The 82,715-nt window shown below is 53.0% G+C and carries 89 protein-coding genes and 1 pseudogene; 59 read left to right on the top strand and 31 right to left on the bottom strand.

The window, feature by feature from the left end; translation table 11 throughout:
• Window positions 1–574 precede the first annotated feature (574 nt).
• From GEAM_RS07030 to GEAM_RS07140, 23 genes are all read left to right on the top strand, one after another.
• The gene (locus tag GEAM_RS07030; protein WP_034789948.1) at window positions 575–2,263 is read left to right on the top strand and encodes a methyl-accepting chemotaxis protein; all 1,689 of its coding nucleotides are present in this window, start codon (window positions 575–577) and stop codon (window positions 2,261–2,263) included.
• 130 nt (window positions 2,264–2,393) lie between these two features.
• Window positions 2,394–3,266, top strand: coding sequence for a protein-glutamate O-methyltransferase CheR (gene cheR, locus GEAM_RS07035; protein ID WP_034789949.1), 873 nt, complete (start codon window positions 2,394–2,396; stop codon window positions 3,264–3,266).
• Window positions 3,266–4,315, top strand: coding sequence for a protein-glutamate methylesterase/protein-glutamine glutaminase (locus GEAM_RS07040; protein ID WP_034789950.1), 1,050 nt, complete (start codon window positions 3,266–3,268; stop codon window positions 4,313–4,315). Before cheR ends, GEAM_RS07040 begins: the two co-directional genes overlap by 1 nt.
• 50 nt (window positions 4,316–4,365) lie before the next feature.
• On the top strand, window positions 4,366–4,755 hold the full coding sequence (gene cheY, locus GEAM_RS07045) for a chemotaxis response regulator CheY (protein ID WP_034789951.1): 390 nt from the start codon (window positions 4,366–4,368) through the stop codon (window positions 4,753–4,755).
• A 38-nt stretch (window positions 4,756–4,793) separates the two neighbouring features.
• The gene (gene cheZ, locus GEAM_RS07050; RefSeq protein ID WP_172468464.1) at window positions 4,794–5,423 is read left to right on the top strand and encodes a protein phosphatase CheZ; all 630 of its coding nucleotides are present in this window, start codon (window positions 4,794–4,796) and stop codon (window positions 5,421–5,423) included.
• A gap of 502 nt (window positions 5,424–5,925) precedes the next feature.
• On the top strand, window positions 5,926–6,126 hold the full coding sequence (locus GEAM_RS07055) for a DUF4762 family protein (protein ID WP_034789957.1): 201 nt from the start codon (window positions 5,926–5,928) through the stop codon (window positions 6,124–6,126).
• 100 nt (window positions 6,127–6,226) lie between these two features.
• Window positions 6,227–6,901 (top strand): DsbA family protein, encoded by a 675-nt coding sequence (locus GEAM_RS07060; RefSeq protein WP_034789960.1) that lies wholly within the window; start codon window positions 6,227–6,229, stop codon window positions 6,899–6,901.
• The gene (locus GEAM_RS07065; RefSeq protein WP_034789961.1) at window positions 6,901–7,848 is read left to right on the top strand and encodes a lysophospholipid acyltransferase family protein; all 948 of its coding nucleotides are present in this window, start codon (window positions 6,901–6,903) and stop codon (window positions 7,846–7,848) included. The genes GEAM_RS07060 and GEAM_RS07065 overlap by 1 nt, the downstream gene beginning before the upstream one ends.
• Before the next feature lie 55 nt (window positions 7,849–7,903).
• Entirely contained in the window at window positions 7,904–10,033 is a 2,130-nt protein-coding gene (locus GEAM_RS07070) for a peptidase domain-containing ABC transporter (RefSeq protein WP_034789962.1), read from the top strand.
• Between the two features lie 8 nt (window positions 10,034–10,041).
• Window positions 10,042–11,208, top strand: a complete 1,167-nt coding sequence (locus tag GEAM_RS07075; RefSeq protein WP_034790100.1) for an efflux RND transporter periplasmic adaptor subunit — start codon at window positions 10,042–10,044, stop codon at window positions 11,206–11,208.
• The gene (locus GEAM_RS07080; RefSeq protein ID WP_034789963.1) at window positions 11,201–13,153 is read left to right on the top strand and encodes a MacB family efflux pump subunit; all 1,953 of its coding nucleotides are present in this window, start codon (window positions 11,201–11,203) and stop codon (window positions 13,151–13,153) included. Before GEAM_RS07075 ends, GEAM_RS07080 begins: the two co-directional genes overlap by 8 nt.
• The gene (locus GEAM_RS07085; RefSeq protein ID WP_034789965.1) at window positions 13,150–14,520 is read left to right on the top strand and encodes an efflux transporter outer membrane subunit; all 1,371 of its coding nucleotides are present in this window, start codon (window positions 13,150–13,152) and stop codon (window positions 14,518–14,520) included. The genes GEAM_RS07080 and GEAM_RS07085 overlap by 4 nt, the downstream gene beginning before the upstream one ends.
• A gap of 37 nt (window positions 14,521–14,557) precedes the next feature.
• A complete protein-coding gene (locus GEAM_RS07090) occupies window positions 14,558–15,823 on the top strand; it encodes a beta-ketoacyl-[acyl-carrier-protein] synthase family protein (RefSeq protein WP_034790102.1) in 1,266 nt (421 codons plus the stop codon).
• A complete protein-coding gene (locus GEAM_RS07095; RefSeq protein ID WP_084674065.1) occupies window positions 15,820–16,635 on the top strand; it encodes a MaoC/PaaZ C-terminal domain-containing protein in 816 nt (271 codons plus the stop codon). The genes GEAM_RS07090 and GEAM_RS07095 overlap by 4 nt, the downstream gene beginning before the upstream one ends.
• A gap of 36 nt (window positions 16,636–16,671) precedes the next feature.
• Window positions 16,672–16,920: an acyl carrier protein gene (locus GEAM_RS07100; protein ID WP_034789969.1), complete on the top strand. Its 249-nt coding sequence runs from the start codon at window positions 16,672–16,674 to the stop codon at window positions 16,918–16,920.
• Between the two features lie 3 nt (window positions 16,921–16,923).
• Window positions 16,924–17,658: an SDR family NAD(P)-dependent oxidoreductase gene (locus GEAM_RS07105; RefSeq protein WP_034789971.1), complete on the top strand. Its 735-nt coding sequence runs from the start codon at window positions 16,924–16,926 to the stop codon at window positions 17,656–17,658.
• Between the two features lie 715 nt (window positions 17,659–18,373).
• Window positions 18,374–19,027 (top strand): fimbrial protein, encoded by a 654-nt coding sequence (locus GEAM_RS07110; RefSeq protein WP_244956603.1) that lies wholly within the window; start codon window positions 18,374–18,376, stop codon window positions 19,025–19,027.
• A gap of 102 nt (window positions 19,028–19,129) precedes the next feature.
• On the top strand, window positions 19,130–19,816 hold the full coding sequence (locus GEAM_RS07115; RefSeq protein WP_034789973.1) for a fimbrial biogenesis chaperone: 687 nt from the start codon (window positions 19,130–19,132) through the stop codon (window positions 19,814–19,816).
• A 103-nt stretch (window positions 19,817–19,919) separates the two neighbouring features.
• Window positions 19,920–22,481 carry a fimbria/pilus outer membrane usher protein gene (locus GEAM_RS07120; protein ID WP_034789975.1) on the top strand — a complete coding sequence of 854 codons (2,562 nt, stop codon included), beginning with the start codon at window positions 19,920–19,922 and terminating at the stop codon, window positions 22,479–22,481.
• Window positions 22,478–23,581 carry a fimbrial protein gene (locus GEAM_RS07125; RefSeq protein ID WP_051899436.1) on the top strand — a complete coding sequence of 368 codons (1,104 nt, stop codon included), beginning with the start codon at window positions 22,478–22,480 and terminating at the stop codon, window positions 23,579–23,581. Before GEAM_RS07120 ends, GEAM_RS07125 begins: the two co-directional genes overlap by 4 nt.
• Before the next feature lie 70 nt (window positions 23,582–23,651).
• Window positions 23,652–24,185, top strand: a complete 534-nt coding sequence (locus GEAM_RS07130; protein ID WP_051899437.1) for a fimbrial protein — start codon at window positions 23,652–23,654, stop codon at window positions 24,183–24,185.
• Between the two features lie 161 nt (window positions 24,186–24,346).
• Window positions 24,347–25,051 carry a LuxR C-terminal-related transcriptional regulator gene (locus GEAM_RS07135; protein ID WP_051899438.1) on the top strand — a complete coding sequence of 235 codons (705 nt, stop codon included), beginning with the start codon at window positions 24,347–24,349 and terminating at the stop codon, window positions 25,049–25,051.
• 97 nt (window positions 25,052–25,148) lie between these two features.
• Window positions 25,149–25,763, top strand: coding sequence for a response regulator transcription factor (locus GEAM_RS07140; protein WP_167333524.1), 615 nt, complete (start codon window positions 25,149–25,151; stop codon window positions 25,761–25,763).
• Window positions 25,764–25,863: 100 nt separating this feature from the next.
• Here GEAM_RS07140 and GEAM_RS07145 read toward each other — a convergent pair whose 3' ends face one another.
• Window positions 25,864–26,415 (bottom strand): tyrosine-type recombinase/integrase, encoded by a 552-nt coding sequence (locus tag GEAM_RS07145; protein ID WP_034790109.1) that lies wholly within the window; start codon window positions 26,413–26,415, stop codon window positions 25,864–25,866.
• 344 nt (window positions 26,416–26,759) lie between these two features.
• Here GEAM_RS07145 and flhB point away from each other — a divergent pair.
• The 3 genes and pseudogenes from flhB to GEAM_RS07160 all read left to right on the top strand — a co-directional run bounded on the left by flhB (window position 26,760) and on the right by GEAM_RS07160 (window position 30,404).
• Window positions 26,760–27,910: pseudogene (gene flhB / locus GEAM_RS07150) on the top strand (flagellar biosynthesis protein FlhB).
• The gene (flhA, locus tag GEAM_RS07155) at window positions 27,903–29,981 is read left to right on the top strand and encodes a flagellar biosynthesis protein FlhA (protein ID WP_034789982.1); all 2,079 of its coding nucleotides are present in this window, start codon (window positions 27,903–27,905) and stop codon (window positions 29,979–29,981) included. Before flhB ends, flhA begins: the two are co-directional and overlap by 8 nt.
• Before the next feature lie 3 nt (window positions 29,982–29,984).
• Window positions 29,985–30,404, top strand: coding sequence for a flagellar protein FlhE (locus tag GEAM_RS07160; RefSeq protein ID WP_034789984.1), 420 nt, complete (start codon window positions 29,985–29,987; stop codon window positions 30,402–30,404).
• A gap of 144 nt (window positions 30,405–30,548) precedes the next feature.
• On the opposite strand, the gene GEAM_RS07165 is transcribed toward GEAM_RS07160, so the two are convergent.
• The 3 genes from GEAM_RS07165 to flgA all read right to left on the bottom strand — a co-directional run bounded on the left by GEAM_RS07165 (window position 30,549) and on the right by flgA (window position 32,127).
• Window positions 30,549–30,986 carry a flagella synthesis protein FlgN gene (locus GEAM_RS07165; RefSeq protein WP_034789986.1) on the bottom strand — a complete coding sequence of 146 codons (438 nt, stop codon included), beginning with the start codon at window positions 30,984–30,986 and terminating at the stop codon, window positions 30,549–30,551.
• 35 nt (window positions 30,987–31,021) lie between these two features.
• Window positions 31,022–31,321 (bottom strand): flagellar biosynthesis anti-sigma factor FlgM, encoded by a 300-nt coding sequence (gene flgM, locus GEAM_RS07170; RefSeq protein WP_034789988.1) that lies wholly within the window; start codon window positions 31,319–31,321, stop codon window positions 31,022–31,024.
• A gap of 107 nt (window positions 31,322–31,428) precedes the next feature.
• On the bottom strand, window positions 31,429–32,127 hold the full coding sequence (flgA, locus tag GEAM_RS07175) for a flagellar basal body P-ring formation chaperone FlgA (RefSeq protein ID WP_034789991.1): 699 nt from the start codon (window positions 32,125–32,127) through the stop codon (window positions 31,429–31,431).
• A 181-nt stretch (window positions 32,128–32,308) separates the two neighbouring features.
• Between flgA and flgB the strand changes: the two genes are divergently transcribed.
• The 11 genes from flgB (at window position 32,309) to flgL (ending at window position 42,520) form a co-directional block, all read left to right on the top strand.
• On the top strand, window positions 32,309–32,719 hold the full coding sequence (flgB, locus tag GEAM_RS07180; RefSeq protein ID WP_034789994.1) for a flagellar basal body rod protein FlgB: 411 nt from the start codon (window positions 32,309–32,311) through the stop codon (window positions 32,717–32,719).
• 5 nt (window positions 32,720–32,724) lie between these two features.
• On the top strand, window positions 32,725–33,129 hold the full coding sequence (flgC, locus tag GEAM_RS07185) for a flagellar basal body rod protein FlgC (protein WP_034789996.1): 405 nt from the start codon (window positions 32,725–32,727) through the stop codon (window positions 33,127–33,129).
• A gap of 11 nt (window positions 33,130–33,140) precedes the next feature.
• Window positions 33,141–33,821, top strand: coding sequence for a flagellar hook assembly protein FlgD (flgD, locus tag GEAM_RS07190; protein WP_034789998.1), 681 nt, complete (start codon window positions 33,141–33,143; stop codon window positions 33,819–33,821).
• Between the two features lie 136 nt (window positions 33,822–33,957).
• Window positions 33,958–35,229: a flagellar hook protein FlgE gene (gene flgE / locus GEAM_RS07195; RefSeq protein WP_034790000.1), complete on the top strand. Its 1,272-nt coding sequence runs from the start codon at window positions 33,958–33,960 to the stop codon at window positions 35,227–35,229.
• Window positions 35,230–35,263: 34 nt separating this feature from the next.
• A complete protein-coding gene (locus GEAM_RS07200) occupies window positions 35,264–36,019 on the top strand; it encodes a flagellar basal body rod protein FlgF (RefSeq protein WP_034790002.1) in 756 nt (251 codons plus the stop codon).
• Between the two features lie 21 nt (window positions 36,020–36,040).
• Complete coding sequence (flgG, locus tag GEAM_RS07205) at window positions 36,041–36,823, top strand: flagellar basal-body rod protein FlgG (protein WP_034790004.1); 783 nt, start codon at window positions 36,041–36,043, stop codon at window positions 36,821–36,823.
• A gap of 111 nt (window positions 36,824–36,934) precedes the next feature.
• Window positions 36,935–37,657 carry a flagellar basal body L-ring protein FlgH gene (locus tag GEAM_RS07210; RefSeq protein ID WP_084674068.1) on the top strand — a complete coding sequence of 241 codons (723 nt, stop codon included), beginning with the start codon at window positions 36,935–36,937 and terminating at the stop codon, window positions 37,655–37,657.
• A gap of 10 nt (window positions 37,658–37,667) precedes the next feature.
• Window positions 37,668–38,777, top strand: a complete 1,110-nt coding sequence (locus GEAM_RS07215) for a flagellar basal body P-ring protein FlgI (RefSeq protein ID WP_034790009.1) — start codon at window positions 37,668–37,670, stop codon at window positions 38,775–38,777.
• Entirely contained in the window at window positions 38,777–39,727 is a 951-nt protein-coding gene (flgJ, locus tag GEAM_RS07220; protein ID WP_034790011.1) for a flagellar assembly peptidoglycan hydrolase FlgJ, read from the top strand. Before GEAM_RS07215 ends, flgJ begins: the two co-directional genes overlap by 1 nt.
• 143 nt (window positions 39,728–39,870) lie before the next feature.
• On the top strand, window positions 39,871–41,523 hold the full coding sequence (gene flgK / locus GEAM_RS07225) for a flagellar hook-associated protein FlgK (protein ID WP_034790013.1): 1,653 nt from the start codon (window positions 39,871–39,873) through the stop codon (window positions 41,521–41,523).
• Between the two features lie 34 nt (window positions 41,524–41,557).
• Entirely contained in the window at window positions 41,558–42,520 is a 963-nt protein-coding gene (gene flgL, locus GEAM_RS07230; protein WP_034790015.1) for a flagellar hook-associated protein FlgL, read from the top strand.
• Between the two features lie 661 nt (window positions 42,521–43,181).
• Here flgL and GEAM_RS07235 read toward each other — a convergent pair.
• The gene (locus GEAM_RS07235) at window positions 43,182–43,874 is read right to left on the bottom strand and encodes a CidB/LrgB family autolysis modulator (protein ID WP_034790017.1); all 693 of its coding nucleotides are present in this window, start codon (window positions 43,872–43,874) and stop codon (window positions 43,182–43,184) included.
• Window positions 43,871–44,269: a CidA/LrgA family protein gene (locus GEAM_RS07240; RefSeq protein ID WP_034790019.1), complete on the bottom strand. Its 399-nt coding sequence runs from the start codon at window positions 44,267–44,269 to the stop codon at window positions 43,871–43,873. The genes GEAM_RS07235 and GEAM_RS07240 overlap by 4 nt, the downstream gene beginning before the upstream one ends.
• 195 nt (window positions 44,270–44,464) lie before the next feature.
• Between GEAM_RS07240 and GEAM_RS07245 the strand changes: the two genes are divergently transcribed.
• On the top strand, window positions 44,465–45,613 hold the full coding sequence (locus tag GEAM_RS07245; RefSeq protein ID WP_034790021.1) for a PQQ-dependent sugar dehydrogenase: 1,149 nt from the start codon (window positions 44,465–44,467) through the stop codon (window positions 45,611–45,613).
• A 43-nt stretch (window positions 45,614–45,656) separates the two neighbouring features.
• On the opposite strand, the gene GEAM_RS07250 is transcribed toward GEAM_RS07245, so the two are convergent.
• Together GEAM_RS07250 and GEAM_RS07255 are read right to left on the bottom strand one after the other, a co-directional pair.
• On the bottom strand, window positions 45,657–46,277 hold the full coding sequence (locus tag GEAM_RS07250; RefSeq protein ID WP_034790025.1) for a glutathione S-transferase family protein: 621 nt from the start codon (window positions 46,275–46,277) through the stop codon (window positions 45,657–45,659).
• 35 nt (window positions 46,278–46,312) lie between these two features.
• Window positions 46,313–46,651 (bottom strand): GlpM family protein, encoded by a 339-nt coding sequence (locus GEAM_RS07255; RefSeq protein ID WP_034790029.1) that lies wholly within the window; start codon window positions 46,649–46,651, stop codon window positions 46,313–46,315.
• Between the two features lie 328 nt (window positions 46,652–46,979).
• On the opposite strand from GEAM_RS07255, the gene GEAM_RS07260 reads away from it, so the two are divergent.
• Window positions 46,980–48,191, top strand: a complete 1,212-nt coding sequence (locus GEAM_RS07260; protein ID WP_034790031.1) for a serine hydrolase — start codon at window positions 46,980–46,982, stop codon at window positions 48,189–48,191.
• A gap of 75 nt (window positions 48,192–48,266) precedes the next feature.
• Here the strand turns inward: GEAM_RS07260 and ybjG are convergent, their stop codons facing one another.
• Together ybjG and GEAM_RS07270 are read right to left on the bottom strand one after the other, a co-directional pair.
• On the bottom strand, window positions 48,267–48,872 hold the full coding sequence (gene ybjG / locus GEAM_RS07265) for an undecaprenyl-diphosphate phosphatase (protein WP_034790033.1): 606 nt from the start codon (window positions 48,870–48,872) through the stop codon (window positions 48,267–48,269).
• A 340-nt stretch (window positions 48,873–49,212) separates the two neighbouring features.
• Complete coding sequence (locus tag GEAM_RS07270) at window positions 49,213–49,947, bottom strand: class I SAM-dependent methyltransferase (protein ID WP_034790036.1); 735 nt, start codon at window positions 49,945–49,947, stop codon at window positions 49,213–49,215.
• Window positions 49,948–50,026: 79 nt separating this feature from the next.
• Here GEAM_RS07270 and GEAM_RS07275 point away from each other — a divergent pair, with 79 nt between their 5' ends.
• The 5 genes from GEAM_RS07275 (at window position 50,027) to GEAM_RS07290 (ending at window position 52,222) form a co-directional block, all read left to right on the top strand.
• Window positions 50,027–50,539 carry a GNAT family N-acetyltransferase gene (locus GEAM_RS07275; protein ID WP_034790038.1) on the top strand — a complete coding sequence of 171 codons (513 nt, stop codon included), beginning with the start codon at window positions 50,027–50,029 and terminating at the stop codon, window positions 50,537–50,539.
• 13 nt (window positions 50,540–50,552) lie between these two features.
• Window positions 50,553–50,840, top strand: coding sequence for a hypothetical protein (locus GEAM_RS07280; RefSeq protein WP_034790040.1), 288 nt, complete (start codon window positions 50,553–50,555; stop codon window positions 50,838–50,840).
• 19 nt (window positions 50,841–50,859) lie between these two features.
• Window positions 50,860–51,471, top strand: coding sequence for a class I SAM-dependent DNA methyltransferase (locus GEAM_RS07285; RefSeq protein WP_034790041.1), 612 nt, complete (start codon window positions 50,860–50,862; stop codon window positions 51,469–51,471).
• 259 nt (window positions 51,472–51,730) lie between these two features.
• On the top strand, window positions 51,731–51,907 hold the full coding sequence (locus tag GEAM_RS23265) for a hypothetical protein (RefSeq protein WP_167333525.1): 177 nt from the start codon (window positions 51,731–51,733) through the stop codon (window positions 51,905–51,907).
• Between the two features lie 108 nt (window positions 51,908–52,015).
• Window positions 52,016–52,222, top strand: coding sequence for a DUF6434 domain-containing protein (locus GEAM_RS07290; RefSeq protein ID WP_034790043.1), 207 nt, complete (start codon window positions 52,016–52,018; stop codon window positions 52,220–52,222).
• Between the two features lie 39 nt (window positions 52,223–52,261).
• Here the strand turns inward: GEAM_RS07290 and GEAM_RS07295 are convergent, their stop codons facing one another.
• Together GEAM_RS07295 and GEAM_RS07300 are read right to left on the bottom strand one after the other, a co-directional pair.
• Window positions 52,262–52,798 (bottom strand): hypothetical protein, encoded by a 537-nt coding sequence (locus tag GEAM_RS07295; RefSeq protein WP_034790045.1) that lies wholly within the window; start codon window positions 52,796–52,798, stop codon window positions 52,262–52,264.
• Window positions 52,799–53,203: 405 nt separating this feature from the next.
• A complete protein-coding gene (locus GEAM_RS07300; RefSeq protein ID WP_034790047.1) occupies window positions 53,204–54,886 on the bottom strand; it encodes an aspartate:alanine antiporter in 1,683 nt (560 codons plus the stop codon).
• Window positions 54,887–55,192: 306 nt separating this feature from the next.
• Between GEAM_RS07300 and ybjM the strand changes: the two genes are divergently transcribed.
• Window positions 55,193–55,561, top strand: a complete 369-nt coding sequence (gene ybjM / locus GEAM_RS07305; protein ID WP_034790050.1) for an inner membrane protein YbjM — start codon at window positions 55,193–55,195, stop codon at window positions 55,559–55,561.
• A gap of 76 nt (window positions 55,562–55,637) precedes the next feature.
• Here the strand turns inward: ybjM and GEAM_RS07310 are convergent, their stop codons facing one another.
• Entirely contained in the window at window positions 55,638–55,904 is a 267-nt protein-coding gene (locus tag GEAM_RS07310; protein WP_034790052.1) for a GrxA family glutaredoxin, read from the bottom strand.
• A 317-nt stretch (window positions 55,905–56,221) separates the two neighbouring features.
• Between GEAM_RS07310 and nfsA the strand changes: the two genes are divergently transcribed.
• The 9 genes from nfsA to rlmC all read left to right on the top strand — a co-directional run bounded on the left by nfsA (window position 56,222) and on the right by rlmC (window position 64,886).
• Entirely contained in the window at window positions 56,222–56,944 is a 723-nt protein-coding gene (gene nfsA / locus GEAM_RS07315) for an oxygen-insensitive NADPH nitroreductase (RefSeq protein WP_034790054.1), read from the top strand.
• 27 nt (window positions 56,945–56,971) lie between these two features.
• The gene (rimK, locus tag GEAM_RS07320) at window positions 56,972–57,874 is read left to right on the top strand and encodes a 30S ribosomal protein S6--L-glutamate ligase (protein ID WP_034790056.1); all 903 of its coding nucleotides are present in this window, start codon (window positions 56,972–56,974) and stop codon (window positions 57,872–57,874) included.
• A gap of 146 nt (window positions 57,875–58,020) precedes the next feature.
• Entirely contained in the window at window positions 58,021–58,503 is a 483-nt protein-coding gene (locus tag GEAM_RS07325; protein ID WP_034790058.1) for a YbjN domain-containing protein, read from the top strand.
• Between the two features lie 441 nt (window positions 58,504–58,944).
• Window positions 58,945–60,054 (top strand): spermidine/putrescine ABC transporter substrate-binding protein PotF, encoded by a 1,110-nt coding sequence (gene potF, locus GEAM_RS07330; RefSeq protein WP_034790060.1) that lies wholly within the window; start codon window positions 58,945–58,947, stop codon window positions 60,052–60,054.
• A gap of 156 nt (window positions 60,055–60,210) precedes the next feature.
• Window positions 60,211–61,344, top strand: coding sequence for a putrescine ABC transporter ATP-binding subunit PotG (gene potG / locus GEAM_RS07335; RefSeq protein ID WP_034790062.1), 1,134 nt, complete (start codon window positions 60,211–60,213; stop codon window positions 61,342–61,344).
• Between the two features lie 14 nt (window positions 61,345–61,358).
• On the top strand, window positions 61,359–62,315 hold the full coding sequence (gene potH / locus GEAM_RS07340) for a putrescine ABC transporter permease PotH (RefSeq protein WP_034790064.1): 957 nt from the start codon (window positions 61,359–61,361) through the stop codon (window positions 62,313–62,315).
• Window positions 62,312–63,157, top strand: coding sequence for a putrescine ABC transporter permease PotI (potI, locus tag GEAM_RS07345; RefSeq protein WP_034790066.1), 846 nt, complete (start codon window positions 62,312–62,314; stop codon window positions 63,155–63,157). The genes potH and potI overlap by 4 nt, the downstream gene beginning before the upstream one ends.
• 89 nt (window positions 63,158–63,246) lie before the next feature.
• Window positions 63,247–63,708 (top strand): YbjO family protein, encoded by a 462-nt coding sequence (locus GEAM_RS07350; protein WP_034790068.1) that lies wholly within the window; start codon window positions 63,247–63,249, stop codon window positions 63,706–63,708.
• A gap of 50 nt (window positions 63,709–63,758) precedes the next feature.
• Window positions 63,759–64,886 carry a 23S rRNA (uracil(747)-C(5))-methyltransferase RlmC gene (gene rlmC, locus GEAM_RS07355; protein WP_034790069.1) on the top strand — a complete coding sequence of 376 codons (1,128 nt, stop codon included), beginning with the start codon at window positions 63,759–63,761 and terminating at the stop codon, window positions 64,884–64,886.
• Here rlmC and fliR read toward each other — a convergent pair.
• The 13 genes from fliR to fliF form a co-directional block, all read right to left on the bottom strand.
• Entirely contained in the window at window positions 64,883–65,668 is a 786-nt protein-coding gene (gene fliR, locus GEAM_RS07360; RefSeq protein ID WP_034790070.1) for a flagellar biosynthetic protein FliR, read from the bottom strand. The two genes, rlmC and fliR, sit on opposite strands and share 4 nt — an antisense overlap.
• Window positions 65,669–65,670: 2 nt before the next feature.
• The gene (fliQ, locus tag GEAM_RS07365) at window positions 65,671–65,940 is read right to left on the bottom strand and encodes a flagellar biosynthesis protein FliQ (RefSeq protein WP_034790071.1); all 270 of its coding nucleotides are present in this window, start codon (window positions 65,938–65,940) and stop codon (window positions 65,671–65,673) included.
• Window positions 65,941–65,972: 32 nt separating this feature from the next.
• Entirely contained in the window at window positions 65,973–66,719 is a 747-nt protein-coding gene (gene fliP / locus GEAM_RS07370; RefSeq protein ID WP_034790072.1) for a flagellar type III secretion system pore protein FliP, read from the bottom strand.
• A complete protein-coding gene (gene fliO, locus GEAM_RS07375) occupies window positions 66,716–67,165 on the bottom strand; it encodes a flagellar biosynthetic protein FliO (protein ID WP_419471220.1) in 450 nt (149 codons plus the stop codon). Before fliO ends, fliP begins: the two co-directional genes overlap by 4 nt.
• Window positions 67,166–67,177: 12 nt before the next feature.
• Window positions 67,178–67,597, bottom strand: a complete 420-nt coding sequence (fliN, locus tag GEAM_RS07380) for a flagellar motor switch protein FliN (protein WP_034790073.1) — start codon at window positions 67,595–67,597, stop codon at window positions 67,178–67,180.
• Window positions 67,590–68,606 carry a flagellar motor switch protein FliM gene (fliM, locus tag GEAM_RS07385; protein ID WP_034790074.1) on the bottom strand — a complete coding sequence of 339 codons (1,017 nt, stop codon included), beginning with the start codon at window positions 68,604–68,606 and terminating at the stop codon, window positions 67,590–67,592. The genes fliN and fliM overlap by 8 nt, the downstream gene beginning before the upstream one ends.
• A 7-nt stretch (window positions 68,607–68,613) precedes the next feature.
• Window positions 68,614–69,108, bottom strand: coding sequence for a flagellar basal body-associated protein FliL (gene fliL, locus GEAM_RS07390; protein WP_034790075.1), 495 nt, complete (start codon window positions 69,106–69,108; stop codon window positions 68,614–68,616).
• Window positions 69,109–69,257: 149 nt separating this feature from the next.
• Window positions 69,258–70,628: a flagellar hook-length control protein FliK gene (locus GEAM_RS07395; RefSeq protein WP_034790076.1), complete on the bottom strand. Its 1,371-nt coding sequence runs from the start codon at window positions 70,626–70,628 to the stop codon at window positions 69,258–69,260.
• Entirely contained in the window at window positions 70,625–71,071 is a 447-nt protein-coding gene (fliJ, locus tag GEAM_RS07400) for a flagellar export protein FliJ (protein ID WP_034790078.1), read from the bottom strand. Before fliJ ends, GEAM_RS07395 begins: the two co-directional genes overlap by 4 nt.
• Before the next feature lie 18 nt (window positions 71,072–71,089).
• Window positions 71,090–72,454 (bottom strand): flagellar protein export ATPase FliI, encoded by a 1,365-nt coding sequence (fliI, locus tag GEAM_RS07405; RefSeq protein WP_034790079.1) that lies wholly within the window; start codon window positions 72,452–72,454, stop codon window positions 71,090–71,092.
• Window positions 72,454–73,137, bottom strand: a complete 684-nt coding sequence (gene fliH, locus GEAM_RS07410; RefSeq protein WP_051899441.1) for a flagellar assembly protein FliH — start codon at window positions 73,135–73,137, stop codon at window positions 72,454–72,456. The genes fliI and fliH overlap by 1 nt, the downstream gene beginning before the upstream one ends.
• Window positions 73,138–73,246: 109 nt before the next feature.
• The gene (fliG, locus tag GEAM_RS07415; protein WP_034790081.1) at window positions 73,247–74,239 is read right to left on the bottom strand and encodes a flagellar motor switch protein FliG; all 993 of its coding nucleotides are present in this window, start codon (window positions 74,237–74,239) and stop codon (window positions 73,247–73,249) included.
• Window positions 74,236–75,960, bottom strand: a complete 1,725-nt coding sequence (gene fliF / locus GEAM_RS07420; protein ID WP_034790083.1) for a flagellar basal-body MS-ring/collar protein FliF — start codon at window positions 75,958–75,960, stop codon at window positions 74,236–74,238. The genes fliG and fliF overlap by 4 nt, the downstream gene beginning before the upstream one ends.
• A gap of 316 nt (window positions 75,961–76,276) precedes the next feature.
• Here fliF and fliE point away from each other — a divergent pair, with 316 nt between their 5' ends.
• On the top strand, window positions 76,277–76,591 hold the full coding sequence (gene fliE, locus GEAM_RS07425) for a flagellar hook-basal body complex protein FliE (protein ID WP_034790085.1): 315 nt from the start codon (window positions 76,277–76,279) through the stop codon (window positions 76,589–76,591).
• A gap of 69 nt (window positions 76,592–76,660) precedes the next feature.
• Here fliE and GEAM_RS07430 read toward each other — a convergent pair whose 3' ends face one another.
• From GEAM_RS07430 to GEAM_RS07440, 3 genes are all read right to left on the bottom strand, one after another.
• Window positions 76,661–76,861, bottom strand: a complete 201-nt coding sequence (locus GEAM_RS07430) for a DUF7736 domain-containing protein (RefSeq protein ID WP_034790115.1) — start codon at window positions 76,859–76,861, stop codon at window positions 76,661–76,663.
• 58 nt (window positions 76,862–76,919) lie between these two features.
• Window positions 76,920–77,813: a LysR family transcriptional regulator gene (locus tag GEAM_RS07435; RefSeq protein ID WP_034790088.1), complete on the bottom strand. Its 894-nt coding sequence runs from the start codon at window positions 77,811–77,813 to the stop codon at window positions 76,920–76,922.
• 93 nt (window positions 77,814–77,906) lie between these two features.
• Window positions 77,907–78,410: a DUF1543 domain-containing protein gene (locus GEAM_RS07440; protein WP_034790089.1), complete on the bottom strand. Its 504-nt coding sequence runs from the start codon at window positions 78,408–78,410 to the stop codon at window positions 77,907–77,909.
• Between the two features lie 194 nt (window positions 78,411–78,604).
• Here GEAM_RS07440 and GEAM_RS07445 point away from each other — a divergent pair, with 194 nt between their 5' ends.
• Entirely contained in the window at window positions 78,605–79,741 is a 1,137-nt protein-coding gene (locus GEAM_RS07445; protein ID WP_051899439.1) for an MFS transporter, read from the top strand.
• Window positions 79,742–79,867: 126 nt separating this feature from the next.
• Window positions 79,868–80,146, top strand: coding sequence for a hypothetical protein (locus GEAM_RS07450; protein ID WP_034790091.1), 279 nt, complete (start codon window positions 79,868–79,870; stop codon window positions 80,144–80,146).
• A gap of 95 nt (window positions 80,147–80,241) precedes the next feature.
• Here GEAM_RS07450 and GEAM_RS07455 read toward each other — a convergent pair whose 3' ends face one another.
• Together GEAM_RS07455 and GEAM_RS07460 are read right to left on the bottom strand one after the other, a co-directional pair.
• Window positions 80,242–80,526 carry a hypothetical protein gene (locus GEAM_RS07455; protein ID WP_034790093.1) on the bottom strand — a complete coding sequence of 95 codons (285 nt, stop codon included), beginning with the start codon at window positions 80,524–80,526 and terminating at the stop codon, window positions 80,242–80,244.
• A 252-nt stretch (window positions 80,527–80,778) separates the two neighbouring features.
• Window positions 80,779–81,300 (bottom strand): DUF1003 domain-containing protein, encoded by a 522-nt coding sequence (locus tag GEAM_RS07460; RefSeq protein ID WP_034790094.1) that lies wholly within the window; start codon window positions 81,298–81,300, stop codon window positions 80,779–80,781.
• A gap of 212 nt (window positions 81,301–81,512) precedes the next feature.
• On the opposite strand from GEAM_RS07460, the gene GEAM_RS22595 reads away from it, so the two are divergent.
• Window positions 81,513–81,671 carry a YqaE/Pmp3 family membrane protein gene (locus GEAM_RS22595; RefSeq protein WP_034790096.1) on the top strand — a complete coding sequence of 53 codons (159 nt, stop codon included), beginning with the start codon at window positions 81,513–81,515 and terminating at the stop codon, window positions 81,669–81,671.
• Between the two features lie 249 nt (window positions 81,672–81,920).
• Window positions 81,921–82,715 (top strand): MFS transporter (locus tag GEAM_RS07470; protein ID WP_034790098.1); only part of this gene is annotated, 795 nt, incomplete at its 3' end.

The raw sequence follows: 82,715 nt of genomic DNA on the forward strand, positions 1-82,715 counted from the left end.
CTTCGAGCCATAGGTCTCGAACCACTCCCTCGGCGTCACATCTGAACGCGACTTATTGGCTTCTCAACCGTGCCGTTCCAGTGGAGCGCTGGTCTACTCCACTGAAACGGCACGGGGTAAATGCCAGTAGGCCACGTTCAGAAATGACGCCGAGCAAGAGGTGGAAAACCGCGTGTCTTTTTACGCGGGTTGGAATCCCGCAGCGAGGGCACCGCCTAAGCGGCGTCATTTCGTGGCGATCACAGAAGCAACTGAAACATGTCCATCTCAACCCTGCGAAGCCTCGATCTAACAGCAGCAAAAAAACGCAGGATTCCAAAGGGTTTCGTTTAAAACCCTTTGGGCCCGTGTGGGCGGCGAGCCCACGGTTTTGACCTTAAGGCCTGTGTGGTGCCAGCGCACGACCTTGCCCTTAAGGCCAGTTTGCGTGGCAACGCAAGGTTTTACGGGTGTGGGCGGCGAGCACACGGTTTAGACGTTAAGTTTTCAGCGGTTTTACAAAACCGCTCTCAAGTTATACATCGCCCTGCCGATAACCCTCTGTAGATGAATTAATGGAAAAAGGCAAAACATGATGTTTAAGCGTATGAAAGTGGTGACGGCCATCGTGGTCTTACTGGTGGTCTTTGGGGCGTTACAGTTGGTTTCTGGTGGGCTGTTCTTCAAATCGCTTAAAACCGATAAAGATAACTTTGCCACTTCACAGCAAATTCGTGTGCAACAGGCTGAGCTGAATGCCAGCTGGATCTATCTGCTGCAAACTCGCAACACCCTTAACCGGGCGGGCATTCGCTTTATGTTGGATGCTAACCAGATGGGCAGTGGGGCGACGGTGAAAGAGCTTATCGACGTCGCGCAGAAGGATTTGAAAATTGCCGGCGAGCACTACGCCAAATATCAAAAAATTCCCAGCGATGCTAGCCAGAATCCTGCGTTGGCCGCTGAAATCAAAAAGAATTATGACGTTCTGAATGGCGCGCTGAGTGACCTGATTGACCTAATCGGTTTGGGTCGCATCAATGACTTCTTCGAGCAGCCTACCCAGCAGTATCAAGACGGCTTCGAAAAGGCATTTGTCAACTATATCGACCAAAACGACAAGCTTTATAGCCACTCGGTCAACGTCAGCGAAGACTCCTTTAGCAACTCACTTTGGGTGCTGGGCGTGATCCTCACGGTGCTGGTGCTGTTTATTGGTCTGGCATGGTTTGGCGTGCAGCGCGTGCTGGTTCACCCACTGCGTTCACTGGTCGAAAGCATCCAGCACATTGCTCGCGGTGACTTGACCCAAGAAGTGAAGGTGGAAAGCCGTAACGAAATCGGCCTGCTGGCTGAAAGCATCAAAGACATGCAAAGCGAGCTGATCCGCACGGTTTCTGGAGTGCGTCAGGGCGCGGACGCTATCTATAGCGGCGCGAGCGAAATCTCTGCCGGTAACAACGACCTCTCTTCACGCACCGAGCAACAGGCTTCTTCACTGGAAGAGACTGCTGCCAGCATGGAGCAACTGACCGCGACGGTGAAACAGAACGCCGAAAACGCCCGTCAGGCAAGCCAGCTGGCGCTGAGTGCGTCCGAAACCGCGCAGAAGGGCGGCAAAGTGGTATCAAACGTGGTGCAAACCATGAGCGACATCGCCGCCAGTTCGAAGAAAATCACTGATATTACCGGCGTTATCGACGGTATTGCCTTTCAGACTAACATTCTGGCACTGAACGCGGCGGTCGAAGCAGCCCGCGCCGGTGAACAAGGTCGCGGCTTTGCCGTGGTTGCTGGGGAAGTTCGTAGTTTGGCGCAGCGTAGCGCCCAAGCCGCCAAAGAGATTAAAGGCCTGATTGATGACTCGGTAAGCCGCATCAACACGGGTTCCGTATTGGCGGAAAGCGCCGGTGAAACCATGAGTGACATGGTGAGCGCGGTGACTCGCGTGACCGACATCATGGGCGAAATCACCTCTGCTTCTGATGAACAGAGTCGTGGCATTGAGCAAGTGGCGCAGGCCATTACTGAAATGGACCGCGTGACCCAGCAAAACGCCGCCTTGGTTGAAGAATCTGCTTCCGCCTCCGCCGCGTTGGAAGAGCAGGCTAGCCTGTTAACCCAGTCCGTGGCCGTCTTCAGCCTTGGCCAGCATCAGGTCAACGTGGTGCGCCCGACGACCACCTCGGCGCGCCAGCCTTTGCTGACGCCAAACCTGTCTTCAACCCCAGTCACCAAAGGTGCCGCTAGCAATAACCTGACGGAAAACTGGGAAACTTTCTAACTAGCAACAAAGCGTTTAGCAGTAACAACAGCATGACAGGGGCGGTTTCCGCCTCTGATGCTTCGGTGATGAGAGTAGGGAAGCCATTTGGGCAATAGCAATAGAATCTGTCGTCTAAGGAGTCCGCGTTATGAGTGCTCCTAATTCAAACCAGGATCCGGATAACGCGTCGATTATGGCGCAAATGATCCAACGGCTGCCGCTGTCGGATATCCATTTTCGCCGTATCAGCGAGCTTATCTACCAGCGCGCCGGTATCGTGCTGGCGGATCATAAAAGAGAGATGGTTTACAACCGACTGGTTCGTCGATTGCGAATTCTAGGAATTAACGATTTTGGCCAGTATTTGGCGATGCTGGAAAGTGATGCCAACAGCGCGGAGTGGCAGGCATTTATTAATGCTTTAACCACTAACCTGACGGCTTTTTTTCGCGAAGCACATCACTTCCCGATCCTCGCCGAACATGCCCGCTCACGACCGAATAATTACAGCGTTTGGAGTACCGCCGCCTCGACCGGGGAAGAGCCTTACTCCATCGCCATGACTCTGAGTGAAGCACTGGGCCCGCGCATGGCCAGTTGCAGCATTCAGGCCAGCGACATTGATACCCAAGTGTTAGAGAAGGCGGTCGCTGGTGTTTACCGTCAGGAAGAATTACGCACGCTAAGCACCCAACAGATGCAGAAGTTCTTCCTGAAAGGCACGGGTCCGCACAGCGGGCTGGTGCGAATCCGCCCTGAGCTGGCGCAAATGGTGGCTTTCCAGCAGATCAACTTGCTGGCCAGCCACTGGCAGCTCAATGGGCCATTTGATGCGATTTTTTGTCGTAACGTGATGATCTACTTCGACAAACAAACGCAGGAAAAAATCTTACGCCGATTTGTTCCGTTACTAAAACCGGGCGGCCTGATGTTTGCCGGACATTCCGAAAACTTCAGCCAGATTAGCCGGGAATTTTATTTGCGTGGCCAAACTGTATACGGTCTCGCCAAGGAGAGGTAATGAATAAAATCAGAGTGTTGAGTGTCGATGACTCGGCGTTGATGCGGCAGTTGATGACCGAAATCATCAACAGTCATCCGGATATGGAAATGGTGGCAACCGCGCCTGATCCGCTGGTTGCACGCGACTTAATTAAGAAATTCAACCCGCAGGTTTTGACGCTGGACGTCGAAATGCCGCGCATGGATGGCTTGGATTTCCTCGAAAAACTGATGCGCCTGCGCCCGATGCCGGTGGTGATGGTCTCTTCGTTAACCGGGCAGGGGTCGGAAATCACGTTGCGGGCGCTGGAGTTGGGCGCTATCGATTTTGTCACCAAGCCGCAGTTGGGCATTCGCGAAGGCATGCTGGCCTATAGCGAGCTGATTGCTGACAAGATCCGCACGGCTTCCAAGGCGCGACTGAACAAGAACGTTAATGCTGACATGCCGCGCATGCTCAGCCATACGCCGCTGCTCAGTAGTGAAAAGCTCATCGCCATTGGTTCGTCTACCGGCGGCACCGAGGCGATTCGCCACGTGTTGCAGCCGTTACCGCCAACCTGCCCGGCATTGATGATCACTCAGCATATGCCGCCGGGGTTTACTCGCTCTTTTGCCGACCGGCTGAACAAGCTGTGCCAAATCACGGTGAAAGAGGCGGAAGACGGCGAGCGCGTGCTGCCGGGACACGCCTACATCGCGCCGGGGGACAGACATATGGAGCTGACCCGCAGCGGGGCGAACTATCAGGTTAAGTTGAACGACGGCCCGGCGGTGAATCGCCATCGTCCGTCGGTTGACGTGTTATTCCGTTCGGTGGCGCAATTCGCCGGACGCAATGCTGTCGGGGTGATCCTGACAGGAATGGGCAATGACGGCGCTGCCGGCATGCTGGAGATGCACCGCGCCGGGGCTTACACATTGGCTCAAAACGAAGCCAGCTGTGTGGTGTTCGGGATGCCCCGTGAGGCGATTGCCTCCGGTGGGGTCAACGAAGTGGTGGATCTCAGCCAAATAAGCCAGCGCATGCTGGCACAAATATCAGCCGGACAGGCTTTACGTATTTAATTTTTCATCCCACTAGGGTGATGAAGCAGCACAATTTAGGAGCACTAAACATGGCCGATCCAAATCTGCGTTTTCTGGTGGTAGATGACTTTTCAACTATGCGCCGAATCGTTCGCAACCTGTTGAAAGAACTTGGTTTCCAGAATGTGGAAGAAGCCGAGGATGGCGTTGACGCACTGAACAAATTGCGTGCCGGTGGTTTTGACTTCGTAGTGTCTGACTGGAACATGCCAAACATGGACGGTCTTGATCTGCTGAAAACGATTCGAGCCGACGTCGCGCTGGCAAAAATGCCGGTATTGATGGTGACCGCAGAAGCCAAGAAAGAGAACATTGTGGCCGCCGCGCAGGCGGGTGCCAGTGGCTATGTCGTTAAGCCATTTACCGCCGCGACTCTGGAAGAGAAGCTCGGCAAAATCTTTGAAAAACTAGGCATGTAGGAGCAGATATGGCTGACTTACTTCCTCCAGGAATGACAATGCCTGCAAACGATGCAGCAACCGCGGGCGATATTATCGCCCGGATTGGGCAACTGACGCGCATGTTGCGCGACAGTATGCGCGAATTGGGGCTTGATCAAGCCATCGCACAGGCGGCGGAAGCCATTCCTGATGCCCGCGATCGACTGGATTACGTGGTCACCATGACCGCTCAGGCGGCAGAACGTGCTTTAAACTGTGTTGAAGCGGCACAACCGCGTCAAAACAAACTGGAAGCTGCGGCGAAAAAACTCGATGCGCGTTGGGATCAATGGTTCGAAAACCCAATCGAGCTGTCCGATGCCCGTGAACTGGTGACGGACACCCGCAGCTATCTCAAAGAAGTCCCTGAGCACACCAGTTTTACCAATGCGCAGTTGTTGGAAATCATGATGGCGCAGGACTTCCAAGATTTAACAGGGCAGGTTATCAAACGTATGATGACCGTAGTCCAAGAGATTGAAAATCAACTGCTGTCCGTGCTGATGGATAACATTCCTGAGCAGAACATCAAGGCCAAACGTGAAAACGACAGCCTACTGAATGGCCCGCAACTCAACGCCGAAGGCGTCGGGGTCGTGGCGTCTCAAGAGCAGGTCGATGACTTGCTGGACAGTTTGGGCTTCTAAATCTCGACCTCTTCTTATCTCTCTACAACCCTTATTCCATCCGTTTGTATTCTGGGCAAACGGATGGATTCAGTTATAGCCCTCTTTAGCGCCGCTTAATTACCTCTTTTCGAAAATTATTATCTCGCTTATTAACATAATCACGATCAAAAGATCTAATTTTCTTAGTTCATTACGAGAATGAAAATTTAATCTAATACACATTATTTTTAATTATTTCAAATGACTGGGTTTGTCGTTATATGGTTGTGGTGATAAGTCCTTGGAAATATCCTATTTCAAGGTCTTTGGTAATCGCTGATTAATTACGTATTGCTCTGTCTTCTAGATGTTGCCCAATTAAAATGATGCCGATATACTGCGCCGCATCAAGAAGAGGTTGAGATATTTAATGACTCTTCTTGTTATGCCCCACGTTTTGAATAAGTGAGGGTAGAGTAATTTGGTTATCAATAACCAACAAATGAAGCAGTAATAAACTAACTATATAAGGAAATTACATATGAAAAAGATGGCTATGTCACAAGCGGAAACTATTGTTGGCGGTACTTTCAAACACAGCACTTGCACCAACAACTATGAAATTGCTCTGGGCCCTAACCTTAAACCAACTTGTTACTCAGTAAAAACGTGTACTGATAAAAATGGTGCTATCACTAAGCATCTGAACGTGGCAGCTGCATCAAGTTGCCCAAGCAACTAATTGATCGTTAAAGGTCTTTAGTTAGTTGGGTACATCGTTAGTGATAACGATGTGCCCAACGTTGTTTAATGGTTTTCTGAGCTCAAGGATTGAGTTGTCTATGCGTAAAAAAATAACTATTGCCGCTTTATACACTGTTTTCATCGCCGTCATTTCTGCTTTTGTCACCACGGCTTATTTTCATACCTTTGTTTTAAATAAAAATGAGCAAAATCCTCAACAGTTATTAACCTCTGTTAGCACGGATAAAGTCACCAACAGCAGAATCGCGGACGGGCAGGACATTATTGAGTTTCTATCTTATGGTTGCCACTATTGTGCATCGAATGAAGAAAATGTAGAGAAACTCGAAAAGCGGCTTCCAGCGGGTAAGAAACTGGTACGTTTACATGTTAGCTATGAAGATCAAGGCGGACTTGGACGTTATGCCGCGGTATTTGCCACGCTAGATGCCATGGGCATAGAAGCAAAATATCGTGATAGTGCTTATCGGGCGGTAAACAAAGATGATATCGATTTAGGTGATGCAACGCAGCTAAACGGCTGGCTTAAAAGTAATAATATTGACACTGAAGAATACAATACAGTTCGTCAATCAGCTGCAGTTGAACAGAAACTGGCATATATGACGCAAGTCACCCGCGATTATAAGGTTAATGCCACACCTGTTTTTATCGTATCAAAAAAATGGATCGCTCTTCAGGATCGTGAATTCCCTGAATTCTCCGATCAATTATTATCTTTACTGAATAACGATAGTCCTCTGGAGAAGTGATGAAATTTTTGGCGCTGCGACTCCAACTAACATGGATGAATATTGTCAACTATTTTGGGCGCATAAATTATTTCGCCCAGCTGTTGGGATCGCGGATAGCTTATTTCTTACTGAGGCATATCAACTATCGTTGGCTCTTCATTCTGCCACACATCAATAGAGGTTTGGGATTGACCGGGCGTGCTCTCAAGGTGAGGGCTGAAGTTGCACAGGCTAACAAACAATGTTTGTTACAAGGCAGCGATGCTCTTAATTATATCTGGTTAACCCAGCGGCGTGAGTGGTTGGTCAGAGCCGCGACTTTTGGGCGAAACGCCAAGGTTCTCAAAGAGATTGCCTCTTGCACTGAACAATTGAATGCGGTGGTTGAACCATTACATCGCGATGGTCAATCAGTGATGCTGGCCCCGCTGCATATGGTATCGGATATCTTGGCAACCATGGTAGGTGCTGGCGTTTACCCCAATAAGGCGACGGTGATTGCCTCTTTTGGCAACCACGTCCATTCTCAGGACGAGCTGCTTCAGGGCGGGTTGAATCTTGACTATTGTTCAATTCATGACCAGGGCAGCGCTATCGCCGGGAACTTGTTGACATCACTGATGAGCGCAGCACAGGGAGAGCGTAATATTATTCTTTTCCCCGATATTACCCCTGAATTCACCCTCGGCACCTATCAGGGCCAGTCGTCCAAATTGCCGTGCAAATTATTCCAGCGACCAGCCAAATTACATAACGGCATCGTGAGACTGTCACGAGCTATCTCTGCCCGCGTCGTATTTTACCACCTCTATTATGACGGGGGAGTGAGGATAAAAATTCATCCCCCCCTAAAGGCAACGCAATTGAAACAGCATATGCCAGAAATTATTGAAAATTCAATCCGAGAGCATGCCAACGACTGGATGTTATGGCATGCACATTCACTCTACTTTATTAATGAATAACATCAGCAATTTCATTACTGCGCATTAATTTAACAGGATGTTAAGACGATTGGTTATGGACAATATTATTCCTCAATTGATTTTTCAGAGTGAGACCAACGAGTGCGGTTTGGCCTGCATCGCCATGCTCGCCGAAACACAGGGGATCAATATCTCTCTGGAAGAGCTTCGTGAGCGTTTTCCTGCTTCCGCCCACGGCACGGCCTTATCAAGGCTATGTGAAATTTTAGCCGAACTGGCTATTCCTGCCTGTCCGGTCGTCTTCGAGCATCACGAACTCGCTGAGTTACCTCTGCCCGCGATTCTGCATTACGGCTCCAGCCACTATGTGTTGCTGGCTTATCGGCAGGGCAGTTATGTCTGCGTGATGAACCCAGGGATTGGCGAACAGTTGCTGCCATTCGCGGCGCTTAAGGCTGAAATCAGTGGTTATGCGTTGGTGATTGACGCTGAGTCGCAGCCGGAAGAAAAAGTCGCCGCCGCTGGGTGCCGCCCGCGCCGCTCGCGGATGATGGAATGCATGAGCCTCAAACAGACGGCGGCCATTCATGGCGTATACGGGCTGATGATGCTGGCATTTCTGGTGTCGCTCACCCTATTTATTATGCCTGTGATGGTCAGTAGCGCCATCAATACCGTATTTTCATCAGCTGAGGGCGCTGATTTTCCCTATTTTTATTTCATGCTGGCCTTCGTGGTCTCCACTCTGCTGGCTTACGGGGTGCGTAGCGTCACTGAGCGTTTTATTAAACGTTTTGTGGTGTTGCAGAGCGTGGCGGGGTTCTCTCGCTTGCTCACTAACTCTCTAAGCTTTTTTGACAAACGCGCGCCGGGCGAAATTTATAGCCGCTTCTCCAACTGGCAGATGGCAGCGACGCAAAAAATCGAACTTGATAACGGCCTACGAACCGACTGGATAGTTGGCGCTATTGCCTTTGGCGTAATGTGTTACATGAGCCCACTGCTTGCCATGGTATCGGCGGTGGGGGTAACGCTGATGGGGTTAGTGAGCGTTTGGGCAATTTATCGCGACCGGTTTTACACCCAGCAATTGCAGGTTAAAAGTGCCGAGCAGAGCGACTTCTTAATGGAAACCATTCAGGGTTTTTCCACCATAAAGTCGGCGGGGATTAGCGCACAGCGCCAACAAGTTTTCGCTGCCTACGCTTTATCACTTTTTAGCTGCCAGCAAAGCCAAAAAATGTATGAGCAAGTGAAGAGTAGCCTTTACCAGTTCATTGGCAGTCTTGAAATGGTGCTGTTTATGCTGCTGGCGCTGCCGTTACTGAAGAGCAACGCGATCACGCTCGGAGAGTTTTTTGCCTATAGCTTCGTCCGACAGATTTTTACTAATTACATCACTCAAATATTCTTCTCAATTTTGCAGAAAAATCAGCTGCATGTCATCGACACGCGCGCTAATGACCTGTTCCCACGCACGACGAGCGATGTGTCATCGGATGAGAGCATGGCTGAAGCATCCGCGCCAGTAAGTTTCCATCAAAGTCTGAACTATCGGCAGATAAACTTTGCGTATGACGCGGCCAAACCTCTGTTAAAACAGCTCTCATTTGGCGTTCTGCGTGGCGAGAAAATTGCCATAGTCGGTGAATCGGGAGCAGGGAAAAGCACCTTACTAAAAATTATCGCCGGACTGGTTAAGCCGCAAGAGGGCGAGATTCTGGCTGATGGGCAGGCTCTGGGCGGCCAGTCACTACAGAAGCTGTTCTTCTTGCAGAGTCAGGAAGACATCTTGTTTAGTGCCTCTGTGTTAGAAAACATCACTCTGTTTGATAGTAATTTGGATGGTGAAAAACAACGCCGTATCGATAACTTTTTGATTGGGTTGAAGCTACATGAGGTGGTTGAACAGTTACCCGGTAAACAAAACGCCCTGATCCGCGAAAGCCACGCCGCGCTTTCTTTGGGCCAGCGCCAGCGCCTATTGCTGGCCAGAGCCATGTACAGTCATTGCCCAATTCTCGTGCTCGATGAGCCTACAGCCAATCTTGATGATGAGACGGCTTATCGGGTCATGAAATATGTGATTGAACACTGCCGTGAATTTAACAAATCCCTGATAACCGTTACGCACAGTGAGACGACCTTAGAGCTGTTCGACAAGGTGTATCGCATGTCCGCTGGTCATATTGCTCAGGTAGAGCATGAGGTTGCGCCAGCATGAAGAAACTCATGAATTCGAAACTCAAACTCAGCAAAGTGACGATGGCAGCCTGCGTCGCTATGCTCATGTTGCTGGCTGGCGTGGTCGTGCAGCAAAGCAGTTCAACTGACCAAGGCCCGGTTGAATTTGTCACTGTTAGCCGGGGGGATATTGAGAAAACCGTGCTGGCCACCGGCACGCTCAAGCCTTCATTACAGGTCAATGTGGGTGCCCAGGTGAATGGTCAATTAACCAAGGTTCATGTCCGTCAGGGCGACCAGGTGCAGAAAGGCCAGTTGCTGGCAGAAATTGACCCGACCTTGCAACTCAGTGAGTTACGAAAATCTCAGGCCGAACTGGCAAGTGCCGAGGCGCAAAAACGTTCGGCGGTAGTCACCCTTCGCCAATTTCAGTTAGAACTGAATCGCCAACTGCGTCTCGACCGAGACCACGCGGGCACGAAAAGCATTCTTGAGCAGGCGCAGGCCCGAGTCGCGACGCAAAAAGCGCAAATTGAAGTCAATCAGGCTGAGATAGTACGTGCGCAAATGTCGCTGGAAACGGCACAAGCCAATCTAGGTTTTACCCGCATCGGCGCACCTATTGATGGCGTGGTTCTCGGCATTGTAACTCAAGAGGGGCAAACCATCGTGTCCTCACAGAGCGCCCCGACTATTTTGGTGCTCGCCGACGTGAGCACGATGTCGGTCCACACCCGCATCTCCGAGGCGGATATCCTGAAAGTGAAGGTCGGCCAGCCACTGTGGTTTCATGTGCTCGCCGAACCGCAGCGTCGCTACGACAGTCAGATGCAGGCTATTCAAGATGCCCCAACACAGGCACTACAAGACAACAACGGCGATAACTCCTCGCAAGACCAGCCTTCTGCCGTCTATTACAACGGGATGTTTAACATCGCTAATCCTCAAGGCGTGCTGCGCACATCGATGACTGCGCAGGTGTTTGTGGTGGTTGAGCAAGCAAAGAGTGCGTTGCTGTTACCGGTGGCTGCGCTAGGAGCCGAGCAGGGTGAAAACCGCTATCAGGTGCAGGTCCTCAAGCAGGGACGTGCGGAGTCACGCTTAATCAAGGTTGGCATCAACGATCGTCAATTTGTGGAAGTGCTTGAAGGGCTGCAAGAGGGCGAACAGGTTATGGTGACGGCGGTTGCCTCGGCGGAGTTCGAACATGGCTGATTCAACGGCATTAATCGAACTCAAAGGCATCTACCGGCACTTTATCTCCGGCAGCAAGTCGGTAGAAGTACTGAAAAACATCTCCCTGAGCATTCACAGTGGAGAGATGGTCGCCATCGTTGGCGCGTCGGGATCCGGCAAGTCAACGTTGATGAACATCATTGGCTGTCTAGATAAACCGACGCAGGGCGAAATGCGCATCATGAGTGTGCCAACCGATACGGCCAGCAGTGCCGAACTGGCGCAGCTTCGCAGCCAATTTATCGGTTTTATTTTCCAGCGTTATCACCTGATCCCTTACCTCACCGCGCAGGAGAATGTTTCTATCCCGGCGTTATACACTGCCATGCCTGCCGCGGAGCGCGAGGTAAGAGCGCAGCATTTACTCACTCGGCTGGGGCTTGCCGGACGCATGTTGTATCGCCCGGCCCAGCTTTCTGGCGGTCAGCAGCAACGGGTGAGTATTGCCCGCGCTTTGATGAACGGCGCGAACATTATTTTGGCCGACGAACCGACGGGGGCGCTTGATAGCACCAGCGGGCAGGAGCTGATGGCAATCCTACACGGCCTTCATCAGGCCGGGCACACACTGATTATTGTCACTCATGACCGTACTATTGCTCGCCAGTGCCAAAGGATTATCGAAATCAGCGATGGTGAAATCGTGGCGGACAACCAGAATCCAGAGTGGGAAAAGTCCACTATCAGTGCCGCTTTGCCCCTGGCCGTCGCTACCGGGCGCTCTCCTGCCTGGCGTGATGTGAAAGAGTCAATTCGCATGGCGTGGCGTTCGCTGCTCGGACATCGCGGCAGGGCATTTTTGTCGATGCTTGGGATCATTATCGGCATCTCATCCGTGGTCTCTTCCATGGCGGTGGGGGAAGGTGCCCGACTCAGCATAATTAGCCAAATCAACCAGTTGGGTAGCAGTACTCTAGATATCCTCCCGGGAATTGGTTGGGAGCAGACACGGCCTGAATTCCAGCGTGCGCTGAAAATCAGCGATGTTGAGCTGCTTCAGCGCCAGCCTTATGTCGACAGCCTTTCGCCGGTGGTGGTGAAGCAGACCACTGCGATTCGCGCGAGCAAGCAGGTTTGGGCTTCTCTCAATGGTGTTAGCGAAGGCTATTTTGACGTGCTGGGTGCGACTTTCAGCGCAGGCCGTCGCTTCAATCAACAAGACGTGTCGCATGGCGAGCCGGTGATCGTCATTGATTCCAATGTCAAAGCCACGCTCTTCCCTTACAACCAAAACCCTCTCGGACAGATTATTCAACTGGCCGGTGTGCCTTTTCGGGTGATCGGCGTCGCAGACAAACCCGGTCCGAAATATAGCGGTGCCTATTTAGAAGCTTGGACCCCCTATACCGCGCTGCTCCAGCGGATGTCGGGCGATAAGCCGCTCGACTCGATCACACTGCGGGTCGCACAAGGCTATGACATGAATAATGTGCAACGCAAGGTTGAGAAGCAACTGGAGGTTGAGCACGGCCAGCGCGACTTTTTCATCATGACTAATGACGAAATGAGCAAAGCGATTAAAAGCGCTTCGGACTCAATGACCCTGCTGATCACCGCCATTGCCGGTATTTCCCTGCTGGTGGGCGGGGTGGGCGTCATGAATATCATGCTGGTGTCAGTGACTGAGCGGACCCATGAAATCGGCATTCGTTTGTCTGTCGGGGCGCGCCCGAGCGACATCATGCGGCAATTTCTTATCGAAGCCATGGTGATTTGCTCGCTGGGCGGCGCGATTGGCATTATCGGCTCTGGCATCGCTGGTCTGATTTTTGCGCAGATAACCGACGCGTTCACCATGGTATTTACTTGGCCGCCTGTCGTCATGGCCTGCGCATTTTCCGCCTTGATTGGTTTGGGGTTTGGCTTTGCCCCAGCGCGCAATGCGGCCCGCCTGCACCCGACGGAGGCACTGGCCCGCGAATGAAAAAAATATTTGGAATAGTCCTGTTATTAGCCTTAGTTGGCTGTGGTCCGGCGCTGAAAAGTGACTACCAGCGACCCATGCTATCTGTGCCCGATCAGTGGCGTGTGAGTGATCATCAAAGCGAGAGTAGCGCTGCATACCTTAGTCGGCGTGGCCATTGGTGGGATAATTTTCAGGATCCGCAGCTTTCAAGAGCGATTAGCGCTTTGCTGGAGAGCAATAACGATTTGGCTCTGGCCACCTTGTCGGTGCGTCAGGCGCAGCTGGCTGCCGGGCTGCGAAATACCAATATGACGCCAGGTTTCAACGCCTCCTTGGGGACTAACAACAGTAAAAACATCAGCAATGGCAGTCGCGCCAGTGAGAGTTACAGCAGCTCGTTAAGTGCCTCCTATGAGTTAGACCTGTGGGGACGACTGGGGAGAAGTAGGGATCAGGCAGAGTGGCTGGCAAAAGCCTCCGAGCAGGACCGTCAGGCGACGGCGTTGACCTTGATTGGCACGTTGTCACAGCTCTATTGGCAACTGGGCAGTCTCAATCAGCAGATCGTAAACGGTCAGCAGAGCCTGAATATCGCCGAGGATTCACAGCGTTTGGTGATATCGCGGTTTACTGCCGGAGAGGTCAGTCGGTTAGACGTTGTACAGGCAGAGCAGTCCCTGCTTAGCCGCCGCGTGTCGCTGCGCGACCTTCAACAACAGCGGGAGGAAGCGCGCAACGCGATGGCTATCCTGTTCAACCGTTCCCCGGAACAGAGGCAGGCCGAGCCGGTGACATTGGATGTTACCCAGACGATTGCGGTTACTCAACACTTACCTCTGGAGGTCATTGCCAGGCGACCGGACATACAGGCTGCCGAGTGGAACCTGCGGGCGGCGCTGGCAGGTTCAGATGTGGCGCGTCTCGACTTTTACCCGAGGGTGACGCTGGATGCCAGTCTTGGGGCGGGAGCGGCGGTTTTCCAACAGTGGTTCAGTAACCCCGTACGAACGCTGGGAAGCTCGCTTGCCTTGCCGTTTATTGAATGGAATAAGGTGCAGCTCACCGTTGAGCAGTCAAAGATTGATGTACAGCGAGCCGCGGTTCAATTTCGCAGCAAAGTCTATAGCGCGCTGAGTGACGTGGATAACGCTATGTCGCAGCGCTTGACATATCAACAGCAGAAACAGAATCAATTGACTGATTTGCAACTGAGCCGGCAGCGGCTGCAACTGGCCAACAGCCAGTATCGAGCTGGAGCAGTTTCCTATCAGACACTGCTTGATGCGCAGGACAGTTTGCTAAGCAGCGAAAATACGCTGGTGCAAACGCAATATAGCTACCTCAATGCCACGATGAAATTGTGGCTGGCATTAGGCGGAGCTTGATTTTAACGTCAAAAATCCAAAGGGAAACAATATGAATATGGATATTTCTGCAGCAGGTAATGTTAAACGACGGGTGGTCATCACCGGTTACGGTGCGGTAACGCCAATCGGTGGAAACGCCGCTGAAAGCTGGGACGCCATCATGAATTATCACGTTGGCTACCGTTACTACGACAGGTCGGCAGCGGGGATTAAATCGCGATTTTTTGGACTGATTGATGAAGAGCCCAAACTGCAATCTGTTCCTGCTGCAATCCGCCGCCGCTTGCCACGCTTCGCCCGTCTGGCCTTACTTAGTGCCCAACAAGCGATGCAGATGGCCTTTGGCGAGCAGCGCCCAGAGCAGTTCTATGATCTACTCCATTGTGGCGCAATCATAGGTTCTGGCTGGGCCGGACAGGATGAGACGCTGGCGCAACACGAAGATTACCTGCGAAGCAAAATGGGTTCCCCTTTTGGCTGCTTCTTTTCTATGCCTAGCTCAGCAACTGCCGCAGTCAGCCTGTTGTGGGGGCTGAGGGGGTATCAAAATACGCCGATTGCCGCATGCGCGACGGGCACGATAGCTATCGGTGATGCTTTTGAAGCGATTCGGTCCGGGCGAGCTAGCATGATGTTGGCTGGGGCGGGAGAGTCATTACGCTCTGACTCTTCAACGTGGAACATCGACGTTCTCGGTGCGCTTTGCCGCGAACAGCATGATATCACTAAGGCTTGCTGCCCGTTTAGCGCCGAGCGTAATGGCTTTGTGTTGAGCGAAGGGGCGGCCGTGCTCTGTCTAGAGGAGCGAGAAAGCGCACTGTCGCGGGGAGCAACCATTCTTGGCGAAATCAAAGGCTACGGGAATTTCTCCGACGCCTTTGATTTCACTGCCCCGGCTGAAGATAAAATTGCCCGCGTAGAAACTATTCGCCGCGCATTGACCCAAGCCGACTTAACGGCGAATGACATTGATTACATCAATGCACACGGGACCTCGACGCCTCTCAACGATCTCAATGAAACTCAGGCCATCAAGCTGGCCTTTGGCGAGCAAGCGGCTTACAGCACCCCGTGTTCCAGCACAAAATCCTATACTGGGCATCTCATTGGTGCAGCGGGAAGCTTCGAAACCATCGTTTGTTTACAAGTGCTTAAGCACCAAGTCATGCCGGCGACGCATCATATGCGACAGGCCGATCCTGAATGTGATCTGGATTATATCGTCGAAGGGCATCGTTGCGGCTCGGTCAACAACACGCTGAACCTAAGCTTCGGCTTTGGCGGTGCAAATGCTGCGCTAGTAATAAGTAAGGCAAAATGATGACAAAGCGCTATCAATTGCAAGATGCCGAGCAGTGGGCTGCATTCTCTGGGGATCACAATCCCATTCATTTTAGTTTAGAGGCTGCTCGCCCATTAGGGCTAAATGCCTTATGCATCCACGGCATGCGTGCCATGCTTGATATTAAAGCAGCGCTCAGTGCTCAGGCCCAATCAACACAGCCACATGGCCAAAGCCTTCTATTCAGCTGCCGACTCGATAAGCCGGTTTATTACCAGCACGCCTACAAACTCAAGGCTGAGCAATTATTACTCAATCAAAAGCAACAAATGCGGAGTGCGCTATTAGACGAGGCAAACCTAGAAAATTGTATCCATGGCAAATTGGTGTCTGTGCCAGCCATATTGCAAAGTCTCGCAGATGAGGATGGACAGATTTCATGCGAGGAGATGGCAGTATCGCTCGAGCGACTCTCAGCCATGGCAGGGCAGAAACCCACTCTATGGAACGCGCTCGATTGCATGTTGTTCAAGCAGCTTATTCACTCTCCCGTCACCATGTGCCGGATACGTGAACTGATTCCTGAGTTTGATTGCCTGAATTTGATGGCGATATTCAACAAAGTTCAGATAGTACAGACCCATCATGAAACGCATTTCATCCCCAGTCTGCTCGTTCTTGATGACATTAGCGTTTTCAACCAGCCACTGAGGTTCTCGATTTTACCTGCGCTGGTGGCGGGAAAGAGTAAGGCTGGATTTATTTTGCGAGTTTCTATTCAGGCTTTCGTAGAGGAAACAGTCTTGATAAAGAGCACAGTGACATTGAAGGCCACTATCGCTAACGCTTAATACCAACACATAAAACTTAATTTTTAAGGGAATAAAATGATTGATTACAATGAAGTTTATAGCAAAGTTCGCGACATGCTGTGTGAAGCCAAAGATATGGAATTGGCATCTATTTCGGAAGACATGCCGCTTTCACAATTGAAATTAGACAGCTTGGACTATGTGGAACTCATGCTTTTGGCCAATAAAGAATTCGGGGTCACAATAGAAACTGACGTTTTTGCTGACAAGCCCGAGCTCAAGCTGCGTGAACTCTGTGAATTTATCAGTCAGCAGAGTCTGTAACCTATGTTAGATAAATGGATTTTGGTCACCGGAGGCAGTCGGGGGATAGGTCGCGCGACGGTTCTCGAGTTAGCAAAAGAGTGGAACGTGGTTTTCACATGGCAGAATGGTGAAGAACAGAGCCAATCATTGCTAACACTATGCCATTCGTTACCGGGACGGGTCGAAGGCATCCGCTGCGACGGTCGAGACGAGATTAAGGTGAATGATTGGGCCGAAAAGTTGATTGAGCGCCTCGGTGCTCCTCACGGCATTATTCATAATGCGGGGATCACCCTCGATGCACTGCATCTACTTCAGACCTCAGAAAACTGGCGGCAGATAATGGATACCAATCTGAATGCGGTTTTCAATTGGAACAAATCGCTATTACCCGCGATGATTGCCCAAAGAGAAGGGGCGATAGTTATGATGTCATCTGTCTCGGGTATAAAGGGTAATATCGGGCAAACGGCATACGGTGCCAGTAAAGCGGCGATGATCGGCCTGAGCCGTTCGCTGGCGGTAGAGTTAGGCAGGTTCGGCATTCGCGTGAACAGTTTATTACCCGGGTTTATTGATAGCGAAATGCTTCAATCTTTGCCTAAAGAGAAAATGGCGGCCATGCGATGCCTTATTCCGATGAGGCGATTGGGGCAACCCGAAGAGGTTGCTAGCGCCGTAGCTTGGTTAGTCGGCAACGGTTCTCGCTATATGACTGGGCAGACGCTAGTTGTTGATGGTGGTATGACTGCATAACTGTATTACACATTACCTGGTAATTGTCGAATGAGACATCAAGGGGGCCATGCTTTGATGTCTCTTACTAAAATCACATCTATTATTCTGTTTCTCCCGTCGTAAAACACCCTTCATTTCTCCTATTTGCAATGTCTTTTTGTCTAAACTCATAGTAAAAGAGAAGATAATCCTTAGAAATATCTTAGCTGCATTTGTCTGAAATAATGGTCCATCTTAGCGGTACTCCTATGTCTCTAGTTTTTTAGTATATGGCTGTTACTCATACCTTTTGTTAGTAGAATCGTTAATTCATAAAACTACAATTTGCGATCATTCTTGGCTTTTCCTTTTTTAAAAGGTGATTTTCATCTGAAAGATAATGTTGATATTTGATGTTGAAATTAATGAGACAGTTTAAATTATAATGACTCATTTGGAGTTGTGTGCTGTTCAGGTTTATTTTCTTGGGTCATTAATTTAGGTGGGGTGTTTTTTTTGGAATTAAAATTTAGCGCTTTCGCTTCAGTTGCTTGAATAAAAGTAAAGGCTAATTAAGAAGTAAGAAAATACTTAGATTGTAATTGATTGTAGAGCTTAAAATTCCCTTCTAACTAATTGATATATATTTATTTATTCTGGCGTTGCCATTAATTTACACAGAGTATTGACACTCTTTTTTAGCGGAATTAGAGTAGGCCCACTTTGATTCGAAATGAATTGTTTGGCATTTTACTTGAATGACTCAGGCGTTTATTTAAGAGGGGGAACCTCTACAGAACAAAGTAAAGGAATGGCAGATGGTTTTGCCAAAAACAATGCGAACGCCAATGACGGCGTCCTAAAAGCATGTGTTCTAAGGAAATTGAAAATGAAAAGAAATATTACTGGTTTGGCTTTGTTAGTTGCTTCTATTGTCTCAACTTCAGCTTTTGCTATTGACGGTACAATAAACTTTAAAGGTAACGTTATTAGCAACCCATGTACGGTGAGTGCCGCTTCTAAAAGTCTTGATGTTCAGTTGGGTAAAATCAGCGCAACTTCATTTCCAACATCTGGATCGTTGTCAGCTGCGCAGAAATTTACTTTAGTACTTTCAGGTTGCCCAACAACGGTCACCAGTGCCAAAGTTCGCTTTGATGGTAACCAAGTTTCTGGTGATAACAGCATACTGGCGGTGACAAGTGGCACTGGTAAAGCGGGCGGCATAGGTATTAAGATTTACGATAGAAACGATAATCCAGTTAGCCTATACCAAGATTCAGCTGCATATCCTCTAACGACAGCAGCTAATAATCTTGAGTTTAAAGCGCGTTATGTTTCACTGGCTAATACGGTAACACCGGGCGCAGCCGATGGTGCAGCCCAGTTTACAATTATCTATCAATAAACCTAAATCATTAAATTTAATGTTTTAAGAAAAAATTGAAGCGTTAGATCAAGGGTAAGTATTGCCCTTGATCTATTTGGAATATTTTCTAGGGAAAACATCATGGAAAGATGGCGAACTATGGTTTTAACAGCATTTCTGCTGTTTATGACCACATCGGTACAGGCAGGGATTGTAATAGGTGGCACACGTCTTATTTATGAAGGTAATAAAAAAGAGGCGTCAATTACTATCAATAATCCCGACAAGCTACCCTATCTTATCCAATCGTGGATAGATGGTGAACTTATCTCTGGGCAAAGCAAAGCGGACAAAGCCCCCTTTATTGCGACACCACCATTATTTCGTTTAGAGGCTGAACGGCAGAACGTACTTCGCGTAGTACGTGCGGGCGGCAATTTACCAGAAAATAAAGAATCCATATTTTGGATGAATATAAAATCTATTCCTTATGCAGACAAAAGGGAGAATTCGCTACAAATCGCCATCAAGACACGTATAAAAATGATTTACAGACCAGCAGGTATCGCCACCACGCCTGAAGAAGTCGTAAAAACTATTATATGGAAACGGACCGGTGATTCTGTGCAAATCACTAATCCATCAGCGCACTATTTCACTTTCTTTAACGTAAAGATTAATGGTGCTGAAATTAAAGACGTTCCCATGGTCTCTCCGCAATCAACTGCCAGTTTTATACTACCGAAAAATATTATCGGAAATTCTCTAAGCTGGCAATATATCAATGATTATGGCGGGACCAGCCAGTCTTTTTTTCAGACATTATGAACGCTCATAGTTACTGAGCAGCCGTAAATAACGTTAGGGCGCTATGGATGCGCACTACCTGTCACGCCGGTTATTTGGCGGTGATAAGAAGGGAATCAAAATAATGAAAAAACCGCAGAGAAACGGCTCAGTCGGATTCAAACATTCCTATCTTGCTTGGTTCATCTCATGCCAGCTTGCTGCCACGCTTGGCATAATTGGAATTGGCGTAGCGAACGCTGAAGAATATTTTAGTCCGGCTTTGCTTGAAATCGATAATCCAATGCAGGGAAATGCCGATCTTTCTATTTTCGAAAAAAGCGGCAACCAACCACCTGGTGTCTATCGCGTTGATATTTACCTCAACGGAACCATGATCACCACTCAGGATGTCGACTTTAGCTTATCTACTGATGCAGCAGGTAATCAAAGTCTACAACCTTGTCTGAACGCAGAGATGTTAAGAGAGTTAGGCGTCAAAGTCGCACTTTATCCAAACATTAGCGTAACGAAAGAGTGCGTAAACCTCAGCGAAGATATTCCACAGGCCTCTGCTCGCTTTGACTTTGAACAGCAGCGCCTAGACATTAGCCTACCTCAGGCATCGTTAAATCTTCAGGCTCGCGGCTATGTATCGCCAGAAAAATGGGACAGCGGTATTCCTGCTCTGCTTATGAACTATAACTTTACAGGCGCTAATCAACAGGCTGAAAATAATAAAAAGCAGGATAGTGAAAACTATTACTTAAACCTTAGAACCGGTATCAATTTAGCCGATTGGCGTCTGCGTAATTATTCTACGTGGAGTCGAGATAGCGAGGGTAGCAATCGCTGGAAATCGATTAATACTTACTTGCAACGCGACATTAAGGTATTAAAGAGCCAATTAGTCTTGGGTGATAGTACCTCACCAAGCGAAGTCTTTGACTCGGTTTCATTCCGGGGGGCGCAATTAGCTTCTGACGATGACATGCTTCCTGACAGCATGAAAGGTTACTCACCAGTGGTCAGAGGTATTGCTCGTAGCAATGCGCAGGTCACTATCAGGCAGAATGGCTATGTTATTTACCAAAGCTATGTTGCACCGGGTCCATTTAATATTTCAGATCTCTATCCAACATCAGGCTCTGGTGACTTACAGGTCACGATTAAAGAGGCTGACGGAAGTGAGCAGAATTTGGTGGTGCCTTTTGCTGCTGTTCCGGTTTTACAGCGTGAAGGCCGACTCAAATATAGCCTGACCAGTGGTCAATATCGCTCTTACAACAGTGATACCGAGAAAACAGTCTTTTCGCAGGCAACGGCCATTTACGGTATGCGCTATGGCGCCACTGCCTATGGCGGTATTCAGACGGCCAGTAAGTACCAAGCTTTAGTCGCGGGTTTGGGGCAAAACTTAGGGCGCATAGGCGCACTATCTGCTGACGTCACACAGGCTTGGACAACGCAACAAGATACGCCAAAAACCAGTGGTCAGTCTTACCGTCTGCGCTACGGCAAGAGTTTTGTGGATACCGGTACTAACTTCAGCATTGCGAGTTATCGCTATTCAACGGCGGGCTTCTACACATTGCAAGAGGCTTTAGACAGTTATAACAAAGGTAATAGCAACACTACGGATCAGAAAAAGAACCGTTTTGAACTGACCATGAGCCAGAACCTATGGGATCAAGGCGGAGCTATTTCACTCAGCCTGGTCAAAGAAAGGTATTGGAACAACAATCGCAGCACAGAATCCGTGGGCGTGGGCTACAACAATACATGGTCAGGCATTTCATACGGCCTGAATTATACCTACAACAAAAACGGTACAGACAGCTACGGGTCCCGCACTTTATATACTGACCAAGTTTTTGCTCTTAACGTCAGCGTGCCGCTAAATAAATGGTTACCGGGTGGCTACGCCACTTATGGGATGAGCGGCAGTAAAAAAGGAAATACCACTCAGAATCTGGGCTTAAGCGGAACAGCGCTGGCTGATGATAATTTAAATTATAACCTGAGTCAGGGCTATGGCAGTGAAGGTCAGGGCAACAGCGGAAGTGCTGCTATCGATTATAAAGGCGGCAAAGGTGAGCTCAATCTGGGTTATAGCTATGACAAAAATCAGCGACGCCTGAATTATGGGTTAGAAGGTGGAGTAATAGCCCATGAAAATGGTTTGACCCTCTCTCAGCCACTGAGCGAAACCATGGTACTGGTAAAAGCGCCAGGTGCGGGCGATGTCAGAGTGACAGGTAATTCTGGAGTTAAAACTGATGGGCGTGGATATGCCGTAGTGCCATACGCAACGCCATACCGTAATAACCAAATTGTCTTAGATACTCAAACACTGCCTGACGATGTAGATATCACCATGAGTTCAACGTCAGTCATTCCTGCCCGTGGGGCCGTGGTACGTGCAGATTTCAACCCTAGAGTGGGTCAGCGCGTATTAATGACCCTCACCCGCAGTAATGGCGCGCCGGTGCCTTTTGGCGCGATGGTTAGCGACCTCAACCACAAAGGTTATAGCGGAAATATCGTCGGTGACGATGGTCAGGTTTATCTAACAGGGATGAGTGAATCTGGTCGATTGGGTGTGAAGTGGGGTAACGCATCTTCGCAATACTGCGAGGTGAATTATCGTCTGCCTGAATCAATTGAAGCCACTAGTATTGAGTTGTTGAAAGGGGAATGCCGATGAAATCGAACAAGGATAGAAATAATTTAAATAGCAATATTTACCGACAGTCGGTGATCCCTGCTAAATACAAGCTTATTAATGCCAAAGTATTAACACTGCTGGGTGTCAGCATCGCCATGGGTCTGTTTAGCAGTGCAGCAAACGCTTATACCTGCGGGCCTGACACTAGTACTAAAGTCTATAATTTTAATATGAATTATAACTTAACCACGCCAGAAGATAATATGGCAGGGATGGTAAAGCGTAATGCTTACTCCTGGAACACCGCAGGGGATTATACAGTTTCATGCGCATGTAATGGGACATATATGGCCCCGTATATTACAGCAACGGTGCCTGAGCACGGTGGGGTCGTTTATAATGACGGCACCAATAAATTCTACGCCATCAGCCGTTATTTAGCGGTATCAAGCAGTGTGTTTGTTGCGGGCGGTTTAAGAAGGGTAATCCCTGCACCATTCCATCTCAGTAATCAAAATACCGTTGGAGTAACATGCACTCGAAGTGGTTTCTGGGAAACTGGAAATAAAGGTACTGTTTCACTCTATTTTAGAAGAGCCTTCGTTGGCGTGCAGACTATTCCAATGACTAAAGTTGTGGATATTTTCGTCGCCACAGACAGTACGAGTAAATCAACAGTTCCCGTTGCATCAGTCTTTATGAGTGGCACTGTCACAATCCCTCAATCTTGTACCATTAATGGTGGTGGCGTCATTACAATCCCCTTTGGGGATATCATCGCGTCTGATATCAGTACAAAGGGTCAAATGGCTAAAGGTTTTGTGCCAAAAAATCAGCAGTTAAACGTAGCTTGTAATAACATTTCTGAAGGTGTGAAGGTGAGCTTGTCATTCCAAGGGAAACCGGATGCCAGCGAACCGAGCGTTCTGTCAACTACTAACCAGAATGTAGGTGTGAAAATTGAAAATGTCTCAGGAGAGGTGATCCCACCAGTAAACGGAGGGTTGTCGCTGAATATGAATTACGCCACGCAGTCTGCAACGTCACAAATAAAACTATATCCAATAAATACCACGGGACAAATGCCAGAGACTGGTAATTTTACAGCTACAGCGACCATTCAGGCCGAAATTGAATAATTTAGCGCGCTGTTACCCATAGCATTCATCATAAGTATGAATGCTATTTAAAGTTTACAAGGATGTTCAAATGAAGATTGTTACAATAGCAAAAATTAAGATGGTTACATTAATAATGCTAATTATTGGCGTAACTCCTTATTCCCTCCAGTCGGCAACCCTTTTACAAGTCACTGGTAATATCAAAGCCGGGCCTTGCCGAGTCAATTTTCCTACCTCAGGCGTTGAGGTCAATCTCGGCGAGGGAATACGACAATATACTTTAGAAAGAGCAGGCTCCGCAGCACCTTGGGTAGATTTTAGTCTGCAGCTAACTGACTGTCCTAAAACTACCACTAACGTGACTTTGACAGTCAATGGCACACCGGGGTCAGCAGGTTCAGATACCTTTATCAATACTGGGTCTGCTACTAATGTACAAATACAAGTTCAAAATCAGAGTGATAGCCGGATATTAGGTAATGGGGCTAATGTGACGCAGGCGGTTAATAGCGCTAACTCTTCCGCTGAATTTAGTTTGCAGGCACGGGCATATTCTACTTCTGGTAATGCCAAGCCGGGGACTATAGCAGGCAGCATGCAGGTTAGCTTCACATATCAATAAGTAGGCTTTTAACTAGAGGAAATGATTATAATTTACCGAGATTATTTGGTTTTGGAAAATATTTTTCACTGCTGTTACTGAATGGCAGTGAAAAATATATAGGCCATGCATTATGAGGAATATATTTTGAACATCAAGATGAGAAGGTGCGTATTTTGCCAATGTCGCCGTTACACCGTATTGCATCGTCATCATTAATGAGGACCTTAGCTGTTAAAAACGGTGGGGTGATAATTATGGAAAGTTGCCCAGTGACAGCCTTAGGAATGCGTCGTCTTCTGCTTGAAGATTGTGATATCGGTAAAGAGATTATTCATGCCAGCACTCTGGCGGATATTGTTCCGCTAATTAAGACACACCGCCCAAAGCTGCTGATAATGGATTTGTGCGGAGAAAATGAATCCGTGTTAGATGGGCTGAGACTTTTACCTTCTATTTATTCTCGCTGGCCTGAGATGAAGGTTGTGGTCTGCACCGCCTTCAGCGAATACATAATATTGCAATTGGTCGCTTCGTCAGGAGCTCACGGTATCTTATTAAAAAGTGAACCCACAATCGCCTTCCTTAAATGTATTTCACAGACTATGACAGGAGGGAATTTTTATAGCCCTAAGCTACGTCAACTTCTGCGTTTGTCAGAATCAGATAAAGAGATAATGGCGCTAACCCGGCGGGAGCTTGATGTACTGACTTATCTTTTTTCTGGCATGAATGTCTCTTCAGTAGCCGCAAAAATGCACCGTGATATTCGCACCATTAGTACCCATAAACGCAACGCCATGGCGAAATTAGGTTTTAAGAACGACAGTGAGTTGTTTGCGCAAGGAATATGGATGATGAAAGCCTGGCCTGGCGGGTGTTTCTGAAATAGAAATACCCGGCCCATCTCAATGGCATACATCAAATAAAACAGGGAGTTATATTGTGCATGTGATGCCAACTTCACCACTTAAGATAGCGCTGATGGATAGCAGCCCGCTAGCACTGGTCGGTTTAAGTTACTTTCTTGATTCGCTGGGTATCGCGAAAGAAGTCATTTTGCAAGAAAGTAGCCTTAAAAAAGTAACCGAAGCTTTTATGTATCAATCCGTTGATGTGCTGATCACTGATCTTTACAGTCAGAATGAATCCTTCACCGAAGGGCGAGATATTATTCTGAATTTATGCTCGCAACATCCTAATCTGATTCTGATTGTCTACACGTCATGTCAGTCCGGGGAAAATATGCGGCGGTTGCTTTGCGAGCCCAATATTAGCCTTATTGCGCGCAGTGAACCCTTAGCCAAAATTGTTGACTCTTTTAAGCAGGCGTTGCAGGGCCGGCGTTTCCTCAGTCAGAAGATCTGTGGCTATCTGTCGTTGCAAAACAGCTCGATAGAACTTTCCGCTCGCCGACTTACTTGTAGTGAAAAGGAAGTGCTTAAACAACTGTTTAACGGAATGAGTTTAGGAGAGATAGCCAGCTATCGTAACCTCAGCATCAAAACCATCAGTGCGCATAAGTGCAATGCAATGCGCAAATTATCGGTTAAAAACGATGCCGAATTATTTATGATGAAAGACAAGCTCTATCTCTAAAGCGCGGGCTTTTTGCAATAATCAGTTAATGGAGTATATGAACGCCCTTCAAAAAAACTATTGAAGGGCGAAAACAATGACTGTGACTAGATACGTAACATTAAATTTCAACTGCCACATATTGCGAAGCCGTTGTAGCAGTATAAATCGTGGTATTTTGAATGTTGCGATGACCTAAATATTTCTGAATCACAATAGTATCAAGACCTTTATCCGCTAATGCAAAGCCACAGGCATGTCTGAGCATATGAGGATGTACCTGTACATCAAGTCCCCCCGTTTCACCATATTTACGTACTAATCTATAGAATTGCTGCCTCGAGAGTTGCCCGCCGTGCTTTGATAAAAATAACCATGGTGTATCTGCATCAATAAATCGAGAGCGGAAGATTAGCCATTTTTCAATCGCAACAATTTCACGAGGTTGTAAAGGATGTTGGACCGCGAAACCGTTCTTCAAACGAGAGACGGAAATCCTGTTAGTTTTTAAATCAACGTCGCTGACCCGCAAATTAATCAGTTCTGTGACGCGTAAGCCATGTATGAAACACATTAACAGCATGCATTCATCACGCGCGCTATTTCTCCCCATTGCTGTTGCTGCAATTATTTTTTCTATTTGTTTCTGATCTAAAAAATTCTGCATTTTTATTTCCACCTATCCTTGGTTCACTAAAGTATATATATAGCGATTTGTGGGAGTTAGTTCCGCTTATTTAATTATTTGGTTTTAGTTCACGGCGCTGAAAAAAAAGCTAATTGCGTAGTAATCAATAAAGCCCCCGCCAGATCCAACAGCTTGCTGAAGGGGACAGCGCGCCGGAACCTCGGAAAGCGGGCAATCTTCAGTGTCTCAGCTAACCCATTCATCTAACGAATAACCGCCATTTATCACCTTTGTTCCAGCAATCAGACCAGCAAGGTTTTGGCATGCTATGCGTGAAATTGGATCCATGGCTTTCTGGCGATGGATGATGCACCAACAGGAATAGACCGGTGGCTGAAGAAAGCGATCTCGAAAAAAGCGAAGCCCCCACACCCCACAGGCTTGAAAAAGCCCGAGAAGAAGGGCAGATCCCGCGCTCGCGCGAACTGACCTCCATGCTGATGCTGGGGGCCGGTTTTTCTTGCTTTGGATTTCGGGGGAGTCAATGGCGCGCCAGTTGGCGGTGATGATCTCTCAGGGGCTGAATTTCGACCATGACATCATCAGCAATGACCGGCAGATGCTGCGCCAGATGGCGTCGCTGCTAGGCCGCGCCGTTTGGGCGTTGTTGCCGGTGATCGGCGGGTTGGTGCTGGTTGCGCTGGCCGCGCCGCTGCTGCTGGGCGGGTTGAATTTTAGCGCCAAATCCTTTGCGCCTAAGTTTAACCGTCTGGACCCTATTGCCGGGCTGAAGCGCATGTTTTCGGCGCAGGTGCTGGCAGAGCTTTTGAAAGCCGTGTTGAAAGCCACCATTGTGGGCTTTATTTGCGGCCTGTACCTGTGGCACCACTGGCAGGACATGATGCGTCTGATGGCGCAGCCGACCATTCCCGCGCTGGCCGAGGCCCTGAGCATGGTGGCGTTTTGCGCCATGATGGTGGTGTTCGGCCTGATCCCGATGGTGGCGTTCGACGTCTTCTGGCAAATCTGGAGCCACATTAAAAAGCTGCGGATGAGCAAACAGGACATTCGCGACGAGTTTAAAAGTCAGGAAGGCGACCCGCACGTTAAAGGCCGTATCCGCCAACAGCAGAGAGCCATGGCGCGCCGCCGCATGATGGCCGATGTGCCGAAGGCCGACGTTATTGTTACCAACCCGACGCACTACGCGGTGGCGCTGCAATACAGCGAAAGCAAGATGAGCGCGCCGAAGGTGTTGGCGAAAGGGGCGGGCGAGGTGGCCTTGCGCATTAAAGAACTGGCCGCCGAACATCGAATTCCGACGCTGGAGGCCCCGCCGCTGGCGCGTGCGCTTTACCGTCATAGTGATATTGGTCAGCAGATCCCCGCCGCGCTCTATGCTGCGGTCGCGGAGGTGCTGGCGTGGGTATATCAGCTCAAGCGCTGGAAGCGCGAGGGCGGATTAATCCCGAAAAAACCTGAACATTTACCGGTGCCTGAAGCATTGGACTTTGCTGGAGAGACAGAAACACATGGGTAATCTGGCCGCGCTGCTGCGCTTACCGGGCTTCAAAGATACACAATGGCAGGTGCTCGCCGGGCCTATCCTGATCCTGATTATATTGTCGATGATGGTGCTGCCTTTGCCGCCGTTCATCCTCGATTTGCTGTTTACCTTCAACATTGCGCTGTCGATCATGGTGCTGCTGGTGGCGATGTTCACCCAGCGTACGCTCGACTTCGCCGCCTTCCCGACCATTCTGCTGTTCTCGACCTTGCTGCGCCTTTCGCTCAACGTGGCCTCGACGCGTATTATTTTGCTTGAAGGCCATACCGGCGCGGCAGCTGCTGGGCGGGTGGTTGAAGCCTTCGGCCACTTCTTGGTCGGCGGCAACTTCGCGATTGGTATCGTGGTGTTTATCATCTTGGTGTTGATCAACTTTATGGTTATCACCAAGGGTGCCGGGCGTATTGCCGAAGTGGGCGCGCGTTTCGTGTTAGACGGCATGCCGGGTAAGCAGATGGCTATCGACGCCGACCTCAACGCCGGGCTGATTGGCGAAGATGAAGCCAAAAAGCGCCGTTCCGAAGTGACACAGGAAGCTGATTTCTACGGCTCAATGGACGGTGCGAGTAAGTTCGTGCGCGGTGATGCCATCGCGGGCCTGATGATCATGGTAATAAACGTGGTCGGCGGCCTGCTGGTGGGCGTGTTGCAGCACGGCATGGATCTCGGTCACGCGGCGGAAAGCTACACCTTGCTGACTATCGGTGACGGCTTGGTCGCGCAGATCCCCGCCTTGGTTATTTCCACCGCGGCGGGCGTTATCGTCACCCGTGTCGGCACCAACGAAGACGTCGGCGAGCAGATGGTCACCCAGCTGTTCCGCAACCCGCGCGTCATGATGCTCAGCGCAGGCGTTTTGGGCTTACTCGGTCTGGTGCCGGGCATGCCAAACTTTGTTTTCCTGCTATTTACCGGCGCTTTACTGGCTCTGGCGTGGTGGACTCGCGGCCAGCAGCAGAAGCCTGCGGCCACCAAAGAGACGGTGCAGGTGGCTACCGAAAGCCAACAGTTGGTGGAAGCCAGTTGGTCTGATGTTCAGTTGGAAGACTCTCTGGGGATGGAAGTGGGTTACCGCCTGATCCCAATGGTCGACCACGCGCAAAACGGCGAGCTGCTCGGGCGTATCCGCAGTATTCGTAAGAAGTTCGCGCAGGAGATGGGCTATCTGCCGCCGGTGATTCATATTCGCGACAACCTTGAACTGCCGCCGGCCGGTTACCGCATCTTGATGAAAGGGGTGGAAATCGGTTCTGGCGAAGCCCATCCGGGCCGCTGGATGGCGATTAACCCCGGCAATGCCATTGGTCAATTGCCGGGTGAAGTGACGCAGGATCCGGCCTTTGGTCTGGCCGCCGTGTGGATTGAACCGGCGCTGCGCGAGCAGGCGCAAATTCAGGGCTTTACCGTGGTGGAAGCCAGCACCGTGGTGGCGACCCATCTTAATCATCTGATCAGCATGCACGCGCAGGAGCTGTTTGGCCGCCAAGAGACGCAGGAGCTGATGGAGCGCGTCAGCAAAGAGTTGCCGAAGCTGACTGAAGACTTTATTCCGGGCGTGGTGACGCTGACCACGCTGCACAAAGTGCTGCAAAACCTGCTGGCCGAGCGCGTTTCTATTCGCGACATGCGCACTATCATTGAAACCTTGGCCGAGCATGCGCCGAACCAGACTGATGCCAACGAACTGACTGCCGTGGTGCGCGTCGCGCTGGGCCGCGCCATCACTCAGCAGTGGTTCCCGGGCACCGGCGAAGTGCAGGTGATTGGTCTGGACACCGCGCTGGAACGCCTGCTGTTGCAAGCATTGCAGGGCGGTGGCGGATTGGAGCCGGGCTTGGCCGAGCGCTTGCTGACCCAGGCTCAGGCCGCGCTGCAACAGCAAGAGATCAACGGAGCGCCGCCGGTGCTGCTGGTCAATCACGCGCTGCGCGCTTTACTGTCTCGCTTCCTGCGCCGTTCACTGCCGCAAATTGCCGTGATGTCGAATCTGGAGATGAGCGACAGCCGCCAGATCCGCATGACCGCCACCATCGGCGGGGAGTAATCGATGAAACGAATGGCTACAGGGCTTTTAATGATGTGCTGCTCGGCGTCCGCTCTGGCGGCGTCGGGGTCATGGTCGGATAGCAAGGCGGGGGTGACGCTGCAAAATCGCGGCCAGATGGCTTCTGCTGCCATGCTCAGCCCTGCGGCCAATGCGCCGGTGATGCAGTCGCCCTCGGCGGCTATCGACACTATTAGCTGGAGCTACAGCCTGCTGGGGCCTGAACCCGCGGGTTTACAGGTGCAGCTATGCAGTAGCAGCAACCGCTGCCAGCAGCTCGACGCCGCGCAGGGGCAAACCCGCAACTTCTTTGGTCAGTCGGCTCAGTCTTCTTTCAGGCTGGTGTTTGGCGTCGAAGGGCAGGGCAGGCTTAATCCGCCGCTGCGCGTGGTCAGCCAACAAGTGATTGTTAATTATCATTAAAAGCGCTACTGAAGCTTGGGGTTGAAGCGACATACTTCCCCGCCAAAAACAAAAATATCGCCGATTGAGCGATATTTTTTTGTCTGAGTTTTGGCTTGTCTGGATGTAATACGCAGTAGAGAGAGTGAGAAATTGGGGGGGAAGTTATACCGAAATCTTGCGCACGGTCTGGCCGCTGACCGAAGTCTGGCCGTTCGGGCCATAGAGCTTTTGCGTTTGGCTGGCGCCGAGAATGGCCATGGCCTGCGTGTTGTAGTCAATTTGCTTATTGAGCAGCATGCCGTTGTGGCGGTTTAGCGCGCTGAGCTTCTCACTCAGTTGCACCACGGCTTTCCACATGGCAGCAATTTCAGGCTGGCGCGAATAGGGCGCAGTCTGTTTCAGTCTCGCGTCATGTTCCCGACGCTGTTTATCAAGATAATCGACGGTGGTCAGCAGGGAGCTTTTTTGTTCAGTTATATTTTGCAAAGCTACCCCATTGACGCGGCCAGAGCAGAGCAGGGTTTGTTCATGTTGAATGATCAAATCCAGCGCTTCCAGCGTTTCCACCAGCGTCTTCATGGTCTTGATAAAATCTTTCATCGGGCTTCTTTACCTTTCAACTTAAGCTTAATGACTTAAATATCGTTGAGATAGGCCTGCGTGTCCTGCAACAACGCATCGGCAATTTTGCCGGTATCCATGGTCAGTTTGCCGTCACGGATAGCCTGCTTTAACTGTTCTACACGCGCAGTATTGATATCTTGTGAGCTTGATTTGGTCAGCACGGCCTGAGCGTCACTCAGGGTGACGGCGGTGCCGCTAACCGGTGCGCTGTTGGTGCTCTCTTTGCGTGTCACTTGCGCATTGGTTTCAGACGGATCGCGCTGTTGAATCGGGCTAACCGGTTGCGATGCCTGAGTGCGTTCGATGCTCATAATACTTCTCCCAATCTGATATGCCGTCAAATTGCGGCTTTGATATCAGGTTATCGACACTTTACGGAAAAACTTTAGCCTTTATTGCAACGGCAATGAAACATTCGTCAGATGGCGATACTCACCGTGCCGTCTGCTGCCACTTTGCCGTTAACAATCTGCCCGGAAGGCATTCTGACCCGTACCGTTTCACTGGCGGCGGCGTTATTCATCGCCTTGCCCGAGCTGGAAACATTAAAACCGGTTCCCGTCGCCTGCACCTGAACTTCCTGCCCGGCGTGAACAATCCACGGGCGGCGCAGCATCGATAAGGTGAGCGGTTGGCCGACATTAATGTTGCGCAGCGTCACGGCGTTGACCGCCTGCTGGCTGTCAAGAATAGCCCTTGGCGGCAATAAGTCCAACCTGCCGGTTTTCTGCTGCATATCGGCCTGCGTCAAATGCGCGCCGGAAGAGACATTGCGCGCCGCCACCCAGTAACGCCCGCTGACCTGCACCTGTGCCTGTACGTAGCTTTTCTGCCCGTTGCAGTTGACCGCCACGGAGACATTCCCCCACGGACGCGCGTTGGGCGAAAGCGAAAGCTGCGGCGACAGGCACTGCGGCTGGCGAGCGGCAGGGGTGTTGATGATGCTTTTCACCTGTGTACCGTTAGCGGCGTATTGCTGACTGAAAAACTGCTGAATATGTCCCGCCAGCGGCGTGTTGTTATTGTCTGACGCCGTCGACGGCGCTGCTGCCAGCACCGCGCCCGGTATCAGGCTCAGTAAAAACACGCCTGCTTGTCCACTCTTCAGCTTAGTCATTTCGCCTTACGCCTCGTCATGATGGCCTCTAGGGGGAACCCCACTTCTGACGACAAGTCTACCCGCAGTTTGCTTTTCCTAAAGGGACAAATAGCGGGGCATTTTACGCTTATTCCCGCGATAGGTTGTTGACATAGGGATTTATGCTGTCGGCTCCAAATTCTCACTTTGCGGAGGGCGCATGCTCGACAAATTGAACGCCGCACTACAGTTCCAACAGGAAGCGCTCAACCTGCGCGCCCAGCGGCAAGAAATTCTTTCGGCGAATATCGCCAACGCGGATACCCCTGGGTTTCAGGCGCGTGACATCGATTTCGCCAGTCAGCTACAGAAAGTGATGGAAGCAGGGCGCGCTAACGGCAGCGGCATGTCGCTGGAGTTAACCAACGCGCGCCACATTCCTGCGGCGACCAGCTCAGGCCCGGATCTTGATCTGATGTACCGCATTCCAGACCAGCCGTCGATGGATGGCAACACGGTGGATATGGACCGTGAGCGTACCAATTTCGCGGATAACAGTGTGCGATATCAGACTGACCTGACCGTATTGACCGGGCAGGTTAAAGGCATGATGTCGGTACTTCAAGGATAACCAGTATGTCGATGCTTAACATTTTTGATATCGCCGGTTCGGCGCTTTCCGCCCAGTCGCAACGCATGAACGTCAGCGCCAGTAACATGGCCAACGCCGACAGCGTGACCGGCCCGGATGGTCAGCCTTATCGCGCCAAGCAGGTGGTGTTTCAAGTCAACGCTGCGCCGGGCCAAGAAACCGGCGGTGTGAAAGTGGCCGAAGTAGTGGACGACCCGGCACCGATGCGCATGGTGTTTCAGCCCGGCAACCCTATGGCCGACGCCAAGGGCTATGTGCAGATGCCCAACGTCGACGTGGTGAGTGAAATGGTCAACACCATCTCCGCCTCACGCAGCTATCAGGCCAACGTCGAGGTGTTGAATACCACCAAGTCGTTGATGATGAAAACCCTGACATTGGGTCAATAACGGAGCCGCTTATGTCAGTTTTAAGTTCAGTCAACGACAGCACCGACAACACCATCAATACCAATAACGCGGCACCGAAATCCACGGCGGATGACCTGTCGAGTAACTTCCTGACCCTGCTCGTCGCCCAGCTTAAGAACCAAGATCCTACCAACCCGATGGATAACGCCCAGCTCACCAGCCAGTTGGCGCAGATCAACACCGTGAGCGGCATCGAAAAACTCAACACCACCTTGGGCAGCATTTCCGGCCAGATCAACAGCAACCAGTCGGTTCAGGCCACGGCGCTGATTGGTCACGGGGTGATGATTGAAGGGCGGGCGATTCTGGTGGGCAGCTCAGACGGCAAAGTCAGCACCACGCCGTTCGGCCTGCAACTCGAAAGCGCGGCGGACACCAACAACGTGGTGATCAGTGACTCTACCGGCAAAGTGGTGAAAACCATCGCGCTGGGTTCACAGACTGCCGGTGTCCACAGCTACACCTGGGACGGCAAGCAGGATGACGGCACGGCGGCACCGGATGGCGCTTACACCTTCAGCATCAACTCGACTAACGGCGGCCAGCAGATGGTGGCTACCGCGCTGAACTACGCGTTGGTCAATGGCGTTACGAATGACAGTTCCGGCGCAGTGCTGGATCTCGGCGTGCGCGGCACCACCACACTCGCCAATGTTCGACAGATTTTGTAGCAGATTGAAGATTACACACAGCAGCATAAACAGAAATTTATAATTTTAACCTATTGATTTTGCTTTGAATCGCTCTTATTTCAGGACTGGAGACAGCCCTGCAACAAGAAGGATGACGAGCAAAAAGGAGCAGACCATGAGCTTTAACCAAGCAGTCAGCGGCCTGAATGCAGCATCGACCAACCTGGACGTGATTGGTAACAACATCGCCAACTCCGCCACCGCTGGTTTCAAATCAGGCACCGCCTCATTCGCCGACATGTTCGCCGGTTCACAAGTGGGTATGGGTGTCAAAGTGGCCGCCATTACTCAGGACTTCAGCGACGGTACCACCACCAATACCAACCGTGGTTTGGACGTTGCGCTGAGCGGCAACGGCTTCTTCCGCCTGACTGACTCGAGCGGCGGCGTGTTCTATTCACGTAACGGCCAGCTCTCACTGGATGACAAACGTAATCTGGTGAACACCCAAGGTTTGAGCGTGACGGGCTACCCGGCAACAGGGACTCCGCCAACCATCGCTCAGGGCGCACAGCCTGTGCCGTTGACCATTCCGAACACCATGATGATCGCCAAGCCAAGCAGCAGCGGCCTGATGGTGGCTAACCTGAACTCCAGCGACAAGTTGCCGAAAAACACCACTTTCTCGAGTTCAGACCCGGATAGCTACAACTACGTCAACACCATTACCACCTATGACTCACTGGGCAACAAGCATGACAACAACGTTTATTTCGTTAAGTCATCTGACCCAACGACGCCGAACTCTTGGGACGTTTACTCACAAGATTCCAGCGTTTCGGGTTCAACGGCTGGCAAGCTCGGCACCTTGAATTTCAATCAAAACGGTACGCTGCGTGACGTGACACTTCCTCCTGTTCCGCCAGCAACGACCACAACGACGAGTACTACTCCAACCTTCTCTCTGCCAATGAACACAGCCACTAACGGTGCTGCAACGCCACAAAACGTTGCGTTGAGCTTCCTCGGCAGTATCCAGCAGAACACCGGCAGCAACAGCATCGGCGCGTTGAATCAGGATGGTTATGCAGCAGGCCAGATGACCGGCTACCAGATCAATAACGACGGCACCATCACCGGCGTCTACTCCAACCAGAAAACCCAGCTGCTGGGCCAAATCGTGATGACTAACTTCTCTAACCCAGAAGGTCTGAAATCCGAAGGCGACAACGTGTGGTCCGCGACCCAGTCTTCTGGTCAGCCAATCACCGGCATTGCAGGTGCAGGCGGCTTTGGTGAGATGAAAAGCGGGGCGCTCGAAGCGTCAAACGTCGACTTGAGTAAAGAGCTGGTCAACATGATCGTGGCTCAGCGTAACTACCAGTCGAACGCGCAGACCATCAAAACCCAGGACCAGATCCTGAACACGCTGGTCAACCTGCGCTAATCGCGCTGAATGACAGACGCAAAAGGAACGCACTATGGATCACGCTATCTACACCGCGATGGGTGCTGCCAGCCAGACGCTGAACCAGCAGTCGGTCACCGCGAGTAACTTGGCCAATGCCTCAACGCCGGGTTTTCGCGCCCAACTGATGGCGCTGCGCGCCGTGCCGGTTAACGGGCCAAGCCTTGAGACTCGTACCTTGGTGACGGCCTCCACGCCGGGTGCCGATATGACTCAGGGCCAGCTTAACTACACCGGTCGCCCACTGGACGTCGCGTTACAGCAGGACGGCTTTTTGGCGGTGCAGATGCCTGATGGTTCTGAAGCCTATACCCGTAACGGGGATCTTCAGGTTTCGCCGAACAATCAGTTAACCATTCAGGGGAACCCAGTGATGGGTGACAACGGCCCGATTGAAGTGCCGCCGAATGCACAACTGACCATCTCGGCCGACGGCACCATTTCGGTGCTTGAGGCGGGTGCGGACCCGAACACCATGGGCCAGCTTGCCCAGTTAAAACTGGTGAAAGCCAACGGCAGTGAAGTGACACGTGGTGATGACGGCATGTTCCGTCTCACTCCGGCGACGGCTCAGGCCCGGGGCAATACCCTCCAAGCCGACCCGACCATCCACGTGATGCCGGGAACGCTTGAGGGCAGCAACGTCAAACCTGTGGAAACCATGGTTGACATGATTGCCAACGCCCGTCGCTTCGAAATGCAAATGAAGGTCATCCACAGCGTGGATGAAAACGAACAACGCGCCAACCAACTGCTGTCGATGACCTAACGGCGGCAGAGGAGTAACAACATGATCCCATCGCTATATATCGCGAAAACTGGCCTTGACGCGCAGCAGACCAACATGGACGTCATCGCCAACAACCTGGCGAACGTCAGCACCAACGGGTTCAAACGCCAGCGCGCGGTGTTTGAAGATTTGCTGTACCAGACAATCCGCCAGCCGGGTGCCCAGTCTTCCGAGCAGACCAATCTGCCGTCAGGCTTGCAGATTGGTACCGGTGTTCGCCCGGTCGCTACCGAGCGTATCCACGCGCAGGGCAACCTGTCGCAGACGGATAACAGCAAGGATATCGCCATCAAGGGGCAGGGTTTCTTCCAGGTGCAACTGCCTGACGGAACCTCGGCTTATACCCGCGACGGCTCTTTCCAAGTTGACCAGAACGGTCAGTTGGTGACCTCCAGTGGTTATCAGGTTATCCCGGCCATCACCATTCCGGCCAACGCCTTAAAAATCACTGTTGGCCGTGACGGTATCGTCAGCGTGACCGTGCAGGGGCAGGCGGCACCGCAGCAGGTTGGGCAACTGACGCTGAGCACGTTCATCAACGACTCTGGTTTAGAGTCCACCGGTGAAAACCTGTATCAGGAAACCCAAAGCTCCGGCGCACCGACCGAAAGCACGCCGGGCCTGAACGGCGCGGGCCTGCTGTACCAAGGCTATGTTGAAACCTCAAACGTTAACGTGGCGGAAGAGCTGGTCAATATGATCCAGACTCAACGCGCGTATGAGATCAACAGCAAAGCAGTATCAACATCCGACCAGATGTTGCAGAAGTTAACTCAGCTTTAAGAGTAAGAAAGGTAACGCTCGGCGTTATCTTGGCCTGCGGGGGACGGTACGCCGCCCCCGTTACTTCAGGCTCCGATTCATTCTTTTTCGAAGGCGATTTCCGTGGTGACCATGAAATTAACGTCGGTAAACAGTGCACATTTTCACCGACATGGCGTGTTGGCTCTGCCGCTATTAGTGACCTTACTGCTCAACGGGTGCGCGTATATGCCGCATAAACCCTTGGTCGAAGGCGCCACCACGGCTCAACCTGCTCCTGCGGCACCACCGGTTCCGAACGGTTCGATTTTCCAATCCGTTCAGCCGATGAACTATGGCTATCAGCCCCTGTTTGAAGACCGTCGACCGCGTAACGTCGGCGATACATTGACGCTGGTCCTGCAAGAAAACGTCAGCGCCAGCAAAAGCTCCTCCGCCAACGCCAGCCGAAATGGCTCAAGCAAGTTTGGCGTGGCGACCGCACCGCGCTATCTGGAAGGTCTGCTCGGCAATGCCCGTGCCGATATGGATATCTCCGGCGATAACACCTTCGGCGGCAAAGGCGGCGCGGCGGCGAACAACACCTTCAGCGGCACCTTGACCGTGACGGTCAGCGAAGTGCTGGCGAACGGCAACCTGCGCGTGGTTGGCGAGAAGCAAATTGAAATTAACCAGGGTACCGAGTTTATCCGCTTCTCCGGCGTGGTGAACCCGCGCACTATCAGCGGCTCCAACAGCGTGGTTTCCACGCAGGTGGCGGACGCCCGAATCGAATATGTGGGTAACGGCTACATCAATGAAGCGCAGAACATGGGCTGGTTGCAGCGGTTCTTCCTAAATGTATCGCCGTACTAATGAGGCACTCATGCGAAAACTAATTTCCGGCTTACTCTGTATTACGCTCTGCGCGGCGGCCGCGCTGCCAGCTTCGGCGCAAAGAATTCGCGATCTGGCGACCATTCAGGGCGTGCGTGATAACGCCCTGATCGGCTACGGCTTGGTGGTTGGCCTCGACGGCACCGGCGACCAGACCACGCAAACGCCATTTACCACCCAGACGCTGACCAACATGCTTTCGCAGTTGGGGATAACGGTGCCGCCCGGCACCAACATGCAGCTGAAAAACGTGGCGGCGGTGATGGTTACCGCCAAGATGCCGCCGTTCGCTCGCAGCGGACAGGCTATCGACGTGGTGGTGTCATCCATGGGTAATGCCAAAAGTATTCGCGGCGGCACCTTGCTGATGACCCCTATGAAAGGGGTCGATAACCAAGTTTACGCGCTGGCACAGGGTAACGTGCTGGTGGGCGGCGCCGGAGCTTCGGCAGGCGGCAGCAGCGTGACGGTTAACCAGCTCTCCGGTGGCCGTATAACCGGCGGGGCAACCATCGAACGTGAGCTGCCAAGCACCTTCGGCACCGAAGGGGTGATCAACCTGCAGCTTAATGATGAAGATTTCAACTTGGCCCAGCAGGTGACTGACGCCATTAACCGCCAAGGCACGATGGGCACGGCGACCGCGCTGGATGCGCGTAATATTCAAGTGATGGTGCCGCGTGGCAACAGCTCTCAGGTGCGTATTTTGGCGCAGATCCAGAACGTGGAAGTGACCGTCGGCCCGATGGATGCCAAGGTTATTATCAACTCGCGTACTGGCTCGGTAGTGATGAACCGCGACGTGACGCTGGACTCTTGCGCCGTGGCGCAGGGTAACTTGTCCGTCGTGGTCGACAGACAAAACGACGTTTCCCAGCCAAATACGCCATTTGGCGGCGGCCAGACCGTGGTAACGCCGAACACCAATATTTCCGTGCGCCAGTCGGGCGGAGCCTTGCAGCAAGTTCAGTCGAGCGCCAGCCTGAACAACGTGGTGCGCACGCTGAATGCGCTGGGTGCGACGCCGATTGACCTGATGTCAATTCTGCAAGCCATGAAAACCGCAGGTTGCCTGCGCGCTGACTTGGAAATCATCTAATGAGCGATCTTATGTCGATGTCCGGCGCTGCGTATGACGCGCAGTCGCTGAATAAACTGAAGGTAGCGGCCAAGAATGACCCGCAAGGGCAGGTCAGGGAAGTGGCGAAGCAGTTCGAAGGCGTTTTCGTGCAGATGATGCTGAAAAGCATGCGTTCCGCACTGCCGCAGGACGGCCTGCTGAGCAGCGACCAAACCCGGCTTTATACATCGATGTACGATCAGCAAATTGCGCAGGACATGTCCGCCAAAGGGCTGGGCATGGCCGATATGATGGTGAAACAGCTGACCGGCGGCAATCCTGAACCCTCTGAGAAGGCGGGAACGGTGCCGATGGCACTGGACAACGAAGTGCTGAGCACCATGCCGGTTCAGGCGATGGAGCAGATGATCCGCAAAGCCATTCCGAACGCGCCGGACCGCACTTTGGGCGGCGCGCCACTGCCACAGGACAGCGGGCAGTTTGTCTCACGCCTGAGCATTCCGGCGCAGGTCGCCAGTCAGGAAAGTGGCATTTCACACCAGTTGATTATGGCGCAGGCCGCGCTGGAATCCGGCTGGGGCCAGCGCGAGATCCCAACCACTGACGGCAAGCAGAGCTACAACGTGTTTGGTATCAAGGCGGGTGGCAACTGGACCGGGCCAACCACTGAGATAACCACCACCGAATACACCAACGGCGTGGCGAAGAAGGTGCAGGCCAGCTTCCGCGTCTATGGCTCCTATGTCGAAGCCATCAGCGATTACGTCAAATTGCTAACCAACAACCCGCGCTATGCCCACGTGGCCGCCGCCAACACGCCAGAACAGGCTGCCCACGCGCTGCAAGCCGCAGGTTATGCCACCGATCCGAACTACGCCGCCAAGCTGGTGAATGTTATCCAGAAAATCAAAGGGGCGGGCGCGCAGGCGGTGAAAGCCTACAGCACGGATCTGAGCAAAATTTTCTGAAAAAACTCTCTTTTACGGCTCAAGTTCTCAAGGCATTAGCCGATAACTCTTTCATAGCGGAAACAGGGCGCGAGTCCCGATTTCCATAACACCTTGATTTTATATCATCCGCCGGGCTGGTTCCGGGAGCAGAAGGGTCACTCATGTCCTCAAATGGCTTAATTAATACCGCAATGAGCGGACTGAATGCGGCTCAGGCTGCACTGAGCACGGTGAGTAACAACATCGCCAACGTCAGCGTGGCGGGCTACAACCGCCAGACGGCCATCATCGTTCAGAGCAACGGCAACAGCACCGCGGCGGGTTACATCGGTAACGGTGTTAACGTCAGCAGCATCAACCGTGAATACAACGCCTTTGTTTCCAACCAGTTGCTGGGTGCCAGCACCATCAACAGCGCCTTGGGGACCCAGTACGCTCAGGCGAGCCAGATTGATAACCTGCTGTCGAACACCACCACCAACTTGTCGAGCACCATGCAGAACTTCTTCAAAAGTTTGCAAACGCTGACCAGCAACGCCGGTGACAGTGCGTCACGTCAGGCGGTTCTTGGGCAAGCGCAGGGGATGGCGGCACAGTTCAACAGCGCGGCCAAATACCTCGGTGACATGAACACCGGCATCAACCAGCAAATCACCGACAATGTGAATCAAATCAACGATTATGCTTCACAAATCGCCAAGCTGAACCAGCAGATCACCGCCACGCGCGGCAGCACCGGCCAAGAGCCAAACGCGCTGCTGGACCAGCGTGACGAGATGGTCAGCAAGCTCAATGACATTGCGGGCGTTACCGTGACGCAGCAAGACGGCGATGCCTACAACGTCTCCTTCGCCAACGGCGTGCCGTTAGTGCAGGGCTCGGATACTCGCAAAGTCGTGGCCATGCCATCCAGCGCGGATCCAAGCAAAATGACCGTCGGCATGACCCAGCCTGATGGCAGCGTGACCGAAATTAGCGAGAGCCGCATTACTACTGGCGCTTTGGGCGGCGTGTTGTCTTTCCGCAAAGACAACCTCGAGCCAGCTATTAACCAGCTCGGCCAGTTGGCGCTCTCCATTGGCAGCAGCTTTAACGGCGTGAACAAAGCCGGGTTTGATGTCTCCGGGAACGCCGGAACCAACTTCTTCAACTTCAGTAATCCGTCGACTATTTCGAATACTAAAAACACCGGCAGTGCCAGTATGACGGTGACCTACGCGGACGCCACGGCGGTGAAAGCCAGTGACTATGTGATGTCCTATGAAGGCGGCAAGTGGACGGCAACGCGCACCTCCGACGGGGCAAAAATCACCCCAACGCAGAGCACCGATGCCAATAACGTCACCACCATGACCTTCGACGGTATCAAGATTGATGTCACCGGTACCCCGGCCGAGAAAGACAGCATCACGGTGAAAACGGTGAGCAGCGCCGCGAGCAGCCTGAATGTCGCGCTGACCGACGGTTCACAAATTGCCGCCGCAGGCAAAACGGATTCAGGTGCCAGCGATAACACCAACGCGCAGAAACTGCTGGATTTGCAAACCGCCAAGCTGGTGGAAGGTAAATCTACCCTGACCGGCGCGTATGCCAGTCTGGTCAGCAGCGTGGGTAACCAGGTTGCGAGCCTGAAGACCAACACCACGGCGCAAACCAACATCGTGACCAACTTGCAGCAGCAACAGCAGTCTATCTCGGGCGTTAACACCGACGAAGAGTACGGCGATTTGCAGCGTTATCAGCAATATTATCTGGCTAACGCGCAAGTGATTAAGACGGCATCCACCATTTTCGATGCGATCATTAACCTGTAACGCATTCAGCGCGACTCGATAAGGAACTGATGCCATGCGCCTTAGTACCAACATGATTTACCAGCAAAACATGAACAGCGTCTCGAATGCCCAGTCGCTGTGGCAGGACACCGGCGTGCAGCTTTCCACCGGTAACCGCGTGAACAAGCCGTCGGACGATCCGCTGGCCGCCTCGCAGGCGATTATGGTGCAGCAAGCACAGGCGCAGAATGACCAATACGCTATTGCGCGTACCTTTGCTAACCAGAATATGAGTCAGGAAGAGAACATCCTGAGCAACGTCACCACGGCTATCCAGAGTGCGCAGAGCCTGATCGTTAACGCCGGTGACGGCGCGTTGAGTGACGATGACCGCGCGTCATTGGCCACCAAGTTGCAGGGTATCAAAGACCAAATCGTCAATATGGCGAACAGCACCGACGGTAACGGGCGTTTTATCTTCGGCGGTTACAAAAGCGATAAGCCACCGTACAGCGTGGATGCGACCACGGGCGCAGTGACTTACAGCGGCGGTGATGAAGCCATTTCCCAGCAGGTTGATGCCAGCCGCACCATGACTATCAGCCACACCGGCACGCAGGTCTTCAACACGCTGACGGCCAACGCAACCAAAGAGCCAGACGGCTCTGCTGGCGAGAGTGACATCTTTAAAACCATCGACGGCGCGATTGCTGCGTTGAAGACGCCAAAAGCGAATTTCGCCAACCCGACGGATTACACCGCGGCCATTGATAAGAGCAACCGTGGCCTGAGCAACTCGCTTAACAACGTGTTGTCCGTGCGCTCGCAGTTGGGTACTCAGCTCGATGAGTTGGATAAGCTGGATTCGATGGGTGACGACACCAAACTGATTAACGGCGACAAGCTCAACGCGCTGGTCGGCACCGACTGGACCGCGGCTATTTCGCAATACAGCTTGCAGCAGGTCGCGCTACAGGCGTCATACAAGACCTTTACCAGCATGCAGGGCCTGTCACTGTTCCAAATGAATTCTTAATTCCCCAAGAATTCATCTCTAACAAGTCTCACCGAAAGGAGCCCGCTGGCTCCTTATCATCACGCCTTTTCTGAGCGTACTTAAACCGGGTGCGTTCAGTTTGTATGTCACTTTGTCAGCCTAAGGGCAGGGTGACATACACTTTTTATTTTCAATTGCATCTTTTTGAGGTCAAAACCGTGGGCTCGCCGCCACACCGGCCTTGAGGTCTACACCTTGCGTTGCCACGCAAACTGGCTTTAAGGTCAAAACCGTGGGCTCGCCGCCCACACTGGCCCAAAGGGTTTTAAACGAAACCCTTTGGAATCCTGCGTTTTTTGCTGTTTTAGATCGAGGCTTCGCAGGGTCAGAATGGCCGTGTTTCAGGTATTTCAGTTATCGCCGCGAAAAGCCGTCGCTTAGGCGATTCCCTCAGTTCGGGCTTCGAGCCATAGGTCTCGAACCACTCCCTCGGCGTCATTTCTGAACGCGGCCTACTGGCATTTAAACCGTGCCGTTTCAGTGGGGGTTTTGCTTTGCTCCTTCTCCTCTCAGAGGAGAAGGCAGGGATGAGGAGTGGTTTAACTCAACGCACAATGCGGCAAACCTCACCCCAGCCCTCTCCTTGAAAAGGAGAGGGAGCAAAGCAAACTGAGTGGGAGAAGGAGTAGCCTCAACCCAACTAACCAAATACCGCCAGCAGCACCGGGAACAGGAAAGGGGCGATAAGCGACGTCAGGATGCCGCATATCACCAGCGCCAGCGAGCCGAAGGCGCCTTCTTGGAAATCGACTTCTGCGCAGCGGGCGGTGCCTAGGGCGTGGGAGGCGGTGCCCATGGCTAGGCCGCGGGAGGTCTTGGTGGTGATGCGCAGAATATTCAAAATCGTGTGACCAAACACCGCGCCGAGAATACCGACGAAAATCACGCACACGGCGCTTATCGCCGGAATGCCGTTGATTGAGTGAGCCGTTGCCATGGCGATGGGCGTGGTGACGGATTTCGGCAGGATTGAGGCGGCCAGCTCAGGCGTGGCACCCATCCACAGGGCAATCGCCGTGCCGCTAGTCATCGCCACCATACTGCCGATAAAACAGACGCTGATGATCGACTTCCAGCGGGCGCGTATCTGGTGCAACTGCTCATACAGTGGGAAAGCCAGTGCAACCACGGCGGGTTGCAACAGATCATTCAAAATCTTGCTGCCAGCGAAATAGCGGGCGTAGGGAATATTGGCCACCAGCAGCAGCGGGATGATCACCACCATCGACATCAACAGCGGGTTCAGCAGCGGCAGTTTCAGCTTAATGGCCAGCTTGCGGGTGGCGAAAAACACCAGCAGTGTTAGAGGTAACGACCAAAGTATGTCGATCATGGCTTCTCCTCAAGGTCGCTAACCAGCGGTTCCTCGCGATGGATGAAGTGCGAGCAGTAGGCTGTCACCACCAGTACCACCAGCGTGCTGACCAGACAGGAGACCACCAGAGGGCCGAACTGGGCGCGCAGCATATCGTAATAGGTCATCACCCCGACGCCGATAGGCACGAACAGCAGGGCCATATAGCGAATAAGCACGTTACAACCCGGTTTCACCCAGCGATAAGGCAAAACCTGCGTTGAAAGCAGGCAGAAAAGGATCAGCATGCCGATAATGCTGCCCGGAATAGTGATCGGCAGCAGTGATGAAATTCCGATGCCAGCGTATAAGCAGGCGTAGATCAAAATAAATGACCTTAAATATTGCAAAAGCAGTGTTATTACGTTGCGCATAGCCTTCATCCCAGTAAGGTGACGCATTCATCATACAATTAAACCGTGATCTAAACCACAAAAAGGAGTATGAAATTAATGCATGAAGTGTATGCCATTTTGGAAACTTACCTCGAGTAACTTTGCAGTTTTCTCTGTGCTTCGTGGCATTTGGCTCTATCCTTAACGGACGAAAAATAATCGAATGGAGTCCTGATGAAACCACTTTTTCGTCCCGCAACCTTAGCCGTGCTGTCGGCGCTACTTATCTCTCCCGCCTATGCCGTGGATAAATCGCCCGATTCGGTCCCTGAGGCCACAGCCAAGGTTGAAGAGTTGGCAAACGGCTTGGATCACCCTTGGTCTTTGGCATTTTTGCCTAATCAGCAGGGCGCGTTAATTACCGAACGCTCCGGACAGTTGAGGCTATGGCAGGCGGACAAAGGCTTGTCGAAACCGCTGTCTGGCGTGCCCAAGGTGTGGGTTGCCGGGCAGGCCGGGTTATGGGATGTCCGACTGGCACCTGATTTCGCCACCAGCCGCCGCGTCTATCTGAGCTTCGCGCAGCAGGGCGACAAGGGGCAAGCCAATGCCGCGCTGGGATACGGGCGTTTAGCCGAAGATGGCAGCGGCCTGCAAGACTTCAAAACCATCTTTGTGCAGCAACCGGCGCTGAGCAGCGGGATAAATCTCGGCGGCAGACTGGCCTTCGACCCGCAGGGCAATATCTTCATGTCCACTGGCGACAATAACCAGCGCATGGCGGCCCAGCGGTTGGACAGCCTTAAGGGGAAAATCCTGCGTCTGACCCCGGAAGGCGGGATCCCGCAGGATAATCCTTTCGTCAATAAGCCACAGGCCAAGGGGGAGATCTGGACCTTTGGCAATCGCAATCCGCAGGGATTGGCCATTAACCCGTGGAGTCACGCGCTGTGGGAAACCGAGCACGGCCCGCGCGGCGGGGATGAAGTCAACCTGCCCGGGGCGGGGAAGAATTACGGCTGGCCGCTGGCAACCTACGGCATCAATTATTCAGGGCAGCCGATACCCGAGGCCCAAGGCACTCGGCTAAAAGGGGCTGAAGATCCTCTCTACTATTGGCCGGTCTCGCCCGCGCTGAGTGGCATAGCGTTTTACAACTCGGCGAAATTCCCGCAGTGGGACCACTCGCTGTTTGTTGGCGCGCTGGCGGGGAAATCTTTAATTAGGCTGACGTTACTGGGTAACAAAATCACGTCGGAAGAGCGGCTGCTAAGCGAACGTAATGAGCGTATTCGTGAGGTGCAGCTGGGCGAGGATGGCTATATCTATCTGCTGACCGATGAGAGTAACGGCAAGCTGTTGAAGGTCGCGCCGGGAGCCTAGCGCGCAGGGAATAATGGCCGGAAAGCCTCCGGCCATTGCGACATTAGGTCAGAGCAATCATCACATGCTGCTGATAACCCGGACGTTGCGTGAGCTGTTGATACCAGCGCTCGACGTGCGGGTGTTTCAGCCGTTCGATGTCCAAACTGAACCACGCGTAGGCTAAGCAGCCTACCGGGATATCTCCTAGACCGAACTGCTCGCCGGAGAGCCAAGTTTGCTTGGCTAATACTTCATCGAGCATCGCCCAAGCCTTCTCAAAAGCCGCCATACCGGTGGCAATCACCTGAGGATCGCGCTGATCTTCAGGGGTGCGGATCAGGCTGACATACACCTGCCGGAAGGGAATGGCTAAGGTGCCGCTGGCCCAGTCCAGCCACTTATCTGCGGAGGCGCGCTGCTGAGCGTCGGAACCCCAGAACTGCGGCTGCGCGGCGCGTTCTGCTAGATAACGCAGTATTGCATTGGATTCCCACAGCACGAAGTCGCCGTCCTGCAAGCAAGGGACTAAACCATTAGGGTTGAGCGCCAAAAAGCTCGCTTCGGTGTTTTTGCCATATTGGCCCCCGGCGTTAATTAGCTGGTACTGCTCGCCAAGCTCTTCCAACAGCCACAGGACTTTCTTCACATTGGTCGAATTTTCACGACCCCAGACCGTTAACATGATAATCACTCCAACAAAGTAAAAAGAGGGGCGGCTCAGCTGTGAAAACGCGTCCAGAGCGAGATCAGCAGCCAAGCGGCAAGTGTCCAGCACAGTACGCCGCCGAGTAGTGCATAGGGCAGTTTCATTGAGCCGACGAGGAAATAGAGGGCAATCAGGTAGACCATGTAAGGAATAACGGCCCACAGCCCGAAGATGATGGTAGTGCGTAATGCTTCAATACTGCGTTCGGTGCCGACAATGTAGTGGGCGATAAGCGCAAAAGTGGGAAAGAGAGGTAATAATCCGGCGATATAGTAATTTTTGGTTTTCGACAATAAGCCGATCGCCACCACCATCAGCGCGCCAATCAGCGCCTTTATGAGCAGACCCATCTTCAATTTCCCGTCGTCTTACCGCGCTATGTTGAGAGTCCATTGCGGGTAAGCGCTTTATAGTTATCGTAAATACCCCATGCCGTGGCACAAACTTGCCCGAGTCACACTTTGTGGTCAAGAGGCGCAATAAGAATAAATATTGCGCGGCGAAACTCAACAAAGCCTAAAAATCACGACTATTCTAACAATCTTTACATTGCAACGGTTTCATCGCCGCGGATAAAACGGTAGGTTTTAGTCTCGGCGAACGTTTCACTTTTCAGGCGTAAATCTGTTTGAAAGATAAGATAAATTTCAGTTACATGGACAAAAGCGCTGATAACCTATGACAATTTCTCCTAAATTCCAACGGACCTTCCAATGCGCGCTCGGCGGCGGCGTTATGCTGCTGGCGCTTCCTGCTGCTCAGGCAGATACCAACCCCGTAGCCCCGCAGATTAACGCTAAATCTTGGGTGTTAATGGACTATAACAGTGGGAAAATACTCACTGAGTCCAACCCTGACGCCCGTCTTGACCCGGCCAGTCTGACCAAAATCATGGTCAGCTATGTCGTGGGTCAGGCAATTAAATCCGGCAAAGTGACCCCTGATGACATGGTGTCCGTGGGTCAGGATGCGTGGGCGACCGGCAACCCGGTGCTGCGCGGCTCCTCGCTGATGTTCCTCAAGCCGGGCGATAAAGTGCCGGTTTCCGAGCTGAACAAAGGGATCGTGATCCAATCCGGTAATGACGCCAGCATCGCCTTGGCGGACTACATCGCCGGTAGTCAGGACTCCTTTGTTAGCCTGATGAACCGCTATTCGCAGCAGCTCAAGTTGGATAATACCCACTTCAAAACTGTCCATGGCTTGGATGCCGACGGCCAGTACAGCTCGGCCAAAGATATGGCGCTGCTATCACAGGCGCTGATCCGCGATACGCCGGACGAATACGCACTGCACAAAGAAAAAGAATTTACCTTTAACCGCATTCGCCAAATTAACCGTAACCGCCTGTTGTGGAGCAGCAACCTCAATGTTGACGGCATCAAGACCGGTTACACCTCCGGCGCGGGCTATAACTTGGTTTCTTCGGCCAGTGATCCAAGCGGCATGCGTCTGATTGCCGTGGTGATGGGCGCGCCAAGCGACCGTATTCGCTTTAGTGAAAGCGAAAGCCTGCTGACTTGGGGCTTCCGTTTCTTCGAAACCCTGACACCGATTAAAGCCGGTAATGCCTTCACCACCCAGCGCGTGTGGTTCGGTGAAGAGAAAATGGTGCCACTGGGCGTGGCGGAAGACGCCTCCCTGACCATGCCAAAGGGCCAGTTGAAAAACCTTAAGGCCAGCTTCAACCTGACCAATAAAGAGCTGGAAGCCCCGCTGAGCAAGAATCAGGTAGTGGGAACCGTTGATTTTAGCCTCGACGGCAAAGTCATCGACTCGCGCCCGCTGGTGGCCTTGCAGGAAGTGAAAGAAGGCGGCTTCTTCAGCCGCATTTGGGATTTCGTGATGATGAAAATCAGCGGCCTGTTTGGTTCGATTTTCGGCAAGTAATGTAGACTTTCTAGCCAATTAAAAGGCCCGGCATATGCAGCCGGGCCTTTTCTTTTTGTGGTGCTTCAACGGCTGTTATTCGCGAACCCAGCCTTTGCGGATTGGCAGGGCAAAGCTAAAGCGATAGAGCTTGTCCAACCCTGCTGAGATCTGCTCGCCGAACAGGTTCCACACTAGCTGCGAGAACAGACAACCCACCATGCCGACCAGTAGGCCGCCGAGCATGTCCAACGGCCAGTGTACGCCGAGGTAAACGCGGGACCACGCAATGCCAAGGGCGGTGACGATTAACAGCGCGCCAGACCACAGGCGATGCCAGAACAAGAACGCAATGGCAAAGGTGAAAATCGCCGTGCCGTGGTCACTCGGGAAAGAGTCATCCGGCGCGTGATGCAGGAAGTTATAGCCAAAGCCTTCAACGAACGGACGTGCGTGCGGGAACAGCATCGACAGAGTTTTTGCGCAGCTCATTGAGAACAACAGCGCGATGACGGTCTTAGTCACCAAGGTACGCTGGAAAACGATATGCTCGCGCTGGCCCCAAAGCCAAAGCCCGATAATCAGCATCGGTACAATCATAATCATGTCATTGGCCATAAAGGTGGCAAACTTGATCATCGCAGGTGGGGAGGCTGGCGTGGCGTTAATCCAGGTAAATAAAAGATGGTTTAGTTGCTCCATGCTTGGCACCTCAGCACGGTTTTTTGTTCACTTTGAATCTGCAAAATTACTACCCTCATCATCATCGGAGTCAGCCAAATAGGCGGCTGAAAAGGTTCTACTCACTTACTGACCATAATTCCAAATTTCGGTTCAACGTTAGTTTGAGTTAAACGTCGGGTAAAGGGGGATCGTCTGAATATCCCGGTTTCATTGAGCTACGGTATAGGTTCAGAGTGAAATCAGTTTATGGGATATAAATTAAGAAATCCTTAAGTCGGGGGAGGACCAGCCTCCCGACTTAAACAGTCTGAACAATATGATGGGGTAGAAAAGAGAGTGTGTTTGAAGCAGCGCGCTATTAACGCGGTTTTTGTGCGGCGAGCAGGAACATCATTGGGCGTTCGGTTTCTTCTTGCAGGGCAGGCATGCTGGCCAGTTGCTCGGCAGAAGGCCCCCATTCATCAACCTGAGTGATAATAAATCCACTCTTGATCAGTAGGTTGATATAGGTTGCCAGCTTGCGATGCTGCTTGATAACCCCTTCGGCAAACCAGTTGGTGACGCGTTCGCCTTCGCGCTGATAACCATCTACCGGCCAGGTTTTCTGCCCGCTGGTGGTGGTCAGCCAGCCCGGTTGCGCCGGTGCGGTGAAGATAGGGTGCTCAGCGGAGAAGACAAAATGCCCGCCCGGAACCAGCGATTGATACACCTGGTCGAACAACCCAGACAGGTTTTGCAGGTAATGCAGCGCCAGCGAGCTGTAAGCCAAAGAGTAAGTCTCAGCCGGTAATGTCAGGTTATCCAAGTCTTCGCGACGGTAATCGATGTTGTCATCAGCCGTCATACTGCGGGCTTTTTCCAGCATCTTTGCAGAAATATCCAACCCCAAGACCTGTGCCGCACCCTGTTCGCGCATATAGCGGCAGAACCAGCCGTAACCACAGCCGAGGTCGACCACCTTTGTTCCGCGAACCTCGGGCAGCATAGCTTTCAAGGCAGGCCACTCCGGCGCGCCGTCTAGGCCATGTACCGAACGGTTAAGTTGTGAATAACCCTCGAAAAATTGCTGATCGTCATAAATGTTTTGAGCCATGTTAATGATTCCTTTAAAACGTTATCCTGTGCCGTATAGGCCCACATAGTGTAGTGAAAAAAGTCAGGGAGAAAAACGTTTGGAGATTCGACAGGCGGTTCAAGCAGACATTGAGCTACTGCGGCAGCTAGGGATTTCGACCTATAAGCACTATTTCGGCGCACTGTGGCAAAGCCCGGCGGAGCTTGAGGCCTTCCTGCACAGTGACTTCTCCCGCGAAGTTCTCACTCATGGCTTATCCGACCCACAACAGCAGTGGTGGGTTGCCAGTGAGCAGGGAGAACTGTTGGGGTTCGCCAAGGTGCATGACCAACAGCCGCTGCCGGAGAGCGAGCGCACCGGTGCTATGCTTTGTAAGCTCTATCTCCAGCCGGGAGCAAAATCGCGCGGTTTGGGTTCGCGCTTATTTAAGCATCTGGAGCAGCAGGCGCGCGGCCGCCAGCAGGGCTTACTTTGGCTGACCGTGTTGCAGAGCAACACGGCGGCCATCGCGTTTTATCAGCGTCAGGGCATGGTGATTCACAGTGAATCGGCCTACGTGACGCCGACACAATCCACCCCGTTGTGGACAATGAAGAAGGAGTTAGGATGAGAAGGGAGGAGCAATGGTCAGAGTAAAACTGGGCGGGCTATTTATCACGCTGGCAGAGGATGAAGAGATCCCTGCGGAAGAAGAGCTTTACGAGCATTACACCTACATTATTCGCTCCCAGCCGCGCGGTTTTGAGATCTTACGCTACGATCCTTATGCAGGTTGGAAGCGCAAACCTGACCGTTGGTTCTCGACCGGGCACAACGCCTTTGTCTTTGCCTACGAGTCCTATGTTGAAGAGTGGAATCAGGTCGATGGCCGCATCGGCGGGCCTTCTCATACTGTAAATCGCATTATTTAGACCTTCGCAAGGAACGCCCGTGGACCACCCTTCAGCAGACAAGATTATCGATTTGTACCAGCGCAACAGCGCGTATTGGGATGATATTCGCAGCGACCGGCTGATTGAGTCGCCGTGGCTGGAGAGCTTCCTCAATCTGCAACCCGCCGTGGCCGACATTCTGGATATTGGCTGTGGCTCCGGCAAGCCGATAGCCCAGTTCTTCGTCGAGCAAGGGCATCGGGTGACGGGCGTCGACGCCTCAGAGGCAATGATTGCGCTCTGTCGCCAGCGTTTCCCCGCCCATCAGTGGCAAGTGGCTGATATGCGACAGCTCGCGCTCGGGCAGAAATTTGATGGCATTCTGGCGTGGGACAGCTTTTTTCATCTCAAACGCGACGATCAGCGCGCAATGTTTGCCCTCTTTGCGCAGCACGCCAAGCCCAACGCTGCGCTGATGTTTACCAGCGGCCCGGCCGACGGCGAAGCGATTGGCCAATTGAATGGTGAAACGCTATATCACGCCAGTTTAGCGCCAGAAGAGTACCGCCAACTGTTGGCTGACCATGGTTTCCGCGTCGTGAAAACCATAGCTGAAGACCCTGATTGCGGCGGCCACACCATTTGGCTTGCGCAGGCATTCCAGCCTTGAAATCAAAGAAATAGAGCATTAATAAATAATCACCAATGGTTATATAAATTAATGCTTTTAAAAATTTATTAAATTATTTTTTCATGAAAATCATATGGATGTGATATTCTCCTCATTAAAGCCACTTCATACACATTGCATTTGCTAAACCATGGTCTAATTTTTAATCAGGTGTCGGCGACATGCAAAAGCAGCCCACCTACACAGCCCGTATTTAATAGCTCTGGCTTAATCATTCAACTGCAATAAGGGTATATTCATGAAAGAAAACAAAGAATTGCGCGAATTGTCTATGGACGAAGTTGATGCTGTAAGTGGTGGTGGATTGATCGGTGATTTGCTAGGTACCGTGGGTCAAATTGTGACGCCACTTCCTATTGTCGGCCCGATTTTGGGCGGGATTTTAGGTAACATTGGCGGCAAGTTCCCTCTGTAAGTTTTCCCAAAAGTATTTGAAGAAGCTCCGTTTATCGGGGCTTTTTTATTGGGTCAAGCTCAGATAACGATTAAGCTAAGCCAACTGATTTTCAGGCCGGAGCAAAGCATGACCTTCGATTGGCACAGCGCACCTTTATCCCGCAGCACGGTGATAGATAAGACCTATAAAAACACCCAAAACGTCCGCCGCTTCCTCACCCAAGAGTGCGGCGAAAACTTCAAATTCGACCGAGATTTAATGGCTTGGATCCGCAGCGGCGCGGCTAAGAATTTGGGAGATGTGGCGGATGAGTGGGTTAGGCGTTGGGGATAGAGCACCCTCAATAAATTGAAAGTGCTAATTAATGATGAGCTATTTAACTCTTTTTATACTGATACCAGAATTCGGTCCAGGAGGGACTCCCAGTGCAGTTTCTACACCAGTATTATTTCGAAGATCATCCAAGATATTTTGAGGTTTGAATTTTGCACCAATTATTGCTTCTGACTCTGGGCGCGGCTTTTCAGAGTGTCTTGCTCTATAAGCTTCGACAAATTCATCACCTTCGGAGATTGCTCGACTGCTTAATCCACGAGCATACAAGCGATTAAATTCGCCTTCTGCCAGAGTCTGTGCCGCAGTGTATGGAACCCGAGCTTGAGTCATTTCCTCGCTTTTGGGTTTTCTTCTAGGGTAAAATTCAGCAAGCAGACCTCTATTTTGAATCTCTTTTTCTAACCACGCATCATCTTGCTGAATGGCTTCTTCCAACAAAGTTGGCCAAATTTCTTTGCCTCTTGTTGTCAGATAGTTACTGAGATAAAAGCGCTCATTTTGCTTATCGTATTGGATTTCTTCCGACATAAACTGCCGAGTAGTTTGGTCTAAATCTAAATAGTTTAAAGCCATTATTATTTCCGCCGTATGTAAAAAGATCAAAAACAGCAACAATAAGTAACACCTTGCAACATTTAGATATCTACCATAATAGGTAGGTTATATCAAAAGATTAAATTCCCTTAATGCAGTTAATAGCCAAGTTGGTTACTAAAGGGCATAGCCACTCCGTCGCCAAATAGAAGGCGTTTTTTATATAACTATTTGTATTTAATGGTTTTTTTCAGAGAAAAAGAAAAAACCCGATAATCTTGAACCTAAACAGGCGGGATTATCGGGCTCTCCAAAGTGGGGACTTCAAAGAAAAGCAGTGGCATTAATTAAGACTGCCTTTCCTGAACAAAGTTCGTTCAATGCTGCAAAAATCTAAAAAAATTATTGATTTTTTTAATGCGCATTGCGAATCAATGAGTTAAATCAGCCTCCCGGCCAGACAATTACTATCAAGGTACCTGCCAAGGTCAACAATACGTTAGCGATAGCGTAGGTTCCGGCGTATCCGAGGGCTGGTATGTTGCTGCGCGCGGTATCGCTGATGATCTCCATGGCCGGTGCGCAGGTGCGGGCACCCATGATGGCGCCGAACAGTAGGGCGCGGTTCATGCGCAGCACGTAAGCGCCGAAGATAAAGCAGATAACCACCGGCACCAGACTGACGATTAACCCTGAAATCAGCATCTGGCCGCCAATCGCGCCCAGACCCTGGTTGATCCCCGCACCGGCACTCAGGCCGACACCGGCCATAAACACCATCAGGCCGAACTCCTTCACCATGTTCAACGCGCCCTGCGGGATATAGCCGAAAGTAGGGTGGTTAGCACGTAAGAAGCCGAGCATGATACCGGCGAACAGCAGCCCGGCGGCATTACCGACGCCAAAACTGAAGTTCTTAAACTGGAAGGTGATAAGGCCAATCATCAGGCCGAGAATAAAGAAGGCGCAGAAGGCCAGCAGGTCGGTGACCTGACTGTGAATCGAGATAAACCCGATGCGATCGGCCACGGCTTTAACGCGACGCGCGTCGCCGCTGACCTGCAACACGTCGCCTTTATTGAGCACGATGCTGTCGTCGATCGGCATCTCTATCTGGCTGCGGATCACGCGGTTAAGGAAGCAGCCGTGGTCGGTCAAGTTCAGCTGGCTCAGGCGTTTGCCCACCGCGCTGCTGTTCTTCACCACCACTTCTTCGGTCACGATGCGCATGTCCAGCAGGTCGCGGTCGAACACCTCTTTGCCGTTACGGAAGCTCGGGTCAAGGCGTGAGTGAGCGTCAGGGTAGCCCACCAGCGAGATATCGTCGCCAACCTGCAACACCGCGTCACCGTCCGGCGTCGCTAAAATGCCGTTACGGCGAATACGCTCGATGTAGCAGCCGGTCTGGCGATAGATACCCAACTCGCGCAGGTTTTTGCCATCGGCCCATGCCACCAGCTCCTGACCCACGCGATAGGCGCGGATCACTGGCAGATAAACTTTGCGTTTGCTGTCGGTGTCGAGGCCGCGCTCGCGTGCGATTTGTTGGGCGCTGGTTGGCAGGTCTTGGTGCTGTAATTTTGGCAGATAGCGCGCGCCAAAAATCAGGCTTACCAAGCCAATTAAGTAGGTCAGGGCATAGCCGAGGCTCAGGTTATCTAGCTCCGGCCCGAGCAGTTTATTGCCGCCGAGAGTGTTCCTGAGCGTGTCTCCGGCCCCCACCAACACTGGCGTTGAGGTCATGGAGCCTGCCAGCATACCGGCGGTCAGCCCGATGTCCCAGCCGAACAGCCGACCAAGGCCAAAGGCCAGCAGCATCGCCGTGCCGACCATCACCAGCGCCAGCATCAGATAGTTTTTGCCATCGCGGAAGAAAATCGAGAAAAAGTTCGGACCGGCTTCGACCCCGACGCAGAAAATAAACAGCATAAAGCCGAGGTTGAGTGCCTCAGTATTAATGCTGAAATGTTGTTGGCCGAGCAGCAGGGAAACGACTAATACGCCGATGGAATTTCCGAGTTGGACTGAGCCCAAACGTACTTTTCCCAGACAAAGTCCGAGCGCTAAAACTACAAATAATAACAGGATGTAATTCCCGTTTAACAAACTAGCGACGTTTATGTTCACAAAGATAACTTATTGTTTACCAACAAATTCTTGATATGAGGGGTTGTAAGGGATAAATTCAATAGCATTATATTTTAACCGCTTATTCTAAGGCTAAGGATATAAACGGTCACTGAAACAACGCCATTTTGCGCGTTATTTTAGTCATAGATTGTTCATTCAGCCAGATAAAAGCGGGTGTTAGCACCTTTTAAGCATGTTTTGTGTTGCACAGGCTGTGCAGCTTAGCAGGGGAACTGCGGGGCGATGACGAATTGACTCAATTCTGTTGCTGCCTATTAGCAAAACTTTAAGGAGGAAGAACTGATGCATGTGCGTTCTAGCGTCGGCCCAATTATATGCTGCGTGCTGTTTACGTTGATTTTTGTCTTACTGAAAACCGAAGTCATTGTGGTTCGCCACATTACCCCCGGCCCGGAATATGGGCTGCTACTGTTTATTTTCCCCGGCATTATCACGGCTCACTTAGTGAAGCGCTATGCATTACGCTACGCCTTTCTTGGGGCGCTGCTGGCTATCCCGGTGTGCTATTTATTGCGGATACTCTATTTCGTCCGCGTGCGCACCTTTATACAAGAGTTAGCCTACGCCGGAAGCGCCATTTTCTGGTGCGTGATGGGCGCGCTGTTCTACCTATTGATTCGAGCTATCGTGCTGCACATGACCAAAGAGTAGTGGGGCATTAGCCAAAAAAGAAAGGCGCTCAATGAGCGCCTTTTTGCTGTGTGGCCTTTGCCACGTCTCAGTCAAATTAAGACTGGAACAGAGCCAGATGTTCTTTAGCGTAAGCTTCGAAATCTGTGCAACCACCGATGTGGGTGGAGTCGATGAAGATTTGTGGAACAGTCTCAACCGGCTTACCGACCGTTTTTTCCAGATCGGCTTTAGAGATGCCTTCAGCGTGGATATCAACGTAACGGAAATTGAAATCATCACGTTCTTCAGTCAGTTTTTCAGCCAACTCTTTTGCACGTACACAATAAGGACACGCCGGGCGCCCGAAAATCACTGCAAACATGGAGACTCCTTGATTTTTTAATGCCAGTAAAATGAATAAGTTAAAGTGTGACTGGTCTTAATTTTGTTAACTGCGTCACCTTTTGATGACGGTACTATGCCTGTTACCTACGTCAAAAAAAAGTAGGATTTACCTGTCAGTTTGATGCCCTGCGCCTATCAGTCAGGCGAACGAACTTATTTATCACACTTTTGCTGCCCTGAATAATGCCGCGTTTTGTTACAGCATTTGAGGTTAACGCGCTTGCAAAGCAATGAGCTAGCATCAATGATTGTCAGCCATTAGGCTCTTATTTTGTTTTTGTTCAAGGATTTCCCATGACGCCCACGATTGACCTCCTGCGCTCCCACCGTTCTATCCGTTCTTTTACCGACCAGCCAGTTACCGATGAACAGCGCGAGGCTATTCTCGGCGCGGCGCAGGGTGCATCGACTTCTAGCTTCTTACAGTGCTCGTCAATCATCCGCATTACCGATCCGGCGCTGCGTGAGAAGCTGGTGGAGTTCACCGGCGGGCAGAAATATGTCGCCAGCGCGGCCGAATTTTGGGTTTTCTGCGCCGACTTTAATCGCAATCAACAAATTAACCCGCAGGCCGAGCTAGGGTTAGCTGAGCAGCTGCTGCTGGGCTGCGTGGACACCGCGCTGCTGGCACAAAACGCCATGACGGCGGCGGAATCACTCGGGCTGGGCGGGGTGTTTATCGGCGGTATCCGTAATCAGGTTGAAGAGGTGATTGAGCTGCTGAAGTTGCCGAAGTTCGTCATGCCGCTGTTTGGCATGTGTATCGGCTATCCGGCGCAGGATCATCAGGTGAAGCCGCGTATGCCGCAGTCAATGCTGGTACACGAGAACAGCTATCAGCCGCTCAACCCGCAGACGCTGGCCGATTACGACGAGCAACTGGCCGCCTATTACTTGCAGCGTGACAGCAATGCGCGTCGCGACACTTGGAGTGATTTGATTATCCGCACGCTGAAAAAAGAGCAGCGCCCACATATGCTGGCCGCTCTGCACAAACAGGGCTGGGCAACTCGCTAAACCTCTTCATCCTTGACGGGGCGTCTGATGAAAATAGCTATTCTTTCCCGCGATGGCAGTCTCTATTCGTGCAAGCGGCTGCTTGAAGCGGCGGAGTGTCGCGGTCATTCGGTCGATATTATTGACCCGTTGTCCTGTTATATGAATATCAATCCGGCGGCGCCGAGTGTGCATTATCGCGGTCGCCAGCTGGATAAATACCACGCAGTGATCCCGCGCATTGGTTCGGCGATCACCTTTTACGGCACCGCCGTGCTGCGACAGTTCGAGATGCTGGGCAGCTTCCCGCTCAATGAATCCGTCGCCATTACTCGCGCCCGTGACAAGCTGCGCTCGATGCAGATTTTGGCTCGTGAGGGCATTGATTTGCCGACCACCGGCTTTGCCAATATGCCTGATGACACCTCTGACCTGATTGCCTTGGTCGGCGGCGCGCCGCTGGTGGTCAAGCTGGTGGAGGGCACACAGGGCATTGGCGTGGTGCTGGCCGAGACGCGGCAGGCGGCGGAGAGCGTGATTGACGCCTTTCGTGGGCTGAATGCGCATATTTTGGTGCAGGAGTATATCCGCGAAGCCGAGGGCAGGGACATTCGCTGTCTAGTCGTCGGCAAGAAAGTGGTGGGAGCCATTGAGCGCCAGGCCAAGCCCGGCGATTTTCGCTCAAACCTGCATCGCGGTGGCACGGCCAATAAGGTGGAAATCACCGCCGATGAAAAAGCCATTGCGGTGAAAGCGGCAGCAACCTTGGGGCTGGATGTCGCCGGTGTGGATATCCTTCGCTCTAACCGAGGTCCGTTAGTGATGGAAGTTAACGCTTCGCCTGGCTTAGAAGGTATCGAAAGCACCACCGGTTTGGACATCGCGGGCATGATGATTGACTACATTGAACATCGCGCTCGCCCCGGTTTTCGCTTGAAATCTGGCGGCTAAGCGCCTTCACCCGCATTAATGTGCAGCAAGCGCGTATTGATCATAGCGCTTACTGACATAATTCCGTAAGCTATGTCCCCTTCGCGCCCTTTAAGGGCGCGCTTTTCTGCTGTCGACTTCATTGATTTAAACTTGTGAGGCATTTTATGGATTCGCTCATCGTCCCTGATTTGGCGTTGCTCCGGCGCTGGCTGGATCAGTTAGGGATATCATTTTTCGAGTGTGATTCCTGTCAGGCTCTCCATTTGCCGCATATGCAGAATTTTGATGGCGTATTTGACGCCAAGTTGGACATTGTTGATAACGTGATCCTGTTCTCCGCGCTGGCCGAAGTGAAGCCAACCGCGCTTATTCCCATCGTGGCCGATCTCAGCCAAATCAACGCCAGTTCGCTGACGGTGAAAGCTTTTATCGACATTCAGGATGACAATTTGCCTAAGCTGATTGTCTGCCAGTCGCTGGCGATTGCCGTGGGTGTGACGGTGGAGCAGTTTGGCTACTTCCTGCAACAGGCGGAAGAGCAGATGTCGATGATCATTCTCGAAGCGCATGCTAATGACATGCTGTTCGTGGGCGAGCCGGATGAAGGCGAGCCGCTAACCAACCTCAATGTTCCCATTCTGCATTAATCCTCTCTCGCCTTAACACTTCCCCATTGCAAATTTCTCGCATAAGCCGCGAATTCCCGCGGCTTTGGTGATTTTTTCCGCTTCCACTACACTCTTTAACAAACAGTTATTCTGTTATTTGCACATTGTTGCCATACATTTCACTTTGTTAATGGCTTATGTGCCACAGGGCATAGAGCAAAATTGCATAATTAATCGATAAATTGTGGTTTTGCCCATGCAGTCTAGTACCGAGGGGGCGCAGGGGGTATTCTGCTGATTCTGCGCTATAGGTTAATTACACCGTAAAACCAAATGGTTATTCGGCTCGCAGCGTTGGGTCCGTCAATGCATGCTTATGCAGATTTGGGCGCGACGGTTGGTCTGGTTATGAAAGGTTTTGTATCCATTTGAGATACAAGTTCAATTTTCCTTTTCCCCCTGTATTGGAGGTAGTAACGGATGTTCACCCTGCGTAAAAAGTGGTTATCGGGTGTTGTCGCCGGTCTGGTTATGGCCGCGTCCGTCACAGCGTCAGCGGAAGAAAAAACGCTGCACGTCTACAACTGGTCTGACTATATCGCGCCGAATACGGTGCCAGATTTCCAGAAGGAAAGCGGCATCAAGGTGATATACGACGTTTTCGACTCCAACGAAGTGTTGGAAGGCAAACTGATGGCGGGGAGCACCGGCTTCGACTTGGTGGTGCCATCGGCGAGTTTCCTTGAGCGCCAGCTGGCGGCAGGGGTGTTCCAGCCTCTGGACAAGAGTAAGCTGCCAAACTACAAAAACCTCGACCCTGAGCTGTTGAAAATGGTCGCGCAGCACGATCCGGGTAACAAATACGCCATTCCTTACCTGTGGGCGACCACCGGCATCGGCTATAACGTTGATAAAGTGAAGGCAGTTTTAGGCAAAGACGCGCCGGTGGACAGCTGGGATCTGGTGCTTAAGCCTGAAAACCTCGAGAAGCTCAAAAGCTGCGGCGTCTCCTTCCTCGACGCACCGGCTGAAATCTACGCCACCGTGCTGAACTACCTGCACCTCGACCCGAACAGTACCAAAGCCAGCGACTACACCGGTGCCGCCAATGACCTGCTGTTGAAGCTGCGCCCGAGCATTCGCTATTTCCACTCTTCCCAATACATCAATGACTTGGCAAACGGCGATATCTGCGTGGCGATTGGCTGGGCGGGTGACGTGATGCAAGCCTCTAACCGCGCGAAAGAAGCTAAAAACGGCGTCAACGTGGCGTACAGCATTCCGAAAGAGGGCGCGCTGGCCTTCTTCGACGTGTTTGCTATCCCGGCTGATGCTAAAAATCTGGATGAAGCCTATCAGTTCCTCAACTACCTGATGGAGCCGAAGGTGATCGCGCAGATCAGCAACACGGTGTACTACGCCAGTGGCAACCTTGCTGCCACGCCGCTGGTGAATGCCGACGTGCGTAACAACCCGGGCATTTACCCGTCGGATGCCGTGCGCGCCAAGCTGTTTACGCTGAAGGTGCAGGATCCGAAGATTGACCGCGTCATTACCCGTTCTTGGACTAAAGTGAAAACCAACAAATAATACTCTTCACTCTTCGAGCTGCCGCCTTGGTGCATCTCAAATGAAAGTGAGTATTACCCCAGTGGCTCTGCGAAATAAACGCGCGGAGCCGCTGCTTCTATTTCGGTTCCTCAATCTATGCGGCTTTTTACCGCCTTCTGCCGGAGATGTTTCTGAGTGAATGATGCAATCCCCCGTCCTCAGCCGAAAACTCACAAAGGCTTCACGCCTTTGCTGGAAATCCGCAATTTAACCAAATCTTTTGATGGTCAGGCTGCCGTGGATGACGTCAGTTTGACCATCTATAAAGGCGAAATCTTTGCCCTGTTGGGCGCGTCAGGCTGCGGCAAGTCCACCTTGCTGCGCATGCTGGCCGGTTTTGAAACCCCGACTCAGGGGCAAATTGTACTCGACGGCGTCGACCTGTCGCAGGTTCCGCCTTATCAGCGCCCAATCAACATGATGTTCCAGTCCTATGCCTTGTTCCCGCACATGACCGTCGAGCAGAACATCGCCTTTGGCTTGAAGCAGGACAAGCTGCCGTCGGCGGAAATCAAAAGCCGCGTGGCGGAGATGCTGACGCTGGTACATATGGAAGAGTTCGCCAAGCGTAAGCCGCACCAGCTCTCCGGCGGCCAGCGCCAGCGCGTGGCTTTGGCGCGCAGTCTGGCGAAAAGACCCAAACTGCTGTTGCTCGATGAGCCTATGGGTGCGCTGGACAAAAAACTGCGCGACCGCATGCAGCTTGAAGTGGTGGATATCCTCGAGCGCGTCGGCGCGACCTGTGTGATGGTGACTCACGATCAGGAAGAGGCGATGACCATGGCGGGGCGTATCGCCATCATGAATCGCGGCAAGTTTGTGCAAATTGGCGAGCCGGAGGAGATTTACGAGCACCCGACCAGCCGCTTCAGCGCGGAGTTTATCGGTTCGGTAAATATCTTCGAGGGCGTGCTGCAAGAGCGTCAGGACGACGCGCTGGTGATCAGCAGCCCCGGCTTGGTGCATCCGCTGAAAGTTGACGCCGACTCCTCGGTGGTGGACGGCGTACCGGTGTTCGTGGCCCTGCGCCCGGAGAAAATCCTGCTGTGCGAAGAGATCCCGCAAGATGGCTGTAACTTTGCCGTCGGCGAAGTGGTCAACATTGCCTATCTCGGCGATTTGTCCATTTACCACGTCAAGTTACACAGTGGGCAGATGATCACCGCGCAGCTGCAGAACGGCCATCGCTTCCGCAAAGGGATGCCGACTTGGGGCGACGAAGTGCGCCTGTGCTGGGAAGCCGACAGCTGTGTCGTGCTGACCGTTTAAGGGGAGTCGAAGCCATGTCCTTTATTTCCGCACATCCTGAGCCTGCCAAACCACCGGGTGGGGTGAAAGCTTTTATTGGTCGCATGCAGCAAAAGCACGGCCGCAAGCTGGTGATCCTGCTGCCGCTGGTGTGGTTCCTGCTGTTATTCCTGCTGCCTTTCCTTATCGTGTTCAAAATCAGTCTGGCAGAGATGGCCCGAGCCATTCCTCCTTATACCGATTTAGTCACTTTCACCGACGGCATGCTGGATATTGCTCTGAATCTCGGCAATTACATCTCGCTGACCGACGACCCGCTGTATATCGAAGCTTATCTGCAATCGCTGGAAGTAGCGGCCATCTCGACGGTCTGCTGCCTGCTGATTGGCTACCCGCTGGCGTGGGCGGTGGCGCACAGCAGCAAATCCATGCGTAATATCCTGTTGTTACTGGTTATTCTGCCGTCGTGGACCTCATTCCTGATCCGCGTCTATGCCTGGATGGGCATTTTAAAAGACAACGGGGTGCTGAATAACTTCCTGATGTGGCTGCACGTCATCGACCAGCCGCTGGTGATTTTGCACACGAATCTGGCGGTCTATATCGGCATCGTTTACTCCTATTTGCCGTTTATGGTGCTACCGATTTACACCGCGCTAACCCGTCTTGACTACTCGCTGGTGGAAGCCTCGCTGGACCTTGGCGCGCGCCCGCTAAAAACCTTCTTCAAAGTGATTATGCCGCTGACCAAGGGCGGGATTATTGCTGGCTCGATGCTGGTGTTTATCCCGGCGGTGGGGGAATACGTCATTCCTGAGCTGCTGGGCGGGCCAGACAGCATCATGATTGGCCGAATTTTGTGGCAGGAGTTCTTCAATAACCGCGACTGGCCGGTGGCTTCTGCGGTGGCGGTGATCATGTTGCTGCTGCTCATCATGCCAATCCTCTGGTTCCACAAATACCAAAACAAAGAGCTGGGAGACAAAGAATGAACAATTTGCCGGTTGTTCGCTCACCGTGGCGAATTCTTATTCTGGTGCTTGGCTTCACCTTTCTCTATGCGCCGATGTTGATGCTGGTTATTTACTCGTTCAACAGCTCCAAGCTCGTTACGGTCTGGGCTGGCTGGTCAACTCGCTGGTATACTCAGTTATTCCATGATTCTGCAATGATTAGCGCGGTAGGCATGAGTTTGAGTATCGCCACGGCGGCGGCGACCATGGCGGTGATCGTCGGGACCCTCGCCGCGGTGGTGATTGTGCGTTTTGGCCGATTCAAAGGCTCCACCGGCTTTGCCTTTATGCTGACCGCGCCGCTGGTAATGCCCGACGTGATCACCGGCTTGGCGCTCTTGCTGCTGTTTGTGGCGATGGGGCACGCCTTTGGCTGGCCCGCCGAGCGCGGCATGTTCACCATCTGGCTGGCGCACGTCACCTTCTGTAGCGCCTACGTAGCGGTGGTGGTGGCAGCGCGACTGCGCGAGCTGGACAGGTCAATCGAAGAGGCGGCAATGGACCTCGGCGCGACGCCGTTGAAGGTGTTTTTCATCATCACGGTGCCGATGATTGCCCCGGCGCTGGTTTCCGGCTGGCTGCTGGCCTTCACGCTGTCTCTCGATGATTTAGTGATTGCCAGCTTTGTCGCCGGGCCGGGGTCGACCACTTTGCCAATGCTGGTATTTGCCAGCGTGCGCATGGGGGTGAACCCGGAGATCAACGCTCTGGCGACGCTGATTCTGCTGGTGGTTGGCATCATCGGCCTGATTGCCTGGTGGTTTATGTCGCGGGCGGAGAAGCAGAGAATCAAAGACATGCAGCGCGCTTATCGGCATTAATTTTTAACCTTATACATAAACCCAAAGTCATGGGCGTTGATGTTCTGAGCGCTGCGGAAACGCCCAAAACCCAGGGGATCTAAGGAAAGATGAGATTTATACCCGTACCCGTAATGATTGGCGCGTCGGCGATTGTCGCGACGCGCTGCCTAGAGTTTATTTTGCTGTTCGATGCCATGGGCGTGGCGGGTGTGGTGGATTTTGTTCAGGCCAGCGCGGAGTCGTGGGTTAACTGCTTTATCCTGCTCGCCAGCCTGCTGATTGTGTGGATTGAATGTCACGCGTCTTATGCCATGATGCGCGGGCGCAACTGGGGTCGCTGGGCCTTTGTCGGCTGTCAGGCGGTGGTGGTGAGTTACATGCTGCTGGCGTCATTCGAGTGGTTCGGGCCGAAGATTTTCCGCTTCGAAACCGAGACTCAGGGGCAGTTTTTGCACGCGCTGTTAATGCAAAAAGTCCCCGACATAGTAGTGCTCTTGCTGCTGTTTGCGCCTCAGAGCAGCCGTCAGTTTTTCCTGCGCCGCAGAGCAGCCTTTCAGGCCGCACGGTGATACACTGCGCGCCACGTTTTTCTCCGCTCATCCAATAACGGTCAATTTTCATGCATTGCGCACTTTATACCGCCGGGACCTGCCGTTCCTGCCAATGGCTGGACAAGCCTTACTCTCGCCAACTGGTCGATAAACAACAGGACCTGCAACAGCTGCTGGCTGACGTGGCGGTAGGCGAATGGCTGGAGCCGGTCACCGGGCCGGAAAGTGCGTTTCGCAACAAAGCTAAAATGGTGGTGAGTGGCAGCGTGGAGCGCCCGCTGCTCGGCATGCTGCATCGCGACGGCACGCCGGTGGATTTGTGCGACTGCCCGCTGTATCCCGCCAGCTTCCCCGAGGTGTTTGGCGTGCTGAAAAGCTTTATCGCCCGCGCCGGACTCACTCCCTATAACGTCGCCCGCAAGCGCGGCGAGCTGAAATTCCTGCTATTAACTGAAAGCCAGAAAGAGGGCGGCATGATGCTGCGCTTTGTGCTGCGCTCCGAAGCCAAGCTGGCACAGCTGCGCGCCGCGCTGCCGTGGCTCCAGCAGCAGTTACCGCAGTTAAAGGTAATTTCCGCCAATATTCAGCCGGTGCATATGGCGATTCTCGAAGGCGAGCGCGAGATTGCCCTGACCGAGCAGCAGGCGCTGGAAGAGGAGTTTAATCAGGTGCCGCTGTTTATCCGCCCGCAAAGTTTTTTCCAGACCAACCCGCAGGTGGCCGCCGCGCTGTATGCCACGGCGCGTGACTGGGTGCGCGAGCTGAATATCGGCAGCATGTGGGATCTGTTCTGCGGCGTCGGCGGCTTTGGCCTGCACTGCGCCACGCCGGAGATGAAACTGACCGGGATTGAAATCAGCGCCGAGGCGATTGCCTGCGCCAAAGCCTCGGCCGCCCGATTGGGGCTGAAGCAGGTGGAGTTTCAGGCCTTGGATTCTACCGGCTTTGCCACCGCCAAAGAGAGCATTCCCGATCTGGTGCTGGTCAACCCGCCACGTCGCGGCATTGGTCAGGCACTCTGCGACTATCTCAGCCGCATGGCTCCGCAAACCATTCTTTACTCCAGCTGTAATGCGCAGACTATGGCGAAAGACTTGGCCGCCATGCCGGATTACCGCGTCGAGCGCGTGCAGTTGTTCGACATGTTCCCGCACACCGCGCACTACGAAGTGTTAACGCTGCTTTCGCGCCGTTAACGGTTCGCCATCTCGCCAAGGATAAGCACCAGCTTATCGAAGGTTTCACTGAACAGGTGCTCGCTGAACGGCGCGAGCATCGGCATCATCAGGCTTATCGCCAAAATCCCAATACTCAGCGTCAGCGGGAAACCAATGACGAACACAGACAGCTGCGGCGTCACGCGGTTGAGCAGGCCGAGGCACATGTTGAGCGTCAGCAGCAGGGTGACAATCGGCAGGGCCAGCATCAGGCCGCTGCTAAAGATCATACTCCCGCCTTTTGCCAATGCCATAAAGCCGTTGCCATTCAACGGATGAGAGCGAATAGGCAGGCTCTGGAAGCTGTCGGCCAGCAGCGATATCAGCCACAGATGGCCGTCAAAACTCAAAAACAGCAGCACCGCCAGCAGGTTGAGGATCTGCGCCAAAATCGGTGAGTTGAGGCGGTTGCTGGGGTCGAAGAAAGTAGCGAAGGAGATGCCCATTTGCAGGCCGATGATTTCACCCGCCATACGTACGGCGGCAAAGGCCAGCTGCATGGTTAAGCCCAAGGCGCTACCGATAATGATTTGCTGAACGGCCAGCCAGAGCGCGCCGCTGGAGAACATCGGCACCTCAATCGGCGGCAGGCTGGGGGCGATCAGGAAGGTGATCATCATGCCGAGGCCAAGCTTCACGCGCTTCGGCACCTGCTTTTCGCTGGTGACCGGCGCGGTGCTGATCAGCGCCAGAATGCGCAGCATCGGCCAGAAGTACATGCTGAGCCAGGCGGCAAGCTGGGTGCTGTCGAAGGAAACCATGGCTAGCCGATGATGTAAGGCAGGCTGGTGAACAGCGTGCGCATGTAGTCCAGCAGCAGATTGAGCATCCACGGCCCGGCGATAACGATGGTTGCCACCACGGCCAGAATCTTCGGAATAAAGGAGAGGGTTTGTTCGTTGATCTGCGTTGCCGCCTGCAACAGGCTGACGATCAGGCCAGTCACCAGCGCTGCCAATAGCAGCGGCGCAGCCACCGCCAGCGCGATTTTCATCGCCTGATTACCTATCGCCATTACCGATTCAGGAGTCATTTACTTTGTATTCCAATGTGAATGTGCTTGGGCTAGCTATAAAAACTCTGTGCCAACGAACCCAGCAGCAACTGCCAGCCGTCGACCAGTACAAACAGCATCAGCTTGAACGGTAGCGAGATGGTGGCGGGTGGCACCATCATCATACCCAGCGCCATCAGTACGCTGGCGACCACCAGGTCGATGATCATAAAGGGAATAAAGACGGTGAAACCAATCTGGAACGCGGTTTTTAGCTCGCTGGTGACATAAGCGGGCAGCAGAATGCGCATCGGCACGGCTTCCGGGCCTGCCAGCGGCGGCAGATTGGCTAAACGGGCATACAGCGCGAGGTCGGTTTCACGGGTCTGGCGCAGCATAAACTGGCGCAGCGGCTCGGCACCTTTGTCCATCGCCACCTGCATGCTGATTTTGTCTTCGCTGAACGGCTGGTAGGCGTCGGTGTAGATTTTGTCGAACACCGGCGACATCACGAAAAAGGTCAGAAACAGCGCCAGTCCGAGCATCACTTGGTTCGGCGGCGCAGAAGGGGTCCCCAGCGCGTTTCGCAGCAAACCCAGCACGATAATAATGCGCGTAAAGCTGGTACACATCAGCAGCATGGCGGGCAGCAGGGTCAGGGTGGTGATGAACACCAGCGTTTGTACCGGCAGCGACCAGCTCTGTGCGCCATTCGACAATTGCTGGCTGACGATGCCCGGAAGTTGCGCGAAGGCGGCAGGACTTGCCAACAGCAGCAGCGGCAGGCTCCAGCGCAGAGAAGATTTCAGCACGCTCATTCTTTATTTCCCGGACGTTTCAGCACTTTGGTCAGCAGTTGAGCAAAATCAATCGGTTTCTGTGACGTTGTCACCTCGGCGCTCTCCGCAATCACCGGTGGTGAGCTCAGAGTATGCAGCGGGGTGATTTGATGCGAGGTCACGCCCAGCACCAGCCAGGTGTTATCCACTTCGACAATAACCACTTTCTCGGAACGCCCGACCTGACAGCTGGCGGTGACCTTCAACAGCTTGGAATTCTTGGTCTGCGGCGCGAAGCCCAGACGTTTGGCTACCCAGCCAATCAGCAAAATCAGCAGCAAGATGCCGCCGAGCACGGTGCTCACCTGCGTTAACGCCGAGCCGGTCGGAATAGCGGGTGCAGTCTGTTGCTGCACCGTGCCATGGGTTGCCGTTGGCGTGATGTAAGGTGAATCGCTGTTGGTCGAGCTGTTAGCGGTAGTCAAAGGAGTTTCTCACTAGCGGCTCAGGCGACGCATACGCTCTGACGGGGTGATGATGTCAGTGATGCGCACGCCGTATTTATCAGCAACCACCACCACTTCGCCTTGAGCAATCAGGTAGCCGTTGATCAGGATATCCAGCGGCTCGCCCGCCAGTCCGTCCAGCGCCACCACCGAACCCTGCGACAGGCGCAGCAGCTCTTTAATGGTCATCTTGGTGCGGCCCAGTTCAACCGTCAGCTTGACCGGGATATCCAGAATCATGTCGATATCTTGCAGGCTGCCGGTGCCTTCTTGCGCGCCCAGCGCCGCGAACACGCCTTCGGTAGAAATTTTCTCATTGCCACCGGCGGCTTGCTGTTCGTTAAACGCATCAGCCCATAAATCGTCTACGTTTTCCGATCCGCTGTCAGACGGTTTATTGATGTCACTCATGGGGCTGTTCCTCATCCAGGGAATTCAAAATTGGGTTAATCAAATGTTCAACGCGCAGGGCGTATTGTTCGCCAAGCGTGCCGTATTTACTGGTCAAGACCGGGACACCGTCGACGTGAGCGATCAGGCGGTCCGGCTTCTCAATCGGTAAAACGTCACCCGGCTGTAATTTGAGGATTTGCGACAATCGCAGTGGAATATCCACGAAGTTCGCCACCAGTTCGAGCTGTGAATGCTTCACCTGATGCACTAAGTTTTCGCGCCACTGACTCTCTTCATTGCGAGAGTTTTCTACCGGTGGGTTGGTTAACAGTTCGCGTATCGGTTCAATCATGCTGAACGGGATACAGATGTTGAAATCGCCACTCAGCGCGCCGATCTCCACATGGAATGGGGTGGTGACCACGATGTCGTTTGGCGACGAAGTGATGTTGGTGAATTTCACCTGCAGCTCGGCGCGAACGTACTCGACGCTCAGCTTATACACGCCGCTCCACGCATCCTGATAGGCATCGAGCGCCAGCGTCAGCATGCGTTTAATCACGCGCTGCTCGGTATGGGTGAATTCACGGCCTTCCACTTTGGTCGGGAAACGGCCGTCGCCGCCGAACAGGTTATCCACCGCGATAAACACCAGACTTGGCGCGAAGACGAACAGCGCCGAACCGCGCAGCGGCTTCAGGTGGATCACGTTGAGGTTGGTCGGCACCGGCAGGTTGCGGGCAAACTCGTGGTAGGGCTGAATTTTGATCGGGCCTACCGTGATGTCCGGGCTGCGGCGCAATAAGTTGAACAGCCCCATGCGGAAGTGACGGGCAAAGCGCTCGTTGATGATCTCCAACGCCTGCAAACGCTCGCGAATAACGCGGCGCTGCGTGGTCGGGTCAAACGGCTTAACGCCATCGTCAACCTTAGAGGCACTGTTATCAACCGGTTGCGCGCTGTCGCCGTCGCTATCGCCGTTAAGCAGTGCGTCAATCTCGGCCTGTGAAAGAATGCTGTCGCCCATAATTTGATTATCGCAGTATGAAAGCAGTGAAAAGCACGTCGCTGATCACCTGATTAGGCTGACCTTTGACAAAAGGAGTACTCAAAACTTGTTTGATGTCCGTGATCAGCTGCTGCTTGCCCGCTTCGCTGACCAGATCAGAGCTTTTCTGGCGAGAGAGCAGTAACAGCAGGCGGCTGCGGACTTCTGGCAGATATTCGTTCAGCGCGGTGCGGTTTTTCTCATCCGGCAGGCGCAACGTCAGGCCGATATACAGCACGCGATCTGGGTTGTTATCTGCGTTTTGCAGATTAACCGTGAAGGTGTCCAGCGCCAGAAAAACAGGCGGAGCAGGCGGTTCCTCTTTCTTAACCTGAGCTGCGCCGGGCGCAGACGATTGACCTTGCAGCATCCACCAGGCGTAACCACCTCCGGCCGCGGCAATCAGAGCCAGCAGAACCAATAGGATGATTAATTTTGAGCGCTTACCTTTTCGCTTGGTCGCAATAGCAGAGTCAGACATGGATAAGGGAATTTCCTGTAAATGATAATTCTGTGAATGATTATCCCGCCTATCCCCAATTTCAATAGAGGGAATAGGCGGGTTAAACGCGGTTAGCTCTGCCGTTTACCCGCTATCTTTCAACGTATAGCGGGGGCAAATAGGGGCAATCAGGCGAAGATATCGACGCCGCCTTTGCCGCTAGCCAACTGCTGAAGCGAGGCTGGAACGGGAAGGGCGTCGCTGGCCGAGGCTGTGCCAACGCCGTTAAACGCGGCCCAGCTGGCATCACTGCCTTGCGATGAGCCTGATTGCTGACCAAATTGCTGCTGCGCGCCATTAGAAGCCTGCTGCCACTGCGAGGTGTCGCTGCTGACATTGGTCTGGTTCAGGTTAATGCCGCTGTCAGCCAGCGAGGTGCGCAGCTGCGGCATGGCGGCTTCCAGCGCGGCACGCACGCCGCTGTGGCCGGAAACAAAGTGCATCTGCGCCTGACCGTCTTCAATCTTCATGCTTATCTGGATTGAACCCAGATCCTGCGGATGCAGGCGAAGCTCGGCGGTTTGCTGGCCTTGACGGTTAAACATCAAGACTTGCTGACCCAACTGCTGCTGCCACTCCGGGCTGCCCAACTGCGCATTAAGCTGCGGCACGTTAGGGGCCGAAACCAGCGTGGTGCTGGTTGGCGTGCTCGACACCGGTACCGAAGAGGCCGCCATCGCGGCACTGTTCACCTGATTGAGGTTTTGCAGCAGCGCGCTATTATCGCCGTGCTTCACATCGGTGCTGTTCTGCTGGACAGTCGCGCCGTTGGCCGCGCTGCTCATGGCCGCCAATGCAGTGTTGAAATCGTTCGACTTGCTGGTCGCCGCGCGGGCGTCGCCGTGCTGGCTAACCACTTTGCCGCTGGTGTCGGTCACGGCGGTTTTATGGTCTGCGGCCTTGTCGTCACCCTGCGCGAGCAGTGATTTGGCGTCGCCACTCAGTGCCTGAAGCAGGGCGGTTTTATCTTTATTATCGCCGTTATTGGCCAATGCGCCATTTTGCGCCGAGGCGGCAGTGGCTGGCGTCACTTGGGCCGCAGGCTGGGCGGCGAGCATGGCGAACAGCGCCTGAATCGGCAGGGCGTTGGCGTCTGGGCTTGCCGGGTCTTTAGTCTCTTCTTGGTCACCGAGGGCGGCATTTTTCAGCTGGCTGGCATCGGCAGTTTTCAAGTTGCCGTTCGGCAGAGCCTGAATCGCCGCCATGATTTGGCTCAGCTGATTGTCGTCGAGCGACAGCGTGCCTTCCTGCTCGCCGCTATTCACCGCCTGTGTCAGGCTGTTTTTATCCACCACCTGACCCTTGGCCGCCAGTTGCTGGCCTAACTGACCAAGCTGCGAACTGAGTTTTGGCCCAAGCTGGGCTTCCAACTGGCTGGCAAAATCTTGCGTCGAATTACCGGCGTCGAGGTCGGCCAGCAGGGCGGCTGCCCCGGTTGCTTTGCCGTGTCCGGCACCTTTAACCGCGGAGGCAGCGGCGGGCTGAATATTCATATTCATGACTGTGATTTCCTATGAGTTCCGCGCTGGGCGAATTCATCCGTTTGTTTTTGATCCAGCCGGTTGGCCTGCACCCGTTGCTGCTCGCTGGCGCGACTTTGCAACGTCTGGTAGGCGTTGAGCCGCTGCTGCTTGTCCTGCCACTGGCTGACGGCGGCGTCCAGACGCTGGTTCCACTGGGTCAGCTGCTGGCGATGCTGGTCGATAGCCACTTCCAGCGTCGAAATAAACTGTTGATAGTTCTGCCACGTATTGGCAGCAATCCCGCCAGTCATGGTGGTGTTGAGCTTCTGTCGGTACTCATTCTGGTAATTGAGCAGCATCGACAACTGTTCTTGCACCTGACCGTGCGACTTGCGGACCTGACCTAAATGGTTGGTCGCCTGATCCAACGCTTTCTGCGCCAGAGAGCAGAGAGTGACTAAAGGTGATGAACTTTCCATACACAAGTCCTCTGGTTATTAGCTCGGTAACATCATCTTCAATTGCAAGCAGGCGTCTTCGTAGGAGCTGCGCTCCATGATGTCCTGCTGCAAGAAGTCTTCCATTTGCGGGTAGAGCCGAATGGCGCGATCCAGCATCGGGTCACTGCCTGCGGCGTAAGCTCCGACGCTCACCAGATCGCGGTTGCGCTGGTAACTCGACAGCAGTTGTTTGAAGTCGCGCACGCGACCGTACTGGTTATCGTCAATCAGGGCGGTCATGGCGCGGCTGATGGAGGCTTCGATATCAATTGCCGGGTAGTGGCCGGATTCTGCCAGACGGCGCGACAGCACCACGTGGCCGTCAAGAATGGCGCGCGCGGAGTCGGCAATCGGGTCCTGCTGGTCATCACCTTCGGTCAGCACCGTGTAGAAAGCGGTGATCGAGCCGCCGCCGCTGATGCCGTTACCGGCGCGTTCAACCAGCGCGGGCAGCTTGGCGAACACGGACGGCGGGTAGCCTTTGGTGGCCGGCGGCTCGCCGATAGCCAAGGCAATCTCACGCTGCGCCATGGCGTAGCGGGTCAGGGAGTCCATGATCAGCAGCACGTGCTGGCCGCGATCGCGGAAATCTTCCGCAATACGGGTGGCGTAAGCCGCGCCCTGCATACGCAGCAGCGGGGAGACATCCGCCGGGGCGGCGATCACCACCGCGCGAGCGCGGCCTTCGTCACCCAAAATATTTTCGATAAAGTCTTTAACTTCGCGACCACGCTCACCAATCAGCCCGACCACAATCACGTCGGCTTGGGTGTAGCGCGCCATCATGCCGAGCAGCACCGATTTGCCCACGCCGGACCCGGCAAACAGGCCCATACGCTGCCCGCGACCGACGGTCAGCAGGGAGTTAATCGCTCGCACGCCGACGTCGAGCACGTCAGTGATTGGCGTGCGCTGTAACGGGTTGAAAGGAGGGGTAATTAGCGCGGCGCGATAGCCAGTATCCGGCGGCGGTAGGCCGTCGAGCGGCTTGGCGCTGCCGTCGAGCACGCGGCCCAGCAGCTGTGGCCCGAGGGGCAGCTGTTTACCGGCGGTGTGGCCCTCTGGCGAGATGCGGGCATACACTCGCGCGCCCGGCAGAATGCCTTCCACTTCTTCCAGCGGCATTAAAAACAGGTGCTGGCCGTTAAAACCGACCACTTCGCTTTCGACTTCCTGCACCACATTGCCGTCATGGCGTTCAATCAGGCAGGTCGCGCCAAGGGGGAGTTGCAGTCCGGTGGCTTCGAGCACCAGCCCGGTGGCGCGGGTCAGGCGACCGTAGCGGCGCAGCGCAGGGGTGCGCTCCATGCGCTTTTCAGCGTCATCGAGGGTTTTTAGCAACCGGCTGAGGCGGGCGGTCATCAGAGATCACCCGGTGCCGCGAGGCGGCAGAGTTCGTGCCAGCGAGTCGCCAGCGAGGCGTCCATATCACCGTCTTCGGCGCTGACTTTACAGCCACCGGCGTGGATCTGGCTGTCAGCCAGCAGACGCCAGCTGTGCAGGCTGAGGGTGACGCCAAGATGCTGCTCAACGCGCTCGAAATCAGCCGGGTTAACCCGAAGCTGCGGCTTGCCTTTGAACATCGGCTCTTGCTGGATCAACTGTTGAATCTGAGTCAGCAGGGCGGAGCCGTCGCAAATCGGCGGCTGGCCGAGCACCTGCTTGGCGGCGGTCAGCGCCATTTGCATCAGGCGCGAAGCAATCACGCTGTCCAGCGCGTCCAGCGTCTGCTGGAAGTCAGTGACCAGATGCTGCCAGTGCTCGGTGAGCACCGCCTGATGCTGTTGCGCTTCTTGCAGGCCTTGCTGCTGGCCCGCTTCCTGACCGGCCTGGTAGCCAGCCTGATAACCTTGCTGTTTGCCCGCTTCAAAGCCTTGCTGGTGACCCTGCTGCTGCGCCTGAATTTGCAGACGTTGCAGCTCGTTCTGGTCAACCTGAAACTGGCTCAGCGTCTCGCCGCTCTCAGTCTCGTGCTCTTCGCCATCTTCTTCACCAAACAGCGGTTCGATCGGCGTTTTGTACTCTTTACTCGAGTAAGAGGGCATATTGAGGTCGTTGAGCTTCCACGGCTGCCATGGCAGGGCGTTGAGCTGTTCGGCTTTGCGCTCGGCCAGCGTCTTTTTCTCGGCCGGTTGGTCTTGTGGCGTCAGGGCATCAGACATAGGTATCTTCGCCTCCGCCAATCATCATCTCGCCAGACTCGGCCAGACGACGCACAGTTTGCAGAATGGCTTTCTGTTCGTTTTCCACCAGAGACATGCGCATCGGGCCACGGTTTGCCAAGTCGTCGCGCAGAATATCGGCAGCGCGTTGTGACATGTTGCGCAGGAATTTCTCGCGCAGCGGCGCTTCGGCACCTTTCAATGCAACCAGCAGCGATTCGCCTTCGATCTCTTGCAACAGGCGCTGGATACTGCGGTCGTCGACGTCCACCAAGTTCTCGAACAGGAACATTTCGTCGATGATTTTCTGCGCCAGCTCGCCGTCGTAGCCACGCATTGCTTCGATAACCGCTTCTTCCTGCTGGCTTTTCATCAAGTTGATGATCTCCGCCGCAGTACGAATACCGCCCATCTTCGAACGTTTGAGGTTCTGGCCGTCGAGCAGGTTGTTGAGCACTTCGGTCAGCTCGGCGAGGGCCGCAGGCTGTACGCCGCCGAATGTGGCGATACGCAGCATGACGTCGTTGCGCTGGCGCTCGTCGAACAGCGCCAGAATGTCCGCTGCCTGACCGCGTTTCAGGTGCACCAGAATGGTGGCGATGATCTGCGGATGTTCGTCGCGGATCAGGTCGGCCGCAATCTGTGGCTCCATGAAGTTGAGGGTTTCCATGCCGGTGGTGGTTTCGCGCGACTCGAGAATGTCTTCCAGCAGGCTGGCGGCGCGCTCTTCGCCCAAGGCTTTAGTCAGTACCGAACGCAGGTACTCGCTGGTGTTAACACTCAACGCGGCGTACTGCTCGGATTCGTCTTCAAACTCGCTCAGCACGTCGCTGAGCTGTTTGTTGGAAATCTGATGGATGTTGGCCATCGCGCCACTGATTTGCTGAACTTCACGCGGGTTAAGGTGCTTGAACACCTCCACCGCGCGGTCTTCACCCAGCGTGACCATCAGGATGGCGCTTTTTTCGGTTCCGGTCATAGTCATGGTTGTTCTGTACTCATCCATTGGCGGATAACCAGGGCGACGACGCGAGGATCTTTATCCGCCAGCTCCTGAATTCGTTGGGTTTGAACTTCAACACTGACGCGCTGTTGTGAACGGCGGCGCTTGGCCAGCTCGTCGTTAGACAGTTTGGCGGGCTGCGTGCCTTCCGGTACTGGCATCGCCGCCGCTGCAGTCGCCGCAGCCTGCGCTTCGCGGTCAGCCTGCTGTTTGAGCAGGAGAGGGCGAACCATCTTGCGCCACAGCAGCCAAGCAACAATCAGCACCAGCAACCAGCGGCCCGCGTTCAGCAGTTGGTCGAAGAAGGCCGGAGATTTCCAGAACGGCAGTTCGGTGGATTCATCCGCAGTTTCATTAAACGGCGTGTTGACCACGTTCAGGGTATCGCCACGCTCGGTGGAGAAGCCCATCGCTTCGCGCACCAGAGAGTCAACCTGCTTCAACTGCTCGTCGGTCAGCGGCTTGGCTTTGCCATCGACGCCCGGCTGATAGTTGACCACCACCGCCGCCGACAGGCGCTGAATGCCGCCCGCGCTGTGCTGGGTGTGAGTAATAGTGCGATCCAGCTCGTAGTTAGTGGTTTCATCATGGCGGTTGCTGCTCGGACCTGACGGCGCGGCGGTGGCAGCATTGCGGTTAGCCGCGTTGTTCTGCCCATTCGCTTGCTGGCCGTTGGCCGCGTTCGGGTTATTAACGTTGGTCGCCTGATTGGTAATTGGCGCCGTGGCCGGAGCCGTTGGCTGGTTGGAAAGGGCACCCGGCACGCCGCCGACGCCTGAACCGCCAATTTGTTCGTTGGTGCTTAACTGACGCGAACGCACTGCGGCTTTGTCCGGCGAACCGTTAGGCTGGTAGTTTTCGTCAGTCTGCTCACGCACGGCATAATCAATCTGCGCGGTGATTTGGGCATGCACGTTGCCGCTGCCTACCACAGGTTGCAGGATGGCTTCGATGCGGCGTTGCAGGCGGCCTTCCACTTCATTGGCGTATTTCAGCTGCGCGGCGTTGAGGTCACGCCCGTTGCCATCGGCCTGAGTCAGCAGGTGGCCGCTCTGATCAACCACGGTAACGCTGGCCGGAGGCAGGCCCGAGACGCTGCTCGAGACCATATAAACGATGGCGTTGATCTGGCCGTCATCCAGTGCGCGGCCGGATTGCAGGTTCAACGTCACCGAGGCAGAAGGGTTCTTCTGTTCGCGCACGAACAGTGAAGGTTTAGGGATAGCTAAGTGAACGCGGGCGCTCTGCACCGGACCCAAAGTCTCAATGGTGCGTGACAGTTCGCCTTCCAGCGCGCGCTGATAGTTGATCTGCTCGCTGAACTGGCTGATCCCAAACTTCTCTTGGTCCATCAGCTCAAAGCCTACTGCGCCGCCTTTTGGCAAGCCGGAAGAGGCCAGTTTCAAGCGAGTTTCATAGACTTTATCTGCCGGGATCAAGATGGCACCGCCGTTATCAGAGAACTGATAAGGGATGTTCATTTGGGTCAGTTGAGTGACGATGGCGCCACCGTCTTTGTCGTTCAGGTTGCTGAACAGTACGCGATAAGTCGGCGCTTTGGCCCACAGCGTCAAGACAACAACAATGGCCACTGCGGCGGCTGCGGCAATGGCCAGGGGGATTTTTGGATTCGCACGCAGGCGGTTGATAAACGCTGTCAATCCGCTTTCAGGGTTTTCTGCGCCAGCAATTGCAGAACTCATACCAGATCCCTATTCAGCTGTTGAACGTTGATGTTCGTGTTGTGTCGTGACAAAACAGACTCCCAAGTGCGCAATCCTGCTGATGTAAAACAGACAAGCGTGTCATTTTTTTAGCCCCTCTCCACAATAAAAGAGGAACCTGATTTTTCAGGTGAGCCATTATTTGCTGCTTTATGCAAAGTTAATGGCCCGATAAGCCATGGTTTTTGCGGTCAATTAGCGCGTTTAGGGAAATTCCTATGTGATAGGGTGTCGTTCCATGAAACACAAATCGGTTTCATCCCCCATTCAGAACCGTGTGAAAATCGAGGAATCTATGGCAATTCAAGGCATTGAGAGTGTTTTGCAGCAGTTGCAGGCCACCGCGCTTCAGGCAGGAATGAAGCAACCTGTCGAACCCCTACAGGAAGCCGGTTTCGCCAGCGAGATGAAAGCCGCGCTGGGCAAGATCAGCGAAACGCAAAACACCGCCAAATTGCAGGCGCAGAAATTCGAACTCGGCGTGCCGGGCGTTGGTTTGAACGACGTGATGGTTGATATGCAGAAATCCGCCATCTCCCTCCAGTTAGGCATCCAAGTGCGTAACAAGCTGGTGGCGGCGTATCAGGATGTGATGAACATGAGCGTCTAAACGCTCAAAAAGCTTTTAGCCCACATGCAAGATGGCCTGTGGGCGGGGGAGGTGAAAGTGAAAGGGGAATTACTCTGGCATTAGCCCATTAAAATCTTCTTCATACAATGCCTTACACTCGTCCATAAACTCCGGGTAGCCGAGTTCTGAGGTTTGAACTTCGCGGCCTAGACGGGCTTCTAAATCAGCGTGGAACCATTCGAATTCGCCGTGAAGGATGCCGGTAAAGCCGGTGAGGATCACACACTGCTGTTGAGTTAGCTTCTGCATTTCAATTCCTTGTTTCATTTCAGGCTGACGGTAGCGGGCCATCGGCAGGACGTTCATTTTATAAATCTTCCATCAGCAGAGATAAAAACTCCGCCGTCGGGCGGTCAGGGATGTCGTCATTATTGCGGCCATGGTTGAGCCATGCAATCACCAATTCCCAGCATAAATCGACGTCAGATACCTCGACGCTGCGCAGCGCTTCGCCGTGTAAATCCACCACGGCCTGTGGGATCAGCGCGATGCCAAGACCTTCTTTCACCAGTCGAACCAGCGTGTCTAAATCACTGACTTCAAAAGCAATGCGTCGCGATAGGTTCTGGGCGTTGAAGCCACGGTCTATCAGCTTGCGGGTGCCTTGGCCCTGTTCGAAATCGATAAAAGGGTAGTCGCTAATTTCGGCGAGAGTGACATTCTCCCGCGTGCTCAGCGGATGATCTGGGGCGAAGGTCACCACCATTGAGTCACAGGCCACGATGCGATTAGCCAGCTGCGGCGCGACCTCTTCCAACGGCATCAGCGCCAAATCAATCTGCTGATTGACGATTTTGTCATTTAGCGACGCCGAGCTGCCTTGGGAAAGCTTAACCTCGAAATCGGGATGGCCTTTGAGAAAGGTCGACAGGGTGGCGGGCAGATTGATAAACGGCGGCAGGCTCTGCACCGTGCCAATAGAAAGCGTGCCGCGCTGCAGCGTGCTGACGGCCTTCACCTCTTCAATACCTTTATCGAGATGATGCACCGCCAGCTTGGCGCTGTGCAGGAACAGCCGACCGGCCATGGTCAATTTGACCTGACGGGTGGTGCGGATGAACAGCACCGCGTCCAGCTCCTCTTCCAGCGACTTGATGGAGGTTGAGAGCGCCGACTGCACGATATGGCAGCGCTGCGCCGCGCGGGTAAAGTTCTCTTCTTCAGCCACCGCAATAAAATGCCTAACCTGCCTTAACTCCATCACTCATCTCTCTGTTAGATAGATTTCAAATCAAACATACATTCAGTGGATGGATTGTAGGGGGAGATAAGTCCGGAGGCAATCTGCGCAAAACTACTCACCAATCGGCAAGTAGCCTTGCCATGCGGGTTTGAAGCGTTCGCCGTCGGCATAAGGCTCAAGGTGAATAAAGTAGTCGCCGACTTTTTCCAGCAGCAGGCAGTCATCCACATCCACCAGATTGTCTTTATGCTGCTGGTTGAAGCCGCACAACAGGGTGCCTAATGCTTTGGCTTTGGCCTGCGCCGCGTTTTCGGCGACGAACAGGTCGAACTCATGCAGCTCGGCCAGCGTGTCGCTGCGGTAGGCTCCGGCATTGACAAAGAACAGCTTGGGCGAGGTGGCCGCCGGTTCGCGAGACAAAGAAATACGGTAGCCGTCGGCCCAATCAATAATGGCGTAACCGTCGAGGTGGATCTTGTTTTTGTCGCCAAACCAGGCTTCGCGCAGCAGCGGCCAAGCGTCTTCTGGCTTGCTCACCACGGCAAACTGCACGTCGTGAACTTCAATATTGGATTTCCCTGCATTACCGCCAACATAAAAAATATATAAGTTCATGCTGTTATCTCACTCTCATTGGTTATGCATTCGATTATATAGCGAAAGGCGGTGGCGATCTCCCATTTATCTCTCTGATAGATAAACGCTATTTAAATTAAGCATTTCACAGCCGCCGTTGCCAATGCCAAGATAGCGGCCAATAATCCTCAACTCCGCTCCTCTTTTGAGAGAAGCGCCACAACCTAAGCACAATGACAAAGCACAACGCAGTCCGCAGCCTCTGCCTGCTCTATTTATTCAACGGCATGGTGTTTTCCACTTGGGGGATTTTCATTCCCTACTTTAAACAGTTTCACGGCATCAACGACGCCGCGCTGTCGATGGCGATGTTCTCTATGTCCGCCGGGGCGATTTTGGTGATGGGCCGGGCGGGGCGACTGGTGAATGCCATCGGCACCCGTAAGTCGCTGATTATATTTAGCGTACTCTATCCGCTGATGCTGCTCCTGCTGTTTTTGTCTCCCTCTTTCTATCTGGCTTGCGGCTTTATGTTGCTGTTTGGCATGAGCCTCGCGGTGCTCGACGTGGCGATGAATGTTGAGGCGACGGCGCTGGAGAAGCATCTCAACCGGCCTATTTTATCCACCATCCACGGCATGTTCAGTCTTGGCGGCATTGTCGGCTCACTCAGCGGCCTGCTGGCGCAGGCATTGGGGCTGAAGCCTCTGCCTTATGTGATATTGATGATGCTGCTGATCGCGCTGTTTTCTCAGTGGCTGTCGCGCAATCTGCGTGGCGTCACCACGGTGGAACAGGGAGAGGAAATGGTACACGTGGCGATGCTCAAACAGCCGCTGCGCCTGTGGCTGGTGGGCACTCTGGCCTTTCTGGCGCTGTTCTCTGAAGGGGCGATGTATGACTGGAGCACGGTTTACATCAAAGAGATCCTGCGGCCGGACCCGCACTATAACTACCTCGGCTACGCGCTGTTTTCTACCGGCATGACGCTGGGCCGTTTAACCGGAGATCGCCTGCGCAAGCGCGCCGGTGATGCCAAATTGCTGACGGTGATGGCCTGCGTCGGCGTGCTCGGCATCGCGCTGATCCTGCTGGTCAACAGCTTTGGGCTGTCGCTGGTGGGCTTCTTCCTGCTGGGCCTTGGATTGGCGAATATGATGCCGCTGCTGTTTATGGCGGCCGCCAAAGGTGATAGTCCTAACACCAGCGCCAGCATCGCGATGGTGACGCGGCTGGCCTATGCTGGAATGCTCACCGGCCCGGTGATTATCGGCGGCATTAGCGTGCATTTTGGCTTGCAGGCTGCGCTGTGGGTGATCAGCGCCACGCTGGCATTAATCGCGCTGACCGGCGGGCGGCTTATGCGTTAATTCAATCCGCCGCAAGTGCCAAATGAGCAGATTGCGGCATGGATTGCAGAAGGCTTTCATTTTCAGGCGACGGGATGAGAAGTGTTCTATCCTCTTATTAATCAACCTGAAAGAAGGAAAAGCCAGATGAATGAGGACATTTTTGAACAAGCCCCGTTGCCGATGCTGACCCGCTGGCAAGTTGGCGATAAGGTGAAACTCCTGACTTTTCCTTTCGGCGATGGGTCGGGGAGTTATCAGTTGGATGTCACCATCCGCGAAATCAATGACGGTGAGTTTGAAGGCGTGGTGACTAAGGCTTCCCCGGTCGGGCGTTTTGCGCCTTCCGCCAAACGCCATTTTGAAAACGGGACGGTGGTGGAGTTCCGCGCCGCACATATTCAGGGCAATGCCGGACGAGACTAAAGATTTCTACTGCCATAAAAACAACAAACCCCGCTAAGGGCGGGGTTCTTAACTTTATACAAAGCTGCTAAGGATCAACCTTCTCAACCACTGTGTTACATCATGGGCTTAACGTTGTTATCCAGTATCAAATCAGTCAGTTCATCCACGGGGATCTCAGGTCTTGCCCCACAGTAACCGACCAGATACCAATTGCCGTCAGCACATTTCTCTGGAGATACTTTATAACGCTCGTTTTGCACTGCAAAAATTGCTGAGTCAGACTGACGCTCTTCGAGCCGATTGTCTGCCCAGAAATAGAGTGAAAACTGATGGCAACGGTCGACATGCTTCTGCCCATGCCGACTCCCTCCCAGAAGCAAATAATGGTATTCAGACATTATTACTCCTCCAAATAAGTGATTGATGATACAAGCACTTTCTCCCACACGGGAACGCTCAAATGAGGCGCTGCGAACAATAAATGAAATCGCGCAGCAAAAACAGGACATTAAGCAACCCGCCAATTACCTGCCTGAATGGCAGATAATTGGCTTGGTATAAATTATAGGGCAGGACTGAGAACACGACTTAAGCAAAAACTTAAATGTGATCGGCATCACAAAATGTTTTTGGTAGCAGAAGAGCGACCATTATTGTTCGAGCATTTTTTTATGCAGCTGGGAGGTCAGGACTTCAATCCTTTCACTCAGCTGTTTGGTGATATTGGTCAGCTCGGTGTTCTGTTTTAACAGCTCAAGCATCTGCTGCGTGTGCTGCGCGGCCATCTCCTGACGCTGCTCGTTGGCCTGCGCCAGCTCTTCGCGATGCTGGGCATCGGCGTCTGAGTGAGCCTTGTCGCGCTCGGCCTGCCGGGTTTGCGCCAGCAAGATCAGCGGCGCGGCGTAGGCGGCCTGCAAACTGAACGCCAGATTGAGCAAGATAAACGGGTAGACGTCGAACTTCACCAGCCCGGTGACGTTTATGATGATCCATACCGCGACCACCACGGTTTGCGCACCCAAAAACAGCGGCGTGCCGAAGAAGCGGGCAAAGGCTTCTGCCTTCAGGGCAAACCAGCTCTCGCCGAAGGTCGGGGCCAAATGGGAGTGTTTGCGGTGAAAGCGGAAGGGATCGCGTTTTTTAGCTGGGGTATCTGAAGAGGTTGGCTGCATGACGACTTCCTTTATGTGAACTGATGAGCGTGCTGATAAGAGTCACCTTAGGGTGAAATGCGGGAAACCGATATCTTATTATTGCCGCCAATGCAGTTCGTTGACGGACGATTTATCTCTCTGAACGCCAACTGCTTTTCCCGAACTATCTGATTGTTAGGCTGAGTTGCCTAGGCTACCTTTAGAGCATCAATCGTGAAAAGGAGAGAAGTATGGGTTTTTGGAGAGTATTGATTACGATTCTGGTGCCGCCACTGGGCGTGCTGATTGGTAATGGCCTTGGCCTTCAGTTCCTGTTGAACATCGTGCTGACCCTGTGCGGCTATTTGCCGGGTTTGATCCACGCATTCTGGATCCAGACACGTAAGTAATGAATTAAGGTTTTTTTGGTAAAATTTCCTCGATTTCATAAGCCCAGCCAATAGGTTGGGCTTTTTACTGCCCAAATATCACAAACATTTAACACGAAACGAAAAGACTCCTTATTGTCTCTCAGGCATCATGTCGCCTCTAAATTGTGATTTATATTGTTGTTTTTGTTAGCCGCTTGGCGCAATTGGGCAGGGGATTTTGCTGCTCGATTTAAAAAATTATACCTCTCTGTGAAATAAGGAACTTTCATGTCTAATCCGTACGCCGAGATATTCCGGCGCCCAGGCACCAAAGGTTTTTCTGCCGCAGGTTTTATTGCTCGTCTGCCTCTGCCAATGACCACCATCGGCATCGTGGCGATGCTGTCCCAAACGCATGGTGAATATTGGCTGGCTGGCACGGTGTCCGCCACTTTTGCCATGGCCAATGCCTTTATTGCTCCGCAGGTATCGCGCTGGGTGGATGTCAAAGGGCAGGCGAAAGTGCTGATCCCGATGGTGACGCTGGCCTTTTTGGCATTGATCGGTTTATGCCTCGCGGCGTGGCTTAGCGCGCCCAATGAAATGCTGTTTATGCTGGCATTAATCGCCGGCGTGATGCCGAGCATTGGCTCGATGGTGCGTGCGCGCTGGACCGAGATTTATCGCGGCAAGTCGCAACTGCACACGGCCTTTGCCTTTGAATCGGTGCTGGATGAGCTGGTGTATATGGCCGGGCCGGTGTTTGGTATCGGTCTGAGCATTGCGCTGTTCCCCGAAGCAGGGGTGCTGGCGGCGGCGACCTTCCTCGCGGTGGGCACGCTGCTGTTTGTGGTGCAGAAATCCACCGAGCCGAAAGTGAATCCTATCAAGCAGAAACGCACGCTGTCAGTGATGAAGCACGGCGCGATGTGGTACGTGGTGATGGTGTTTGTCGGCATCGGCATGATTTTCGGCACGGTAGAAGTGGCGGTGATCGCCTTCGCGCAGGAGTTGGGTAATAAGGGCGCGGCAACCTATATCTTATCGACCTATGCCGTGGGTTCTTGCGGTATCGGGCTGGTA

Origin of the sequence: Ewingella americana ATCC 33852, from assembly GCF_000735345.1 — a bacterium.
GTDB classification, from domain to species: Bacteria; Pseudomonadota; Gammaproteobacteria; order Enterobacterales; family Enterobacteriaceae; genus Ewingella; species Ewingella americana.

Bases quoted from the DNA above. Each gene is read 5' to 3' on its own strand.
- GEAM_RS07030 (WP_034789948.1), top strand. From the start codon at position 575: ATGTTTAAGCGTATGAAAGTGGTGACGGCCATCGTGGTCTTACTGGTG.
- cheR (WP_034789949.1), top strand. From the start codon at position 2,394: ATGAGTGCTCCTAATTCAAACCAGGATCCGGATAACGCGTCGATTATG.
- GEAM_RS07040 (WP_034789950.1), top strand. From the start codon at position 3,266: ATGAATAAAATCAGAGTGTTGAGTGTCGATGACTCGGCGTTGATGCGG.
- cheY (WP_034789951.1), top strand. From the start codon at position 4,366: ATGGCCGATCCAAATCTGCGTTTTCTGGTGGTAGATGACTTTTCAACT.
- cheZ (WP_172468464.1), top strand. From the start codon at position 4,794: ATGCCTGCAAACGATGCAGCAACCGCGGGCGATATTATCGCCCGGATT.
- GEAM_RS07055 (WP_034789957.1), top strand. From the start codon at position 5,926: ATGAAAAAGATGGCTATGTCACAAGCGGAAACTATTGTTGGCGGTACT.
- GEAM_RS07060 (WP_034789960.1), top strand. From the start codon at position 6,227: ATGCGTAAAAAAATAACTATTGCCGCTTTATACACTGTTTTCATCGCC.
- GEAM_RS07065 (WP_034789961.1), top strand. From the start codon at position 6,901: ATGAAATTTTTGGCGCTGCGACTCCAACTAACATGGATGAATATTGTC.
- GEAM_RS07070 (WP_034789962.1), top strand. From the start codon at position 7,904: ATGGACAATATTATTCCTCAATTGATTTTTCAGAGTGAGACCAACGAG.
- GEAM_RS07075 (WP_034790100.1), top strand. From the start codon at position 10,042: ATGAATTCGAAACTCAAACTCAGCAAAGTGACGATGGCAGCCTGCGTC.
- GEAM_RS07080 (WP_034789963.1), top strand. From the start codon at position 11,201: ATGGCTGATTCAACGGCATTAATCGAACTCAAAGGCATCTACCGGCAC.
- GEAM_RS07085 (WP_034789965.1), top strand. From the start codon at position 13,150: ATGAAAAAAATATTTGGAATAGTCCTGTTATTAGCCTTAGTTGGCTGT.
- GEAM_RS07090 (WP_034790102.1), top strand. From the start codon at position 14,558: ATGGATATTTCTGCAGCAGGTAATGTTAAACGACGGGTGGTCATCACC.
- GEAM_RS07095 (WP_084674065.1), top strand. From the start codon at position 15,820: ATGATGACAAAGCGCTATCAATTGCAAGATGCCGAGCAGTGGGCTGCA.
- GEAM_RS07100 (WP_034789969.1), top strand. From the start codon at position 16,672: ATGATTGATTACAATGAAGTTTATAGCAAAGTTCGCGACATGCTGTGT.
- GEAM_RS07105 (WP_034789971.1), top strand. From the start codon at position 16,924: ATGTTAGATAAATGGATTTTGGTCACCGGAGGCAGTCGGGGGATAGGT.
- GEAM_RS07115 (WP_034789973.1), top strand. From the start codon at position 19,130: ATGGAAAGATGGCGAACTATGGTTTTAACAGCATTTCTGCTGTTTATG.
- GEAM_RS07120 (WP_034789975.1), top strand. From the start codon at position 19,920: ATGAAAAAACCGCAGAGAAACGGCTCAGTCGGATTCAAACATTCCTAT.
- GEAM_RS07125 (WP_051899436.1), top strand. From the start codon at position 22,478: ATGAAATCGAACAAGGATAGAAATAATTTAAATAGCAATATTTACCGA.
- GEAM_RS07130 (WP_051899437.1), top strand. From the start codon at position 23,652: ATGAAGATTGTTACAATAGCAAAAATTAAGATGGTTACATTAATAATG.
- GEAM_RS07135 (WP_051899438.1), top strand. From the start codon at position 24,347: ATGTCGCCGTTACACCGTATTGCATCGTCATCATTAATGAGGACCTTA.
- GEAM_RS07140 (WP_167333524.1), top strand. From the start codon at position 25,149: ATGGATAGCAGCCCGCTAGCACTGGTCGGTTTAAGTTACTTTCTTGAT.
- flhA (WP_034789982.1), top strand. From the start codon at position 27,903: ATGGGTAATCTGGCCGCGCTGCTGCGCTTACCGGGCTTCAAAGATACA.
- GEAM_RS07160 (WP_034789984.1), top strand. From the start codon at position 29,985: ATGAAACGAATGGCTACAGGGCTTTTAATGATGTGCTGCTCGGCGTCC.
- GEAM_RS07165 (WP_034789986.1), bottom strand. From the start codon at position 30,986: ATGAAAGATTTTATCAAGACCATGAAGACGCTGGTGGAAACGCTGGAA.
- flgM (WP_034789988.1), bottom strand. From the start codon at position 31,321: ATGAGCATCGAACGCACTCAGGCATCGCAACCGGTTAGCCCGATTCAA.
- flgA (WP_034789991.1), bottom strand. From the start codon at position 32,127: ATGACTAAGCTGAAGAGTGGACAAGCAGGCGTGTTTTTACTGAGCCTG.
- flgB (WP_034789994.1), top strand. From the start codon at position 32,309: ATGCTCGACAAATTGAACGCCGCACTACAGTTCCAACAGGAAGCGCTC.
- flgC (WP_034789996.1), top strand. From the start codon at position 32,725: ATGTCGATGCTTAACATTTTTGATATCGCCGGTTCGGCGCTTTCCGCC.
- flgD (WP_034789998.1), top strand. From the start codon at position 33,141: ATGTCAGTTTTAAGTTCAGTCAACGACAGCACCGACAACACCATCAAT.
- flgE (WP_034790000.1), top strand. From the start codon at position 33,958: ATGAGCTTTAACCAAGCAGTCAGCGGCCTGAATGCAGCATCGACCAAC.
- GEAM_RS07200 (WP_034790002.1), top strand. From the start codon at position 35,264: ATGGATCACGCTATCTACACCGCGATGGGTGCTGCCAGCCAGACGCTG.
- flgG (WP_034790004.1), top strand. From the start codon at position 36,041: ATGATCCCATCGCTATATATCGCGAAAACTGGCCTTGACGCGCAGCAG.
- GEAM_RS07210 (WP_084674068.1), top strand. From the start codon at position 36,935: ATGAAATTAACGTCGGTAAACAGTGCACATTTTCACCGACATGGCGTG.
- GEAM_RS07215 (WP_034790009.1), top strand. From the start codon at position 37,668: ATGCGAAAACTAATTTCCGGCTTACTCTGTATTACGCTCTGCGCGGCG.
- flgJ (WP_034790011.1), top strand. From the start codon at position 38,777: ATGAGCGATCTTATGTCGATGTCCGGCGCTGCGTATGACGCGCAGTCG.
- flgK (WP_034790013.1), top strand. From the start codon at position 39,871: ATGTCCTCAAATGGCTTAATTAATACCGCAATGAGCGGACTGAATGCG.
- flgL (WP_034790015.1), top strand. From the start codon at position 41,558: ATGCGCCTTAGTACCAACATGATTTACCAGCAAAACATGAACAGCGTC.
- GEAM_RS07235 (WP_034790017.1), bottom strand. From the start codon at position 43,874: ATGATCGACATACTTTGGTCGTTACCTCTAACACTGCTGGTGTTTTTC.
- GEAM_RS07240 (WP_034790019.1), bottom strand. From the start codon at position 44,269: ATGCGCAACGTAATAACACTGCTTTTGCAATATTTAAGGTCATTTATT.
- GEAM_RS07245 (WP_034790021.1), top strand. From the start codon at position 44,465: ATGAAACCACTTTTTCGTCCCGCAACCTTAGCCGTGCTGTCGGCGCTA.
- GEAM_RS07250 (WP_034790025.1), bottom strand. From the start codon at position 46,277: ATGTTAACGGTCTGGGGTCGTGAAAATTCGACCAATGTGAAGAAAGTC.
- GEAM_RS07255 (WP_034790029.1), bottom strand. From the start codon at position 46,651: ATGGGTCTGCTCATAAAGGCGCTGATTGGCGCGCTGATGGTGGTGGCG.
- GEAM_RS07260 (WP_034790031.1), top strand. From the start codon at position 46,980: ATGACAATTTCTCCTAAATTCCAACGGACCTTCCAATGCGCGCTCGGC.
- ybjG (WP_034790033.1), bottom strand. From the start codon at position 48,872: ATGGAGCAACTAAACCATCTTTTATTTACCTGGATTAACGCCACGCCA.
- GEAM_RS07270 (WP_034790036.1), bottom strand. From the start codon at position 49,947: ATGGCTCAAAACATTTATGACGATCAGCAATTTTTCGAGGGTTATTCA.
- GEAM_RS07280 (WP_034790040.1), top strand. From the start codon at position 50,553: ATGGTCAGAGTAAAACTGGGCGGGCTATTTATCACGCTGGCAGAGGAT.
- GEAM_RS23265 (WP_167333525.1), top strand. From the start codon at position 51,731: ATGAAAGAAAACAAAGAATTGCGCGAATTGTCTATGGACGAAGTTGAT.
- GEAM_RS07290 (WP_034790043.1), top strand. From the start codon at position 52,016: ATGACCTTCGATTGGCACAGCGCACCTTTATCCCGCAGCACGGTGATA.
- GEAM_RS07295 (WP_034790045.1), bottom strand. From the start codon at position 52,798: ATGGCTTTAAACTATTTAGATTTAGACCAAACTACTCGGCAGTTTATG.
- ybjM (WP_034790050.1), top strand. From the start codon at position 55,193: ATGCATGTGCGTTCTAGCGTCGGCCCAATTATATGCTGCGTGCTGTTT.
- GEAM_RS07310 (WP_034790052.1), bottom strand. From the start codon at position 55,904: ATGTTTGCAGTGATTTTCGGGCGCCCGGCGTGTCCTTATTGTGTACGT.
- nfsA (WP_034790054.1), top strand. From the start codon at position 56,222: ATGACGCCCACGATTGACCTCCTGCGCTCCCACCGTTCTATCCGTTCT.
- rimK (WP_034790056.1), top strand. From the start codon at position 56,972: ATGAAAATAGCTATTCTTTCCCGCGATGGCAGTCTCTATTCGTGCAAG.
- GEAM_RS07325 (WP_034790058.1), top strand. From the start codon at position 58,021: ATGGATTCGCTCATCGTCCCTGATTTGGCGTTGCTCCGGCGCTGGCTG.
- potF (WP_034790060.1), top strand. From the start codon at position 58,945: ATGTTCACCCTGCGTAAAAAGTGGTTATCGGGTGTTGTCGCCGGTCTG.
- potH (WP_034790064.1), top strand. From the start codon at position 61,359: ATGTCCTTTATTTCCGCACATCCTGAGCCTGCCAAACCACCGGGTGGG.
- potI (WP_034790066.1), top strand. From the start codon at position 62,312: ATGAACAATTTGCCGGTTGTTCGCTCACCGTGGCGAATTCTTATTCTG.
- GEAM_RS07350 (WP_034790068.1), top strand. From the start codon at position 63,247: ATGAGATTTATACCCGTACCCGTAATGATTGGCGCGTCGGCGATTGTC.
- rlmC (WP_034790069.1), top strand. From the start codon at position 63,759: ATGCATTGCGCACTTTATACCGCCGGGACCTGCCGTTCCTGCCAATGG.
- fliR (WP_034790070.1), bottom strand. From the start codon at position 65,668: ATGGTTTCCTTCGACAGCACCCAGCTTGCCGCCTGGCTCAGCATGTAC.
- fliQ (WP_034790071.1), bottom strand. From the start codon at position 65,940: ATGACTCCTGAATCGGTAATGGCGATAGGTAATCAGGCGATGAAAATC.
- fliP (WP_034790072.1), bottom strand. From the start codon at position 66,719: ATGAGCGTGCTGAAATCTTCTCTGCGCTGGAGCCTGCCGCTGCTGCTG.
- fliN (WP_034790073.1), bottom strand. From the start codon at position 67,597: ATGAGTGACATCAATAAACCGTCTGACAGCGGATCGGAAAACGTAGAC.
- fliM (WP_034790074.1), bottom strand. From the start codon at position 68,606: ATGGGCGACAGCATTCTTTCACAGGCCGAGATTGACGCACTGCTTAAC.
- fliL (WP_034790075.1), bottom strand. From the start codon at position 69,108: ATGTCTGACTCTGCTATTGCGACCAAGCGAAAAGGTAAGCGCTCAAAA.
- GEAM_RS07395 (WP_034790076.1), bottom strand. From the start codon at position 70,628: ATGAATATGAATATTCAGCCCGCCGCTGCCTCCGCGGTTAAAGGTGCC.
- fliJ (WP_034790078.1), bottom strand. From the start codon at position 71,071: ATGGAAAGTTCATCACCTTTAGTCACTCTCTGCTCTCTGGCGCAGAAA.
- fliI (WP_034790079.1), bottom strand. From the start codon at position 72,454: ATGACCGCCCGCCTCAGCCGGTTGCTAAAAACCCTCGATGACGCTGAA.
- fliH (WP_051899441.1), bottom strand. From the start codon at position 73,137: ATGCCCTCTTACTCGAGTAAAGAGTACAAAACGCCGATCGAACCGCTG.
- fliG (WP_034790081.1), bottom strand. From the start codon at position 74,239: ATGACTATGACCGGAACCGAAAAAAGCGCCATCCTGATGGTCACGCTG.
- fliF (WP_034790083.1), bottom strand. From the start codon at position 75,960: ATGAGTTCTGCAATTGCTGGCGCAGAAAACCCTGAAAGCGGATTGACA.
- fliE (WP_034790085.1), top strand. From the start codon at position 76,277: ATGGCAATTCAAGGCATTGAGAGTGTTTTGCAGCAGTTGCAGGCCACC.
- GEAM_RS07430 (WP_034790115.1), bottom strand. From the start codon at position 76,861: ATGCAGAAGCTAACTCAACAGCAGTGTGTGATCCTCACCGGCTTTACC.
- GEAM_RS07435 (WP_034790088.1), bottom strand. From the start codon at position 77,813: ATGGAGTTAAGGCAGGTTAGGCATTTTATTGCGGTGGCTGAAGAAGAG.
- GEAM_RS07440 (WP_034790089.1), bottom strand. From the start codon at position 78,410: ATGAACTTATATATTTTTTATGTTGGCGGTAATGCAGGGAAATCCAAT.
- GEAM_RS07445 (WP_051899439.1), top strand. From the start codon at position 78,605: ATGACAAAGCACAACGCAGTCCGCAGCCTCTGCCTGCTCTATTTATTC.
- GEAM_RS07450 (WP_034790091.1), top strand. From the start codon at position 79,868: ATGAATGAGGACATTTTTGAACAAGCCCCGTTGCCGATGCTGACCCGC.
- GEAM_RS07455 (WP_034790093.1), bottom strand. From the start codon at position 80,526: ATGTCTGAATACCATTATTTGCTTCTGGGAGGGAGTCGGCATGGGCAG.
- GEAM_RS07460 (WP_034790094.1), bottom strand. From the start codon at position 81,300: ATGCAGCCAACCTCTTCAGATACCCCAGCTAAAAAACGCGATCCCTTC.
- GEAM_RS22595 (WP_034790096.1), top strand. From the start codon at position 81,513: ATGGGTTTTTGGAGAGTATTGATTACGATTCTGGTGCCGCCACTGGGC.